The sequence below is a fragment of the Bacteroides muris (ex Fokt et al. 2023) genome, assembly GCF_024704895.1.
GTDB classification, from domain to species: Bacteria; Bacteroidota; Bacteroidia; order Bacteroidales; family Bacteroidaceae; genus Bacteroides; species Bacteroides muris.
In genome coordinates this window covers 1-101,460 of the sequence record NZ_JAMZEE010000013.1, presented here as the reverse complement: position 1 = coordinate 101,460, position 101,460 = coordinate 1, and the positions used below count along the sequence as shown (strand labels likewise).

Sequence of the window (101,460 nt, the reverse complement as noted above, 5' to 3'; positions counted from 1 at the left end):
TAAACTTATCAAAGAACTCTTTGGCATAGTGGCAGAAGCCGCTTAGCCGATATGGTGAATTTTTAACGGACTATTATTGAGAGATGAATGTTTTATATCTATTTTTGTGGAGAATTGTGATAATCATCATAATGAAGTATAGAAAGAAATACCTAATATTAGTGCCTAATTTTAATATCATTTTTAGAAATGTAAAAAATTGATTCTGGGTAAATAGGCTTGTTAATCCTATGATAATAATTTAAATTCTCGTATTGTGAGTTATAATATGAGATGAAGAATACTCAATATTTAGGATATTTCTTATATAAAATGAAGATTACAATGGTAGCTATTGAACATCCTAATAATTTAATGAGGTTATTTGTGGAAATCTCAAAGAATGGAAAATGAAAGAGAAGACAAGGGATTAATAATGAAATCAACTTTTTGTTGTTCGTTATTTTCTTTTTATATACTAAGATGAGTATAGAATCGAATGAGAAGGTAAATGTGAATCCACTGATAAAAGATGTACTATAGTAATCATTTGTGCCATATTTTAATAGATATGGTTGGATTATATTATTAGTAATAAAACAGATTGTTGCAGTAAATGCGATACTTAATATTGGTGAAAATTTCATACAACTTTTTGGTTTTAATAGGTGAATACTATCTGCATCATTTGATGCAGATAGTTTCATCATGGTTTTTATAGACTATGGTAGGTTAATAAGCACAAAGTTGCTAGTTCGAAAACAGAAAAGGCTGCTGTCCTTGCTATACCGTAGAGAAGTCCTTCTGTAAGTTCGTTTAATTCGCCACCGTTTATTTCTTGTAATTCTAGGTTGGATAATTCTGTCATCATTGTATGTTAATTTAAAGTTGATATTTATTTTATTTTGTCCAAGAATTCCAACCGGCTTTTAAAGCTTCACATGCACTATTGGGATTCATTATGATATCAGTTATAATTAAACCGAAAATTACTCCTACAAGTCCACCGTTTACATCCTTCATGTCCTGCAAACTCATTTCCTGCATCATTGCATTGTCTTTTAAATTTTTCATAACTCAAAATGTTTTAATTATTAATAAAAGGGTTAATAGAACGTTTCTATTGCGATTAATAGAACTTGAAATCTTCTTTGCTTGGTATCTTAAAATCCGGCATACCATTGTTGTCGTCTATGGGCTTAATGGGAGAATCGGTGGGGGCATATCCTCCCGATACAACTCTCTGCTCTTTTTTTGTTAAAGGCTTTACCTTGTGTTCGATGTTCTTTTCCATTGTTTTTCTTTTTTAAGTTAATGTTTAAATAGTGAATCTCTGATAGTAAGCGGTATTGTAAATGCGCTGCTGAAACCGATATCTGCATCGCAGATGCAACGTCAGTTCTACGTTAAAGTTTACGTCTTTGTTTTTTGAGGATTTGTAGTTCTCATTTGGTGGCGTAAAGCTATTCTGGTATATTCTTTACGATGAGGATGTCTTTTCCGTTGATTGAAATTATCTAATGCAAATAGTTTAATAGAAATGCTACCGAATTATGTAATGTATGAACAGACGAGATAATGAGAAAGGCTTTGAAATCGGAATAATGTTTCTTGTAAACGATATACCATAATTGATATAAACACCCTACTATGCCTGCATGAACAGCATAGTCGGGCGAATATAAATGATATAGCCCGAATATGATTCCAGAGCAGATTGATATGCCTATCACTTTACATCCGAACGTTTCTTTGAGAATATAATAAGGAAGAATTTGTCCGGTAAAAGTTTCCATCAATGGAGCTAATAGTATAGCGTAGAAACCAAAGAATAAGGTCTCATTAAGCATGTTGGGGCGTGGAGTATTGCTTATTTGTGGAATTAATATGGGAATTATATAGGATAATAATATTAATATTATGATGGATTTCCATAAAGGTAATTTGTATATAGCTATTATTATACGTCTCATGCGTGTTGAAAATAAATGGTAAATATTGCAATGGAGTTGTGTCTCTGCTGTTGAGGCAGAGACACGATGAAGTTTCACTATGCTTTTTTGACTTTATTTGAATGGCATATCTGTAGCAACAGTACCTCCTTCTGCCTTTACTTGTGCATATGCACCGGTAATCGCTTCACGATTATCAATCAAATATTCACACGTCAGTTCATAGAGTGCCCACCAAGGGCTACCACCGTTTACATCCTTCATGTCCTGCAAACTCATTTCCTGCATCATTGCATTGTCTTTTAAATTTTTCATAACTCAAAATGTTTTAATTATTAATAAAAGGGTTAATAGAACGTTTCTATTGCGATTAATAGAACTTGAAATCTTCTTTGCTTGGTATCTTAAAATCCGGCATACCATTGTTGTCGTCTATAGGCTTAATTGGAGAATCGGTGGGGGCATATCCTCCCGATGCAACTCTCTGCTCTTTTTTTGTTAAAGGCTTTACCTTGTGTTCGATGTTCTTTTCCATTGTTTTTCTTTTTAAAGTTAATGTTTGAATAATGAATCTCTGATAGTAAGCGGTGTTGTAAATGCGCTGCTGAAACCGATATCTGCATCGCAGATGCAACGTCAGTTCTACGTTAAAGTTTACGTCTTTGTTTTTTGAGGATTTGTAGTTCTCATTTGGTGGCGTAAAGCTATTCTGGTATATTCTTTACGATGAGGATGTCTTTTCCGTTGATATTTATTATTTCATATACAACTCTTCCTCCAAAAATTTGCATTTCTTCTTCCTTGGTTAATTCAATAATAAGTTCTTTCATTGTTCTAATAATTTAAAGTTATACATTATTTCTTTCTTTTAATACCGCAAAAATACAAGGGAAGATTTTTGTAATCTGTTAGAAAAATGTCAGTTTTAGGTTAAAGTTTTAATTTAATTAATATCTTTGCAACGTAAATGAAATTAATGAAGAAACAAAAATATAAATACATTCGTTTGTTTACCTTTTTAGGTTTGATTGCTGTACTGTCATTGCAGACAGTATGGATATATAATACTTATATGCTTATAAGGTATAATATTCAGAAGGATTGTTGTGAGGTTTTGGAAGAGGCTATTGAAAATGAAATGAAAATAAGAATGGCATGTACTCCAGAAGGAACACAAGTCATAGGAGGTGAAGTGAATGGTACCATAAATCCGCTGACTTATTTTTGTGAGAACTTGTCTAATATGGGATATAAAATGTCTCTGTTAAAAGTGGATTCCATAGCATCTGCTTTGCTGAAGGAATATAGTATTGAAAGTAATTTTGTTGTTTGTACCATGAATCCTCAGAATGATAGCATTTTGCAAGTTAGTAAGAAAGAAAAATTACCTCTATGGGGCATCATAAAGTCTGCCCCATTTGCTATAAAATCAGATTCCACTGAAGCTGTACAACTTGTTCTTGTCAATCCTTATAAAGTATTTTTTGAACGTATGGGCTTGTTGATGATAGCCTCCTTTATCATGCTGGTTTTGGTAATCGGTTGCATTATCTATCAGATTAAAGTAATCATCTATCAGAAGAAAGTGGCCAAGCTTCGTGAAGACTTCTCATATGCTATGATTCATGACATGAAGACACCGCTTAGCTCTATCATGATGTGCTCTGATGCGTTGAATGACGAGAAGATAGAAAGTATGCCGGAATTGAAAAAAAGCTTTCTGGGAGTGGTGAAGTCCGAAACTGTACATTTGCTGAAGTTGATAAACAGACTGTTGACTATCTCGAGGCTGGAAAGCCATAAGTTGACGATGGTCAAGGAGAAAGTGCAACTGGAACCGATGCTTGAAAGAATAATGGAAACCTTTAAGGCAAAATCTACCAAGCCGTTGCATTTCACGTTAAACCTGCAAGCCAAGGAAGTGAATGCTGACAAGGAATATCTGGAAGAGGCTGTCTATAATTTGGTGGACAATGCCGTGAAATATTCTAAAGACGAGGGGGAGGTAGAGATAGAAATAACTTCGGAGTGCAGCGGAGGTTATTCCTGCATCAAGGTGCGCGACAACGGTATCGGTTTTTCTGAAGAAGATAAACGTAAGATATTTGATAAATTTGAGCGTGGTTCTGCCATCAAAAGCTCCCGTTTGGGCAAGGTCGCAGGGTTTGGATTGGGACTGAACTATGTGTATCGGGTGATGGAGGCACATGGAGGGACAGTGACGGCAAGCAGCGTGGTTGGAAAATTCAGTGAATTTACATTGTATATGTCAGCATCGGAGGAAGAGGATACTGAAAACAAAATGATAGATGGAAAACAAAATTAAATTGCTTTTGGTGGAAGATGATTCCATGTTGACCTATGTCGTAAAGAGCAGTCTGGAAGGACTGATTGGAGGATATGAGGTTATTACGGCTGTTAATGGGCAAGAAGGCTTGAAAGCATATCAGGAGTATCATCCGGATATTATTATCTCGGATGTGGATATGCCGGTGATGAATGGTCTTCAGATGGTGGAGCGCATCCGTGAAGTGGATGGAAATATACCTATCTTACTGGCTTCGGCGTTGGGCTCGCCCAAAGATGTGACCAGTGGATATAAGTTAGGAGCCGATAATTACGTGAAGAAGCCTTTTGTGGCTGAAGAACTGGATGCACATATACATGCTTTGCTTAAATTGAGAAAAGGACAGCCTTCGCGCAATGAAACAGATTGCTACCACTTCGGGCAATACACACTGGATGCCGCACACGCAACCCTTAGGAATGACAAAAACGGTGAGAAAACAGTGTTAAGTCGGCGCGAAGCCGGAATTCTCAGACTTCTTGCACAGAACAAGAATCAAGTAGTGAAACGGGGTGCTATTGTCAGCCACAATTGGGAGACTCAGGATGAAAACGACTACTTTATCTCGCGTAGCCTTGATACCTATCTGGTGAAACTACGCAAATGCTTGGAAGACGATCCTACGGTATCCATAAAGACAGTCAGAGGGGTGGGGTTGATGTTGGTAGAGGAATAATTGAGTAGGAGTGTATCATTTTTTTATTGTTTCTTCAATGCAGTATTTTGTTTGTTCAAGCATTTTCTATATATAGATAACTGTTTTAAAACTAATACTATTTGCTTATGCTTAAAAAAACGATTACTGCCTTAAGCCTACTTTGTATCCTTGCAGCCTGCCAGAGTGACGACAACTCTTCACCACAACCCAAGCCCCGCAAAGACATTGCCTTGACCCGTGCCGAGCAGGAGATGACGGATTTAGGAACGGATTTCGCTTTCCGTTTCTTTAATCAGATTTGTAAAACTGAGGTGGAAAAGCCCAATCTGTTCATCTCTCCTTTGAGCGCTTCGCTCTGTCTGTCTATGATTGCCAATGGAGCGTCGGGAAACACACTGTCTGAGATGACAGATGTCCTGGGCTTTTCGGGCTATTCGTTAGAGGAAATGAACAACTATAATAAGAAGTTGGTGGAGGCGTTGCTCGATTTGGATAATACCACACAGTTGGGAATTGCCAATTCCATCTGGATAAAGCAAGGGTTCGGTGTTCATGACGACTTTGTAAGCGTGAACAAAAAGATATATGACGCGCAAGTGCAGGAACTGGATTTTGCCTCTCCCAAGGCTCCGGACATTATAAACAGTTGGTGTGCCGGGAAAACGAATAATTGCATAAAGGAGGTTTTGACGGAGATGCCTGCGAGTGCACGTATGTATTTGTTGAATGCTCTCTATTTCAAAGGAATCTGGAAAAATCAGTTCAAGAAATCAGATACAAAGGCAGAGCTGTTTACAAGTGTGGACGGAAGCCGGTCGACGGTACAGATGATGAATATGTCCAAAGAACGTTTCAATTATACGGAAAATGAATGCTTTTCCATAGCAGAGTTCCCTTATGGTAATGAAGCTTTCAGTATGGTAGTGCTTTTGCCGGCCGAAGGAAAGTCTTTGGAGGAATGTCTGCCGCAATTGACGGATGAGCATTGGCGGGAGTGGAGCAATACTTTGTCAGGTACAATGCTGAATGTCAAGCTGCCACGGTTCGAACTGAAATATGACAAGGGCTTGATAGAAGATATGCAAGAAATGGAGATGAAGGATGCCTTCGACAGCAGGCGCGCTGATTTCTCTAAAATGTCCAATGAGGAATTGTTTGTCGACCTGTTGCAGCAATATACTTATGTAAAGGTGGATGAAGAGGGGACGGAAGCTGTGGCTGTGACTATCGCAGGAATGGTAGATGCGACTGCTCCCGGTCCAAGTGCGGTCATTCCTTTCTATGTAGACCGTCCTTTCGTCTTCCTGATAAAGGAAAAGAGTACGGGAATCATTCTGTTTATGGGGAAAGTCACGAAACTGTAACTGCAATATATGTTGAAAGTAAAGGAAGGTGTGTCAAGAACTAAGATGTCCTTTTTACTTTGACACACCTTCCTCTTTTCTTTATAACCGGTTCTTGTATATCTGCGCCATTGCCTTCTGATACTGGTTTTCCAGTTGCAGGAGGTTTGTCTTGCTTTGATAGACCACCGATATTTCAACGAAGTACTCAATCATACTGATTTGCCCTCCCATAAGTGCTTGTTTCAGCAAGGTGAGGTCTTGCTGCTGCTGGAAGGTGCGCTCGTATTCCTCCATGGAAGCGTGCAGGTTCTTGGCCTCTTCATAGAGTTGCCACAAGGCAGAGCTGGCTTGCAGTGCGGCGTTCTCCTTTTGATAGTCTATGTTGAGCGCCTGTGTCTTGGCTATCTTGACCTTATTGCGGTTCTCGAAAAGCGGGAAAGAGAAGCCTACTACCACGCCGTTCAGCGGGTGCCCTGATTCGGTATTTCTACGGTAACCCAGTTCCAGTTTGGGCAACCAGCCTTGCTTGCTTGCCGAAATCTGTTTTCGGGCAGCAGAACTTTCACCTTGCATGGATTGCAGGGTGGGGTCTGAAGCCAGCAGTTCGTCGACCAGTGGGCGGAAGTCGGCCGGCAACGGCACTGCCGGGTACTCTGTCAATCCGAGCGTTTGGGCGTCGGGTATGGTACCGGACATGGGACGTCCCGGTGTGAGCGGCTGGTTTCCGTTGAGGACAAGCAGCTCTTTCAGTTTATTGTTAAGTGCCGTTTGGTTCATGCGGGCTTCCGTGCGTACATTCAGCAACTCCAGATTAATTTTGTTGGTTTCCAGTGCATTGGCATCTCCCGTTTCCAGACGTCGGGTATACATGGCCGACAACTCCTCTGCATTCTTCAACCGTTCGTCGAGCAGAGCTTGCTGGCGTTGCAGCATGATGATGTCCAGGCATACTTCCTTCGCTTGCAGTAATATCTGCTGGCGAAAGGCGGTGGCTTGTGCATCCAGTGCATTTGCCTTGAGTCGGTTCATCTTTCCTCGGGTGGCATAAAGCGTGGGGAAGTCGAAGCTTTGCGAGATAACCATTTCGCCAACTGTCTCGTCACTGTTCTTGGAGTCCCAAAGGTGGGCGTATGATAGTGTAGGGTCGGGGAGGTTGTTGTTGGTCTTGCTCTCCAGCTTTTGTGAGGAAATGAGGTGGAAGTTGGCCTGCAACTCCTTGTTGTTGGCCTCTATCTGCTGGAGTACGGCATCAATGCCGGACGTTTGTGCGCTCATCCCCGCAAAAGCGAGGATGGCGGCGCTGAATATGAAAAATCTTTTATTCATTGTCTGACGTTTTAGGTTGTTGGTTATGGTGCATCATCAGGTAAACAATCGGAATGATGAAACCGTTCAGGAACGTGGATGTTAAAAGGCCGCCCAAGATAACCTTTGCCATCGGGCTTTGTATTTCGTTGCCTGGCAGATCGCCACTGAGAGCCAGTGGAATAAGTGCCAATGCACTGGATAGGGCGGTCATCAGGATTGGATTCAGACGGTCGAGTGAACCGCGGATAACGCTGTCGTAGACGTCATAGCCTTCTTCCTGCTGCAGGTGGTTGTAATGGCTGATGAGCAACATTCCGTTTCGGGTGGCGATACCGAACAGTGAGATGAAACCGATGATGGCGGGGATACTCACTTCGCCTGTTGTGATGAGTAGGGCGAACACACCGCCTATCAATGCCAGCGGCAGATTGATAAGGATGATGGAGCTCTCTTTCACACTGCGGAATTCATGGTAGAGGAGCAGGAATATCACCACGATGGACATGAACGAAGTAAGTGCCAGCGTGCGGCTTGCCGCTTGCTCGCTTTCGAATTGTCCGCCATATTCGATGTGGTACCCTTCCGGCAGTTTGATTTGTGCATCCATCTCGGCTTGTATATCGTTGACTACGCTTCGCAGGTCGCGGTCGGCCACGTTGGCGGAAATGACGATTTTACGTTTTACATTTTCGCGACTGATGGTGTTCGGACCCATGGTTGAGCGGATTTCCGCTACATAGTTCAGTGGAATCTTTTGTCCGTCACTTGTATCAATCATCAAGTTACGGATTTTTTCCGTTTCGTCGCGTAGGTTGTCTTTCATGCGTACGGTCAGGTCGAAACTCTTTCCCTTTTCGTAAACTAGGGAAACAGCTTCACCGGCCAGGCAGACATTGACAAACTCCGAAAATTCGGGCAGTGAAATGCCATATTTGGCAAGTATTTCCCGTTTGGGCGAAATGACAAGCTGCGGACGTTCAATTTGCTGTTCCACGTTAAGGTCGGCAATACCGGGAATGCCCTGAATAGCGTTCTTGATTTCATTGCCCAGAGTGAACATGCGGTTCAGGTCGTCGCCGAACAGTTTGATGGCGATGTTCGCCTTTGTACCGGAAAGCATGGCATCTATACGGTGGCTGATAGGCTGGCCTATTTCCACGTTTGCCCCTACAATGGTACCCAGTTTTTCGCGGACTTCTGCCACAAGCTCGCTGCGTGAGCGGTCTTTCAACTCAAACGGTGCCTCAATCTCGGAGACATTTACTCCCAGAGCGTGTTCGTCCAGCTCCGCACGTCCCGTTTTACGGGCCACGGTTTGTATTTCGGGGATGGAGAGCAGCAGTTCCTCGGCACGATGCCCCATCTTATCGCTTTCTTCCAGAGAGATGCCCGGAAGCGAGGAGATATTGATGGTGAACGAACCTTCATTGAATGGTGGCAGGAACGAGCGGCCCAGGGTGAAGAAACAGCCGAGTGCCACTACAAACAAGCTGATAGTACCTCCCAGCACCCCTTTCTTATGTCCCAATACGAAAGTCAGCGCTGTGCCATACCATTGTTTCATTTTGCGTGCCACGACAGAGTCACCGTTGGCATTGTTCTTTTCCTTTATTTTTTCTTTCCCCAACAAGTAGGAGCAAAGTACCGGCGTTACGGTCAGCGCCACAACGGTAGAGGCAATCAATGCCACGATGAACGCAATGCCCAGCGGTACCAACATTCTACCCTCCATACCGCTCAGGAAGAATAGAGGTACGAAACTGGCAATGATTATCAACGTTGAATTGAGGATAGGCATACGTACTTCTTTCGATGCATTGAACACCACCTCCAATATGGGCATCCGCTCTTCGGCAGGCTTCAGCCTATTTTCGCGCATGCGCTTGTAGACGTTCTCCACATCCACGATGGCATCATCCACCAGCGAACCGATGGCGATAGCCATACCTCCCAGGCTCATGGTGTTTATCGTAAAGCCCATATAGTGTAGGGCAAGGATGGAGGCAATCAGTGATAACGGTAGCGTCACCAGCGAGATGACTGTGGTACGTACGTTGGCAAGGAATAGGAAAAGCACGATAACAACGAAAATACCTCCTTCCAACAATGACTTTTGAACGTTTCCGATGGAACTTTCGATGAAACGGCTTTGACGGAAGATGTCAGTAGATACTTTTATGTCGGCAGGCAGGTTCTTCTGCAAGTCTTGCAGGGAGGCTTCCAGTTTGTCTGTAAGCTCTAGTGTGCTTGTAGCGGGTTGCTTGGTGACCGTCAGTAGTACGGCATGTTTGCCACGTTCCGATGCAGTACCCAGTTTGGGAAGTTTGGCTCCGATTTGAACATCGGCAATGTCTTCCAGCAGGATGGGGGCGCCAAAGGCTCCGTTGCTCCGTACCACAGCTTTGGCTATCTGGTCTACCTTGTCGGTAGAAAGTACGCCGCGTACGATATATTCATTGCCATATTCATAGAGCACTCCGCCATTGGCATTCAGGTTCATTTCGCGAGTGGCGTTCGTTACTTCGCTCAATGTCACACCGTAGTGGCGCATCCGTTCCGGATCCAACTGTATTTGATATTCCTTGATGTCGCCACCTAATACGGCAACTTGTGCCACGCCACCCGTAGAAAGCAGACGGGGGCGTATAGTCCAGTCGGCAATGGTACGCAAATCCAGCATGGAAGTTGAATCTGCCGTCAGACCAATAATCAGCATCTCACCTAAGATGGAAGACTGTGGTCCCAGTGTTGGCTTGCCTACATTGGCGGGTAATGATTCACTGACGACTGCCAGCTTCTCGCTGACAATCTGCCGTGCCAGGTATATATCCGTATCCCAGTCGAATTCTACCCAGACAACAGAGAATCCGTTTGTTGAGGAAGAGCGTACACGGCGCACACCCGTTGCACCGTTCACAGCTGTTTCTACGGGAAAAGTGACCAGTTGCTCCACTTCCTCTGCCGCCATACCGTTTGCTTCGGTCATGATGACCACTGTCGGCGCATTGAGGTCAGGAAACACATCCACTTCCGTATGCATGGCGGTATAAGTGCCGCCAATCAGCAACAGCACCGATGCTACCAGCACCAAGATGCGGTTTTGAAGAGAAAAAGCGATTATTTTGTTTAACATCTTTCTATTTACTATTTACAATGTACGATGTACAATTTGGCTACACGATTGCAGCTCTGTTAGTAGAATTATTCTTTTTTCTCATGGCAATCTGCTTTCTACAAAGACCGTATTGCTGTTTTTCTCCTTGATACGGCATTGCAGAATGATACTTTGTAAATTGTCAAATTGTACATGAGATTAGTGTTCATGACTATGTGCCGGAATAGCGTTTGTTGCTGATGCCAGTTTCACTTGATAGGCTCCTTGGGTTACGACACGGTTGCCTGCTTTTATGCCGGAAAGGATTTGTACACTTTCGCCATTGTCAGCACCCAGGGTGACAAGCTGTTTTTTGTAACCTTCTTCATCCAGTTGTAGGTAAACAAAGAAACTGCCTTGCTCTTCGGTCAGTGCACTGTGAGGAAGAGACAATACATTTTCCATCGGTGAGGATAATAAGAATACTTCTACAAACGAGCCGGGAATAACGTCTCCCTTATTGTCGAATTCAAAAGTCACCGGTACATAATATCCGTTTTCGCCCGAAGCTTTTCCATACGAAAGCATGCGCCCGCCTAGTTCTTTCAATGTATATACCTTATTATTATAAGGAGTACAGAAGTTGGCGGAACCGATGCTGTTTAGGTAAGGATAGTACTTTTCGGATACATCCGCACGCAGGAAAAGCTTTCGGTTCTGGGTGACGCTTACCAGTGGCTGGCCAATGCTGACGTAATCCCCTTCTTTCACCAACAGGTTCTTTACATAACCGCTGATGGGAGAGACAACTGTCTGGCCGCTTGCCGAATGGTTCTTTGCGACTGCCTCGTAACTGATACGGGCATTTTCATAAATCTGTTCGGCTTGTGCGAACTCCTTTTCAGATACGATTTTGTTGCCTACAAGCGCTTTCATACGCTGATATTCTTTCTTGGAAACCTCGTAGGCTATCCGGGCTTTCTGCACCGGGTCTCCGTCGGCCATGTTTTTGGATGACAATATCACCAAAGGAGTACCTTTGCTGACACTCATTCCTTCGATAACTTTTCCCTTGAAGGAAACCACGCCTGCTACTGTGGCTACGGCTACGCTCTCGTCTCCTTGGGCTGCCATTACCTGGCCGCTGGTCTTGATGACTTGATGGAAAGTACCCGGTTCAACAGTGCTGACTACCACGCCTGCAGCTTGTGCCTTTGCCGGTGGCAGAATGATTTCATCACTTCCTCCGGCATGGTTTTCATGCTCATGGTTGTGTCCCTCATGCTCATGGTCATGCCCCTCATGCTTGTGGTCATGTCCCTCATGATTGTGCTCTTCTGTTTCGTGATTATGTCCTTCGTGACTGTCTCCGGACTTGCTGTTGCAGGAGCCTAAAAGGAATAACCCCAAGACTCCCATGAAAATAACTTTTTTCATGATGATATTTGTTCTTACTTTTTGATTTTGAATACAAAGTTAGGGCATAGGGTATGCAACCAAATTGCATTGTTCCTTATGCCGGATAGAAATCTGTCCCGGTGATGTCCCGACAACAGTTAAGCAAGAAGAGACGGAGGGGCACGAAGCCCCGTAGCACATGCGATAAATGTGCTATGAAGAGATTCCAGATAGATACATTCCTGCCTGCTTATGTCAAATTCGGGTAGGGTGAGTAACTTGGAAAAAGGCTCAATGAATAGGATTACTGCCCACAAGGCATCCGGATGTGAATATACATCATCGGAGGAGCAGGGCGTCTGTTGTACAAAATGGGTTGTCATGCATCCCGTGTTGCGACAGCAGTGTTCGTTGTCTGGGCTATGATGCTGTCCGCAGCAATCGGCGGTGATGTCATTCTTCATGCATATTATTCCGTCGGCATGATGATGGTGGGGAATGACGGGTATCATCAGCATTATCAGGCTGATGAAAAAAAGAATATAGGTTATGTACTGTTTCTTTTTCATTCCTCTATCTTTGGACGGATGCAAAGATAGAGGTTAATGGCTTAATTGCCAAATGGAAAATGCTAAAAAGGTGTGAATAACATATTCAATCCCTCATTCCTTCATCGCTTCCTCTTCCGTTTGGCCAGTTCGGAGGACAATAACTTTCCGCCCTTGCCAAATCCTATTATGGTGACATCATATTGTTTCATTTTCATATCTCTTAGTTGAGTGTTTAGTAAAATGAAAATCATATGTATCAGCCATTTGTTCGGACGCTGGATTTAGCGGATACTTATCGTTCCAGTTCGCGGAGGGAGTCCATTTTCTTCTTTTCGAGGAATTCGTAGATGCCGCTCAAGTGTTCTTTCACTTGTTTGTTGCCGAATTCATATACCTTGCTTACCAGTCCATCCAGGAAATCACGGTCGTGGCTGACGAGGATAAGGGTTCCGTCAAAATCCATAAGAGCCTGCTTCAGGATATCTTTGGTTTTCATGTCCAGATGGTTGGTCGGTTCGTCCAGTATCAGCAGATTCACCGGTTCGAGCAAGAGTTTTATCATGGCGAGGCGTGTGCGCTCTCCACCCGAAAGCACCTTGACCTTTTTCATGGACTCTTCGGGACCACCGAACATGAAGGCGCCCAGCAGGTCGCGTATTTTATTACGGATTTCCCCTTTTGCCACATCGTCGATAGTCTGGAACACGGTCAGGTTCTCATCCAACAGCGAGGCTTGATTCTGTGCGAAATATCCAATCTGCACATTGTGTCCTATGGTAAGGGTGCCTTCATGCTCTATTTCCTTCATGATACACTTTACCAACGTTGACTTTCCTTCGCCGTTTTTGCCGACGAAAGCAACCTTGTCTCCCCGTTCTATGGTGAGGTTGGCATTCTTGAAGACCACGTGGTCGCCGTAGCTTTTCCCTACCCCTTCCATGATGACGGGATAATTGCCCGAACGGGGGGAGGGAGGGAATTTGAGGCGCAACGCAGAAGTGTCTTCTTCGTCCACTTCCAGCAGTTCCAGTTTCTCCAGCATCTTTACGCGGCTCTGCACTTGCAGGGTCTTGGAGTAGGTGCCTTTGAACCGTTCGATGAATTCCTTGGTTTCGGCAATAAACTTCTGCTGGTCATCGTAGGCTTTCTGCTGCTGTTCGCGGCGTTCCTTGCGGAGTTCCAGGTATTGGGAATAGTTTACTTTATAGTCGTATATCCGCCCCATGGTCACTTCAATGGTACGGGTGGTGATGTTGTCCACGAACTTTCGGTCGTGGCTGATGACGATGACAGCCTTTCCGCTACTGATAAGAAAATCTTCCAGCCATTGTATGGATTCTATGTCCAGATGGTTGGTAGGCTCGTCCAGCAATAGTACGTCGGGTTTCTGCAGTAACAGTTTGGCAAGTTCGATGCGCATGCGCCATCCACCGCTGAAGTCACTGGTCTGGCGGTTGAAGTCTTCGCGTACAAAGCCCAATCCGAGCAGTGCTTTTTCCACATCCTCCTCGTAATTGGTGGAGTCGATGGCATAGAACTTTTCGCTTAAGGCAGAGACGTTCTCGATAAGTTCCATGTAGCTATCACTCTCGTAGTCGGTACGCGTTTCCAGTTCCTTGTTGAGGCGCTCTATTTCGGCTTCCATTTCATGCAGATGGGCAAAGGCTTGCGCCGCTTCCTGGAATACGGTACGTCCGTCTTCTGTCATAAGGTGCTGTGGAAGGTAAGCTATGGCACTGTCTTTGGGGGCTGAGATCTTTCCGCGGGTAGGTTGTCTTGCACCTGCCAGAATTTTCAACAATGTACTTTTCCCCGCTCCGTTTTTGCCCATCAGGGCGATACGGTCTTTTTCGTTGATAACGAAAGATATGTCACTGAATAAAGTAGTTCCGCCGAATTCTACGGCCAATCCGTCTATAGAAATCATTATATGTTTTTTTATGAGCTGCAAAGATAGTGTAAATTGAGTGCAGAACTTTCATGCTTGCATGAAAAACTTATGCCGAGATGCAGCTTATCTTATTTTAAAGATAGTGCGATTATCTTATTTTTATATCTTTTCCCCTATATAAACAATACGTATAGGCCATGAGAATAGAAAAAGTATCTGTATTGCAGTGATAATCAATCTATTCTAGCTTTATTCTTTTTTATCAGTAATAAAGTGTTGCTGTATTCCCGATAAAGTAGTACTTTATTGGCGATAAAGTGTTGCTGTATTATAGGTAAAGTGTTACTATAAAGTGCTTGCTGCATACCGATGAATGCTGTGAACCCTATGTCAATTTGTATTGCATACAGTAGAATAATACATTCATCACAATCGTCCTAATGGTTAAGAGACCGGTTTTTCTTCACAAATTCCATCTTCAGTTTTGCCTCTTCCATGTTTTTCTTTATTTCCGTCATGGAAGAAAGCAGTTGTGCCAACTCGTAAATACTTGCAAGCGCCTGGCGGTCGGTGGCAGTCATGGTGACGGAGTAGGGACGTTCTCCCAAATAGTTGACTTTAATGTTCTTGTCCTTGTTCAGATAGAGAAAGCCCATGACATTTCCGTCTTCTCCCAGTTTGAAATCAGCTTTTTCAATCTTTTCACCGAGATTGGTCGTTTCATAGCTGTCTTTGGCGGCGGGCGTCTCGGCAAAACTGCCGTCGGGAGCGGTAACCTTGACGGCCACATGGTGGATGTTATGGGCTCCGCAATAGATAGAGGTCATGCTCATTACACCGTTTTCGTCTACCTGGAAGCGGAGGAAAGAACGGTGCAGATTTTTTTCTATCACTTGGGACGGATACAGGTAATTGCCTATATTCTGGTATTCGGCATCTTTCTCAAAGGTATATTTCCCTTTGATTGCAGCGAATTCCTTTTGCTTGGCTTGAAGCATGCTGTCAAGATAGGCCATACTCTTTTCCTGCTCTTTCAGCTCCACTTCCTGCATCAGGCCGATACCTGCACGGCGAGTTTCAAACGCTTTGGGATAGAGTATCTTGATACTGTCAATCAGAATCTTCGCTTCATTGTAGTTGCCGAGTTCAAAAGCTGTGCGGGCAGCTTGTAGTTTTTCACCGGCCTTCTTCTCCACATCTTCGCAAGAGAAGAGTGTACAGCATAGGCATGCAAGGAGTATTACTTTTTTCATATTTGTTGTTCTTGGAGTTAGAGTCCGCAAAAATAGAAATAATATCTTTATCTTTGCAGCATTTTAATGTGCAAATGTGCTGATAGGCCATTAACACATTTGCGTATTCATTACATTAGCGCATTATTTATGATAGATTTGACGGCAGAAGAACTGAAGCAATATTTTAGTGATGATATATTCAAGCGGATATCCGAAACAGCTGATGAATTGGGATTGGAATGTTACGTAGTCGGTGGATATGTACGTGATATTTTCCTGCAACGTCCTTCCAAGGATATTGATGTGGTGGTGGTAGGCAGTGGCATTGCCATGGCCGAGGCGCTGGGTAAGCGTCTGGGGCGTGGGGCGCATGTTTCCGTCTTCAAGAATTTCGGTACGGCACAATTGAAGTACTATGGTACGGAAGTTGAGTTTGTAGGTGCAAGAAAAGAGTCGTATACGCACGATTCACGCAAACCGATTGTAGAGGACGGTACATTGGAGGATGACCAGAACCGCCGTGATTTTACCATCAATGCACTGGCTGTTTGCCTGAACCGGGTGCGTTATGGCGAGTTGGTCGACCCCTTTGGCGGTATTGGAGACTTGAAGGAAAAGACCATCCGGACTCCCCTCGACCCTGATATAACTTTCAGTGATGACCCTTTGCGCATGATGCGCTGTGTCCGTTTTGCCACCCAGCTGGGATTCTATATTGACGATGAGACATTCGATTCTCTGGAGCGTAATCGCGAACGCATCTCCATCATCTCCAAAGAACGCATTGCAGACGAACTGAACAAAATCATCTTGTCACCTATTCCGTCTAAGGGATTCATTGAGCTGGACCGGTGCGGCTTGTTGGAACTGATATTCCCGGAACTTGTTAGGCTGCAAGGCGTGGAGACGCGCAATGGACGCGCCCATAAGGACAATTTCTACCATACGCTCGAAGTACTCGACAACATCAGCAAGAAGACCGACAACCTTTGGCTACGCTGGGCAGCTCTTCTGCATGATATAGCCAAGCCTGCCACCAAGCGTTGGGAACCCCGTGCGGGCTGGACGTTCCATAACCATAATTTCATTGGCGAGAAGATGATACCTGATATTTTCCGCAAGATGAAGCTTCCTATGAACGAAAAGATGAAATATGTGCAGAAAATGGTGAGCCTGCACATGCGTCCCATTGTGATAGCGGATGATGTAGTGACCGACTCGGCAGTGCGTCGTCTCTTGTTTGAGGCAGGTGATGATATAGACGACCTGATGACACTGTGCGAAGCCGACATTACTTCCAAGAATATGGAGCGCAAGAAGCGTTTCCTGAACAACTTCCAATTGGTGCGCCAGAAGCTGAAGGACTTGGAGGAACGCGACCGCATCCGTAACTTCCAGCCGCCGGTCAGCGGGGAGGAGATCATGAGTACTTTCGGCCTCTCTCCCTGCCAGCAAGTGGGTGCCTTGAAGAGTGCCATCAAGGACGCCATCCTGGACGGGGTCATTCCTAATGAATACGAAGCCGCCCGTGCATTTATGCTGCAACGGGCGGAAAAGATGGGATTGAAAAAGATCAAGTGACATTATTCTTCGGCCTGGAACTTGCGGCTTACTTTCATCAGGTTGATGGTGTAGGTCACTATGTTCTGGGCTTCTTGTATCATTGTCAGATAGACCATGCTCACCTTGATGCTGCCATTCTGGCTCTGAATGCGTTGCAGTTCTTCGCGTTTCAAGTGCGACAGCTCGCCGTTTAGATTGTTGGCTTTGCGAATTTCGGTCTCAAGTTCGTCATAGTCGTTCGTCTCCAATTTGTGGCGGCATACTTGCAGCAGGTAGCAGATATCTTCTGCAACATCTGTAAACTCTCCCTTTTGAATAACATTCAGCGGCTTGAAGTTGTTGTCGATGTGCTCCAGACACGGCTCGCAAAGACGGCCTACGCTGTACACCAGCTCGCTGGCAAAGTCATTGCCTTGGTAGTAGTAGAGTCCTTTTTCCAGTACGGTATTATTGTCGAGGCGGCACATGGCAAGTGTTCCGGTGCGTTTCATCTGCTTGATGAGTTGTTTCTCGAACTTTACCGCTCCCATGGCACGGCGCAGTCCGCGCAAGTTCTCGTGCAGGAAGGAAGTGACGGTGCGCTCGAAATTCTCTTCTGTGAATTCCATTATCTTCACCAGTTCCTCGCGGGTATGCTTGCGGAGCAATTCAACTACTTCGTTATTGTCCGTACTCTTCATCAATTGTTTCAGAGTCTCGCTGCCTTTTTCTTTCTCTTTGCGCTTCTTGTACATCACTTGGCTGCGAATCAGCATGAAGACTGCCAGACCAATCAGTGCCAGAATGGCAATCGTACCACCGAAATGGATAACCAATGCCACGAAAAAACAGATGGTGAATGCTGCTCCGGCAGTGATGAACCAACCGCCGATGACACTGAGCACACCCGTAATGCGGAATACAGCCGAGTCACGTCCCCAGGCACGGTCGGCAAGCGAGGTACCCATTGCCACCATGAAGGTGACGTAAGTAGTGGAGAGGGGTAATTTCAAGGAAGTTCCCAAGGCGATGAGCAGACCTGCCAATACGAGATTGACGGAGGCGCGGACCAGGTCGAAGGCGGCACCGTCGGCTATGATGGCTTCATCTTTCTGGAATCGTGTGTTTATCCATTGTTTGCTGCTTTCGGGCATTGTTTTGGATATTCCGTTAGCCAGGGTCATGCTGAAGCGTACCAGTGTACGGGCTATCGGGGTACTTCCGAAGTTCTCTTCGCCGTCGTCTTGGCGGGCAAGGTCAACGGAAGTCTTGATGACGTTGTGGGCTTTCTTGGATGTGCAGAGTGCATAGACCATAATCGTGCCTGCACCGATAAGGAAATACCATGGGGTTTTGGCTGCACCGAGGAGTGAGGACATCAGGAATCCGTCGGGACCGGCGGCCGTACCATTGGCTGTATAGTCAATAAATGAGGAATATCCTGCGAGGGGGATACCGATAAAATTCACCAAGTCATTGCCGGCAAAGGCAAGGGCGAGGGCGAAAGTACCCATCAGAACCACTGCTTTGAAGACATTTACCCTGCACCAATGCAGTATCTGCATCAGTATGGTAAAGAATACAAAGAAACCGGTTATCAGCAATGCGGTATTGTCGTGTATCCATTGCTTGTTTTCAGGGGTCATGAATGAACTGTCTTTCAGCCCCTTTATCAGCATGAAGTAGATGATGCTGGTGGTAGCTATACCGCCGAACAGTGCAATGCTGTATTTCATTTTCTTCTTGTAGTTGAAGGTGAACACGATACGTGCCAGCCATTGCACCAACATACCGAAGAAGAAGGCGATAGCGACGGACAGGAAGATACCCATGATGACAGACAGTGCCTTGTCGGTATTGATGAGGTCACCCAGGCCCAGTGTATCGCTATTATAGACCTTGATGAGTGCCAGTGCGAACGTACCTCCCAGTAGCTCGAACACCATTGATACGGTAGTGGAGGTCGGCATCCCCATCGTGTTGAAAACGTCAAGCAGTACAACATCCGTCAGCATGACCGCAAGCAGGATGCACATGATTTCGGCAAAATAGAAATGCTGCGGTTGGTAGATACCATGCCGTGCAATATCCATCATGCCGTTGGACAAGGCTGCTCCGATAAATATACCTACGCCTGCAATGAAGAGTATGGTTTTGAAGGATGCTGCCTTTGCCCCGACAGCGGATTGCAGAAAGTTGACCGCATCGTTGCTTACACCTACCACGAGGTCGAAAATCGCGAGTACGAACAGAAAGATGACGATACCCAGATAAATTGTTTCCATAGACATGTATTTTATTTCCGGTTGCAAAGGAAAGAAATCGGTGTTGCAGGGAGATGTCATACATGTTACAGAAGTGTTACAAATGTTTTGAAATAGAATGGTATTGTGCTAAGAGCGATTGCTTTTATTTCCCAAAATAATCATTAATGTTAAGCATTTAAGAGTAACAATATAAGTATAATAGAAGAGTGGATGCTTTTGTATTTCGTATTTGGTTATTTCTATGTTAAGCAGCCAAATTACTAGTCAATTGTTTGCAGATGTCGAGAATTCTTGCGAATATTGCATACAAGTTGTGTGTAGAATTGATTGTAATTAGAACTTTGATATTAAAAATCAAAGATGTATGTAACTTTTTTAATTCATTTATTAAATAAATGAATTCTACCAACGAGTATAGAAATATGAAAAACCATTTTTGTTTAAACCTATTCTTCTTATTATATTTATTTTTTTGTGCTGGATGCAAGCAGCATATCTCAGATAGTGCTGCTAAGGCAAATGAGGCATTGTTTACTCAATTAGATAGTCTGATAGATAATTCTGATAAACTTATTTTGCAGAAAGAGGAGCGAATAGAGGCGTTGAAGCATTCGCTAAGACAATCTAAGGCATTTGAGAAACAGTATGAACTTAATCAGGCTATTTATCAAGAATATCGCGTGTATGATGCAGATTCGGCTATGAAGTATACTACACAAAGCCTTGATTTAGCACGACAATATCATGATAAGAATCGTGAGATTGAATCTTTATTAGGTATTGGTTTTGTTTATACGGCTAATGGCTTGCTTAGTCAAGCCTCTGAAGTAATGCATTCACTCTGTTCTTCCAGTATGCCTCGCTACTTACGTTCGCGTTATTATGGTCAGATGCGTACTCTCTGCTCGCGTTTGCAGCTCTATTCATTAGGTGATGATGCATTGCATGAATATTATGGTCAACTTTATGCGTTATATTCAGATTCAGTATTGCAGACGGCCACTCCTGACGAGCCACGCTACCTTTATAGCCGTGTGTGGAAATATCAAGATGTTCCCGGTGCACAACGTATTGCTATTAGGGATGAGTTGGAAAAAGAAAAACAACGTCTTCTACCTAATAGTCGTAATTATTCTATTTTAGCTTATAACTTGGCTCTACTTTATGAAAAAGAACACAACCATACCAAGTGGCTGGAAAATATGATTCTCTCAGGTATTGCTGATGTATATGCTGTGAATCGTGATATTGGTTCGTTATACGCATTGGCTTCCTATTTATATGAACAAGGTCAGTTGGACCGAGCCTATCGTTATAGTACTTATTGTTCTGATATCGGTATAGCTTTTAAGAGCCGTGTACGACTGCTTCATCAGCAGAAGTTGCAGAGAAGGATACATCAAAGTTACATTGAGCGTGATCATATGCAACAGGAGCAGCTAAAGCTATTCCTTTTATTTATTAGTTTTCTCACTGTTGTATTGCTGATAGCTCTTTTCTTTTTGAGAAGGCAAACAAGAAGACGTAGGAAAGCTTTGGTGGAGCTACATGTGGCCAATGGTAGGTTGAAGAGTCTTAATAGTGAATTGCAAAAGCTCAATTTGGTTCTACGTGACACAAATTATATTAAGGAGGAGTATATTGGTCAGGTATTCAAACTTTGTTCGTCCTATATTTGCCGTATGGAGGAGTATCGTAAAAAATTGAACCGTAAATTAAAGGCTGGACAACTTGAAGATTTAAAGAAAATGATTAGTTCTACCTCTACCATGAGCGATGAAATGAAGGAATTTTATGAGAAATTTGATTCTATTATTCTGCATTTATACCCTGATTTCGTAGAACATTTCAATAGTTTGCTACGTCCAGAAGAACGTATTGAAGTGAAGTCTGGGCGGCTTAATACAGAACTTCGTATTCATGCTTTGATACGAATGGGGGTAACGGATAGTGAGAAGATTGCAGAATTTTTGCACTGTTCACTGCAAACCGTATATAATAATCGTTCTATAACTTTAAATAAATCTTCGCTCAGTAAGGAGGAATTTCTTCGAGCTGTGAAAGAGGTTTGTAAAAAGTAATTTGAAGACTGAGCGTTTCTCTCATTTTTTACCCACATGTATATAGATAATTGCCATTCAATAGCTTAATACTATCGAATGGCAATTATCTATATACATGTTTTTGATTACCGATTTAATTTAAATCACTACTGAAAATCTATTGAGTCTGTCTGTAATTAAAATATAATCAGTGATATATAACTTTGTGAATTTACCAAATCCTCTACCAGTGAATATAATCGGTTGTTACATTGTCTAATTTTGCTCTCGAGATTTTTTACACACAAGTTCCTATTAACTTAAAAATGTAATTTATGAAAACCAGACAAAAATCGAGAGACGCAAGTGGTATTTTGCTTGTCTGTCTTATGTGGATGCTGTCACTTTCAAGCTCACTTCATGCACAGACATGGAATATTAACGGAAATGTGACAGATGAACAAGGAGAACCGATAATCGGTGCCAATGTAGTGATACAAGGTACGGGTACGGGCACCATTACCGATGTAGAAGGAAACTTTAAACTCGCTTCAGTGACTAAGGGGGCGGTAATGGAGATAAGTTTCATTGGGTATATATCCAAGACATTGCAGGTGAAAGACGCATCATCGTTAAAGATTGTACTGAAAGAAGATAACCAGGCACTGGATGAGGTGGTAGTAGTAGGTTATGGTGTACAGCGCAAAAGTGATCTTACAGGTTCGGTTGCTTCAGTTAACTCGGATGTACTTGAAAGTCGCCCACAAGCTAATTTGATTCAATCTTTGCAAGGAGCAGTTCCAGGATTGAATATTAGTGTGACGGGTAGTAATGCTGAAGGTTCGTCTACTACTACACGTATTCGTGGTAACAACTCCATTACGGCCGATAATAAACCTCTTGTTATTCTTGATGGAATACCTTTTGATGGTCCATGGTCGGAAATCAATCCCAATGATGTAGAGAGTATAGAAGTATTGAAGGATGCCTCTTCAGCAGCCATTTATGGTGCTCGCGGTTCTAACGGTGTAATCCTTATTACTTCTAAGCGCGGTAAGAAAGACAGATTGACGGTATCATACGATACTTATGTTACTATTGACCAGCCTATCAATTTACCTCGTATGATGAATGGCAAAGAATTCTATAAGTATAAATCTGAAGCTTTCAAGGCTACCAATACTACTCCTCCTACAGAAGAGAATCCTGAACCTTGGTTAGATAACTTTACTCCTACTGAATTAGCTATGTATGCTGCCGGTCAGAGTACTGATTGGATGAAGTTGGCAACACGGACCGGTATAAAACAACAGCATAACCTTTCTTTCCGTGGTGGAGCTAACAAAACCAGCTATTTCATTTCATTGAACTATACGGATGTGAAAGGAACTGCGGTAGGCAATGAGTTCAAGCGTTATAATGTACGTTTCAATCTTGATCAGGAGTTTAATAGTTGGTTGAAATTTTCTACTACTACACAGTTAGGTCGCTACGATCGTAGTGGTAGCAGTGCTTCTTTTTGGCGGGCTATAAAACAAGTTCCGTTGGGACGTGCTTATAACGAGGATGGTTCACTTACACTTTCTGCTACTGAGGACTCCTCTTCAGCTTTCAGCATTAATCCGTTGGGATCTCTTAATAATAAGACAAAAGATATCCGTGCAAAGGTTATCACTAATAATGTGCTTGAGGTAAAGTTTCCCTTTATTAAAGGGCTGAGCTATAAATTGAATACAGGCTTCACTTACCAAAACAGCTCCTATAAGAATTATCAAGGTTTGGATACCTACGAAGGAGCTAGTGCTAATGGCGTATTGAATACTGATGACTGGCATTCAGAAGAATGGATTTTGGAGAATATTATTTCTTATCAACGTGAATTTGGTAAACATCGTATATTTTTCACAGGATTATATTCTGCTCAAAGCAAGGAATATGAACAGAATACAATGGAAGGTAAGAATTTTCCCAATGATGTGATGTATTATTACCAGATTTCTAAAGCTGCCACAATGTCTGGTAATTCCAATTATTATAAAGAAAATCATATTTCACAAATGGGGCGTTTGAATTATACTTATGATGATCGTTACTTGTTGACTCTTACTGCTCGTCGTGATGGTTACTCCGCTTTTGGTGAAAGTTCTAAATTCGGCGTTTTTCCTTCAGCCGCTATTGGATGGAATATTTCCAATGAATCTTTTTTTAAAGACAAGCCTATAAGTGAAACCATTAGCAATCTGAAATATCGCTTGTCATGGGGTAAAAATGGCAATGAGGCTATCAGTGCTTATAGTACACTACCTAATCTTTCAACTTACAATTATCTGAATGATGATCATACTGCACAGTTTGGTTTCTATCCGTCGAAGTTAGCTTCGCCCGGTTTAGGTTGGGAAACTACTACATCTATTAATACTGGCTTTGATATTGCACTTTGGAATGGACGTATTCAGAGTTCATTTGATATTTATTGGTCTAAAACCAAAGATTTGCTGCTTTCCCGTTCTATTCCTACCATTAATGGTACTGGCTCTATTACTGAGAATCGTGGACAGACCCGTAATCGTGGTTTTGAATTCCAGATAACTTCTAATAACATTACACATAAGAGTTTTAGCTGGAGCACCTCTTTCAACCTCTCACACTATCGTTCGGAGATTGTAGATGTTGGTTTGTATGATGCTAATGGAAAGCCGGTTGATGATGTGGCTTCCAAGTGGTTTATTGGTGAACCTATCAATGTGAACTATGATTATAAAATTATCGGTGTATGGCAGATTGCTGATCCGTCTAACCCGACAGGGCAGCAAGATCCTAACTATCGTAATTCGTATCCTGGATATGTGAAATACCTTGATGTAGATGGTAACGATATTACAACGGCTGATAAGACTATTATAGGGTCGGCTATTCCTAAAGTAAATATGAGTTTGATGAACACTTTTGAGTACAAAAACTTCACTCTGAGTGTGTTCTTAACGGCTCAGTTAGGACAAACCCATCTGAATGCCTTGTATGATACAAGCCATAATTCATATCGCCAGAACCGCTTTTTGGTGGATTTTTGGACTCCAGAGAATCCTACGAATAGCTATCCGAAAAATAGTTTGAATAGTGATGTGAATCCAGAGGGAGCCAGTTTCTATGAAAAGACAGATTTCTTACGTATTTCCGACGTTACATTGGGTTATAATTTCCCACAACAATGGTTGCGTCGTACTTTCGTCAAACGGCTCAATCTTTACATGAACATTAAGAATTTGGCTACAATAACTGGCTGGACAGGTATGGATCCGGAATTTCTCAATGATCAATTGGCTGCTCCTCCAGTACGTTCGTTCACTTTTGGACTAAAGTTAGATATTTGATGAGAGTAATATATCATAAAAAGCTAAAATGAAATTGCACATATGAAAAAAATAACATATTTCAATGTCTTAGTGTTTACAGTATTATTGCTCACTATGGGCGGCTGTAATGAGGATAAGTTTCTTAAGGAAGATCCTCGTGATGCACTTTATCCTGAAAATTTACTTGTAGATTACAATGGATTTAAATCGATGATAACGCCTCTTTATGGTCTTATGCGTGCAGAGTATCGCCGTGCTGATGCAATGGGAGGAAGTATTGCGCTCTGTCTGCATTCTGCCTGGGGTGGAGGGGTAGATAATTCATGGGCCAATAATAGTCATGCGGAAATGAAGTTCCTCTACAATCCCAAAGAGATAACTTACACTGATCTTGCTATTTGGAATAATATTTTCCAGTGGGGATATCGTATCATCAACACTGCCAATATGGTTATCTCAAGAGCTGACAATGATGGCATTAACTGGGGAAGTGGTGCTGATGCTGAAAATCGTAAAAATGAGGTGTTGGCCGAAGCTCGCTTTTTCCGTGCTTGGGCTTACCGTCACCTTACCTATTCATTTGGTGCAGTGCCCCTTTCAACACAAGAAATTACAGGATTGAATTATCGTGATGATTGGGACCGTGCTTCCTTGAGTAGTATTCGCGAAGTGATGGCAGAAGATTTCCAGTTTGCAGTCGATAACCTTCCTTTGCGTACTTCTAATAATAGTAAAGTCTCTGGTGCTGTGGCACGTCACTATTTGGGTGAACTTTATTTGGCAGAAGGTAATGCTGAAAAAGCAGTTTCAGTACTGAAACCATTAGTGGAAAGTGGAGAATATTCCCTTATAAATCAACGCTTTGGTAGTAATGCTTCCAATGATGGATGTCCTTTTATTGACGTATTTTATACTCCTATGTATGCTGATGGAAATACGGAGGTGTTACTGGCTTTCATTAACACAGAAGAGGAGAATAGTGCCTATGGTACTGCAAATGTCTATATGACTACAACTTATAAGAACTATTATGCTAATGATGGCGATTGTAAAAAGACAAACCAGCATAATCCGGACTATATCAATAACGGTGGTGAAGGTTCATTTGCACAAGTCTTTTGGCAAGCTAATGGTGGTAAGGGAGCCGGACGTGTAGTTCCTTCCAGAGGAGCACTTCGTTTGTACAATTATAAAGGAATGGGAGAACAAGATGACCGTGTATCTGCTAATGCTATCGTATGGAGTATTAATGATGTAGATGCTGCCGGCAATGTAACCAAGGTATTTGATTTAGGTGGTACTGCACTTATTGATACTACGGTTAATGCAGCCATGCTAACTTCTACTTCCATTAAAAAATATGATTGGCCTACTACTCGTAAATGGGATTATACTCCACCTATTTTGGCTAATGCAGCTAATGATGGACACTATGCGGACATTGTTTATTTACGTTTGGCAGATACATATTTACTTTATGCAGAGGCTCTTTACAAGAGTAATCAAGTAGGCGAGGCCATTAAATGGATAAATAAAGTACGTAATCGTTCCAATGCTGTAAGTATTACTGAAGATGATCTTAGAATCGGTGGTATGGATTTCATTCTTGATGAACGCAGCCGTGAACTGCTTACGGAGGAAGAACGTCGTCATACATTGGTACGTGTTTGCCAAGAAAATGGTGGTGACGAACGTGATACCAATAACTATTTCAAACGTCGCATGCGTGAACTCAATGAGATAGCTGGTATTGCAGGACGTGGTATGGATGAATATGAGACTCCTGTCCTTTTCCCGCTGCCGCAATCATTCATTGATGCCAATACTGGTAATCCTTTGGAAAATAATCCGGGGTATTGATAGATAATAGTCAGATATAAATACCGCATATAAACGGCTTTGTATATATCGGTGTTTATATCTGATTTAGATTCATATATTCAAAAGAAAACAAAAACTTAATATCTTGATACATCATGTCCGAATTGGCTTTCATTTTTAGTCTTCTTATGGTAGGGATTACAGCGGTAGGTCTTTATCGTAAGCTCAATCCTCAAGGTCTTTTGATGCTTTCCGGTTTATTAATGCTTACAGCTGCTTTTTTCATGCAAGTGCATTCGGTAGTACCTAGTGAAGCTACGGGAATGGTGGTGTTTGATTTGGTAAGGATGATAGAGGAAGTTTTTCTTTCTAATTTGGCGCGTGCAGGGTTTATGATAATGACAATTGGCGGTTATGTAGCTTTCATGAATAACATAAAGGCTACTAATGCATTGGTCTATATTTCCATGAAGCCATTAGGTCTTTTTCGACGTTATCCTTATTTGGCGGCTACTATAGTTATTCCTATTGGACAATTACTTTTTATTACTACTCCTTCAGCTGCCGGATTAGGATTGTTGCTTGTGGCTTCGGTTTATCCTGTTTTAATTAGTTTGGGAGTAAGCCAACTTACAGCATTGTCAGTCATTGCCGCTGCTACTCTATTTGATCAGGGACCGGGGTCGGCAAATACTGCTATGGCTGCCGAATTGATAGGACAATCCAATGTGGAATATTTTATCACTCATCAACTTCCTTTAGTAATTCCTACTTCCTTGGTTGTAATGGTACTCTTCTATTTTAATAACCGTTATTTTGATAAAAAAGATGTAAAGAAACAGCAGGATGGCATATTGCAGGTGTCAAATGTGACTGCAACCTCATTAGTAGAAAAACCGGATGTTCCATTGGCTTTTGCGCTACTCCCGGTATTACCTTTGGCTCTTCTCATTTTCTTTTCACCTTTTGTGGGACTGTTTCAGCCTACTGTAACATTGGGTACCACTACTGCTATGCTTTTTTCTCTGTTCTTATCATTGGTATTTGTGTTGTTTCATACTCGTAGTGTGCGTACTACTTTTAACGTTTTTGCAAGTTTTTGGAAAGGCATGGGAAATGTGTTTATTTCAGTTGTAACATTGATTGTAGCTTCAGAAGTTTTCTCTAAAGGACTGATTGGTTTGGGATTTATTGATTCATTGGTGGGTTATTCCTCTCATATCGGACTTTCGGGATTAGCTATTGCCGCAATCTTTACTCTCATTATTTTTGGAGCTGCCATGCTGATGGGAAGTGGCAATGCAGCCTTTTTTTCATTTGGTCCTTTATTGCCGGGTATAGCCACTCAGCTTGGTTTGCCGGTTTTTTCATTGATACTTCCTTTGCAGTTGGCGGCAAGCATGGGACGTGCCGCATCTCCTATTGCCGGAGTCATTGTTGCCATTGCCGGGGTAGCCGGTGTGTCATCAGTGGAGTTGGCAAGGCGTAATACATTTCCTTTAATAGGAGGAATTGTTTTCTTGATACTTTATCATCTTATCACTTTCTAAAATTAATCGACAGCTATGTTTACATTGATAAAGAATGCAAATTTATATGCTCCTGCCTATCTTGGTAAAACAGACATTTTGCTATGCGGAGAAAAGATTGCGCATATTTCAAAGACAATTGAACTGAATGAATCATTTTGCCATACTATTGACGTGCAAGGTAAAATTGTTACTCCGGGATTTATAGATCAGCATGTACATATTACTGGTGGAGGAGGGCAACAAGGTTATGCCTCATTACTCCCCGAGGTGACTATGAGCGAACTGGTGGCATGTGGTACTACTACTGTATTGGGTATGCTTGGTACTGATGGATTTGCCAAAGAACTTACTACGCTTTATGCCAAGGCCAAAGCTATTGACGATGACGGATTGTCGGCTTATATGCTGACAAATTATTACGGATTGCCTACCAAAACATTGATGAATAGTGTGGCTGACGATCTTATCTTCATAGATAAAGTTATTGGCTGTAAGCTGGCGATGAGTGATGACCGTAGTCCGTTTCCGACAGAGCAAGAGATATTGCGTATTATACATCAGGTACGTTTAGGGGGATTTACATCTGGTAAAGGAGGAATTCTCCACATTCATTTGGGAGCACTTCCGGAAGGTATTGAGCCCTTACTCAATATTGCTCGTCACTATCCTACACTGATATCTTATCTGTCTCCTACTCATCTGATACGTACTGAAGCTCTTTTTATGCAGGCTGTAGAATTTGGTAAATTAGGTGGAATGATTGATTTTTCGACTGGTGGCTCAAAGTTTGATACTCCCCATCGTTGTGTGATACGTGCATTGCAAGCTGGTGTCCCCCTTGATCGCATTACTTTTTCTAGTGATGGCCATGGTGGCGTACGCAGAGTGAATCCTGAAACTGGAGAAATATCTTATCGTCCTGCTCCTTTGAATTTAAATTTCAAGGAGGTAGTTGCATTAGTCAATGAGGAGGGGGTACCATTGGAACAAGCGATTACATTGATAACATCCAATCCGGCTCGTAATCTGAAATTACGAGCTAAAGGTATTGTGGCACAAGGAGCAGATGCAGACTTGTGTTTTTTGGCGGAAGATTTGCAGCTTACAGATGTCATTGCCCGTGGTAAATTTGTAATGCAAGATGGTACAATAGTAAAGAAGGGAAGGTACGAATTATGAAGAAGCTGATTATATTTTATATTGGATTCCTCTGTATTTGTTTATCTGCAATAGCGAAACAGACTTTGGAAAGGCCAAGAGGTGAACATTTCTTCACTTATAGTCAATACCCTCCTTTTGCCGATCGCCCGGTAGATGTACATTATTATATACCTTCCCAGGGGGATATTAAACAAATGCCTATTGTATTTGTCTTTGAAGGAGGAGACCGCGGTTATCGTTATCTTTTGGACGGTTGGAAAGAAGAAGCGGAGAGAAAGGGTTTTATGCTTTTTATACCTCACTTTGATTTGAAATCTTATCCTTTGGCAGACTATCAGGAGGTGGGGGTGATGAATGCTGCCCATACAGTAGCTAATGCTCCCGAAAAAATTACACCAGTGTTGGTTGATAAACTATTTGAATATGTGCGTCAATTTACGGGAAGCATGCGCAAAGGATATATGATTTATGGTCATTCTGCTGGTGGGCAATTCGTACAGCGTTTCATGCTTTTTCACGATAGTCCTTATGTGGAAAAAGCTATTATAAGTTCTCCCGGTTGGTATACTTTTCCTGATTTGGCCCAGACATATCCTTATGGTACGGCTGGTATCCCCTATATTTCATCTGAACAGATAAAAAAATACTTGTCAAAACCTATCATACTACAGCTGGCTTTGGGAGATACGATACGTGAGTCTTTTCTACGCAAGACTCCTGAAGCTGAACGACAAGGACGAAACCGTATGGAGCGTGGGCGTAGTTTCTGGCTTTATATTCACCAGTTGGCTGCATCCCGTGGTTGGGAATGCCATTGGCGCAAGATAGAAGAGTGCGGCATCGGGCATGAGGCTGTCCCTATGGGGAAACAAGCTGTGCCATTATTGACGACAGATTCTTTACGGGTACTTTTTATAGGTAACAGCTATACTTTTTTTAATCGTTTGCCATTGCAAGTCCAATCGTTAGCATCCTCATGTGGAAAAAAAATATCAGTGCGCCAGGTTGCTAACCCTGGTTGGTACTTGAGACAGCATGCAGCCAATACGCAAACATTAGAGGCGATTCGTGAAGGAGGATGGGATTATATGGTGATGCAGGAACAGAGCAAGGCACCTACTCGTGAAAAGGAATGGGTAAAGAAGAATGTATTCCATCCTGCGGCGCAGTTAGATAGTTTACGCCGTCTTTATGCCCCAAAAGGAAAAAGTGTCTGTTATATGACATGGGGGCGTAATAATGATACTTATGAAGGAATGCAGCAGCAACTTACGGAAAACTATTTGGAAATGGCTGATGTCCTTGATGCTTATTGTGCTCCTGTGGGTGAGGCATGGAGACGTGTACGTAGAGAGTGTCCAAGTTTGCAGTTGTATAATTCTGATGGCAGCCATCCTAGTCCTGCAGGCAGTTATCTGGCGGCTTGTGTCTTTTATGCAATTTTTTTTGGTGAGCCTTTTAGCAGCGATTATTATGCAGGTCTACCGTCTGAAACGGCTCTTTATTTACAGAGGATAGCACAAGAAGTGGTATTAGCTAATCTTGTGTTATGGAATAGAAATCAGTCGAAGCAACCTGCCGGAGTAACTGCAAGTTTCTATCCTGACCCCAAATTTGACCGTGAGACACCTACTCTAAGTAAACCTTACGGTAGCGGATTGGCATCGGTTGATGAGATAAAGGACTATTTACAGCAATTGGTTGTACGTTCTCCGGGTTTGGCATATATGGAGAATATTGGTGTTACCAAACAAGGACGTACCATTCCGGTACTTTATTTGGGTACTCCCGACAAGAAGAAGGTAAGGGTATGGATTCAAGCGGCACTGCATGGTAACGAGCCGGCAGGTGCTGAGGCTGTATGCATGCTTGTCCGTTACTTACTTTGTGAAAAAGAAGGACGTGAATTGCTGAATCATATAGCTGTGGCTTTGGTTCCTATAGCCAATGTTGATGGTTATGCCATTCAGCAACGTCGTTCAGCCGATGGCTACGATTTGAATCGCGATCAGAGCAAATTAGAGGATGCTGTCACTTTGCTGTTGAAGCAGTCCTACCAGCAATGGAATCCGGACGTAGCTCTTGATATTCATGAATATACACCTTTACGTCGTGAGTTTAACTTATTACGTGGAGTGCCGACAGCAAATGCTGCTGATGTACTTTTTTTACCTACAGGACATCTTAATGCGCCTTTAGCTTTACGTACGCTGTCTGAAGAACTTTTTCGTCGTGAGGCAGAGGTCGTTTTAAATAGTGCCGGTTATGCTTCCGGTTTCTACTTTACTCCTCGTGTGGCAGATGGTTCCCTTGTTCTTGTAAAAGGTGCCAAAAGTCCGCAGTCCAGTTCTACTTTTCAAGCATTGACGGGGGCTGTATCGCTTTTTGTCGAAATAAGAGGTATTGGATTGGGACCGGAGTGTTTTGCGCGTCGTAGTGAGTGCGGTTTCTTGGTGGCACGGCAAACGTTGGTTACTGCTGCGCAACATCGTGCTTCAATTAAACGTAAGATAGAACAAGCCAGGAAGCGCACCTTGAAAGCTACTGAACCGATATATGTTACTTTCACTTCGGATACTGTACGTCATGTAGTCTCTTTTATCGATTATAAGGCCAATGAACTGTTTAAGACTGAACTGCCAACCCTTGATGCCATGCAGGCAAAACCTCAATTGATGCGTACTCGCCCTAAAGCTTATCTGCTCGATGCTCCCTGTACAGAAGCAGTATGTAAGCTTCGAGCGTTGGGTGTACACATTGAGCAAGTTACCCGTGTACAAAAAGCAAAAGTTGAGCGTTACAAAGTAACCCGTCTGTATCGTGCAGAGAAGGAATGGGAGGGGATTCATCCGGTAAATGTAGAAACGGATGTCTATGAAGATAATGTAGAACTTCCAATAGGTAGTTGGTTGGTACCTTTGGCACAACCTTTAGGAAATTTGGTTGCTACGTTGCTTGAACCGGAGTCTGTCTGTGGTTTCGTAAACTTCTGTGTTATTCCGGCTGAGGAAGGGAAGGGACTGTTTGTCAGTAGACTTATAAAATAAGAATTGGATATATAAAATTAAATTCGGTAATGACTATGAAACTAAAAAAAACGCTACAGATTATACTTGCTTTATGTTTAGGCCTATGGATGATTTCATGCCAGCAGGAACATATCAAGTTGACCTCTCCAAATGGAAAACTTTCTTTAGAGTTTACACTTGATGAAGAAGGTGCTCCTCGATATTGTTTAAGACATGCGGGGAAGAATATTTTACTTCCTTCACGTCTGGGATTGGTTTTGAAGGATGCGCCAGATCTTTTGACTGGTTTCGTTCTAAAAGAGGTTAAGCATGATTCGCATAATGATGTGTGGCAACCAGTATGGGGGGAAGAGGCTGAAATTGTAAATCATTATAATGAATTGAGGGTATGCCTCAAGGAAGAAACATCGTTGGAGCGGGAACTGAATATTATTTTTCGTCTTTTTGATGATGGGATGGGATTCCGGTATGAGTTCCCTCGCCAGCAACAGCTACAAGAGTTTCTTATTGATGACGAAGTGACTGAATTCGTTTTTCCTGCAGATTATGATGCTTGGAGTATTCCAGTGAAAGGAGTTCGTTTTTACGAAGCCTTATTTGAGAAAAAAACTCTTAGTAAGATGGGATGGGTAAGCACTCCGGTGACGATTGAGACAACAGATAGCCTTTATTTGGCTATTCATGAAGCAAATCTTACAGATTATGCTGCCATGAACTTGAAGCCGGTTGAGCAACCTGAAGATAATAAAACGGTCACATTACGTGCGGCTCTTACACCTTGGAGTACAGGTGAGAAAGTACGTGTTACCGATACTCGTGTATCTCCTTGGCGTACAATGATAGTGGCTGAATCTGCCGGTGATTTGCTTCTTTCCCGTCTCATGTTAAATCTTAATGAACCTTGTCGTATAACCGATACTTCCTGGATACAACCTATGCGCTATATTGGAATTTGGTGGACTTATCACATGAAGCATAACACCTGGCATGCCGGTCTCCATCATGGGGCCACAACAGAGAATACAATGCGTCACATCGATTTTGCTGCTGCCAATAACCTGGGAGGTGTACTGGTGGAAGGGTGGAATGAAGACTGGGCTACTTGGAAGTTTAGTTTCACAAAACCTTATACCGATTTTGATATACAACGTATTACTGATTATGGGCGTAGCAAAGGAGTAGCTTTGATAGGACATCATGAAACTGGCGGTAATGTTTCCAATTATGAAAATCAGATGGAAGATGGTTTCAAGTTCTATGAGAAATATGGTGTGCATCAAGTAAAAACGGGTTATGTGGGCGATTTGCTTGATGGGAAAGAATATCATAGCAGTCAGTTTGGTGTACTTCATTATCGCAAGGTAATAGAGGCTGCTGCCCGTCACCGTATCTGTATTGATAATCATGAACCGGTGATTCCTACAGGTTTGCAGCGTACTTTTCCTAATCTGATGACACAAGAGGGAGTACGTGGACAAGAATGGGACGCTTGGGATGTAGATGGTGGAAATCCTCCCTCTCATACCGTAATATTGCCTTTCACTCGTGGGTTGGCAGGCCCGATGGACTTTACACCGGTGACGTTTCGGTTTGTTAACGATGTAATGCCACAGACACGTGTACATACCACACTGGCCAAACAATTGGCGCTGTTTGTGGTGCTCTATTCACCGTTACAAATGGCTTCGGATGAAATAGAGAATTACGAGGCTAATCCGGAACCTTTTAATTTTATAGTATCTTGTCCTACAGATTGGAGCAGAACAGTGGTGCCGGAAGCATGCATTGGCAGTTATGTTACTATTGCCCGTTGCGATAAAGGAGAGGGATGCTGGTATATAGGCAGCATCACGGGAGATGAGGAACGAACGGCTAATATCAGTCTGTCTTTTCTCGATACAGATAAAAGATATCTGGCTACTATTTATCGTGATGCTCCTGAGGCCGATTATGAGACATGTCCTGCTGCTATACTTATAGAAGAGCGCGAAGTGACTTATAGTGATACCCTCACCATTCGGCAAGCACGTAGTGGAGGAACTGCCGTACGTCTGTGTCCTATAAAAGACAGTTGAGCCGGAGGTGTATTGGGGCAGAGTTGTTTATATTTTCTCTCTCAAGTATTCATAAAAGCTATATTGCGACCGTACCTTCTCCTTTTGCGGTCGCGACGACTTCCAGCGGTTTCGCAACCGGTCGTCCACAAAGCAGGCTTTCCGTTTGTCCGACAGTTGTATGGATAGCATATCGATGAGCTCTTGCTTCAAGTCCGGGTCCAGAATGGGGGTGACGGCTTCGATACGGCGGTACAAGTTACGCCGCATCCAGTCCGGCGAGCCGAGGAAGAGCTTGGGTGCGCCGCCGTTGCCGAAGTACCACACACGGGCATGTTCCAGAAAGGTATCCACAATGCGTGTCACGCGGATGTTGCGGCTGTACTCCTTTCCGGGGATGAGGCAGCAGATGCCGCGGACAATGAGGTCTATCTCTACACCGGCTTGCGAGGCTTCGTAGAGGCGGTTTATCATGGCGGGGTCTTGCAGGGCATTCATCTTTAGGATAATCCGTCCCCGTTTGCCTTGTTGGGCGAGTTGCATCTCGTGGCTGATGAGACGGTTCAGTTCCGGTATCAAGTTGAAACGGGCCACAAGCAGGCGGTGGAACACCGGATTTTCCTTTCCCTGCAGAGTACGGAACAAGTTGTGCAGGTCGTTTACAATCACCGGGTTGCAGGTGAATAGTCCGCTGTCGGCATAGAGGGTGGCGGTCTTTTCGTTGAAGTTGCCGGTGCTGATGTAGGCGTAGCTTGTCATTTTGTGCCCTTCCTTGTCGCGGCGGAGCACGAGGGCTACTTTGGCATGTACCTTCAGTCCCGGTATGCTGTAGATGATATTGATGCCTGCGGCCTTCATCATTTCGGCGGTGGCGAGGTTGTTCTCCTCATCGAAGCGTGCTTTCAGTTCTACAAAGACGGTGACTTTCTTTCCGTTCTGTGCGGCGGCTATCAGGGTGTTGATGACGGTGGAGTTCTCTGCCACACGATACTGGGTCACCATGATTTCACGTACGGTGGGTTCGTGGACGGCTTCATATAGGAAATGGATGAAGTGGTCGAAGGAGTGGTAGGGATAATGCAGCAGCAAGTCTTTTTTCTCCACGTAGCGGAAGATGGATTCGCGTTCGTCCAGGCAGGTCAGCTTCATGGGCTGGGGTTTCTTGATGGGACGCACGCTCTGGTTGGGATTGGGCAGATGCCGCAAATCTTCCATGTTGAGGTGCTTGTCGCCCGGAACCATCTCCCGGCGGTCTATGCGGTAGGCATCTACCAGAAAATCGAGGAAGTCCTGAGGCATGGCGCGGTCGTATACAAAACGGCACACGGCGCCTATCTTGCGTTTCTTTACCTTCTTCTTCACCTGTTCGATGATTTCGGAGGTATTGGCGGCATCGTCTATCAGAATATCCGCATCGCGTGAAATCTTGATGCAATAACTGCTGTCCACTTCGTAACCGGGGAAGATGGTATCCAGATTGGCCTTGATGATGTCTTCAATGAACATCAGATAATAGTCTTTTCCCACCTTGGGCAACTGGATGAAGCGCGGCACTTTGCTGTACGGCAGTTTCATCACGAAATACTGGATGCGGTTTGGAGAACCGACGGGAGCTCCTTTCAGATGAAGCCGCACGGCCAGATAGAGACGGTTGTCGCGCAGGAATGAAATCACCTTGTCCTTGCTTACGGGCACCGGAGCCAGATAGGGGAATATCTCTTCACGGAAGAAGCTGCGCACAAAGTCGCGGTGAAACGGTTCTACGTTGCGGCTTTGATAGAATATGATGTGATGTTTCCGCAGGGCGGGCAGTATCTTCTGTTCGTAAATGCGGATACGCTCCTCCAGTTGGCGGTTGACTTCCCAGTTGATTTCATCTACCAGCTCGGTAGCGGATTGCACACTCTCTTCGTCGCTTTGCGAGGCTCCGGTGGCTATGGCCTTATGGTCGGCCACACGTATCTTGTAGAATTCTTCCAGATTGGAGGAGTATATGGAAATAAAGTTGATGCGTTCGTATAATGGCAGTGTATCGTCTTCGGCTTCCAGCAGCACGCGGTAGTTGAAAGACAGCCAGCTGATGTCACGTTTGAAATATCTGTTCTCCATGGTGTTGATGTGTTAATCACATTGTATTCTCCCCAAATATAATTACCTTTGTCTTAATAAACAAAGGAAAAATGACAAAAGTTGGTTTGTTATCAGATACGCATGGTTACTGGGATGAAAAGTACCTGCAATATTTCGAGTCTTGTGACGAAATCTGGCACGTCGGTGACATCGGTTCGCTGGAAGTGGCACAGAAGCTGGCGGCTTTCCGTCCCTTCCGTGCCGTGTATGGCAATATTGACGGGCAGGAGATACGGCAGCTCTATCCGCAGATTCTCCGTTTCACGGTAGATGGGGCAGAAGTGCTGATGAAACATATCGGCGGTTATCCCGGCAACTACGACCCTTCCATCAAAGGCAGCATTCTGGTGCGTCCACCCAAGTTGTTCATCAGCGGGCACTCACATATACTGAAGGTGAAGTATGACAAGACGTTGGACGTGCTGCACATCAATCCGGGTGCTGCGGGCATTCAAGGTTTCCATAAGGTACGTACGATGGTACGCTTTGCGGTTGATGGGGGAACGTTCAAGGATTTGGAGGTGATAGAACTTGCTGACCGATGACGTAGCTTGTTTATTATCAGCAGACTGTATTTACGGATTGTTTACTCTACAGTGTAAAAGCCGTTACATTCTAATGTAAGTCTCGTTACACTGTAGGGTAAATCTCGTTACACTATTGGGAAAATGCCGTTACGTGCTAAGGTAAAGACCGTTTCATCAAGGGGTGATGGCTGTTGCGCACTGAGGTAATGTCCGTTGTCTGCTGGGGTGAATGGCGTATCTTTTTGAAATAAGCAAAACAATGTACCGGAGTAAGCAAAGCAAAGAAGCAAAAAGATGAAACCAAGCCTTCACTTAATCGAATTTTTCCATTATCTTTGTGCCCGAATAGCAAGTAGAGCCGTGGGGCATCGTCCTCCTTCTTATTTTATTCTCCATTTTGAAGTATCACCGAAAAAGAACTGAAATATGAAAGGAATTATTCTTGCAGGTGGCAGTGCCACTCGTCTCTATCCGTTGTCCAAGGCTATCTCCAAGCAGATAATGCCTGTCTATGACAAACCGATGATATACTATCCGCTCTCTACATTGATGTTGGCGGGAATTCGCGAAGTGCTTATCATCTCTACTCCACGTGACTTGTCCATGTTCCGCGAGCTGCTGGGAACCGGCGAAGAACTCGGCATGTCCTTTTCCTATAAGATACAAGAGAATCCCAATGGACTGGCACAAGCCTTTGTGCTGGGTGCAGAGTTCTTGGACGGCGGACCGGGATGCCTCATCTTGGGCGACAATATGTTCTACGGTCAAGGCTTCTCGGCCATGCTGAAGCGTGCCGCTTCCATCGACAAAGGGGCCTGCATCTTCGGTTATTACGTCAAGGACCCCCGTGCCTACGGCGTTGTGGAGTTTGATGCCAACGGCAAAGCCGTTTCGCTGGAAGAGAAACCCGCAGAACCTAAAAGTAACTACGCCGTCCCCGGTCTTTACTTCTACGATTCCACCGTGACAGAGAAAGCCGCTTCCTTGAAGCCCTCCGCCCGCGGTGAATACGAAATTACCGACCTCAACCGTCTCTATCTGAATGAAGGTACGCTGAAAGTGGAACTCTTCGGCCGTGGTTTTGCCTGGCTTGATACAGGCAACTGCGACAGCTTGCTGGAAGCCAGCAATTTTGTGGCTACCATCCAGAACCGCCAAGGTTTCCGTGTCAGCTGTATCGAAGAGATTGCTTGGCGCAAGGGCTGGATAGATGTAGACCAGTTGTATCGTCTGGGCGAACAGCTTGGCAAGACCGAGTATGGCAAATATCTGATGGAGTTGGCCGAGTCGAAACGCTGACGGAATAAGGATGTGCCTATATGTTTCTGTCGCCCCTTATTCTGGTACTATTATTTACTTTAGTTATTTCATTAATCATTAATCGCTAATCATTTTCATGAAAACCTATCTCGTAACTGGTGCTGCCGGATTTATCGGTGCCAATTATATTAAATACATCCTGGCAAAACATAATGATATTGAAGTGGTGATACTGGATGCCCTGACATACGCAGGCAATCTGGGTACCATTGCCAACGACATTGACGACGAACGTTGCTTCTTTGTAAAAGGCGACATTTGCGACCGTGTGCTTGCCGATGAACTGTTTGCTAAATATAAATTCGATTACGTGGTGAACTTTGCTGCCGAAAGCCACGTAGACCGTAGCATAGAGAATCCCCAACTTTTCCTGATGACCAACATTCTGGGTACACAGAACCTGCTTGACGCCGCCCGCCGTGCCTGGGTCACGGGTAAGGACGATTCCGGTTATCCTACTTGGCGCAAAGGCGTCCGTTACCATCAGGTATCTACCGACGAAGTTTACGGTTCGCTTGGTGCCGAAGGTTACTTCACGGAGCAAACTCCGCTTTGTCCGCACAGCCCCTACAGCGCCAGCAAGACGAGTGCCGATATGGTAGTGATGGCCTATCACGACACCTATAAGATGCCCGTTACCATTACCCGTTGCTCTAATAACTATGGTCCTTACCACTTCCCGGAAAAATTGATTCCGCTCATCATCAAGAATATCCTCGAAGGCAAGAACCTCCCTGTTTATGGCGACGGCAGTAACGTGCGTGACTGGCTCTACGTAGAAGACCACTGTAAAGCCATCGACCTCGTTGTCCGCGAGGGTGTGGAAGGCGAGGTGTACAACGTAGGCGGTCACAACGAAAAGACTAATCTTGAAATTGTAAAGCTCACCATTGCCACTGTCCGCCGCTTGATGGAAGAGACTCCCCGTTACCGCGAAGTATTGAAGAAGCAAGTAAAAGCAGCCGACGGTACGATTGATACCAGCTGGATAAACGAAGGCCTTATCACCTTCGTCAAAGACCGTTTGGGCCACGACCAACGTTATGCCATAGACCCCACAAAGATTACCAATGCCCTGGGCTGGTATCCGGAGACGAAGTTCGAGGTCGGTATCGTGAAAACTATCGAATGGTATCTGAACAACCAGCCGTGGGTGGAAGAAGTGACCAGCGGTGATTATCAGAAATATTACGAACAGATGTACAGCGGAAGGGGTAGAGATTAAGGATTAGGGAAAAATGATGCGTTGCTAATCTTTAATTCAGCGCCACCGCTAACAGTAATCCTAAGAACAGCATATTGCGCGACGTCTCGCCCAGTATGCTGTTCAGCTTTTTACCGCTACCTATCTGTATCATTTTGCGCCACGTCAGTGCGTGCATATAGAGATAGACGCAGGGAGCCCAGATAAATTCCAGTGGAGTCAGCTTGCCCGTGTAGACAAACCAGAAGCAGAGCAGCACGGCGGCGATGCCCAGTGCCAGATACATATTCTCACCGAACTTCTTGCCGTAGCGTACCACCAGCGTACACTTGCCGCTCACGGCATCCTGCTCGCGGTCGCGATAGTTGTTTACCATCAGCAAGGTGTCTATGGCGAGGCCACTGACGAGCGACAGCACCAGCACATCCATGTTCAGCGTATAGGCCTGCACGTAGTAGGTGCCGCATACGGGCACGAAGCCGAAGAACACCAGTACCAGCACGTCGCCCCATCCCCGATAGGAGAGCAGCGTGGTATAGAGGAAAGCAAACAGTATGCACACCACGCCCAGCACCACCAGTTCCCAGCCTCCGTGGGGCAGCTGCCCCCAGACGGTGGACAGCACTGCCAGCCCTGCCAGACAAGACAGTGTCAGTGCGATGACGATACCGATTTTCATGGTCGCCGGTGTAATCCAACCTTCGGCGCAGGCGCGCTGCGGCCCCAGCCGGTCTTCCCGACGGTCAGTCCCTTTCTGGAAGTCGAAGAGGTCGTTGATAAAGTTGGCGGCAATCTGCATGCCGCAGGCAAAGAGGGCGCACAGCAGGGCGGGTGCGGTCTTAAACTGTCCGTCGCTGAAGGCAAGGGCGCTGCCCAGCAATACCGGGATGATGGCTCCCGTCAGCGTTTTGGGGCGGGCGGCGAGAAACCATGCGTAGGGTGAATTCTGTTTAATCTCGTTCATAGTAGTTCCAATTTAGTTCGGCATCTGCCAGCAAAAATACTGAAAATCCCTATATTTGCATCCACTTATGATGAAGAAGTTAGTCTACATATCCATTCTTTCTCTGCTGCTCTTGTCTTCCTGCCGTTCCAAGCGGATGATTACCGTATCGTTGCCACGGCCAGCCGTGTATGCAGACAGCACACTGCTTGGCGATACTATCGGGTTGCCTGCCCGCCTTTCGCCGATGTTCACCTTTGACCAGTCTGATTTGCGTAATGTCTGCCGCCAGCCGACGAAGGGCAAGGCAAAGAAACAGCAGATAAAGAAAACGTCACCAGCACAAAAGGCAATTGTGCAGCGAGGCACAAGAATCACATCGACAACTATCCACGTAGGTTCGGCCTATAAGGGCGTCAGCCGCATTAAGACGTACGACTTCACGCATCGGGACGTGCCTGCCGCCTTCGAGGGCTTCCGCATCGCTTTTGTCTCCGACCTGCACTACAAAAGCCTGCTGAAGGAGGAGGGATTGAAGGACCTGGTCCGCCTGCTCATAGACCAGAAGGCCGACGTGCTGCTGATTGGCGGCGACTTTCACGAAGGCTGCCGGTACGTGCCACCCGTCATGGCTGCCCTGGCGCAAGTAAAGACGCCGTTGGGAACCTATGCCGTGCTTGGCAACAATGACTACGAGGCTTGCTATGACGACATCGTGCGCGAGATGAGGCATTATGGCATGCATTTGCTGGAACACAAGGTGGACACCCTGCGGCGTGGCGGTGAGCGGATTCTTGTGGCGGGCGTGCGCAATCCTTTCGACTTGGGCAAGAACGGCACATCGCCCACACTCGGCCTGGCGCCCGACGATTTCGTAATCCTGCTGACGCATACACCGGACTATGCCGAGGACGTTCCGGTGACAAACTCAGACCTCATCCTGGCCGGACATACACATGGAGGACAAGTGACATTGTTCGGACTCTACGCGCCGATAGTTCCCTCGCACTACGGGCAGCGGTTCCTCTCCGGGTTGAAGTACAACTCAAAGCACATCCCGATGATTATCACCAACGGTATCGGCACTTCGCAGAAGGCCATCCGCATGTTTGCTCCTGCAGAGGTGGTGATGATTGTATTGCACCGACTGACGGATTGATTTATTTATTCTTCAGGCATCAGCACCACTCCCAGTTTCTTCTTGCCATCCATCTTTACTACCATCGGCTGGCAGAAATGTACATGCCGCAGGTATTTCGTCTCGTGTACGGCAGGCTGTGCATTCAGGAATTCCTGATTGTATATGCCGTCGTTCATAAAGGCGTTGATGGTAAAGTATCCCACTCCGAAGGAGGTCAGGTTCTGGAAGAAGTGGGTTCCCTGGCTGGGGTCTACCCGGTAGTTGGTCAGTCCGGCTTCCACTATCACGCGGGCAGCGCTGATATGTGGCCACTTCACGGGAATACCGAGCCACGTGTCACTGCTGCCCCAACGTCCGGGACCTACGAGGACATAATTGCGGCTTTCGTCCAGGAACTGCTGGTTCAGTTTCTCTATTTCCCAGGCAATCTCCTGGTTGTGGGAGGCGCTATAGTCGTCTGTCTTCACGTAGATGATGTCATGTATCTCGTTCATGATGCCATGTCCCAATGAGTTGTTGGAACGGAGCAGCACCCGGTTGTCGGGAATGGCGGTAAGATCTTCATCCAGCATCTCCTTGGTGTCGACTATCGGGCGAATCTGCAGCAGGTAGAAGGTACCGGTCTTGTCCTTCTCGCGGCTCATGGTGGCGGCAAACTCTATCTCTACTGGACGGCGCATCTCCTGCTCTCCGTGTTTCAAAGCCAGTTGCAGGATGCGTGGCAGGGGGAATACGTCGTGTTGCAGGATATTGGCAAAAGTGATGACCTTGCGGCCGCCGGGATAAAGGCCATCGCGGATAATCTGGTCGTAGGGGTCGTAGGTGGAGGCAATGTAGTTCAGCGCTCCATCTTTTTCCGCTTCCTTGACGTGCAGTTTCAGCAGGTTGAAGCCGTCGTCGATGGAGAAGTTGTGACCGGCATTGCGCAGGTCGAGGGCGTAGAAGCGGGTTTGGGTCTCTTTGAGGGCAATTTCCATTTCGCTGGTTTGCAGCACCTTGCTGGGGTGATAGGGCGAGAAGCGAAGCGTCATGCCGCCATCCACAATATATTTGCCTAAGCCGAGTGCCAAATTGACGATACCTTCTTCTGCCTTCTCGTCACCGATGGGGTAGTAGTTGAGCGAACGTGCCACGCCGGACATGCTGGGGTAGTAGCGGTCGCCATACTGGTTGCCTACCACCTCTTGCAGGATAACAGCCATCTTTTCCTGGTCGATGACATTGCTTGTTGCCTGCATGTATGCCTTCGAGTCGCGGAAGTAGACCGAAGCATATACTCCTTTGATGGCATCGCTCAGCATGCGCAGCATCTCGTACTTGTCGTCCAGATAGGGAATCATATAGGTATTGTAGATACCGGCGAAGGGTTGGTAGTGCGAGTCTTCCAGCAGCGAAGACGAACGGACGGCGATGGGAGATTTCACTACATCGAAGAAGGTGAAGAAATCTTCCACCAGGCGGTCGGGTAGCTTGGCTTTGAGGAAGTAACGCAGGATGACGTCGTCATTGACATCTGACAAGGCTATCTGATACAGGTTGTTGGTATCCATAAACTCGTCGAACACATCAGTACAGAGCACAATGGTCTTGGGGATGGCGACACGGGCATTCTCAAACTCTTCGAACTCGGGGTGGTGTTTCACCAGATTGTCGATAAAAGCAAGTCCGCGTCCCTTGCCGCCCAGCGAACCGTCACCGATGCGGGCAAAGTTGGAATAGCGGTCGAAGCGGTCGCGTTTGAAGACTGCCACCACTCCCTGGTTTTTCATCTTGCGGTATTTTACGATAGCCTCGAAGATGATTCTGCGGTGGGCGTCCACGTCTTGCAGGCTATTCCAGGTGATGGGCCGCAGGAACTCTGCCACGGGGAACATGGCACGCGAGTAGAGCCAGCGGCTAATGTGGTTGCGGCTGATGTGGTAAAGGAACGATTCTGCCGGAACGGCAAAAAGAATGTTTTGAAGCTCTTTGAGATTTTTTACGCGGGCAATCTCTTCCAACGTGTCCGGGTTGCGGAAAATAAAGTCCCCGAAACCGAAATTGTCCGATACGATACGACGCAGGTCGACGTCCATCTTTTTGGAATTCTTGTCGATGAAGGCTGCATCGTATTTGGCTGCATATGCCACGTTGTCCGATTCACTGGACTGTATGATAAGGGGTACAAATGGGTCTTCCTTGCGGATGGCGGCGCAGAGCTTGATACCGGCCAGTCCGTCCTTTTCGCCCCGTTCCATGCGGGGGAAGCGTACGTCAGTGATGACACCTAATATATTGTTCTTGTATTTCTCGTAAATGCCGAAGGCTTCTTCATACGTACGTGCCAGGACTATCTTTGGGCGTCCCCTCATGCGCAGCGTGCGCTGGTGAGCATTCAGTGCTTCGGTAGAGAATTCCTGGCTCTGCTTCAATACGAATTTATACAGATTGGGCAGGATGGAGGAGTAGAAGCGGATACCGTCTTCCACCAATAGGATGAGCTGCACGCCCACTTCGTTGACGTCGTGCTCCAGGTTCATCTTGTCCTCTATCAACTTGATGATGGAAACCAGCAAGTCAGTGTTTCCCAGCCAGCAGAATACATACTCAAAAGGGCTGAGGTCTTCATTGGCAATGCGCTTGGTGATGCCGTGGCTGAAAGGGGTAAGTATCACCATCGGAATTTGCTCATAAAGGCTTTTGATGTATCGCGCCACATCGAAGCTGTCATTGTCTCCCGTACCCGGCATGCAGATGATGAGGTCGAAAGAGATGGAGGCCAGTTGTGTCAGTGCTTCTTCGCAAGTGGAAACCTGTGTGAAACGGGGAGGGTAGCGCAAGGAGAGCGAAGTGTATTCATTGAATATCTTTTCGTCGATGCGGCCATCGTCTTCCAGCATGAAGGCGTCATAAGGATTGGCTATCAGAAGGACGTTGAAAATGCGCCGTGTCATGAGGTTGGCAAACTGTGTGTCCTTGAAATAGAGCTGGTTTAATTTGAACTTACTGAGCATGGCTTCTCATGATTTATTGGTTTCGGAAGGCAAAAGTAATAGAAATCGAACCTATTCGGATAGTTTTTCGACCGTTTTTTTTATGTTTATGCGTAATATTGCATCCGAAAAACAATATATAATCTATGTTTGCTCCATATCCGTTTCTATATAAATTCGCCACATGCATATTTCTGCTGTTATGGATGTCCGTTTTTTGGTCTGTCAATTTGTTTGCCGGTTCATTTCGCACTTTGGGTATCAAGGAGGGATTGAGCAGCCGGCAAGTATTCCAGATAGACAAGGATTCATCCGGATTTGTCTGGGTGTATACTCATGTCGGGATAGACCGTTATGACGGGAATGAAATCAAGCATTACAAGCTGGACGGAATGGTTGATTCAAGGGACAATATCCAGTCTTCCACTACCATGATTTGTGATAAGGAAGGTGTTGTCTGGGTTGCATTAAAGAATGGACGAATTTATGCATACAACAAACTGACGGACTCTTTTCAATTGCGCGTGGACTTGGCCGATTACCTGCCTTCTCCGGTGTTGTATGATATTCTGTTTGATGACGAAAAACGTTTGTGGTTGTGTATGTCGAAGGGGCTTTATTCTTGGGAAGAAAGTGCAGGGCTGTCTTTTGCCGGATTGAAAGGGCAATCTGTCCGTTGCATGGCTCAAATGAAAGATGGATTGTTCTTTGCAGGCACAGACAAGGGGGTCTTCCGGCTGACGAAGGTAGGAACGGCAGGTTCTTCGTCTTTTGAGACGAGGCCGGTTGACCTGTATACAGAGATACATGTGGAATCGCTCTACGTCTTTGGAGCAAAGCTGTTCATCGGTACCTTTTCAAACGGTGTATTTGTACTTGACGGTCCCGACGGGAGGATACACTCGTTGAATGACCGGATTCCTCATGTACCTATCCGTTCGTTTGCAAAGACAAAGGATAATTTGCTGTTGGTGGGAGCCGACGGTGCGGGCGTTTTCTGCATGGATGTTGCGACGGGAGAACTTTTGAACCATTACATGAATAATGGGGATGATGACAAAAGTTTGAGTGGTAATACTGTATCCGATATTTGCGTGGATGAATCCGGAGTTGTGTGGATTGGCACTTCTACGAATGGTATCAGCTATCTGGATTCGGAGATGCCGGATGTCTGTAGAATCAGGCATGAACGCAATAATGGTAATTCCTTGAAGTCAGACCACGTAAATGTGATATTTCAGGACTCGGAGGGGGATTATTGGTATGGTACAAACAACGGCGTCAGCCTCTATCAATCCCGGTCACGTAAATGGACCCACTATCTGGACGATATGGAACATAGTGGCAAAGTGGTATTGGCACTTGCCGAAGACTCCGAAGGAAATATCTGGGTAGGAGGCTATGGTATCGGTGTCTATTGTATTCATAAACAGACTGGACGGGTACGGAAGAAAGAGAAAAGAGATGTACATCCGGAGAAGGGGATAGCCACCGACTATGTTTATGCCATTTATGCGGAAGGGGATTATGTTTGGTTCGGGGGTATTGAAGGAGAGTTTACCCGTTACGATATACGGACGGATACTTATACATATTACCCGATTGATTGCATAGGTGACGTAAAGCCGGGTAGGGGGGGCTCATTACTGATTGCTGGTTGCAGTGGGTTGGCCGTCTTTGATAAGATGTCGGGAGACACGCAGTGGCATCAGACGTTTGGAGACATCTCTCTGCATTATCCTGTCCGTTGCCTGATGCAGTCCTCATCCGGCGATATCTGGCTGGCTACAGACGGGGAAGGTCTTATACGTGTTAGACCGGATGGGAAGGAGGCGCATGCATATACCGTAGATGACAATCTGGTTTCCAATTCCATCAATAGTCTGCTGGAGGATAACGAAGGGCGTATCTGGTTCAGTACGGAGAAGGAATTGTATTGCTTGGATTGTTCCCGGGATATTATCATCAGTGCCAATGATTTTTTGGATGTCAGCTGGGGATATTACAACCCGAATGCTGCCCTTAAGTTGAAGAATGGATGTCTTGCTTTCGGTACTGCAGAAGGGGTTCTTTCCTTTCTCCCGTCTTTGGACTTAGGGCCCCATGTGTCTGTTGAGCTGATTCTGACAGACTTTAAACTGCTTTACGAATCGGTCAAAGCGGGAATGAAAGGCTCTCTTTTGCAAACGAATATCAATGATACCCGGAAAATAGATTTGAAGTATAATCAAAACTCCTTCTCAATTTCCTTCTCTGCCATCAACTTTGCAGTCCCGCATCGTATCAGATATGAGTATAGGCTCGAAAATCACAATGAAGAGTGGGAACACTCCAATTCAGTGCGGAACGTGAGCTATATGAATCTCTCGTCCGGTAAGTATGTATTCCGCTTGCGGGCATTTGATAAGTACACCGGGCAGCAGGTGGGAGAAAGAAGTCTGGACATTGTCATTCATAACCCTTACTGGGTTTCGTGGTGGGCGCTGCTCATCTATTTCATCTTGTTGTCTGTCTTTGTCTACATGTTTGTGCAGTATAGAAGGCATAAGGTGAACGAGGGGCGTATAAGGGACAAGATACGTTCCTTTATCAGTATAGCCCATGATATCCGTACACCGGTTACTTTAATAAAGGCTCCGCTGAGCGAGCTCGAAGCGCAGGAGGGACTTCCGGAGCAGGGTAAGAAAACCGTTGCGGTGGCAATGAAGAATGCGGAAAAACTGATGGGAATGATTACTCAACTGCTTGAGTTGCAGAAAACGGAACTGCATGCCGAGGAGTGTCTGAAGGTTTCTCCATACGACATTAAGGCTTATCTGGAGGAAAAAATGGCGGAGTTTCACTTAGCCGCCATGCAGAAGAGCGTCGGGATAGAGTTGGAGGTGGAGCCGGATATGCCCAAGGTTTGGATTGACCGGGAGAAGATGGATCATATCATAGACAATCTGCTCTCCAATGCCTTGAAGTATACAGAGAAGGGAGTCATTCACATACTGGTGAAGACTGCAAGAAAGAAGTGGACTATTGAAGTGAAGGATACGGGTATCGGCATTCCAAAAGAGGAGCAGGGCAATATTTTCCACGAATATTATAGAGCCCAGAATGCCATGAACTTTGAGGAAACCGGTTCGGGTATTGGTCTGATGATTACGCGCCGCATTGTGAAACAGCATCACGGCACCATCTCTTTCAGTAGCGTGGAGGGACAGGGAACTACGTTTACGGTAACTTTCCCGCAGAGGATAAAGGCGAGCGTGGCGGTGGAAGCGAAGGCAGACGGCCAGGAAGAACCTCAGGCCGCTACCGGGGCTGTGCATGAAGAAACGGAACGTGCCGGGAAGAATGTCCTTCTTCTGGCAGAGGACGATGCGGATATGAGGGAGTATCTGGTGGACAGCTTGTCTTCCGAATATAAGGTAGTTGCCGTGCCCGACGGCGGAAAGGCATTGGAGACGGCAAGGGAAATCAATCCTGATATCATTATCTCGGACATTGTGATGCCGGTACTGGAAGGTGATGAATTGTGCCGGATTCTGAAATCATCGGTAGATACAAGCCATATACCTATTATATTACTGACCGCACTGAGTGAGAGGGAAAATATCATCTTCGGACTGGAGGCCGGTGCCAATGACTACATCATCAAGCCTTTCGACTTGTCTGTGCTGAAAGTGCGTATCAGGAATATTCTTCAGAATAGGCAGCATTTGCGCGAAACCGTGTTGGCGATGGATGCGCAGCCCGAAGAGACAGACTATACCAGCCAGTTGGACAAGGAGTTTCTGGACAAGGTTATGAAAGTGATTGAGGAGGAGTTGTCCGATTCGGAGTTCTCCATCAATGACTTCTGCCGGATGCTGGGCATGAGCCGCACTTCTGTCTATAATAAGATAAAGACGCTGACTGGGCAGGGACCGAATGACTTCATCCGCATTGTCCGTTTGAACAAGGCAAAAGAGCTGCTGGTTTCCCGGAAATATTCGATAGGGGAAGTGGCGAATATGGTCGGATTTTCTGACCCGAAATATTTCAGTACATGCTTCAAAAAGCAGTTTGGTACCAGTCCCAGCAAAATTTAGAGCCATGAAGACTGCTTTTGAACCACTGCTGACAAGTATTAAACCTTTTTTGTCAGAGAATAAACCCTTGTCTCCCTGATAGTGCGTAATATTGTGGACAGTAAACAATATTAAAAAACGCATATAAAAAATGGAAACGTATTTAGGTCTTGATTTAGGAGGCACGAAGTTGCTGATTGGCGAAATGGATAGCCGTGGTAACATTTTGAGGTATAAGAAATATGACTCCGGTTACTTTAATCAGCAGGCTGCGCTGGAAATCATCAAGTCGTCGCTCGATGATTATATCCGTACCGTGGGCTGGTATGACCAGAAGCCTGTAGCGATGGGGGTTGGTCTGATAGGGCGTGTAGATTCCAACGAAGGTGTCTGGCTGCAGATTGACCCGAGCAGGACACAGCGGATTGAGTTGGCAAAGGAACTGTCGGATATATATGGCATGCCTTGCCATATAGACAATGATGTGAAGAGCGCTACAAGAGCCGAACGTGTCTGGGGATTCGGACAAATTTCCAAAAACTTTATATACGTAAATGTAGGTACAGGCATTGCTGTGGGTACGGTGATAAATGGGAGGCAAATCCGTGGTAGCCATTTCAATGCCGGCGAAGTGGGACACGTGCGTGTAGGTGTGAACATAGGCATCAAATGCGGGTGTGGGCGGATGGACTGTGTGGAGGCGATTGCTGCCGGCATAGGTTTTGACAATTGTGCCCGTCTGCTCCGCAACCAGTATGAGACCGGCCTGCATATTCCGGCAGAAAAAGGGGAACGGGTGATTGTGAGTGAGGTGTTTGCACTCTGTCAGAAAGGTGACCCTCTCTGTACGGTGCTGGTGGAGAATGCAGCTGAGGCGCTTGCCAATCTTATCATGAATCTGGTACGTGTGATTGACCCGGACACGGTGGTGTTAGGTGGAGGCATTGTGGCCGACGGATATATGCACGAGAAGATTCTGGAAAAACTTCATCCTACGACCATGCGTTTTGTCAGCAACGGGGTTGTCATTACGAAACTGAATCCCGGATTTATCGGGCTTCTGGGAGCCGGAGCGGTGGCGATGAATATGTGATTAAGAATTAACGATTAAGAATATGAAAATAACAATAACAAAGAATGAAAAGGAGTTTGACTGCACGGCTGCATGGCGCATCATCGGCCAGATATTGAATAAACCGGAGAGCGTGATAGGACTTTCTACGGGACGTACTACCGGCAATCTTCATCGGTTGGTGGGAGGAATCTATACTAAATATCCGTTTAAGGTGGATACCGTTACTTTCTTCGGATTGGATGAGGTAACGAATGTGCCGCGCGAGTATGCCGGAGCATGCTACACGATGCTGAAAACGGAACTGATGGATACATTGGGCATCAAGGAAGAGAATTTCTTGATGCTGCCTACCATTTCCGATGATTTTGGACAGTCATGCAGGGATTTCCAGCAAGAAATTGCGAACCGTGGCGGTATTGATTTGCTGATTTTGGGGTTGGGTGAGAACGGACATTTGGGGTTCAACCAGCCGGAATCTCCCTTTGGCGGTGAAGCATGGGTGACCCGGATGAATGTGGAACTGGAAGAACGTATTCGTAGAGAAACGGGCACTCCTCCCGATAAAGAGTTGGGAGGGGCTACTTTGGGAATAAAGAACATTATGCAGGCACGCCGGATTGTACTGGTTGCCAAAGGGACTAATAAAGCGGATATTGTCAAGCGGATGCTTGAAGGGCCTGTGACAACAGATGTTCCTGCTTCCATCCTTCAGCTTCATCCCGACTGTGAGTTTTTGCTCGATGAAGCGGCGGCAAGTATGCTCGGCTGCTAAGCCGCCTTGCAAGGTGGTTGATAACTAATTGTTTGAATGAATAATTAAAATACTATGACACAACAAGAAAAACAGATAAGCTATATGGGGCCATTCATCACGATGGTATTCCTGTTCTTTATTGTAGGTTTCCTTACGACTGCCAATACTCAGTTTCAGGGTCCTTTGAAAGAAACTTTTCTTTCGGAAGTGGGCGGGTTGAAAAATACTTTTGCCACTTTGATTACTTTCTCCTGGTTCCTTGCTTATCCGGTTTGTGGAGGGGTAGGCTCGTCGTGGATTAGCAAATATGGGTATAAAGGGACATTGATGCGTGGATTGCTGGTGATGATTGTGGGGCTTGGTTTGTTCTTTGTCTCTTCCTGTTTCACAGCACACTTTCCGGAAGCGAATTGGCATGCAGTAAATAATGTTATCCCCGGAGGGTTCTTGATTTTCTTACTGGGTTCTTTTATCGTAGGTGCGTCGGCAACTATTTTGCAAGTCGTCATCAATCCTTATCTCACGGCATGCCATGTCAAAGGTACCCAGTCCATTCAGCGTTTGGCAATCGGTGGTTCCGCCAATTCTGTGGGAACTACGCTCGCTCCTTATTTCGTGACAGGTGTCGTGTTCGGCGGTCTGTCTATGGAGGATATTCAGATTGACCAACTGATGGTTCCGTTTCTGGCATTGATGGCGGTTATTTCTCTAATTGTGCTGCTGTTGATGAAATTGTCTTTGCCCGATATCCAGGGAACCAGGGCAGAGAAAGGAGAGAAGCTGGAAAAGAGTGTATGGTCCTTTCGTCATCTGACATTGGGCGTGGTGGCTATCTTCTTTTATGTGGGAGTGGAAGTCTGCATCGGAGCCAACATCAATCTGTATGCCATTGAGATGGATTATGCTTCTCCGGCGTTGATGGCTACGCTCTATTGGGGTGGCATGCTTGTGGGCCGCCTGGTGGGGAGCAGCTTGAGCAGGATTTCTCCCCGCGTGCAGTTGACGGTTACTACGGTATCGGCAGGAGTACTCGCCTTATTGGCCATTTTGCTGAATAATCCGTGGATGCTCACGGCAGTAGGTCTGTTCCATTCCATCATGTGGGGGGCTATCTTTACCTTGTCTGTTGCCCATTTGGGAAAATACACTTCGGTGGCTTCGGGTGTGTTCATGATTGGAGTGGTAGGCGGTGCCATATTGCCCTTGTTGCAGGGAGTGCTTGCCGATGTTCTTGGAGGCTGGAGATGGTCATGGTTCATCGTTCTTTTTGGAGAAGCGTTTATGTTGTATTATGCATTGATAGGTTCACGAGTCCGTCAGATAGCTGATTGATTTTTGTTTGCCAGTAATTACCATAGAAAACCTGTTGGTGGAATTAATCACTGCTCAGACTTCGTTTGAGGGGAGTCTGGAATAGGGGCCGCTCTGTATCTGCTCCGTACTTTTCTGTATAAGGGCACCTTTATATGGAGTAGACACAGTTCTGGTACGGTTCAGTTCCTTTCCGGTACAAGAGAAAAAGAGATTGATTCCGTCAACGGATATAGAAAGTATATTGATAAATAGTAGTATGAAAAATTTAGGATTGATTGTTTGGTCCGTATTGGCAGTTTTAGTGTCGTGCGGCAATCTGAGGGCTGCAGATGAATTGAAAATTGCGCTTGACAGTAAAGTGGTCGTGGCTTATGTTACTTCCTGGAGTCACATTATTCCTGACCCTAAGTACATGACTCACATTAATTATGCCTTTGGGCATGTCGATGAGACCTTTGATGGTGTAGGTATTGCCAATGAAGGGCGCTTGAGACAGATGGTGGAATTGAAAAAGCAGAAGCCGGATTTGAATGTATTGTTATCCATCGGTGGATGGGGCAGCGGACGTTTCAGTGAGATGGCTGCGAATGAGAAACACCGAAAGGCATTTGCTAAAGATTGCCGACGGGTGGTGAAAGAGTATGGGCTGGATGGTATCGACATCGATTGGGAGTATCCTACGAGTAATGCCGCCGGCATTTCTTCTTCTCCTGACGACACGAAGAACTTTACATTACTGATGCGGGATATCCGTAAGGCCATCGGCCCGAAGAAGTTGTTAACTCTTGCTACGGTGGCTTCTGGAGAATATATTGATTTCCAGGCTATTCTTCCTTATATTGACTTCGTGAATATCATGTCATACGATATGGGAAATGCCCCTAAGCACCATTCTGCTCTCTACTCTTCGGACAATAGTGGCCGGATGACGGGTGACAAGGCTGTGAAGGCGCATTTGGCTGCCGGTGTGCCTGCCGACAAGCTGGTGATGGGGATGCCATTCTATGGCCGCGGTGGAAAGGAATATCCCAATTTTCAAGACTTCAATAAGGTGGGATATGCCAAAGGATTCCGTGAATGTTGGGATGAGACGGCCCGGGTACCTTACCTGGTGAATAAGAACGATACACTCGTTTTCGGTTATGAGAATCCGCGTTCGTTGGCCATCAAGTGCCAATATATTCTGAAGCAAAACCTGCTGGGAGGTATGTATTGGGATTATGACGGAGACAACGAGCAGGGTGACTTGCGTCGTACGGTCTATGAAAATCTGATAGAACGCAAACCTTTCCATGACAGGACATATCGGGTATTGGTGCTTACAGAGAGCGCAGGGCAACACAAGCCTTTCTCGGATGCAGCCTTGAAATGGCTGGTAGATGAAAGCAAGGTTCAGAACCTGCAGATTCAAGTGCTGAACACTGCCGACCTTTTGGCACAAAAAAGTGTGTTGGACGGTACGGATCTTGTCATCCAGCTGGACTTCCCGCCTTATACATGGCCCAAGGAGGCAGAGCTGAATTTTGTGGATTACATCAACGAAGGTCGTGGCGGCTGGATAGGCTTCCATCATGCCACGTTGCTTGGAGAGTTTGACGGGTATCCTTTGTGGCAGTGGTTCAGCGATTTTATGGGGGGCATCCGTTTCCGTAACTACATTGCTCCGCTTGCCGACGGCACGGTAGTGGTGGAAGACAAGGAGCACCCCGTGATGAAGAATGTGGATGCCTTGTTCGTCCTCCCTGATGACGAGTGGTACACATACGACAAGAGCCCGCGCCCCAATGTACGTGTATTGGCGAATGTGGACGAATCCACCTATATCCCTGCTACGGATGTGAAGATGGGCGACCATCCGGTGGTATGGGTCAATGAAAAAGTGAAGGCTCGCAATGTCTATTTCCAGATGGGGCACAGCCCGAAGCTGTTCAAGTCGGATGATTTCACCGCAATGTTGCACAATGCCATTTCGTGGACATTGGGTAAATGACGTGTGCCCGAGCTTTCAAATGACAGAGGCTTGCAAAGTATGAACAGGTTGTTTTTTATAAATAGTTTTTCAGGTAACGGATTATCGTTAAGGTAATTGTTTGTAATAGGTATTTGGTATCTCCCGTATCGTGCTTGTTGTTAGGTCACGATGCGGGAGTTTTGTTTTATTTCTTCATCTTCGATTTACGTTTCAAATGCCATCTGCAGTCATTGTACAGTATCTTTGATTCCTTGTTAGAGAGATACTCCATGCCGCTCCTCGGTGCCAAAGGGGGGGGGCCGGTGCTGAGCCCCTTGCTCCTCGGTGTCGAAGAAATGCCCTGTTCAAAAGGCATTTGGAATAGGGAATGGCTATTTATTAGTATGATGATGCTGGTAAGAGACTTTTTTGATAAATAATATACCTTATATGACTAATTGTCAACCTCGCTCCACATGTTGCACTTTACTTTTATAGCGCAAAAAAAACTTTAATATAAAAGCTATGCAAGTGAGAAATTTAATTGTGGGTGCGCTATTATTTTCCTGCACCGGGCATGTAAATGCCCAATCATTGACTTTGCGAGTCGATAATATTGATCAGATTGTAGATTCCATGACTTTGGAAGAAAAAGTAAATCTTCTGGTGGGGCGTAACGATTATCTTTTTGGAGGATATGAGAAGCTGGATAAGGCTCCTCGTGTGATGGATTCCAGTATTTCCGGATTTACTCAGGTAATTCCCCGGTTGGGTATTCCTGCCACCGGACTTGCCGATGGTCCTGCCGGTGCTGTTGTTGTGACGCGTCCAGATAGCAAGAAGAATTATTATGCCACAGGATTTCCCATAGGTTCTCTGCTCGCCTGCTCGTGGAACACAGGGCTGGTAGAAACCATCGGTCAGGCAATAGGTAATGAGATTTTGGAATATGGCGTAGATGTTGTGTTGGCACCGGGGATGAACATACACCGTTCACCGCTTTGTGGTCGTAACTATGAATATTTCTCTGAAGATCCTGTATTGACTGGCAAAATTGCTGCTGCCTATATTCGCGGTGTCCAAAGTAATAGTGTAGGAGCTTGTCCGAAGCATTTTGCCGTCAACAGCCAGGAAACGAATCGTACGGAAGTAAACGAGATTGTTTCCCAACGTGCGCTGCGCGAGATTTACCTGAAAGGTTTTGAAATAGCTGTGAAAGAAAGCCACCCATGGACCATCATGTCCTCCTACAATCGTCTGAACGGTCCTTATACCCAGGAAAATTACGAACTGCTGACCACTGTTTTACGTGACGAATGGGGGTTCGACGGTATCGTAATGAGCGACTGGATTCGGCTTCGCAACACTGCTGCCCAGATACATGCCGGCAATGACCACCTGCAGCCGGGCGAGCAAAAGCAAGTGGATGACCTTCTCGACAAAGTGAAGACCAACCAACTTTCTGTGGCAGACATTGATATTTGTGTAAAACGAATGCTGAACTATATTGTTAAAACCCCTCATTTCAGAGGATATAAATATAGCGATAACCCAAATCTGAAAGCTCACGCTCTCCTTGCTCGCCAATCGGCCGCCGAAGGTATGGTGTTGCTCAAAAACGATAATGGCGCATTGCCATTGAGAAACGTGAAAAAAGTCGCACTCTTCGGTTGTACCTCTTACAACTTCTGGGCAGGTGGCACTGGTTCGGGTAATGTCGTTAAGCCTTATGTCGTGAATATGCAACAAGGCCTTAATAATGCCGAATTTGAAACCACAGGAAATCTGGAAGAGCTATATAATAAATACCTCGACTACCAACGTGCCAAGAACCGTTGCGACCATGGCAAATCTCAAGGTTATTATGGTGAAGAAAAGGATATACTGGAAATGCCTATCAGCAAAGATTGTATCGTTTATCAAGCCAAGGAAGCTGATGTGGCTATCTTTACCATCGGTCGTCAAGCTGGAGAAGGTAATGACCGCACGATTGAAAACGATTTTAATCTGAGTGAAGTTGAACAGAATCTGCTAAGTGATTTCTGCAACGCTTTTCATGCCCTTGACAAGAAGGTGATTGTAGTGCTCAATGTAGGTGGGGTTGTTGAAACTGCTTCATGGAAAAGTCTTCCCGATGCTATTCTGTTGGCATGGCAGCCTGGTCAGGAAGGAGGAAACTCTGTAGTAGATGTATTGCTGGGTAAAGAAAATCCATCAGGAAAGCTGACCATGACTTTTCCTATCACTGTCATGGATCATCCTTCTTCACGTAGCTTTCCACTCAATGGATATAAAGGACAAAGAGGTAGTGCCGGACGTGAAAATATAGACTATACTCTGCACAAAGAAGGTATCAATATCGGTTACCGTTATTTTAATACTGTAAACAGACCAGTTTCTTATCCTTTTGGTTACGGATTGAGCTACACGGAATTTTCTTATGACAATTCTGTTGTAAAAGCTACTGGTGAAGGCTTCAAAGCTAGTATCCGCGTAAAGAATAGTGGTAAAATGGCAGGGCGTGAAAGCGTTCAACTCTATGTCTCCGCTCCTGCCGGTGGACTGGAAAAACCAGCTTGTGAATTGAAAGCTTTTGCTAAAACTAAACTATTGCAACCTGGTGAGAGTGAAATGCTGATATTCAATGTATCCGACTACGATTTGGCTTCTTTTGACGAAAGTATACAAAGTTGGGTAAGTGCCAAAGGAAAATATATTGTAAAATTTGGTGCTTCCATTGAAGATATTCGTGGTATAGGAACTTATTGGTTGTCTAAAGAATTTACTAAAAAAGCTAATAATGTATTGAAACCAACAATGTCTCTTAATGAACCGGAGTAATTGAATAACTCTTTTATATATAGACTAATACTATTTTATTATGAAAAACTTTTCAATGATACTGCTCATGATTGTTTCGATGATATCATGCTCTTCAAAGGGAGATAATCTGAAAGAACTTCCATCTCTTCCGGACGAGCCAGTGATAGAGGAGCCGAATCCCATTCCTGGTTCTACCGACAAAATAGTTGTCGGTTATGTTACATTATGGTCAAACCACAAGGTGAAGCCGGAATATGTTACCCATATCAATTATGCCTTCGGGTATGTGCAGGGAACATTCCGTGGTATCGGAATCTCCAATGAGGAACGTCTGAGGTCGGTTGTTGCCTTGAAGAAGCAAGCCTCCCACTTGAAGGTGCTCTTGTCGATAGGAGGTTGGGGCAGTGGCAACTTCAGTGAGATGGCAGCAGATGCCGACAATCGCCTCGCTTTTGCCGCCGACTGTAAGCGCGTGATTGATGAGTTTAGTCTCGACGGCATTGATATAGACTGGGAATTTCCTACGAGTAACATGGCGGGTATCTTTTCGTCACCTGACGACACTCGCAACTACAACCTGATGATGCGCGACATTCGTCAGGCTATAGGAAGCAACAAGCTTCTGACGCTCGCAACAGTATGCTCTGCCGATTACATCGATTTTGAAGGCGTTATACCCTATATTGACTTTGTCAACATCATGGCGTACGACATGGAGAATCCTCCTAAGCACAATGCACCCCTATATCAGTCTTCAAAATTCCCCGGATGGTTTAACTGCGACATGGCGGTCAAGGCGCACTGTGCCAAGGGAGTGCCCGCATCGATGCTTGTGCTCGGTATGCCTTTTTATGGTCATGGAACCGATATTTACGACCACTCCACAGATTTTAAGAATGTAAAGGTGCCCTCGGGGTACACCAACTGTTGGGACGACGAGGCAAAAGTCCCTTATGTGACCGACAAGAATGGACGTTTTGTCCTCAGCTACGACAACGCTCGCTCAATAGGTTTGAAATGTGATTATATTCTCGAAAACGAACTGCTTGGAGCCATGTTCTGGGACGATGCCTGTGATGACAGTAACCACACGCTTCATAAGCCTATAGCTAATAAACTTTTTGTTAAATCTAACTGACGACTATATAAGCTATATATACCAGTAGATTGCTTTAATATAGGAATGGTGCTTTTTGGTAGAAAAACGGGACTGTCTAACTACTAAGAAGTTAGATGGACTCTCTTTTTTTAGGCAGTATGCTTTCTGGGGGTATGATGTATTTTAAACCTTCTTGATAGTTTTTAAACTTATGCGATGTTATGTCGTATTTTAAACCTCAAATGTTATTTTTTACCCACTATTAGAAAGATTCATTAATACATTTGCGAAAATTCTAACACTATTGATTTTATTTAATTTTAATGCTAATGCTAATGGGAAAGTTATGCAGATTACATCTCCTTTGGTTGGCCTTGTTGCTACCAGGAGTGTCCTTCGCACAAAATCTTTTTAAAGTGCAAGGTTGTGTCACTGACGAGCAGAACGAGCCACTTATCGGGGCTACCGTGCAGACTAAAGACAAGTCGAAAGGCACGATAACGGATAGTGGTGGCAACTATGTTTTGTCGGGAGTTTCCAAGGGTTCAATCTTGGTGTTTTCGTATGTCGGCTACAAGTCGAAAGAAGTAAAGATGACATCGGCTTCTCTTAATGTTGTTCTGGAGTCGGATGATGAGATGCTTGATGAAGTGGTTGTCATCGGCTATGGGCAGCAGCGCAAGGTGACGCTGACGGGTTCTGTCTCCAACGTGGGTGGTAAGGAACTTCTCAAATCACCGGCCGCGTCGCTCGGCAATACTCTTTCGGGCAAGCTTCCGGGCCTTCAGTCGGTTCAGTACACTGGTGTTCCCGGTGCCGACGCCCCTGTCATCCGCATCCGTGGTGTCGGTTCGTTCAACAGTGCTGAGCCTCTTGTGCTTGTCGATGGTGTCGAGCGTGAGTTCAGCCAAATAGACCCGAACGAGGTGCAGGACATTTCTATTCTTAAGGATGCTTCCGCTACGGCGGTCTTCGGTGTGCGTGGTGCCAACGGCGTTATTCTCGTTACGACCCGTCGCGGTGAGATAGGCAAGCCTGCCATTACACTGACAGCTTCAGCAGGTCTTCAGCAGATTTCCAAATTCCTTGAGCCGGCAAACTCCTACGAGTATGCAACGGCCTACAACCATGCTCAGGAGGTGGAAGGAGTAGCCGAGGACGGATGGAAGTTCTCGAAGGAAGCCATACAACACTGGAAGGACATGGATATGCCCACCGTTTATCCAAGTACCAACTGGTTCAAGTACCTGATGAACGACCACGCATGGCAGGAACAATATAATATCAATGTGTCGGGTGGTACTGAACGTGCCCGCTATTTCGTTTCTGTCGGCATGCTCAATCAGGACGGCCTTTTCAAAACCTTCGACCAGGGCGATGATGCAAACTTCAAATATCGCCGTTACAACTTCCGCGCCAACCTCGATGTGGATTTCTCTAAGCTGAGCACGCTTTCCATCGGTATCGGCGGTCGCATTGGCAGACGCAATTCTATCGGTAATGGTGAGTACAACGGTCAGTCAGGGGTCTTTGGCGTGGAAGGTCTTCTCAACAATGGTACGCCAATGTCAGGCTACGGTCTTGACAGTGAGGGACGTCGCATTGTTTCCGACCCTGACCTTGTTGGCGCGGTTGGCTCCGATGGTCTCGGTCTTATCTATCAGCACGGTTATACCGTTCAGCGTCAGAATGTGGTAAACCTCGACCTTCAGTACAAGCTCAAGCTCGATTTTATCACCAAAGGGCTTGATTTTCGTATCAAGGGTTCCTACAACTCAGACTATACGCAGCAGAAAGCACGTACTACTTCCGGTGGTATCAGCTACAAGGCCACCATCGCCAAGGGTGAATACGGGGAAGACGGTTCTCCAAAGGTGGTTTATGTCCGTCAGGGCGACTCGTGGCCTCTTGGCTATGAGGAAAAAAAATGGGGAGGGAGATACTGGTATGCAGAGGCTAGCCTCAACTATGCCCGCAAGTTCGGCGACCACAATTTCGGTGCACTTGTCCTTTACAATGAATCTAAGAACTACTATCCCGGCGGTGTCTACAATTCTATCCCCCGTGGTTATGTAGGTATGGTAGGCCGTATTACTTACGACTACCAGACTAAGTATATGATAGACCTCAACATGGGCTATAACGGATCAGAGAACTTCGCCAAAGGCAAGCGTTTTGGCTTTTTCCCTTCTGCTTCTCTCGGCTGGATAGTTTCTTCTGAAAAATTCTGGGAGCCTATCCGTAACGTTGTTTCCTATTTCAAGCTTCGCGGTTCTATCGGTAAGGTAGGTAATGACCAGGGGGTTGGCCGTTTCCTCTATCTGCCTGGCACATGGCAGTTCTACACCAACAACGGTGGGGCATGGTGGACTAACGACCGTACTGGTAACTTCGGTACCAACAACGGTGTGTTCATGCCCGGTGCACGCGAATCCAGCAACGGTAACCCCGATGTTACTTGGGAGACAGCCACCAAGCAGAACTATGGTATCGATGTACGCTTCTTTGGAGATCGCTTGAGTCTCGGTGTCGACCTCTTCTGGGAAGACCGCAAGAACATCCTCATTTCCAACGAAACAACCATCGCGGGTATTTCCGCTCTCAAGCCCAATTCCATCAACTTCGGCCGTGTCAAGAACCATGGCTATGAAATGACCCTGCGCTGGGCCGACAAGATAGGTAAAGTGGACTACTCGATAGCTCCTACGTTCGCTTTCGCACGCAACAAGGTGGTAGAAATGGCAGAAGTGAAGAAGGAATTCCCACACATGTACCATACCGGTCACCCTGTAGGTCAGCCTTTCGGCTACGACTTCTTTGAGTTCTATGTTCCCGGTGAAACCGAACAGCGCTACAAGGAAGCTTACGGTGTGGACATGCCGGACCAGCAGATTACATTGCGTCCTGGTGACAGTGTATTCGTTGACCTCACAGGTGATGGTAAGGTGGATGCCAACGATGTACATGCTATCGGCTACAGCGATATTCCTGAGTATACTGGTAGCATAAACGCAACGCTCAACTGGAAAGGTCTCGACTTCTCTATGACTTGGGTAGGTGCCACCCACGTCAACCGTCAGCTTAGTTCTTTCTATACTCCGGCCTTCGGTACGGGTAACCAATCAATGCTCAATAAATGGGTCTATGACAATTCCTGGACTGAGGATAACCCCGGTGCCAGCCTGCCACGTATCTCTCTTGAGAAATCGGCACGCGAGCATAACGGTTCACTTTCAGACCCATGGATGGTCGATGCATCGTATATCCGTCTAAAGAACCTTGAGATTGGTTATTCATTCCGCATACCCGGTGTGCCCATCAACAACATCCGTGTTTATGCCAATGGTTATAACCTCCTTACTTTCACAAGCTTCAAGGCCAATGACCCGGAGGCACAAGCCGGCTATGGTAGCACACGTTATCCTATGACCCGTGTTTATAACTTCGGTATCAACTTAAACTTCTAACATTCAAGACAATGAATCTTATAGAGAAACTCAAAATAAGAACTGCTACTAATATTATATATGTAGCAAGTATCATGATGGGGATGGGGTCGCTGGGCTCCTGTGTCGATGATATCAACATCGGAAATGGCTTCCTCGACAAGCAGCCGGGTGTCGACGTGACCGTAGACTCCATCTTTGTCAAGGGAGAGAATGCAAAGCGTTTCCTCTGGCACATGTACGGTGCCATGCACAATCCTTTCACCTATACAGGTGCAGTATGGTATTCTCACCCCGATGCTTTGACCGATATTTGCCAGTCGTACTGCGGATGGCACAATCTCGGAAAGTACTACGGTGGTGACCTCACCGAGACCGATCAGGATAACGGTGGTTTCGCCAAGTTCCCCTTCATCGCCAACGGCGACGGCAATAACCGTGCAGGTATCTGGCGTACCATCCGTGAGGGTTGGATTTTTATCGAGAACATCAATCGTGTTCCTGACCTGAGCGAATCTGAGAAGAGCCAGCTCCGTGGCGAGGTGTATGTCATCATGGCATCGCGCTATCTCGATGCTTTCCGCAACTTCGGAGGCCTTCCGAAAGTTGACCGCTCATACTTGGCTGCTGATGTTGTAGACGGTAAGCGCATGAGCGTAATCCAGACAGCAGAGTTCATTGATGAGCTTATCCAGGCCGCCATCGACGAGCCGGGTCTTCCTTTCTTTGTGCAGGATCAGGCCACCAATTCCGGACGTCTGACCAAAGGCTCGGCCTATGGTCTGCGTGTAAGACTGTGGAACTTCGTGGCTTCGCCTCTGTTTAACAGTGACAAACCTTATCTGGAATTCACCCGCAACGAGGAGAATCAGGACCTCAATCAGGTATGGACTGGCGGTTACAAGTCCGAACTTTGGCAGAAAGCACTGAAGGCTTGTGAGGATTTCTTCCAGGCCAATAGTACCAACGGCAACTATTTCGCCCTTGTACAGCCCACTGGTGACAGTGAACAAGACTATTGCAACGCTTTCCGTGCTGCCTATTGGTTTCGTGGTAACAGCGAGAAGGTGATTGAAGTGCATGCCGGTTTGGGCACAAACGCTTGGAATGGTGACTGGAATGCAGAAGGTATGGATGAGTTTGGTATGGCTCTCTTCACCCTCGAATATATGGAAATGTTTGGTATGGCAGACGGTCGTAACTTCCCTTACGACGACGTGTTCAATACTGATAACCCCAATAACGTGGATATCTTTGTCAACCGCGACCCGCGTCTCTACGAGACAATGGTAGTGAATCGCAACAATCTTGTCGAGCAATATCAGGGGCTTTCGAGCACCGAGATGTGGCAAGGCGGTAATGTCGACCAGACCTTCAATCCTGCTGTTACCGACAATCCATGGTCTACCCGCATGAAACTGTTCAAGTATCTCCGCGACAACGGCTATGCAGCATACTATCCGACCAATTTTGCTTATCTGCGTATGGCTGACATTCACCTTTGCTACGCTGAAGCACTCGCACAGACAGGCAATCTGCAGAAAGCCTGCGACGAAATGAATAAGGTGCGCGCACGCGTAGGTCTTGGCAAGGTAGAGGCCATGAATCCGGAGCTCAACCTAACTGCCAATAAGGACAACTTCATCGAGCAGCTCCTTAAGGAACGTGCCTGTGAGTTCGGTTTTGAAGACTCCCGCTGGTATGACCTCGTCCGCTATAAGAGGTCTGACATATTCAAGAAACAGGTGCACCAGTTGCGTGTATGGCGCAAGGATGCCAACGGCAAGAAGATGGACCCTGCCGACCACGATGGCAACACGAGCCTTGAACCCGGTGAACCCTGGCCGAACTGTATCTATGAGAAGATACCTTGTACCAACAATATTCGCGTATGGTGGGATACTGACGACCAGACGAGCAAGTGGACCGATAAATGGTATCTCACGCCTATTTCACGTGATGAAATCAACAAGGGCTATGGCCTGAACCAGAACCCGGGTTGGTAATCCAGATTTTAAACATCAATAAGACTTATAGAATATGAATATAAATAGAATGTTGATGCTTGCGACTGCTGTTGCCTCTCTCACGGCAAATGCGCAGGTAAAACTCAACGACAAGAATGCAAATGCCTATGATTTGGGTTACGGTGTGGAAATAAGCAATTTTCTCAGCACCGCTTCCGCAACCACGATCACCGGCGAAGAATTGCAGCAGACTTCGGCAACTAACCTTGCCCAGGCCCTCTATGGACGTCTGCCTGGCCTCACGGCTCTATCGAAAGGCGGTTTCTCGGGCGACGAAAATAAGGGTGCCTCGTTTAATATTCGTGGCTATCACACGCTTAACGATAAAAGTATTCTCATCCTCGTCGATGGCTACGAGCGTCCCATCGACCGCCTCAGTGTGGAGGAAGTGGAGAGTGTTACCGTCCTCAAGGATGCTGCCGCTACGGCACTTCTTGGCCATGAGGGCATCAATGGGGCTATACTTGTGAAGACAAAGCGTGGCGTTGAAGGCAAGACACGCGTCAAGGTGGACTACAGCCATAAGTTCCAGTTCAATCCTGAATTCGCAGACATGGTAGACGGTTACGGATATGCCAATGCCTTCAATCATGCCCGTCGTAACGACGGACTCTCTGCCGCATACACCGAGCAGGAGCTTAACCTCTTCAAGGACGGTTCCGATCCGTACTTCTATCCTAACGTAAATTGGCGCGACCTTACTTTCAAGAACAGTGCCGAGGAAGACCATGCATACGTTTCGGTATATGGAGGTACGAACAAGGTGAAATACTACACCCATATCGATTATACAGATGCGCGCGGTGCTTTCAAGAACACCAGGCAGGCTGACTACAATGCGCAGCTACGTCAGTCGAAGGCCAATATCCGTACCAACCTCGACTTCAACATCACCAACACGACTCTCATGTCGGTGAACCTCTTCGGTATGTTCCAGGAGACCAAGCGGCCCTCCGACCTCGGTGCTGACGATGCTACGGCTGCTATCTACAACCTGCCGGCAAGTGCTTTCCCCTACAAGACTTTAACTGGTATCTGGGGTGGTAACGAGGCATACGGTGATGCTAACCCTGTTGCCAAGATTCAGGAGTCCGGTTTTTACAAGACCCATCAGCGCCAGTTGTGGGTAGATGCCAGGCTGTCTCAAAAACTCGACTTCCTGCTCAATGGCCTGAGCGTATTTGTCAGTGCAGGCTATGCCAATTCGTCGATTTACGCGGAAAATTCGCACAAGGCGCACCAGTATGGTTACGAGCGTTACACCGGTACCATTGGCGACAAGAACAACGTAGCCCTGAACACATTCGGTAACAAGGAGACCAACCTCACCTTCAGTAACTGGAATGCCGGTCAGTGGTGGAAAGCAAAAGCTACCCTGGGTTTCAACTACAAACGTTCGTTCTTTGACAACGACCACTTCAATGCTGCCGTTCTTTATGATAACAGTGGTTCGAGCACTGACGGACGTGGAAACACCTACTATCGTCAGAACATCATGGGAGTCTTCCACTACGATTTTCAGCACCGCTACGTTGCCGACCTTGTGCTTGCGGGTAACGGCTCCAGCCGTACCTATCCCTCCAAGTGGGCATTCTCACCCACATTGTCGCTCGGCTGGATTTACGCTGACAACAACGAGGGTCTGCTCAACTACGGTAAGTTGCGCGCATCGGCCGGCATCCAGCATACCGACTATATGCCTACCTATGGCATGTGGCTTCCTACATGGGATGTGTCGCACGGTTATGTGGTTATCGGTAACAACTACGGTGCTACATGGGGCGCATCGCTTGGCTCGTTCCCGACTACCGATTTCTCGCAGGAGACATCTACGAGCTTCAACCTGGGTACCAATCTTCGTCTGGCAAATGCTCTTGACATCTCGGTTGATGCTTTCTACCAGCTTCGCAGCCACATCATGCTCTCTGCAAGCTATGAGAATTCATCGGTGGTTGGTATACAGTCGTCATACAACGATGTTGGCGAAGTCAAGAGTTACGGTTTTGAGTTAAGCGCCAAGTATGCGAAGAAGATCACTTCCGACCTCAATCTCAACTTGGGCGCCAACTTGTCGTGGGCACGCAATGAGGTGAGCAAGTATATCGGCACACCTACTTATCCGCTGAGCAACCCTGTAGGCCACCGTGTAAACGAGGCATGGGGACTCAAGTCGGCAGGCTTTTTCAAGAATCAGGCCGACATCGATGCCAGCTATCGTCAGGAATACTCTACCGTAAGCCCTGGTGACATCAAATACCAAGACCTCAACGGTGACCAGGTAATCAACGAGTTCGATGTGACCAGTCTCGATGGTGCTACTGGCATCCCTGAACTCAACTATGCCTTCAATGTCGGTGTTGAGTATAAAGATTTCGGTCTGAACGCATGGTTCCAGGGCACTGGCAACTACATGAAGTATCTGCCGTCAGCCATATGGGGTGGTATGGCCGACAACGGCAACCTTTCAGTGGACTACTACAACAACTGCTGGGATGTGGCTGGCGACAACGCTCTCTACCCACGTCTGACAACTCAGAACAACAGCAATAACAGCCAGGCAAGCAACGTATGGTACAAACCTGTCCACTTCCTGAAGATGCGTAACATCGAGGTTTACTATAAAGTTCCTGCAACGGTGCTCTCGAAGCTCTCTCTTAGCGCGGCCAAGGTGTTTGTTCAGGGCGAGAACCTTCTTTCCTTCGACAACGTCGACGCTATGGATGCCGAGGTACTTTCGACGGCATATCCCATGTTCAAGGGTGTCAACATCGGTGTCACATTAACTTTCTAATTAAAAATACATTTATGAACAAGATAAAATATGCTTTTTTAGGTATAGTTGCAGTAGCCTTTGCAGGCTGCGCCGATCTGGATTACAACGAAGCTTCGAATCGTGACGAGGACTGGACCTACAACAGTCCCCTCAATGGTGTCAAGGCTCTTGTCTACGATGTCTACGCACAAATGCCGAGCGAATTCAAGGATAATTCCTACGGTAATGGCGCCATGATAGCCAGTGCCACAGACGAGTCTGAGTTTGCACTTTCCTTCTCGCCCATTCACAAGTATTTCAACGGTGGTTGGACTCCTTCGAACCCTTTTTCAATTACATGGGATAGGTCATACCGTGCCATCACTCAGGTACACATGTACCTTGAGCGCATCCACAAGATAGACCTGTCGGATTATGAATATGATCCCGACTATCAGACCATGGTACAACAGTTTGAGATATTCCCTTACGAGTTGCGTTTCCTTCGTGCCTATTTCTACTTCGAGTTGGTACGTGCCTACGGTGATGTGCCTTTGGTGACCACAACCCTCACCAATGAGCAGGCCAACAGCGTGGAACGCACTCCGGCCAAGGATGTGTTCAGGTTCATCATCAATGAATTGGATGCCGTGGCTGAATACCTGCCCGTGTCGTATAATGACATTCCCGGTCAGGAAATCGGTCGTGCCACCCGTGGTGCTGCCCTTGCGCTGAAGGCACGCGTGCTACTTTATCAGGCTTCACCTTTGTTCAATACAGACAATAGCAAGGAGCTTTGGAAAGAGGCCGCTGCTGCCAGCAAGGTAATCATCGATAATGTACAGCGCTGGGGCTACAAGCTCAGCGAGTATGCCAACCTGTGGGGGCACGATACATTCACCAATCCTGAATTTATCTTTGTTCTTGGCACTCAGGCAAGCAACACCTTCGAACAGTACAATTATCCTGTGGGTGTGGAGAACGGTAACTCCGGTAACTGCCCTACACAAGCACTGGTGGACGCATACGAATATCAGGCCGATGGCAAGACATTCAAGGAGAAACATCCTGGAGATGTTGATGTGACTGCTGAGAATCCATATGATGGCCTCGACCCGCGTTTCGAACTCACTGTAGTGAAGAACGGCGACCTCTGGCCATCTAACACAACTCAGCAGATTGCCATCGAGACGTATCAGAACGGCTTCAACGGTGCTCCCAAGTACGGCGCAACTCCCACGGGCTACTATTTGAAGAAGTTTGTGGACGGCAATTGTATCACCACAGCCAACAACCAGACTACCACACGCCACAACTGGATTGTGATGCGTCTGGCCGAGGTTTACCTCAACTATGCGGAGGCCATGTACAACTACTACGGCAATGCTGACGAACCGGGCGATTTTGGCATGTCAGCCAACGAGGCTGTCAATGTGCTTCGTAACCGTCCGGACATCATGATGCCTGAATTCCAAGGAAACAATGGCTTTGAAGAGCGCTACATGCGTGAGCGTATGGTAGAGCTTGCTTTCGAAGGGCAGCGCTTCTGGGATGTACGTCGCTGGAAGAAGGGTGCCGAGTTCTTCAAGAATGTTGATGTGGCAGACTTCAAACTGGATGGAAACGGCAACTTGATTCTCAATCGGGTGACTAAGACTCGCCAGTGGGACGAGAAGTACAACCTCTATCCGATTCCGCAGTCTGAAATTCAGAAGAATGGCAATCTGAAGCAGAACCCCAATTGGTAAAACAGATTCAACGAAATTTCAAACGAATAAGATTTATGAAAAAACATATTATATATCTTCTGGTCTCAGGATTCGCATTGCTGTCGAACATGGCACTGACCTCGTGCAGTGATGATGATGTGGAGGATGCCAACGATGTGCTTGTGGTGAAGTCCGTCCTGCCTACAAAAGTTATGGAAGGACAGGTTGTCACCATCACTGGTACGGGTCTTGAGAAGGCCACTTCCGTTGTGTTCCCTGGCAATGTCTCTGTGAACAACATTACCAAAGTAGGCAACGGCTATATCTCTGTAATAACTCCTGCCGGCGTTTCTGCAGAGGGGGGAACAGTAACAATAGAAGCCTACGGTGAATCGGCAGAGTCGGTCATGACGCTGACTATTGGCAAGCCCGAGCCTTTGCGTGTGGCTCCTCTTGACAAGGAAATAAAAATCAACGAATGTGTGGAGGTGTACGGCAACGACCTCGAATTTATCACCAAGGCTTACTTCCCCGGTGAAGAAGGCAAGGACATTGTTGTAGATGCAAGCGACTTCAAGCGCAAAGCTACCGGGACTCTCTATATTTATTCGCCAATGGGCATAAAAGCCGGGCCGGCCGAAGTTGTCCTCGAAGACTGCAGCGGCAAGAAGTATACTTTGCCGGAGGTAACGTTGTCTGACGAGGTTGTAGGTGGCAGTGAAGAAACCGGAGGTGAAGGATATGCTCCAATCTGGAAAGGCGATGTCTATATCAAAGATTGGGATAGCTGGCAGTATCTGACATCAGAGCAGCTGAATCTTGAAGGTATTCTGATTCATGAAGGTCTTATGATTCGTCTTACTTTCGATAATCCCGATGGTGCTAGTGTATGCGTATGTGATGCTAACTGGGGGGCGCCCGATGTTGACGGCGAAGGCAATAACACCGTGTCGGTTGCTGCCGGTACTACCGAACTTGAATTCCCCATATCGCAGGGTATGGCAGAAACTCTGGAAGCTGGTGGTGGCATCATTGTCGGTGGTGTTAACTACACACTAAGGAAGATTGAGTTGTTCCGCGAGTATCCTACGCTTTGGGCGGGCGAATGCACTACTGGCTGGTGGTGGTATCTCCCGGCATCTGAACTTGACCTCTCGGTAATAACGCCGGAAGCCGGCCAGACTATTAAGTTCACGTTCACTCACCATGATGCTCCTCAGACTTTCTGTCTGTGCGACGGTTGGTGGGGGGCTCCTTTCATCCGCGATGGTGGTGAAAGCGATAATAACATCGTTCTTGCCGCTGGTGAGGACTTCTTGGAATTCAAAATCTCGGAAGGTATGGCGGCAACAATGAATGGCGGATCAGAAACCGCTCTCATCATTGGCGGTGATATAACAATCACCAAGATTCAGATTAAGACAGAGTAAACTCTAAACAAAGAAATCATAGCCTGATACACCAAGTCCGCTGGAGAGCTAAAGTTCTTCAGCGGACTTTTCAGTAACTAAATGCTTGTCGCATTTTCTGTATAAAACAACCGAAACAAGTGCTTTTCGGAGAAAAAGAACTTGTTTCGGCATAAAAGTGTTATTTGAGGAACGGGTCACCGTTTTTATCTTTGCTTACTACCCAGCGGAAAGCATTAACCAATAGCAGGTTCTGTGTACCGTCGATAAACTCTTCGTCACCATGCCCCATATTTAGGTAAATCATTCTGTAATTCTTGTTAGACCATACGATGGGGAAGTCGCCAAAATTTACTACATCCTTGATACCCAGTGGATAGTTCTTGGGAGATAGGGACAAGAGTACCTCTACGTCCTTGTTCTGGCGGGGGCTGGGAGTCCATTGGTACCATTCGCTGGCGGGAGCCACGAATGATGCAGGCAGATTCTTGGTAACGGGATGTTCTTCGTTGTCGATTTCGACCAATACCGGCTGGGGAGGCCAGTTGTTGCAATAGAACACCCCACCACCAAGAAACTTAACGAACCAGGGCCAATGCGTGTTTTTGTCGTTGTAGGCAGCTGCGTGGAAACCTACCCAACCGCCTCCGTTTTCCATGTATTGCTCAAAAGCATCGCGTTCGGCCCTGGTGTTGGGGGATGTGTTAAGCATGATAATAACATTGTATTCTTTCAGTTTCTCGTATGGGTATTTTGAGAAATCGGTAGTAATATCCAGAACAAAGCCGTCACCGTAATTGAGCTTCTTAAAGAAAGTAGTTGCTTGTTCTGCAAATTGTACGTGTGCTTCTTCCACATGTTGTGTGTAATAAATCAATGCTTTGAAGCGGGGAGCTTTGGCATAGTTTGCCGGATAACCTTCGGATGCTTGTGCATGTGCCAACAAAGTGAAGGCCGTAAAGAATAAAAATAGCAAATGTCTCATAATTTAGTAGATTGTTAATTGTTATTTATTGATTTTCAATTCTTAATAGTCTAATATTCCGCAGTCAGAGACAGCCATTTGCCTGCCGAGGTAACCCATACCTCTTTATAACAGGCATTGTTGGTTTGCGGCCAATAGGGGACATCGTCGTTACCCAGGGTACGGATACCAACGGGCATCTCTCCTGTCATTTCTCCTGAAGAGAAGGTATTCAGTTGCGGATAGTTGTGTCCTTCTCCGTAAATCAAGGATTGTCCGAAAGGATTCTTGCCTACGGTCCAGTACAATTGTTCCAGACCGATGTTGAGCAGTTCCTTGTCCTTCAGGAAGTTTCCGCAGATGGCGGCAGACTTTCCGTTGGAAAGGTGGATAGCTGTATTGCCGTTGAAAATGTTGAACCACACTGGGAAGCGTTTCATGTAGTGCTCTTTGTCCAGTTGTACTCCTTGTTTAATTTGTTCCGTGTACAGTTCCTTGGCATTGGCAGGTGGAAACAGATGGAGAGCATAGAAGTTGGTGGTATCTTTATATTCCTCCGCATGGTAAACACCGCTTGGAATCATGCCGTAGGGATGGGTATACTTCATTATTCCTTTCAGATAGTCTCCATATAGTTGTATGGAATTCACCCATTTGGGGTAATCGGGGTGTTCCTTCTGGGTTTCGCAAAGCATCACCATGGCCTGCATATAGACCTGCTCGCGCGACTGGTGTATGTAATGTACGATGGATTTGCTGGATTTGTCCCGGTAGAAGAATCCGCGTGTCTTGTCTTTGTCTTTCAGCGGTTCCGTACGCTGGCAGTCGAGGGTGTAGCGGATGTATTCGGTGGCGATGTCCGCATAAGAAGGATTTCCGGTCAGCTTGTATAATTGGCTTGCCGACCAGGAGATGGTAGCCATGTACTGGCTTTTCGAAGTATTGTAGCTGTGTTCGTAAGGCTGGATGAACTTGTCGAAGCCGTCTTTTTTGAACTTCTCCATGGCAAAAGCGAAATCTTCTTCGGCCACGCGCAGCAGGTATTCCTGTAGCATTGGGTCGTTGTCCAGCGTCATGGAGGCGTAAGCTTCGTATCCGGCATAGAGGAAGTTGTCGAATGCCATGTTCTGTACACGTACGGAAGAGATGTCATCCAGTGTGTTGAACACACCGTCTTGCCAGATTAGCAATCCCATGCTGCTGGCACGATAGCCATCACCGTAGCGGTTCTTCAGGATAAACTCTATTCCCCATTCCGCTTCTTCACGCAGGCGGGCGGCGAGGGCGGGATTGATGTTTCTTTGTTTATTATAGGCTTCGAGCAGGGCAAAAGCCACATCTCCCGTCTGCAGGGTTTGCTGGGACAAGTCTCCTGCATCGTGCCATCCGCCGGAGTAGGAGATGCTGCGTCCGTCATGTCGGGACATGAGGTCTACGTGGCAGGTGGAATGCTTGCCGGGAACCGGATGTCCACAGCGCTGGCAGAAGATGAAGTTCAGCACTTTCCATTGTGAATCTTCCCAAAGCCGTTCTCCAATCCGAAAGGCAGGGGTCAATGAATTGCCGGCTTTCAGCCGATACTCTCCGGGAAGGTCGAAGGAGGTGAAGTCGATGAGACCGAATCGTCCGAGGGTGGTTGTCTCTTCCCGGATGTCTCCTTCGTAAGCCACTTTTCCGTCCGTGGTAAGCAGTTGGAAGCGTTTACCGGCATCTATGGTGACGTTTGTGTTGATAAGGGCGGTTTTAGGGTGATTGATGGCATAGCCGGTTGTCGAATAGGAGATTTTTCCATCGGCGGGTATCCACCCGCTGACTTTCTCGGGGGCTTTCACTGTTTGCAACTGGAGGTTGTCTAAGTAGTAGGTTGCTGAATCTCCCGTTGTCCGGTCCTTGCCTTTGAGGGCTGTGCTGAAGCTTATGGACATTACTTTATCGCGTTGATACTCGTCTATTTCGAGGAAACATTGGTTCCACTCCTTGTTGACAAGGTTGATAAGATGTGAACCCGAAGGTGGATTGTACCCTTTTTTGGCTGCAGTATCTGCATTATGGAATGTGAGGTTCATGTTGACGATACGTGCCCCGTCGCAGTCGGGGTAGATGGAGAATACAATGCGGTTGTACTTCTCCAGATTGGCACCATCCAGATGATAAGTGACACTGCTGTTTCCATAGGTGGCATAGTCGGGGTCGGAAGGAGAGCCGGTCGCTCTTTTTCCGGTAGAGGTAGGGAATTGCAGCTTGATGCTGCCTTTTCCGGAAATGCTCTTTTCCGTACTGAAGGACATGCTTCCTGCACCGGAATGGCTCCATCCCTCTGTACCTGCCGAGCAAGTGAGGGGAGCGCTTTGCAGGACCTCCTTTTTCCAGCCGTTGGCTTCGAAAGAGTTTTCAATATCCAAGGGTAGGGGTTGATGTATCAGTCCGCTTTCGTGGAGTTGCCGTTCCAGTTTGGGGTCTTGGGTCAGGCGGGTTTGTCCGTATGCGGCAATACTGCCGAGAGATAAAAGGTATAAAAATAATAATGTCTTTCTCATGTTGATGTCAACCTTTGGTTTCGGTTGCAATGTTAGCCATTATTAGGCAAAACAAGGTTTGAAAACTGTCATAAAAGCTTTAAAAGCTATCTGAAGTAGAGGAAATATGAATTCCGTTAGATGTATAATCCCTATGATGTAGGACTTATAATGCTAAAGAAAATACTAAAATCGTATTTTCATAACAGAAGAAAATTGTAACTTTGCGACATTATGTCACAATGTTAACCTATGATGCGTATCTTGATTTTAATAATAATGCTGTTGCCATGTTCGCTTGGTGTGTATGCATCTGCAACCGATAGCCTTTTGTCTGTTCTGGATAAAACTATCGTGATGCGTAGACAATACGAGGAAGAAAAAGAACGGTATATCTCTTTGATAAAGGATGAGTTGAATCAAGGGAAGCTTACTGACATGGAGCGTTATCTGATACAAAATCGTCTTTTTGCCGAATATAATTCTTATATCAGTGATTCTGCATTACATTATATAAATGAAAATATTCTTATTGCCACACGACTAAATAATAGGCAATGGATAAATAGTTCTATATTAAATAAAGTACATATTCTAAATACTTCGGGCCTTTTTGTTGAAGCAATGGAATTACTGAAATCGCTTCCTCGTAACACGTTGGAGGGTGAAAATATAGTGGACTATTATGTCTGTTTTGAAAACCTATATCTCTATCAGGCAGAGTACGCCACTGATCGGAACTACGTGAACAATTGTCTTCGGATAGCAAATTTGTATAGGGATTCTATAATCAGCCTAGTACCGGAAGATACTTATAGATATGTAGTCGTGCATGCACCCCAGCTCATTGACCAGGGAAAAAGTCAGGAGGCTATATGTTTATTGAAGAATTTTTTACCCCGGTTGAAATCCAATACGCGTGAGTATGCAGTAGCTACTTCAATTCTGGCTTTTGCTTATCATGTCGTGGGGAACAAGCAAAAAGAAATGGAAGCACGTATTAGCAGTGCCATTGCTGACATTAGGGCAGTGGTGAAAGAAAATTATTCTTTGTGCGCATTGGCGGAATTACTTTATGGAATGGGCGATTTGGAACGTGCTAATCACTATATCAAGATTAGTATGGAAGATGCTAATTATTATACCACTCGGTTGCGTAGCTCGCAGACTTCCAAGATGCTTCCGCTTATAGATCGTGCTTATCAGCAAGAAAAGGAAATGCAGCAACAGCGGCAGAGAATATTTATTACAGGCATATGTCTCCTTTCTGTTTTCCTTCTATTGACAGTATTGTGTGTGCTATGGCAAATGAAAAAATTGTCTTATGCCCGTAAAAAGGTTGTTGCTGCCAATTCCCAATTGAATATATTGAATAGTGAATTGAAGAAACTTAACAAGTCTCAACACGAGGCTAATGAACGATTATTACAAGCTAATCAGACTCTTACGGAAGCCAACCACATTAAGGAAGAGTATTTGGGACGTTTCCTTAGTTTAAGTTCCTCTTATATAAGTAAGATGGAAGAATATCGCCGCATGTTGAACAAGCAGGCTGCTGCCGGTAAACTTGAGGAGTTATATCGTACATTGAAGTCCGACCGTTTCATAAATCAAGAGTTGAAAGAGTTCTATCACAATTTCGATGTGTCTTTTCTTAAGATATTCCCTAACTTTGTAGAAGAATTTAATCGTTTGTTGCCAGTTGAAGAACAATTGCATCCTAAAAATGAAGAATTGCTTGTTACCGAACTGCGCATATTTGCATTGATTCGTTTAGGTATTACAGACAGTGCGCGTATTGCAGAATTTTTGCGTTACTCCATAACTACCATTTATACTTATCGTTCCAAGCTAAAAAACAAGTCTCTTTGTAAAGAGGACTTTGAAGAACGAGTGATGAAAATAACTTCTTTTTGATTTTATCCTCCTCTTGAGGCTTTTTTCTGCCTTAAAAAGTTTAGAAATAATTTAGAAATTAGTAGCAATAGTATTTTGTAATGCGTTGTTTTATAGTTGATTGACTATTGCAGGTCTTTAGATTTTTATCTCAGCCCAAATCGTGTGTTTGTTTTGATAATACATTTGCGTCAATCTATTTATTGTTTAACTAATTTCTAATTAAGATGAAAGAAAAAAGTCTAAAGAGATGCCTTAAAAAGCGCATAATCCTTTTACTAGGTTTTCTTATGATGACTGGTGTTGCTGTTGCACAACAATACCAGGTACAAGGAAAGGTGACCGATGCTACGGGTGAAGGTCTTATCGGTGCAAGTGTATTGGTAAAGGGGACAACTTCGGGAGTGATAACTGACATTGACGGTAACTATGTGTTATCGAATGTCAATCCTGATGCAATACTTATTTTTTCTTATGTAGGTTACCAAACGCAGGAACTGAACGTATCCGGTAGAAACAAGATTGATGTTGTCTTGCATGATGACCAGCAGGTGTTGGAAGAAGTTGTAGTAGTGGGTTACGGCTCATTGAGTAAAAAAGAAGTTTCCAGTTCCATTGTACAAGTGGATAAGAAAAATTTTAATTTGGGGGCTATGAATAATCCGATGGAAATGGTATCGGGAAAAGTCGCGGGCTTGAATGTCAATACGCAGGCAGCTGCCAATCCTAACTCCAGTTCTTCATTACAAGTGCGTGGTGCAACATCTGTTTCTGCAAGTAATAGTCCTTTGGTTGTCATAGATGGTGTGGCAGGTGGCGATATCCGTAACATCGCTGCACAGGATATTGAATCTATTACGGTATTGAAAGATGCGGGTTCAGCTGCTATTTACGGAACGCGAGGTGCCAATGGTGTGATTTTGGTTACAACAAAACGTGGCTCGGGCGAAGCAGGAAAAACGGTAGTCACATATGACAGTTACATCGCTTTTAATGTAGCCAAGCCCTCTCCGGATATTCTGTCGGCTGATGAATTCCGACGTTCGAGACGAGGTACAGACTATGGAGCCGATACTGACTGGTATGGATTGATTACTCGTGATGTAGCATACGACACAAACCAATATATATCTATTGATGGTAGCACAAAGAATGGTTTCTATGGTGCTTCCTTCAATTACAAAAGTGCCAATGGACTTGACATCGTGAGTGGTCGTGAAGAATTTGGAGGTCGTTTTTCTATGGAACAGCGTGTACTGGAGAATCGTTTACAATTCAACGGTTCGTTGAGTGCACGTCGTGTAAATGAGACTTGGGGAAATGATGGTTTCTTCGATAGGGCACTCACAATGAATCCTACAATGCCGGTATATAATGCAGACGGTTCGTATTATCAGCCTACTTCTCCTACGGGTGCAACCAATCCGGTTGCGGAGCTTGCTTTGAGAGATAACAACGGTCAGCGTATGTATTTGTTGGGCACGGCTGAGGCAAAACTGAATATTTTGCAGACAGAAAAGCATTTGTTGAATACAACATTAAGTTACTCATTGCATTACAATGACATGAAGCAACAATATTATGCTTCGTCTGCTGGTTCGGAGTCCTATTGGAATGGTTATAAAGGACGTGCGGAAATGAAGTATCAGAAATGGTATACCAATCGATTGGAGTGGTTGGGCAATTATGCACTGAACTTGGGCGACCACAATATTAAGGCTGTAGTGGGCTATACTTATGAGAATTCTATCTGGGAACAGATTGGTGGTAGTAACAACGACTTCTCTTTTGATAATACGAAATATTGGGATTTGGGCAGTGGCTCTTATCTGAAGGATGGTTTGGCAAGTTTATATAGTGGTCGCTCTGAATCGACACTTATTGGTTTCTTTGGTCGGTTGAACTATAATTGGAAGGATATGCTTTTTGCATCGGCTTCGTTGCGCTATGAAGGCTCTTCCAAATTTGGTACTAACCAAAAGTGGGGGTACTTCCCAGCAGCCTCTTTGGCTTGGGAAATGATGGAGATGGGCTTTATGAAGAATACCCGGAAAGTATTGACTAGTTTGAAACCACGTGTTTCTTTCGGTATTACCGGTCGTTCGGATTTTGATGCTTATAAATCACTTTCTACTTACAATACCAATGGCAGTTATCTTTTTGACGGGCATTGGGTAACGGGCTATGCTCCCTCCAGTAATGCTAATCCGGATTTGGCTTGGGAAAAGAGCGTTGCGATTAATTTGGGTGTTGACTTTGTTCTATGGAATCGTTTACGTGGTTCAGTGGAGTATTTTGACCGTAGTTCTAAAGACTTGCTTTATACGTACACGGCACCTCAACCGCCTTTTGTCTATTCCACTATTTTGGTTAACGTTGGAACAACGAAAAATACCGGTATAGAAGTATCTTTGGATGGTGATATCCTTACTAAGACAGCAGTGAAGTGGACGAGCGGAATCAATTATTCTTATGGAAAGACTAAGTTGACCAAACTTTCTAACGATATTTACAAGGCATCTTATCTTGACCTTTATTTAAAACCGGGTACTGGTTCCAGCGAATATTTCTTCCGTGTGCAGGAAGGGGGAGAGATAGGGCAGTTCTACGGTTATGAATATGCAGGTGTTGACGAAAATGGCAATATGCTTATTTTGAATGACAAAGATGAGCAAATACCGATTTCTCAGGCTGATGCCAAGTATAAACGTTATATTGGCAATGGTGCTCCCAAGCACTTCTTGTCTTGGAGTAACAACCTGACTTGGAAAAACTTTGATTTGAGTGTATTCTTCCGCGGTACATTCGGCTTTGATGTATTCAACATGCGTAAATATGGTATGGGGCTTCAGGGATGTGGTACAGATAATGTTCTTCGCTCTGCGTATCTGGAAGATAAGAATATTCGTACCGGTGGTGGAGTAATATCTTCCTATTTCCTGGAGGATGGCAGCTTCATAAAACTGGAAAATGTAACCTTGGGATATAATTTTACTCCTAAGAACCGTAAGTTACTGGATAATATGCGCATATATCTGTCTGCCAAGAATCTGTTTACCTTGACTGGATACTCTGGCAATGACCCTTCAATTATAGATGTGAATGGTATCCAGCCGGGAGTAGATAGTAATAGTGCTTATCCTACAGCAACTCAATTGAGTTTAGGTGTGACTCTTCGCTTTAAATAAATGAGAAACAAATTATTAAAAATATGAAAGATATGAAATATATAAAATGTCGTTGGTTATTGGCGATGATTATGTCATGTTCACTTTTCTCTTGTACTAATTTGGACGAGAAAGTGTTCGACCGTGTGGATGCCGGAATTTATTATCAAGATGAGACGAGTGTTCAGGGGGCAGTGGCAGCCATCTATTCGAAAGCTGCATATAGTTATTTGGAATACTTCTGGTATTTGCAGGAGTTTTCTGCCGACCAGGTGGCATGGCGCAGTTGGAACGGCGGACTTTGGGGATGGGATGAGGCATTGAAGTTTGCTTTGTCTTCACATACCTGGACGTCAGAATCAACCATTATTCGCCAGACTTGGGAGAATGCGTGGACCACTATCGGGCTTTGCAATACGCTTATTACAGATTTGCAGGCAATCAGCCCCGTATCTATACGCATGACCGAGAATGCTTTGAATAGTTATATTGCCGAAGTACGTACCCTGCGTGCTTGGGCATACTACAATATCTTTGAGATTTGGGGTGGAGCACTTCCCTTGAACATTTCTTCGGGTGCGGAAATCCCAGGTTCAGCAGATACTGATTTTGATAAGGGGTGCAAGATTATCTACGATTTTATCGGTCGGGAATTGGATGAGTCAGTCACAGACCTTATGAAAGAAGATGGTTCTGGAAAGACCCGCAATCGCATGAACCAAGCTGCCAATCGTATGATTAAGATGCGCTTGTTGCTGAATTCCGAGGTATTTATCAAACAAAATAGTTATAGTGAGTGTGCCACTCTTTGCCAAAATATTCTGAATGGCGATTATGGTACTTACGGCATTGCCGATGACTATCGTGATATTTATTCGATAGACAATGTAGAATGTCCGGAAGTTGTAATGGCATTGGCGATGGAAGTAGGTCAGGTCAATACCGGTTGGATGCGTAACATGCCTTTCATGCCTTACAATTGTTGGGATTACTTTGGAGGTACATACAGCCAGAGCGGATGGAATTGTGTATGCTTGGCACCTTCATGGGATAATTCTGGAAATGTACAGCCGTATGGTGGTACTGACAATCCTAAGAGCTTTCTTACCGACTACGGTGATAAGTTAGGTGCAGTTTATGAACGTTTCCACGATAAAGATATCCGTAAGCAGAACTATGTGTATAATGAAACAACAGGAAATTATCAAGGCATTTTCTTGAAAGGGGCTATTAAAGCCAACTATGGTAAAGGTGCGGCTTTGAAAGCAGATGCCGATCGTGACGGTCAGGATTTGGTTTATGTGGACCAGGTGGGTACGTTCCTTAATTTAGGACGTAATCTGGAGACTGTCATGTCACCTCGCTGGGGTGAAACGAATTCAGGTGTCCGTTTGGTAAGATATCCGGTTTATCCGGAGAGTGCAGGCATTGATTTCCAAAACATCGATGAGGTGGAATTCCGTTTGAGTGAAGTGGTCTATACTCTTGCTGAATGTAAAATGCGTGCAGGTGATGCGGAAGGCGCTAAAGAACTGGTATATAAAGTAAAAACACGCTATTTTACAGATAAGTCGGCTCTCGAACAGCCCGGTCCCGGTTTTGCATCCTTTGATATGGATTGGATGTTGAGTGAATGGGGACTTGAATTCTTGGGAGAGGGGCGCCGTCGTCGTACAGACTTGCGTCGTTTCGATAAGTTTACGCAAGGACAATGGTGGTTCTTTGGCCGTGCCACGGACGACGGTTTAAGCTATCCGGCTAAACGTGACCGCAAATACGAGTGGTATCCCTTGCCCCAGTCTGCCCTTATGGTAAATCCGGGACTGGTACAGAATCCTAATTATTAATCATCCTATAATAATAGTAACAATGAAAAAATATATATGTAATCCGCTATGGCTTTTGTTGCTTTTTGTAGCTTTCATCAGTAGTTGTGACAAGGAGGAAATTGTGTTTGACCATGAGTTGCCGCAATTTGAACTTCGTAGCGATGCCATCTTGCTGGAGGTGATTATGCCCCAAGGAACTGGTGCCGATGAAATAATTTATATTGCAGGCGATTTCAATGGAGGTCAGGATGCTGCTTCCGGAGACCTTAAGTGGCAGATGGAGAAAGCTGCAAACAATGATGTTAAATGGGGCATATACCTCTATCCGGAAGATTTTGTTAATGGAAAGACACTTGCCGATGGCTTTTATTTCGTTTCTAAGACACAAGGCATAGAGCGTACTTTGCAGAATGGGGATGCTTTACATCAAATTTCGGCTAAGGTAGGTACTCGCACTGATATAACGGTAACCCGCTGGAATGCTTATTTTGAGGAGCCGGAAGACCCAAGTGAAGTGACCCACGACGGTTATGCTGTGTTCGTGATGGACAATACAGGTTGGGATGCACTGACACTCTATGCGTGGGGAAATGATTTGCCGGAACTTTTTGGAGGTTGGCCCGGCATTTCACCTACTGGTAGCGTTGAGATAAAAGGAATTACCTATAAATACTTCGATACTGGTGAAGCAAATAAGGGGTTGGTTTACAATTTGATATTTAACGATAATGGAGTAGGTTCACAATTTGATGGACCACAGAACTTTACTCTTGACCGTGACATATATTTGGAAATCACAGAAAGCGGTTGGACGGAAATAGATCCGGATGCAGTGGTCATCCATGATGGTTATGCCATATTTATTGAAGACCAGTCCGGATGGGCAGAAACAACTATATATGCGTGGGGAAATGATATACCGGAACTCTTTGGCAATTGGCCAGGAATATTACCAACCGGTAGTGTTGAGATAAAAGGTGTCACGTATAATTATTACGATACAGGTGAAGCAAATAAGGGGTTGACTTACAATCTGATAATGAATAATAACAATGGAGGCTCACAATTTGACCTCGCAGCAGTGACGCTTGATCGAGATTATTATTTCCGTATTACGGACATAGCTGGTGAGGAGATTGACCCTGACAATCCGGACGGAGATTCTGAACCGGAATCTGAAGTGGCTTTTGTTTCTAATCAGAATAATTACTTGAAATGAGTTTTGTATAGTAATAAAGATGTTAAATGACCTATTGGCGGAATGAGATTGGGGATAGGATATCTCTTTTCAATCTTGCGGATATATGTCCCAAGGCTTGGTTTTTCTATCCCAAGGCTTGGGATAGAAAAACCAAGCCTTGGGAAGGAGTTGTCTCTTAGCTCTTCTGTTTTTTAGTATTGGCTTCCGGGATTTTTAGTACTAAGTCTTAGTATCTTTTTTGCCAATGTCCATCACTGGAGAGTTTGGTTTCTCCTTTTGCAGATATCAGTTCCGCCAATGAGTATAGGTATAGATAAAAAGTAGAAATATGAAAAAAGTAATAATTGCGACACTGCTCTTTACGATGCTACATTCTTGTATGGGGTGTAGTGATAGTCAGAATGACATGGAGTCGGTTTCCGTTCCGCAGGAAGAATACATGGCTTCGGATATGGTGATTTATGAGGCAAATCCCCGCATCTTTGCCGAAGAAAATGCGTTCTCTGCCATCAAAGCAGATCTTGGTCGTATTCAGAGTTTGGGAACTACCATTCTTTGGCTGATGCCTGTAAATGAGCCGGGAGTACTGAAAAGTGTGAATTCACCTTATTGTATAAAGGATTATAAAAAGCTGAATACACGTTACGGAACAAAAAAAGACTTGAAAGAGCTGGTAGATGCTGCCCATGCCAAAGGAATGAAAGTGATTCTCGACTGGGTTGCCAACCATACTTCGTGGGACAATGCTTGGGTTACTGAGCATCCGGATTGGTATACGCAGGATGCAAATGGCAATGTGGTACAACCTCAAGAACAGCCCTGGGCGGATGTTGCCGACTTGAACTTCGACAACGAAACCATGCAGCAAGCCATGATTGATGCCATGAAGTATTGGGTAACAGAAATTGGTATTGACGGATACCGTTGTGATTATGCCGAGGGGGTACCAGATACTTTCTGGAAGAAAGCAATCGCCGAGCTTCGTACACTTGATAATAATCTGCTGATGCTTGCCGAAGGCGGAAAAACGTCTTTAATGAACAATGGTTTCAACCTGCTCTACGGCTGGAACTTCCATAGTAGACTGAAAGACTATTATGCCGGTAAATGCTCACTTGCTGACCTTTATGCTATGAATATTTCCGAATTGGAGGGAATGCCGGAGGGTACGTTACGGTTACGCTATTCTACTAATCATGACCAGGCAAGTGAGGCTTCACCGATAGAATGTTATGGCGGTGAGCGTGGTGCCATGTCTGCTTTTGTATTGGCGACCATGCTCGAGGGGATACCTCTTATTTATAGTTCGCAGGAAGCAGCCTATCCGCGGTCACTTAACTTTTTCAATTACGGAGTTATAGACTTGAAGTCCAATGAAGCCTTTGCGCAAGAGATGGCAGAAATCATCAGAGCCTATAAAGCTACGAGCAGCGTACGTGGTGGTGAACTGGAAGTTTATACTACCGGAGATGTCGCTTCATTTTATCGGGCAGCAGGCAGTCATGGCATGCTAGTCATGGTGAATACCGCCAATGAGTCTGTACAAGTGAAAGTACCTATGGAGCATGCTGGCAAGACCATGACCGATATGATTGCCGGTGTGGATGTGAAGTTGCCTACGGTAATGACGATGGAACCTTATCAATATTTTATATATCAACAATAACGGATGTATATGAAACATGTATTATTAACAGTTGTATTTCTGGGAATTGCTTGTGTGGCTATGGCACACGAATTGTTATCTCCCAATGGGAATCTGAAACTCAATGTGGTGCTTGATTCCGAGGGGGTGCCGGTCTATAGCTTATATTACAAAGGAGAGACGGTTGTAGAACCTTCTGCCTTGGGAATACTTATGGAAGAAGCGGATTTGTCAAATGGTTTCCGGATTCTTGATGCAACAAATTCTACTTTTGATGAAACCTGGATGCCTGTATGGGGAGAGTATGAAAAAGTCCGTAACCATTACAATGAACTTACTGTCACTCTCTCACAACCGGCAAAGCACGACCGTACGATGATTGTACGTTTTCGATTGTTTGACGATGGACTCGGATTCCGTTATGAGTTGCCGGAGCAGAAAACCATGAATTATCTGACGGTAAAAGACGAACTGACGGAATTCAATCTGACCGGTAATCATACACTCTATTGCATTCCCGGTGATTATGATACGAATGAGTTTGCCTATACTACTGCGGCCGTTTCCGAAGTGCGCGAAGCTATGGAACGTAATCTACGTAAAAAAGGATATGAAGCTAAAGCGACTTCATTCACAGTACAAACACCTCTTATGATAAAGACTACCGAAGGACTTTATATCAATATTCATGAAGCTGCCTTGGTCGATTATTCTGCCATGTTGCTGAATGTGGATGATAAAGAGTTTAACTTCTCTGCTCATCTTACCCCCGATAAATTAGGAAAGAAAGGATATCTGCAATTACCGTTGCATACCCCGTGGCGTACAATTATGGTTAGTGACGATGCACGTAACATCCTTGTTTCCCAGTTGATTCTTAATCTGAATGAACCTTGTAAGCTGGAAGATACTTCTTGGATTAAGCCACAGAAATTTATCGGTGTCTGGTGGGAGATGTTTACTGGTGGAGGAGGTACATGGGCGTATAGCGACTATTATAAGGCTAAACCTGGCATAACCGACTATTCAAAGTTAACTCCTAATGGACATCATCCGGCCAATACTGAACATGTAAGAGAGTACATAGACTTTGCGGCGGAGAATGGTATTGATGCGGTATTGGTTGAGGGCTGGAATGAAGGTTGGGAAGATTGGGCATCCTATCGTAAGGACCGTCAGTTCCTTTTTGACAAACCTTATCCGGACTTTGATGTTGCGGCACTGCATGCCTATGCCAAATCAAAGGGGGTAAAGATTATCATGCATCATGAGACGGCTGCTAATGCTGCCGATTATGAGCGGCAGCTGGATGTAGCCTTTCAATTTATGGTAGATAATGGCTATAATTCTGTAAAGACCGGATATGTGGGCTCAATTATTCCCCGTAGTGAATATCATTCCTCACAATGGATGAACAATCATTATATACATGTGGTGAAGCGTGCTGCTGATTATAAGATTATGGTAGATAGTCACGAGGCTGTTCGTCCCACCGGCTTGTGCCGGACCTGGCCCAACTGGGTAGCGCAAGAATCTGCCCGTGGTGGTGAGTTTGAATCTATGGGGGGCAATGATCCGGATCATACTTGTATTTTGCCGTTTACTCGGTTGAAGGGTGGTCCGATGGATTACACTCCTGGTATTTTCCAGACAAAACTTTCGTATTATAATGGTTCGAAACCTAAAGGTCAGGCGGGTACTACATTGGTAAAACAATTAGCTCTATATGTAACGATGCCCTCTCCGTTACAGATGGCAGCAGACCTTCCGGACAATTATCGCCGTTTTCCCGATGCGTTTCAATTTATTAAGGATGTAGCGGTGGATTGGAGCAATTCTTGGTATCTGGAAGCCGAACCGGGTGATTATATCACGGTGGCTCGTCAAGCCAAAGGAAAACAAGAGTGGTATATAGGTGCTATTACCGACGAACATCCCCGTACGGCAACTATTCCTTTCTCTTTCTTACCCGAAGGAAGGAAATATGTTGTTACCGTTTATGCAGATGGTCGGGATGCAGACTGGAAAGATAATCCGCAGAGCTATGACATCCGTCGTGGCATAGTAACGTCAAAGAGTGTGCTGCGTCAACCCTTGGCAAGTAGTGGAGGGGTGGCTATCAGTGTTCGAGAAGCAACAAAAGAAGAGGTAAAAGGATTGAAGAAATTATGAAGATTGTCCGTGCAAAGTAATTGTTATGTTGCAGATTTAATACAAGTATTTAAGAATTAAAGTTAACAATTGGAAAGGCATAGTCCGTGAGGATTGTGTCTTTTTTCGTAAATTATTCGTCATTTCTTATTTTTTTATTATAATTTTCTATATTTATACTGTTATAGCGAACTGTAGGCAGAATACGAGAAGAATAGACCGCTTAGGTATGAATAGAGGATGCCGGAGTGACATTTTATCATTCTTTAATCAAAATCTAACCGTAAAGTTTAGCTATTCTGAAAAGTTTTCCTATATTTGCGGTGTTATTCGTTGACACTTTGCTTGAATAACGTTTAGTTAACAAGGTAATAACCTTTAAAACGTAATATTATGAATATCGAACGTATCATGGCCTCTTTAGAGGCAAAGCACCCCGGCGAGTCTGAATATCTTCAAGCCGTAAAGGAAGTTCTTCTTTCCATCGAAGATATCTATAACCAACATCCTGAGTTCGAGAAAGCAAAAATTATAGAACGTCTGGTCGAACCTGACCGTATATTTACTTTCCGCGTTACGTGGGTGGATGATAAGGGTGAAGTTCAGACGAACCTTGGCTATCGTGTACAGTTCAACAATGCCATTGGCCCGTACAAAGGTGGCATTCGTTTCCATGCTTCCGTAAATCTCTCCATCCTCAAGTTCTTGGGCTTTGAGCAGACTTTCAAGAATGCTTTGACTACATTGCCTATGGGTGGCGGTAAGGGTGGTTCCGACTTCTCTCCGCGCGGAAAGAGCGATGCTGAAATCATGCGCTTCTGTCAGGCTTTCATGCTGGAATTATGGCGTCACCTTGGCCCGGATATGGATGTGCCTGCCGGTGATATTGGCGTAGGTGGTCGTGAAGTGGGATATATGTTCGGTATGTATAAGAAGCTGACTCGCGAATTTACGGGCACATTTACCGGTAAAGGACTGGAATTTGGCGGTTCGTTGATTCGTCCTGAAGCAACAGGATTCGGCGGCTTGTACTTCGTGAACCAGATGTTAGAAACTAAAGGTATTGATATCAAGGGCAAGACCGTTGCCATCTCCGGTTTCGGAAACGTGGCTTGGGGCGCTGCTACCAAGGCTACCGAACTGGGTGCCAAGGTGGTTACCATCTCCGGTCCCGACGGTTACATATACGACCCGAATGGCATCAGTGGCGAAAAGATAGATTATATGCTGGAACTTCGGTCATCGGGCAATGATATCGTGGCACCGTATGCCGACGAATTCCCCGGCTCTACTTTCGTGGCAGGCAAACGCCCGTGGGAAGTGAAAGCGGACATCGCTCTGCCTTGCGCTACCCAGAACGAGCTGAACGGCGAAGATGCACAACGCCTCATTGACAACAAGGTGACATGTGTAGGCGAAATATCCAATATGGGATGTACGCCCGAAGCTATCGACCTTTTCATCGAAAACAAGATTATGTATGCACCGGGCAAGGCTGTCAATGCAGGTGGTGTGGCTACCAGCGGACTGGAAATGTCACAGAATGCCATGCACCTCAGCTGGAGTGCAGCCGAAGTGGACGAAAAACTCCACGCCATCATGCACGGAATTCATACTCAATGCGTAAAATATGGGACAGAACCTGACGGCTACATCAACTACGTGAAAGGAGCGAATATCGCCGGCTTCATGAAGGTGGCTCATGCCATGATGGGTCAGGGAATTATCTAAGAGAAAAACTTTGTTTAGTTGTATTTGTATTTGTGGTTTGTGCTGCCCTACGCCTGTGAAGGTATGGGGCAGTACTTTTTTTGAGAATGGAAAATTGGCCTTATGGCATGTTTATATAATGCAGTGCTATTCTTAACTTTCCATTCTCAATGAAAAAATTGTATCTTTGTCGCACGAAATCATAAATGACAAAGAGATGTTACTACCTGAATTGAAACTGAGACGTGATAAAATACGCTCTCTCATGGCTCAACAAGAGATTGATGCCGCTCTTATCGCTTGTAATGTAAATTTAATCTATACGTACGGACGTGTTGTCAGTGGTTATCTGTATTTGCCGTTGAATGCTCCTGCCCGTTTATTTATCAAACGTCCCAACAATATCAAAGGGGAACATATACATCTTATCCGTAAACCAGAACAACTCCCTGATTTGTTGAAGGAATGCGGCTTGTCCATACCTGCTAGATTGATGCTGGAGGGGGACGAGTTGTCTTTTACGGAATATAACCGTTTGGCTACTTGTTTCCCTGAGACGGAGGTGCTTCCTTGTGGTACGGCCCTTATCCGGAAAGCCCGAAGTGTCAAGACTGGAATGGAGATTGAGATGTTCCGTCGTTCCGGCATTGCACATGCCAAGGCTTATGAACAAATACCTTCGGTTTACAGACCGGGAATGACAGATTGCCGGTTATCCATAGAAATAGAGCGCTTGATGCGTTTGGAAGGTTGTCTGGGCATTTTTCGCACCTTCGGGCAAAGCATGGAAATTTTTATGGGAAGTCTGTTGGCAGGAGACAATGCCACTGTGCCTGCCCCCTATGACTTTGCTTTGGGAGGCGAGGGACTTGACCCGTCACTGCCTATTAGCGTAAACGGTGCACTGTTGAAGCCCGGTCATAGCTTTATGGTCGATATGGGAGGAAACTTTTATGGTTATATGGGCGACATGAGCCGCGTATTTTCCATCGGAAAGTTGCCGGAAAAGGCATACGTTGCCCATCAGGTTTGTCTGGACATACAAGAGGCTGTTGTAGCAAAGGTGAAACCGGGGGCCGTTTGTGAGGACCTTTACAATCTCGCTATCAATATTGTCACCAAAGCGGGCTTTGCCGATAACTTTATGGGAGCCACTCAAAAGGCTAAGTTCATCGGACATGGCGTCGGTCTGGAAATAAATGAAATGCCGGTATTGGCTCCGCGCGTGAAACAGGAACTGGAACCGGGCATGGTCTTTGCATTGGAGCCAAAGATTGTTTTGCCGGGCATCGGTCCCGTCGGTATCGAAAACTCTTGGGTCGTAACGGCAGATGGAGTAGAGAAACTGACGTTGTGCAAGGAAGAGATTGTGGAACTTTGATAATGGGAAAATGGATTATTGATAATTGAACTGTGCAGTGTGTTTCGTGAAACCGCATGGCAATTATCAATAATCCATTTTTTATTATTTGACCCTTCTGTTAAGCTGATTGTTCGCTTTCGAAGGTTTTGATTTACCAATTCGTTTACCGGTTGGCTTGGTTTTGTTGTTTCGTTTTGGTTTTATTCCAGAATGATTATTCGCCTTCATAATATTGACGTAGATAATAGCGGGCTATGAAGTCCCAGTTTTGTTGCAGTATTTCTTTTCCTTTCGGGAAGGGGAGTTCCACGTCGGGTAGAATTCCTTTTGCCATTCCGTATTTCAGCAGGTCGAAGGGGCAATAGCCGGGTTGGCAGAACATATCATATCCTTCCGCTGCCGCACGCTTGGCATCATACATCGGGTTATGCGCTTCACGGAAGCAGGCAGCTACGTTGTGGGCTATGAGCATACCTTTGGTGTTGGCATAGATTACGAATTCCTTTTTATGCTCCAAGTCGGGTAGCAGTGCCGATGGTTTGTTTTCCCATCCCAGTATATCGACGAAGAAAGTACATAGCTCTTTATAGTTGGTGAAATATAGCAACGGTTTCCCTTTGCTGTATTTCAGGCAGCGGGAGGTCAGGTTGCCCAACTTGGTTTCCGGAGTGACTTCCGGAAGCGGAGTAATGGGCATGTCCGGCAAGTCGGTTCCCGTCACCCAAAGACAGGAGGATGCTTCTTCTCGGATGGGAGCTTCTTCAAAACGTGCGTCCATCAGTTTGTACACAGTTTGGCTCAGCGCAAGTAGCTCTTTGTCATAAGGGCTGAACAGGGTGTAGTTCTGGTTGGGAGAGCCAGGCTGTGATTTCAAGGTCCATAGTACGAACGCTATGTCCTCCGGATTTATTTCATCGGGCACATAATTATCAGCTGGCAGATAAAACGGCAGATGGTTTCCGTATACTTTCCGATGTACTTCGGTGAAAAGTTTCCATCCTCCGTTTTGGGCAATAGCATCTTGAAAGTACATGCTGAGAGCAATGGCCGTATTTGCTTGCGTGCGGCAGTCTTCCTTGCAGAATAGGGGAGAGGCTTTGACGGAGGGTAGGATACTTGTGGCAAAGTTCAGATACCATTTATCCGTTGGCAATACACGAGTACGTTGATTGGCCTTTAACCAATGTTGTATGTGGATTGTTGTCATAATCTCTTTAATGCCAGTTTGATGACTTGTTCTACCGGTGCGCTTGGCTCTTCCTTCAAAATGGCAAGTACCACTTTTTGTGAGGAGGCTTGTGCAAATCCCAGCATGGTAAGGGCTGCTACGGCTTCTTCCTGCACTTGCGTATTGGCGGCCGATATGAGAGTACCCATGGTTCCGGTATTGTCGGCTGCCACACTGCCGGTCTTGATTTTGTCTTTCAAGTCCACAATCACCCGTTGGGCAGTTTTCAGTCCGATGCCCTTGACTGTTTTCAGCAGATTGGCGTTTTCCGTGCTGATGACATTTATCAGTTCGGATGGCGAGAGTGCCGAGAGAATCATGCGGGCTGTGTTTCCGCCGATTCCTGACACGGAGATGAGCAGCAGGAATAGTTCGCGTTCCTGCTTGTCGGCGAAGCCGTAGAGGACATAGGCGTCTTCACGGATAGCTTCGTATATATATAGCTTGCATTCTTTTTTGCCTTGGATGGCGGCATACGTGTTCAATGAAATATTGACACCGTATCCCAGTCCGTTGCAATCTATTACTGCGGTTGCCGGACTTAGTTCGGCAATCCCGCCTTTGATGTATTCTATCATAATTTTTTTGCTTGTTGGCCTAAAATGCGCCTTGTGCACATATCATCTGCGAATGTATGAATTATTATTGGACTTTCACACACTAAAAAAAGAAAAACTGTGTGAAACAGCAGAGACTTTTGCCGATATAATAAATTAAAATGATTACTTTTGCGCCGATAAAGTAGAAAACTGATAAATAAATTCATAAAAAAGAATGAAAAAAGTAAGAGCAGCCATTGTTGGCTATGGTAATATCGGGCACTATGTGTTCGAAGCCTTGCAAGCAGCTCCCGATTTTGAAATTGCCGGTGTAGTGCGCCGTGCCGGAGCTGAAAACTGTCCTGCGGAGCTGGGCGGATATCCCGTTGTGAAGAATATCAAGGAGTTGAAAGATGTGGATGTGGCTATCCTTTGTACGCCTACCCGCAAGGTGGAAGAGTATGCAAAGGAGATTCTTGCTTTAGGCATTCATACTGTGGACAGTTTCGATATCCATACGGGTATCACTGCCTTGCGCCGCACACTGGATGCAGAGGCTAAAAAGCATAATACGGTATCCATCATTTCTGCCGGCTGGGACCCGGGTAGTGACTCCATTGTCCGCACCATGCTGGAAGCCATTGCTCCGAAAGGCATTACCTATACTAATTTTGGTCCGGGCATGAGCATGGGACATACCGTGGCTGTAAAGGCCATCGAAGGTGTGAAAGCCGCCCTTTCCATGACTATTCCTACAGGAACCGGCATTCACCGTCGTATGGTGTACATCGAGTTGAAGGATGGCTACGAATTTGACAAGGTGACTGCAGCCATCAAAGCCGACCCGTACTTTGTGAATGACGAAACACATGTAAAATTGGTTCCGAGTGTGGATGCACTGCTCGATATGGGTCATGGGGTAAACCTGACCCGTAAAGGTGTGTCTGGCAAGACGCAGAACCAGCTATTTGAGTTCAACATGCGTATCAACAATCCTGCCCTCACGGCACAAGTGCTGGTATGTGTGGCGCGTGCCGCTATGCGTCAGCAGCCTGGTTGCTATACAATGGTTGAAGTTCCGGTAATAGACCTGCTTCCGGGCGACCGCGAAGAGTGGATCGGCCATTTGGTATAAGACACAAAAAAAACAGATGATGTGTTTGGTTCAAACGCATCGTCTGCTTGCCCCGAATACATCATCTGTTTGATGCAAACGCATCATCCGTTCTACCGCGAATGGATGATGCGTTTTTTTATGTCTTGTTCTTTAAAAGAAATACCTCAGTATATCATTGAAGTTTGCCCAAATCAGCAAACCGAACAAGAGGAACATGCCCACCATCTGCGCACGTTCCATAAACTTGTCGCTGGGCTTGCGGCGTGCAATGATTTCGTAAATGAGGAATAACACGTGTCCACCGTCCAGTGCAGGGATGGGCAGAATATTCATAAAGGCAAGGATGATGGAGAGGAATGCCGTCATGTACCAGAACTGGTGCCAGTCCCACGTGGCGGGGAAAATACTGCCGATGGTTCCGAAACCTCCGAGTTGCTTGGCTCCTTCCTTGGAGAAAAGATATTTCATCTGGCCTACGTAGCCTTTCAGAGTCTTTACCCCCAAAGATACGCCGGCAGGGAAAGAGGAAAGGAAACTGTATTCCTTGCGGACAACGGGCAGCAGTTTGTCGGTTGCCGTACGTGCTGCTACGCCTATTTCATAGTCGGCATTGGTTATCATGCTCAAAGTATCTGTTACACCGTTACGGACGTATGTTAAGGTTACCTCATGGGATGCGTTGGCTTTCTTGCGCTTCAGCATCTCTTCTTTGAAGTCGTAGTAGCTTATTGACTTTCCATCCAAGTGGGTGATGCTGTCGCCCACTTGCAGACCGGCGGAAGCGGCAGGGTATCCTACAATCAGGCTGTCGACTACATAAGGGAAACGGAAACTGGCGAAACGCACACTGTCTGCCAGCAAGCGGTTCATCATGTCTTCGGGGATGTAGACTGAAGCAGCTTCCCCGTCACGCAATACGCTTACCTGACGGGCATCGACAATACTGGTCAGCAGGTCGCCGTCATAGCGTTCGAATGGTACCCCGTCGGCAGATATTAGGATATCGCCGTCGCGGAAGCCTATGGCTTTGGCTGTTTCGTTAAAATCCATACCCAATGGGGCTTTTTGTACTGGTATATATTCGTCGCCCCAAGTAAAGAGTATCATGGAATAGATGAACAATGCGAGCAGGAAGTTGAACAATACACCGCCTACCATAATTAGCAGGCGCTGCCATGCTGGCTTGGCACGGAACTCCCATGGCTGCATGGGTTGCTTCATCTGTTCGGTATCCATAGATTCGTCTATCATACCTGCTATTTTTACATAACCACCTAAGGGTAGCCACCCGATACCATATTCCGTGTCACTGTGTTTGGGCTTGAACTTGAATAATGTGAACCAAGGGTCAAAGAATAAGCAGAACTTTTCTACCCGCGTCTTGAACAGACGCGCAAAAAGGAAGTGCCCCCCCTCATGAACAATAACGAGCAACGAGAGGCTCATAATGAGTTGCAGGGCACGAATCAAGAATGTTTCCATCTAATTATTTGCTGTTTTACGATTTTTATAATTTTCGCAAAGGTACGTTTTCTTATTTAACGTATCAAATGAGTAGATGTTTTTTATAATTCTTTTCATTCCGGTGTATCTATCAAATCAGCTCTTCTGCTATCCGTCGGGCTTCGGCATCCGTAGCCACATAGTCTTCATAGGTGGGCTTCTGTAAGTAGGATACGCGCGACATGGTCTTTTCTATTACTTCACTCATGCCAAGGAACGAAATTTTGTCCTGCAGGAAGGCAGCTACCACCACTTCATTGGCGGCATTGACAATGCAAGGCATATTGCCTGCACGATGTAGCGCTTCGTAGGCCAGGGCGAGGTTACGGAAACGGGTGGTGTCCGGTTGCTCGAACGTCAGTTCCGTGCACAGCTTGAAGTCCAGGCGCGGGAAAGAGGCTTTCAACCGGTCGGGATAGGAGAAGGCATATTGGATGGGCAGGCGCATGTCCGGCATTCCCAGTTGTGCTTTCACGGCACCGTCCTCAAACTGTACCATGGAGTGGATGACGGATTGCGGGTGTACCACGACTTCTATCTGGTCGGGACGTACACCGAACAGCCATTTGGCTTCGATTACCTCGAACCCTTTGTTCATCATGGAAGCAGAGTCTATCGTGATTTTGGCGCCCATGTCCCAGTTGGGGTGTTTCAGTGCTTGCGCTTTGGTGACGGTTGTTAGTTGCTCCATAGTGCAGGTGCGGAACGGACCTCCGGAGGCAGTCAGTATCACTTTTTCTATTTGGTTGCCTATCTCACCGGCCAGGCACTGGAAAACGGCGGAGTGCTCGGAGTCGACGGGTAGGATGGGGACACCGCTGAAGCGTGCCAGGTCATTGATGAGCTCTCCCGCCACCACCAGCGTCTCTTTGTTGGCAAGGGCTATCGGCTTACGGGCTCGGATGGCATTCATGGTGGGCTTCAGCCCTGCATATCCCACCATGGCGGTCAATACCATATCAATGGGATTTTCGGTCACAATCTGGCAAAGGGCATCTGCGCCGGCATATACCTTGATAGGTAGGTCGGCAAGCGCTTCTTTCAGTTGCGTGTATTTCGATTCGTTGGCTATTACCACTGCCTCAGGCTTGAATCTGCGTGCCTGGGCTATGAGTTCCTCTACGCGGTTATTGGCGGTCAATACGTATGCTTCGTACTGGTCGGGATGTTCTTCGATGACCTGCAACGCTTGTGTACCGATGGAACCGGTAGAACCGAGTATGGCAATCTGTTTCATTTACTATTATGCTATTTACAATTTACTATTTGGAGACTAAAATACGATGTAAAGCTCGGGATTTACGGCCCTGCCCTTATGCCACAGCTCGAAGTGAAGGTGGGGACCGGTGGACAGCTCGCCGGTGTTTCCTACCAGTGCGATGGCTTCACCCCCTTTCACCGCATCTCCTTCCCGTTTCAGCAGAGAGCCGCAATGCTTGTAGACTGACACGAAGTCCTGGTTGTGCTGTATTTCTATCAGATAACCCGTCTCGGCAGTGTAGGTACTCAGTATGACGGTACCGTCTAAGGTGGCCAATACGCTTTCGCCCGGATTGGCGGCAATGTCCGTGCCGAAGTGTTTTGTTTCGGCATTGAAGGGAGATGAAATCATGCCGCGTGTGGGGCAGTAGAAAATCAGTCCGTCTATTTCGGGGCGAGCGGTGATGCTCGTCAGGTTGTACTTTTCTGTCTCCTCGTACTGTTTGCGGAATTCGGCTTCCCGTTGTGTACGTTCCATGAGCGAATCTTCGCGCAGGTGGGTCAACGAGTCGATGGAATGTATGGTATCTGCCTTTATCTTGCCCTGGAAGATGTCCTGGATATTCATGATATAGAGGTTCTGTCTGTTCACCAGTTGCTGGAGGGAATCTACGCGCAAGGCATTCTCCACTACCTGGGCACGGATTTCACTGTTCATATATCCCGGCAGGTAGTTGCGCAGTGGGGTAAAGGCTACGATCAGGGAGGCGATGAGAAACAATACGAACAGCACGGAGAGCAATACGGACAGCCCGTTCAGCTTGGATACGCGCAACGTGATGATATCCTCAAGGGTATTCTCGTTCGTAATCGTCAGTCTGTACTTGAACTTGATGTTACTCCAAAATGCTTTTCTTCGTTTCTTTTTCATACCTCTTCTGTTTCGTCCAAAGCTATCAAACCTTCCGGCAGGTCTACGGTGATGACCTTGTGCTTCTGGTCAATGTCTATGATAAACTCTTCTTGTGCCGGCACCAGCAGTTCTTCTCCCTGATAATCTACCACAAACAGTGTGTTGATGGTCGATGTGTCCACGTCCGTCACTTCTCCCAGCGTGCCGTGATGTACTTCCTCCATACGAAAACCGACGAAGAAGTCCCAACTCAGTTCACCTGGTCCTGCCTCTTCTGCATGCTTTACGGGGAAGTAGACCTCAATATTAGTGAACATGCGGGCGCGTTCTGCCGTGTCCACGCCTTCCAGTTTGACAAGGGCGGTGGTGTCGGAGCGGAAACGGTATTCTTCCAAGAAGAAAGGCACCAGTATACCATCCAGCAGGCAGATTAGGTATTCGGCTTCCACCCGGTCGAAGATGTCATCCGTAAAAGTGAACGATAGTTCTCCGTGAATGCCGTGGGGCTTGTTGAATATACCTATCTTATATACTTCTTCTCTCTTTATCATCTTATTCTATTCTTGTTATTCTTGCTCCGAGCGCATTCAGTCGCCCTTCGATGTTCTGATACCCACGGTCTATCTGCTCTATGTTGTGGATGCGGCTGATGCCGTCCGCACTCATGGCAGCTATCAGCAGGGCGATGCCCGCACGGATATCGGGCGAGGTCATGTTGCCGCCACGTAGTTTAAAGCCGTGGTCGTGACCGATGACAACGGCGCGGTGCGGGTCGCAGAGGATAATTTGCGCTCCCATATCTATCAGCTTGTCCACAAAGAACAAACGGCTTTCGAACATTTTCTGATGAATGAGTACACTGCCTTTTGCCTGGGTGGCAACCACCAGCAGCACACTGAGCAAGTCTGGTGTCAGTCCGGGCCAGGGTGCGTCGGCAATGGTCATGATGGAGCCGTCGATAAAGGACTCTATCTGGTACGTCTCTTGTGCGGGCACGTAAATGTCGTCTTCCCACTGCTCCATCTTGATGCCGAGTCGACGGAAACTGTCGGGGATAATTCCCAAGTTCTCGTAGGAGACATTCTTGATGGTCAGTTCGCTACGGGTCATGGCTGCCATGCCAATGAAACTGCCCACTTCAATCATGTCGGGGAGGATGGTATGCTCGGTTCCGTGCAGCTCGTCTACTCCTTCGATAGTCAGGAGGTTGGAGGCGATGCCTTCTATCTTAGCTCCCATCCGGTTCAGCATTCTGCAAAGTTGCTGCACGTAGGGTTCGCAGGCGGCGTTGTAGATGGTGGTCTTGCCTTTGGCAAGGACGGCTGCCATTACGATATTGGCAGTTCCCGTAACAGATGCCTCGTCGAGTAGCATATAACTGCCATGCAGTTGTTTGGCTGAGATTTCGTAGATGCCACGCTCCTCATTATAGACAAAGTCGGCTCCTAAATTCCGGATACCGATAAAGTGTGTATCCAGACGGCGGCGTCCTATCTTGTCTCCGCCCGGCTTGGAAATCATGGCCTTGCCGAAACGTGCCACCATCGGCCCCACCAGCATGACGGAACCGCGCAGGCTGGAACATTTTTTCAGGAACGCGTCACTTTCCAGATAGGCGAAATCAATGTTGGCAGCTTGAAAGCTGTAAGTGTCAATGCCTTTTTTAGATACGCTGACTCCCATATCCCGCATCAATTGGATAAGATTGTTGACGTCCAGTATGTCCGGGATATTGTGCACAGTCACCTCTTCGGCAGTGAGCAATGTGGCACAGATAATTTGCAACACCTCGTTTTTTGCTCCTTGGGGGTAAATGTCACCGGAAAGTCTGTGTCCTCCTTCGATTACAAATGATGCCATATTGAATTATAACTCCAATTTAGTATTTCCGTTTATTGTTCCGATTGTTATTCCGGTTATTTTGGTTGTTCACCTTCGGACGGTAGTTCAGGTCGATACGTTCGGCCATGAGTCGGACGATGCTGTCTGTCATTTGCAGTTTTCCGTCAGAGAGTTCGGTAAGGTCGTCTGAAATCTTACGGTCGTCGACGGTATCTTTGTTCCATGCCATGTAGTCTTTCTTCATGTGGTTGCAGATGAGGGCTATCAGGTTTTGTTTCTCGTCTCCTTCCGGGAATTCGATGGCTTTCTTTATCAGTACTTCCAATGTACGGCCGTAGTGGCGGTAGCGGATTTTGGTACTGGGGTAGGGGATGCTCTCTGGCTTGGTATTCAGATTGTCCTTGCGGATAATTTCATACGGATAATCTATATCCAATTGAAAGTTGGCCATGATGGCAAGGTGGTCCCACAATTTATGTTTGAAGTCGGGCACATCGCGCAGATGGGGAAACATGTTTCCCATGATGTTGATGATTGTGTTTGCGCAACGCTGGCGTTCTGCACGGTCTTCGATTGTCAGCGCGTGGTTTACCATATTCTGGATGCTGCGACCGTATTCGGGCAGAGGCATCCGCTTTTGTTGAGTGTTATATTGCATTTCTTTAAAGGATAATTGACAATGGATGATTATTTAAATAAGTTTCTTTGGCGTGCCGGCTACGAATTCCTTCAAATAGAAGGGCTCGAAATAGGCTACATCCTTGAAGTCTTGTTCGGCTATTGCCTTCTCTGCCAACGGGAACATCATGCCGGCAAGCGGACGAATGCCGTCGATAAAGTGTGCATTGGGATGCGTGATTTTCTCTTTGCATTTGGCTGCGCCATCTCCGAAGAAGTAGACCGGATGTTGCTCTAAGAATTCCAGGTAGGAACTTTCGTTCACAATATCGGCTGCAATGTTGCGCACCGGTTTCAAGGCACGGTCGTAGATGGCAGCATAGACTTCCATGCGGCGGGCGTCAATCATGGGGCAGAGCAGTGCGTCGTCGGGTAACTCATCGTGGTAGAGCAATACAGGTACACACTGGACTTTCAGGGTTTCCAGTCCGATAAGCGGTAGGTTACGTCCATAGCAGATACCTTTTGCCATCGACACACCGATACGCAACCCGGTATACGAACCAGGACCGCAGCTCACGGCGACTGCATCCAACAGCATGGCATGGCTATCGGCAAAGGATAGCGCCTCGTCCACAAAGACTCCCAATGAAACGGCGTGTGAAGGGCCATTCAGGTCCTCTTTCTTGAAAACGTTCTGTCCGTCTTCGCTCAAGGCTACGGAGCAGGCTGAAGTGGACGTTTCAATATGCAAGATACATGACATAACTTTTATTCTTGATTTTAGTAGTGCAAATTTACGTGATTATTTTCACTAATTAAAATAATCGTGTAATTTTGCGCAAAACTATAACATTATGATACAATCTATGACAGGCTACGGCAAAGCAACCGTCGAACTGCCTGATAAGAAAATCAACGTTGAAATAAAGTCGCTCAATAGTAAGGCTATGGATTTGTCTGCCCGTATCGCTCCGCTTTATCGCGAGAAAGAGATGGAAATTCGTAATGAAGTATCCCGGAAACTGGAACGGGGAAAAGTGGACTTCAGCCTTTGGATAGAGAAGAAAGAAAGTGCGGAAAGTGGCACTCCCATCAACCAGACGTTGGTGGAGGGATATTACAAGCAGATTTGTGCTATATCAGAAAATCTAGGAATACCTGTACCGGATGCGACGGACTGGTTTGCCACGTTGCTCCGTATGCCGGATGTGATGACTAAGAATGATGTGCAGGAACTGAGTGAGGAGGAATGGACTGTGGTTTATTCGGCTGTGGAACAAGCTGTCAATGCGCTGGTTGATTTCCGCAGGCAGGAAGGCGCTGCCCTCGAAAAGAAGTTTCGCGAAAAGATTGCCAACATCTCCCGTCTGCTGGAGGCCATCGCTCCCTACGAGAAAGAGCGCGTGGCCAGAGTGAAGGAACGCATTACCGATGCGCTGGAAAAGACCTTGAGCGTGGATTATGACAAGAACCGTCTGGAGCAGGAGCTCATCTACTATATCGAAAAGCTGGATGTGAACGAAGAGAAGCAGCGTCTCGGCAATCACCTGAAATACTTCATCAGCACACTGGAGACCGGAAGCGGACAAGGCAAGAAGCTGGGCTTCATTGCTCAGGAGATGGGACGCGAAATCAATACGCTGGGCAGCAAGTCCAATCATGCGGAGATGCAGAAGATTGTCGTTCAGATGAAGGATGAACTGGAGCAAATCAAGGAACAGGTGCTGAACGTCATGTAGTATCGGATAGCAATTTGTAAATGGTTAAATCATAACTAAGCAGGATGGCAAAACTTATCATATTTTCAGCCCCTTCGGGCTCCGGCAAGTCAACGATTATCAACTATCTGCTGACACAGAATTTGAATCTTGCTTTCTCCATCTCGGCTACCAGCCGCCTCCCCCGGGGAACGGAGAAAGACGGAGTGGAGTATTTCTTTCTGACTCCCGACGAGTTCCGTCACCGTATAGCCAATGATGAATTCCTGGAGTATGAAGAGGTATATCAGGACCGTTTTTACGGGACACTGAAGGAGCAGGTGGAAAAGCAGTTGGCCGCCGGGCAGAATGTAGTGTTCGATGTAGATGTAGTGGGTGGATGCAACATCAAGAAATTCTATGGTGAGCGTGCTTTGTCTGTTTTCATTCAGCCGCCTTCGGTGGAGGAATTGCGCAAACGCTTGGTGGGGCGCGGAACAGATGCTCCCGAAGTGATAGAGAGCCGCGTGGCGAAAGCCGAATACGAACTGGGCTTTGCACCGAAGTTCGATACCGTGATTGTGAACGATGACCTGGAGACAGCCAAAGCGGAAGCATTGAAAGTAATCTCTCAATTCTTGAACGAATGAAACAACGTGGAGGAGTGCACAACCAGTTGGCACCGAGGAGGAAGAACAGCCCGAAGCTGAACAAGGCATTGCTGATTATTAATAGCATTCTGTTCGTCTGCTCCCTTGTTGTGGGTGTATTGTATATACAGCATGGCGAGCCTCGTTCCAGTATTTCAATGTTTCTTATCTCTGTAGTGACGATTTTCAATGCTTGGGCTGCCTGGCGTGCGTTGCAAAGACGTCCTTTGTAAGGTTGTATATGAATAAGAATAAATGAATATAGGAATCTTTAGCGGCTCATTCAACCCGATACACATCGGACATTTGGCCCTCGCCAACTATCTTTGCGAATACGGGGACTTGGACGAAGTGTGGTTTATGGTCACCCCCCACAATCCGCTGAAGGAAGAAAACGAACTGATGGATGACAAGTTACGTTTGAAGCTGGTGCAGCTAGCCACTGAGGGTTATCCCAAGTTTCGGGCTTCCGATTTTGAATTCCATCTGCCTCGGCCTTCTTATACTGTTCATACGCTGGATGCACTAAAACAAACTTATCCACAACATGTTTTCCATCTTATCATCGGTTCTGACAATTGGAGAATTTTCTCCCGTTGGTATGAGTCGGAGCGTATTCTTGCCGAAAACCGTATTCTTGTTTATCCTCGTCCCGGTTATCCGGTGGAAACCGCATCTTTGTCGCAAAATGTGCGGACAGTTTCTTCTCCGGTGTTCGAAATCAGCTCTACTTTTATTCGTCAGGCAATGGAAGAAGGGAAAGATGTACGCTATTTCCTGCATCCGGCGGTTTATGAGGAGCTGAGCAGGTAGCCTTACGATGAGCCGGAGACCGAATGCCTTTCAGTCTCCGGCTGAATTATGTTCATTTATTGTATGCCAATAGGCTTTGGTGTTTGGGTTTACTCCAGACACTCGTCCAAGTCGTGTATCAGTTGTTCCTTGTCTATATGTTGACCGATGAATACAATCTTCTGCATGCGGTCACCGTACTTTTCATCCCAATCTCTCAGCAGTCCCGGTTCTTGTCGCATCAGTTCTATCAGGTCTTCTTCGGGGGCGGTAGCATACCATTGTCCGGCTTCGGTTATTTTCTTCTGTACCCCTGCCTGCTCAAAGAGGAATGACATGTCACGGTTATGGCTGAAGTAACAGACACCTTTGGCACGGATAATGCTGCGAGGCCATTTGGTGGCGACGAAATGGTCGAACTTGTGGATGTCGAATGCCGGACGGCGGTAATAGACAAAAGTGCCGATGCCATATTCTTCCACTTCACCGCTTTCGGTATGGTGGTGATGATGGTGGGCATGGCACTCTTCGTGCTGATGTTTCTCTTCATCATGGTGATGATGGTGGTGTGCTTCCCTCTCTTCTTCCTCGGTGACTTGCCGCTCTATTCCCCGAATCCATCCGGCGGAGGTGGCAGCACGTTCAAAGTTGAAAAGGCCGGTGCGGATAATCTTGTCCAGATTCACGTCGGCGTAATTGCATTCTATGATTTCGGCACCGGGTTGCAGGGTGCGGATAATCTGTTTGATGCGTTTCAGCTCTTCCGGTTGCACTTCTGCGACTTTGTTCAGCAGGATGATGTTGCAGAACTCAATCTGCTGGACAATGAGGTTTTCGATATCTTCGTCGTCAATGTCTTTGCGGGTCAGGTCGCCTCCGCAAGAAAATTCACTTTGCAGACGTAAGGCATCCACCACGGTGGTAATACAGTCTAAGCGGCAAATGCCGTATTTGGTATACGCTCCTCCCATATGAGGAATGGAGCAGAGTGTTTGGGCAATAGGTTCCGGTTCGCAAATGCCACTCGCCTCAATCACGATGTAGTCGAAGCGTTGCATCTTCATGATTTCGAACATCTGCTCTATCAAGTCTGTCTTCAGCGTACAGCAGATACAGCCATTCTGCAGAGCTACCAGACTTTCCTCTTTCTTTCCCACTACGCCACCTTTCTGTATAAGGTCTGCATCAATGTTCACTTCACCTAGATCATTGACGATAACAGCAAACTTGATGCCGCGTTCATTGGAAAGGATGTGGTTTACCAAAGTTGTTTTGCCACTGCCCAGATAACCGGTCAGCAGTAATACGGGGATTTCTATTGTATTCATAATCATTTCAGTTATAGATTAAGAAGCTGTTTAAAATTTATTGAAGATAAACGTTATTGCAATGAATAATATATTGTAAATCAGCAGGTTAATTGGAGATTTGTTTGTAACTCTATGAGTGTCAATTAATTAGAGTTATGGAACAATACTCAACTAACCTTACTGATAAACAGTGGCAAGTTATAGAAAAAATTATAAATCCGCAAGAAAGGAAGCGAAAACATTCTCTCAGAAACATCATGAATGCGATTCTATATCTTCTCAAAACAGGCTGTCAGTGGCGCATGATTCCCGGGGATTTTGCTCCGTGGGAGAGCGTATACTACTATTTCAACAAGTGGAAAAACGAGGGCATCATTGAGGAGCTCCTTGAT

At 45.7% G+C, this 101,460-nt stretch carries 69 protein-coding genes; 41 read left to right on the top strand and 28 right to left on the bottom strand.

Annotation, left to right across the window (positions count from 1 at the left end; translation table 11 throughout):
- Window positions 1-879: 879 nt before the first annotated feature.
- From M1B78_RS07485 to M1B78_RS07465, 6 genes are all read right to left on the bottom strand, one after another.
- Window positions 880-1,053 carry a hypothetical protein gene (locus tag M1B78_RS07485; protein ID WP_176469037.1) on the bottom strand — a complete coding sequence of 58 codons (174 nt, stop codon included), beginning with the start codon at window positions 1,051-1,053 and terminating at the stop codon, window positions 880-882.
- A 55-nt stretch (window positions 1,054-1,108) separates the two neighbouring features.
- Window positions 1,109-1,273, bottom strand: a complete 165-nt coding sequence (locus M1B78_RS07480) for a hypothetical protein (RefSeq protein WP_168354357.1) — start codon at window positions 1,271-1,273, stop codon at window positions 1,109-1,111.
- Between the two features lie 223 nt (window positions 1,274-1,496).
- Window positions 1,497-1,829, bottom strand: coding sequence for a CPBP family glutamic-type intramembrane protease (locus tag M1B78_RS18860; RefSeq protein ID WP_430732564.1), 333 nt, complete (start codon window positions 1,827-1,829; stop codon window positions 1,497-1,499).
- 216 nt (window positions 1,830-2,045) lie between these two features.
- Window positions 2,046-2,246, bottom strand: a complete 201-nt coding sequence (locus M1B78_RS07475) for a hypothetical protein (protein ID WP_257940315.1) — start codon at window positions 2,244-2,246, stop codon at window positions 2,046-2,048.
- A gap of 55 nt (window positions 2,247-2,301) precedes the next feature.
- Window positions 2,302-2,466 carry a hypothetical protein gene (locus M1B78_RS07470; RefSeq protein WP_176469456.1) on the bottom strand — a complete coding sequence of 55 codons (165 nt, stop codon included), beginning with the start codon at window positions 2,464-2,466 and terminating at the stop codon, window positions 2,302-2,304.
- A 169-nt stretch (window positions 2,467-2,635) separates the two neighbouring features.
- Window positions 2,636-2,761 carry a hypothetical protein gene (locus tag M1B78_RS07465; protein ID WP_255260550.1) on the bottom strand — a complete coding sequence of 42 codons (126 nt, stop codon included), beginning with the start codon at window positions 2,759-2,761 and terminating at the stop codon, window positions 2,636-2,638.
- A gap of 308 nt (window positions 2,762-3,069) precedes the next feature.
- On the opposite strand from M1B78_RS07465, the gene M1B78_RS07460 reads away from it, so the two are divergent.
- The 3 genes from M1B78_RS07460 to M1B78_RS07450 all read left to right on the top strand — a co-directional run bounded on the left by M1B78_RS07460 (window position 3,070) and on the right by M1B78_RS07450 (window position 6,300).
- The gene (locus tag M1B78_RS07460; RefSeq protein ID WP_176469455.1) at window positions 3,070-4,257 is read left to right on the top strand and encodes a sensor histidine kinase; all 1,188 of its coding nucleotides are present in this window, start codon (window positions 3,070-3,072) and stop codon (window positions 4,255-4,257) included.
- Entirely contained in the window at window positions 4,241-4,954 is a 714-nt protein-coding gene (locus M1B78_RS07455; RefSeq protein WP_057281630.1) for a response regulator transcription factor, read from the top strand. Before M1B78_RS07460 ends, M1B78_RS07455 begins: the two co-directional genes overlap by 17 nt.
- Before the next feature lie 107 nt (window positions 4,955-5,061).
- A complete protein-coding gene (locus M1B78_RS07450; RefSeq protein ID WP_257940314.1) occupies window positions 5,062-6,300 on the top strand; it encodes a serpin family protein in 1,239 nt (412 codons plus the stop codon).
- 81 nt (window positions 6,301-6,381) lie between these two features.
- Here M1B78_RS07450 and M1B78_RS07445 read toward each other — a convergent pair whose 3' ends face one another.
- The 6 genes from M1B78_RS07445 to M1B78_RS07420 form a co-directional block, all read right to left on the bottom strand.
- A complete protein-coding gene (locus M1B78_RS07445) occupies window positions 6,382-7,608 on the bottom strand; it encodes a TolC family protein (protein WP_257940313.1) in 1,227 nt (408 codons plus the stop codon).
- Window positions 7,601-10,723 carry an efflux RND transporter permease subunit gene (locus M1B78_RS07440; protein ID WP_257940312.1) on the bottom strand — a complete coding sequence of 1,041 codons (3,123 nt, stop codon included), beginning with the start codon at window positions 10,721-10,723 and terminating at the stop codon, window positions 7,601-7,603. Before M1B78_RS07440 ends, M1B78_RS07445 begins: the two co-directional genes overlap by 8 nt.
- A gap of 180 nt (window positions 10,724-10,903) precedes the next feature.
- Entirely contained in the window at window positions 10,904-12,121 is a 1,218-nt protein-coding gene (locus M1B78_RS07435) for an efflux RND transporter periplasmic adaptor subunit (RefSeq protein WP_257940311.1), read from the bottom strand.
- 119 nt (window positions 12,122-12,240) lie between these two features.
- Window positions 12,241-12,651: a DUF6769 family protein gene (locus M1B78_RS07430; protein ID WP_136011120.1), complete on the bottom strand. Its 411-nt coding sequence runs from the start codon at window positions 12,649-12,651 to the stop codon at window positions 12,241-12,243.
- A gap of 274 nt (window positions 12,652-12,925) precedes the next feature.
- A complete protein-coding gene (locus M1B78_RS07425; protein WP_257940310.1) occupies window positions 12,926-14,560 on the bottom strand; it encodes an ABC-F family ATP-binding cassette domain-containing protein in 1,635 nt (544 codons plus the stop codon).
- A gap of 401 nt (window positions 14,561-14,961) precedes the next feature.
- Window positions 14,962-15,777, bottom strand: coding sequence for a hypothetical protein (locus M1B78_RS07420; RefSeq protein WP_257940309.1), 816 nt, complete (start codon window positions 15,775-15,777; stop codon window positions 14,962-14,964).
- A gap of 129 nt (window positions 15,778-15,906) precedes the next feature.
- Here M1B78_RS07420 and M1B78_RS07415 point away from each other — a divergent pair, with 129 nt between their 5' ends.
- Window positions 15,907-17,340 carry a CCA tRNA nucleotidyltransferase gene (locus tag M1B78_RS07415; RefSeq protein WP_257940308.1) on the top strand — a complete coding sequence of 478 codons (1,434 nt, stop codon included), beginning with the start codon at window positions 15,907-15,909 and terminating at the stop codon, window positions 17,338-17,340.
- 2 nt (window positions 17,341-17,342) lie between these two features.
- Here M1B78_RS07415 and M1B78_RS07410 read toward each other — a convergent pair whose 3' ends face one another.
- Window positions 17,343-19,586 carry an inorganic phosphate transporter gene (locus tag M1B78_RS07410; RefSeq protein ID WP_257940307.1) on the bottom strand — a complete coding sequence of 748 codons (2,244 nt, stop codon included), beginning with the start codon at window positions 19,584-19,586 and terminating at the stop codon, window positions 17,343-17,345.
- Window positions 19,587-19,990: 404 nt separating this feature from the next.
- Here M1B78_RS07410 and M1B78_RS07400 point away from each other — a divergent pair, with 404 nt between their 5' ends.
- From M1B78_RS07400 to M1B78_RS07370, 7 genes are all read left to right on the top strand, one after another.
- A complete protein-coding gene (locus M1B78_RS07400) occupies window positions 19,991-21,649 on the top strand; it encodes a DUF6377 domain-containing protein (RefSeq protein WP_257940306.1) in 1,659 nt (552 codons plus the stop codon).
- A 296-nt stretch (window positions 21,650-21,945) separates the two neighbouring features.
- The gene (locus M1B78_RS07395) at window positions 21,946-24,981 is read left to right on the top strand and encodes a SusC/RagA family TonB-linked outer membrane protein (RefSeq protein ID WP_257940305.1); all 3,036 of its coding nucleotides are present in this window, start codon (window positions 21,946-21,948) and stop codon (window positions 24,979-24,981) included.
- A gap of 42 nt (window positions 24,982-25,023) precedes the next feature.
- The gene (locus tag M1B78_RS07390; RefSeq protein ID WP_022401142.1) at window positions 25,024-26,823 is read left to right on the top strand and encodes a RagB/SusD family nutrient uptake outer membrane protein; all 1,800 of its coding nucleotides are present in this window, start codon (window positions 25,024-25,026) and stop codon (window positions 26,821-26,823) included.
- A gap of 116 nt (window positions 26,824-26,939) precedes the next feature.
- Window positions 26,940-28,334, top strand: a complete 1,395-nt coding sequence (gene dcuC / locus M1B78_RS07385) for a C4-dicarboxylate transporter DcuC (protein ID WP_257940304.1) — start codon at window positions 26,940-26,942, stop codon at window positions 28,332-28,334.
- 15 nt (window positions 28,335-28,349) lie between these two features.
- Complete coding sequence (gene iadA, locus M1B78_RS07380; protein WP_257940303.1) at window positions 28,350-29,495, top strand: beta-aspartyl-peptidase; 1,146 nt, start codon at window positions 28,350-28,352, stop codon at window positions 29,493-29,495.
- Window positions 29,492-32,524: a M14 family zinc carboxypeptidase gene (locus M1B78_RS07375; RefSeq protein ID WP_257940302.1), complete on the top strand. Its 3,033-nt coding sequence runs from the start codon at window positions 29,492-29,494 to the stop codon at window positions 32,522-32,524. The genes iadA and M1B78_RS07375 overlap by 4 nt, the downstream gene beginning before the upstream one ends.
- A 29-nt stretch (window positions 32,525-32,553) precedes the next feature.
- The gene (locus M1B78_RS07370) at window positions 32,554-34,581 is read left to right on the top strand and encodes a glycoside hydrolase family 97 protein (protein ID WP_257940301.1); all 2,028 of its coding nucleotides are present in this window, start codon (window positions 32,554-32,556) and stop codon (window positions 34,579-34,581) included.
- Between the two features lie 27 nt (window positions 34,582-34,608).
- Here M1B78_RS07370 and M1B78_RS07365 read toward each other — a convergent pair whose 3' ends face one another.
- On the bottom strand, window positions 34,609-36,669 hold the full coding sequence (locus M1B78_RS07365; RefSeq protein ID WP_257940300.1) for an RNA degradosome polyphosphate kinase: 2,061 nt from the start codon (window positions 36,667-36,669) through the stop codon (window positions 34,609-34,611).
- A gap of 71 nt (window positions 36,670-36,740) precedes the next feature.
- Here M1B78_RS07365 and M1B78_RS07360 point away from each other — a divergent pair, with 71 nt between their 5' ends.
- The 3 genes from M1B78_RS07360 (at window position 36,741) to rfbB (ending at window position 39,762) form a co-directional block, all read left to right on the top strand.
- Window positions 36,741-37,235 carry a metallophosphoesterase family protein gene (locus M1B78_RS07360; RefSeq protein ID WP_136010280.1) on the top strand — a complete coding sequence of 165 codons (495 nt, stop codon included), beginning with the start codon at window positions 36,741-36,743 and terminating at the stop codon, window positions 37,233-37,235.
- A 408-nt stretch (window positions 37,236-37,643) separates the two neighbouring features.
- Window positions 37,644-38,516, top strand: a complete 873-nt coding sequence (gene rfbA / locus M1B78_RS07355; protein WP_257931062.1) for a glucose-1-phosphate thymidylyltransferase RfbA — start codon at window positions 37,644-37,646, stop codon at window positions 38,514-38,516.
- Window positions 38,517-38,613: 97 nt separating this feature from the next.
- Window positions 38,614-39,762, top strand: coding sequence for a dTDP-glucose 4,6-dehydratase (gene rfbB / locus M1B78_RS07350; RefSeq protein ID WP_257940299.1), 1,149 nt, complete (start codon window positions 38,614-38,616; stop codon window positions 39,760-39,762).
- A gap of 31 nt (window positions 39,763-39,793) precedes the next feature.
- On the opposite strand, the gene menA is transcribed toward rfbB, so the two are convergent.
- Entirely contained in the window at window positions 39,794-40,705 is a 912-nt protein-coding gene (menA, locus tag M1B78_RS07345) for a 1,4-dihydroxy-2-naphthoate octaprenyltransferase (RefSeq protein ID WP_257940298.1), read from the bottom strand.
- A 70-nt stretch (window positions 40,706-40,775) separates the two neighbouring features.
- Here menA and M1B78_RS07340 point away from each other — a divergent pair, with 70 nt between their 5' ends.
- Window positions 40,776-41,843 (top strand): metallophosphoesterase, encoded by a 1,068-nt coding sequence (locus M1B78_RS07340; protein ID WP_257940316.1) that lies wholly within the window; start codon window positions 40,776-40,778, stop codon window positions 41,841-41,843.
- Window positions 41,844-41,848: 5 nt separating this feature from the next.
- On the opposite strand, the gene M1B78_RS07335 is transcribed toward M1B78_RS07340, so the two are convergent.
- On the bottom strand, window positions 41,849-44,818 hold the full coding sequence (locus M1B78_RS07335; protein WP_257940297.1) for a PEP/pyruvate-binding domain-containing protein: 2,970 nt from the start codon (window positions 44,816-44,818) through the stop codon (window positions 41,849-41,851).
- Window positions 44,819-44,943: 125 nt separating this feature from the next.
- On the opposite strand from M1B78_RS07335, the gene M1B78_RS07330 reads away from it, so the two are divergent.
- The 12 genes from M1B78_RS07330 to M1B78_RS07275 all read left to right on the top strand — a co-directional run bounded on the left by M1B78_RS07330 (window position 44,944) and on the right by M1B78_RS07275 (window position 69,235).
- The gene (locus M1B78_RS07330) at window positions 44,944-48,876 is read left to right on the top strand and encodes a hybrid sensor histidine kinase/response regulator transcription factor (RefSeq protein WP_257940296.1); all 3,933 of its coding nucleotides are present in this window, start codon (window positions 44,944-44,946) and stop codon (window positions 48,874-48,876) included.
- Window positions 48,877-49,006: 130 nt separating this feature from the next.
- Complete coding sequence (locus M1B78_RS07325) at window positions 49,007-49,948, top strand: ROK family protein (RefSeq protein WP_136010287.1); 942 nt, start codon at window positions 49,007-49,009, stop codon at window positions 49,946-49,948.
- Between the two features lie 22 nt (window positions 49,949-49,970).
- Window positions 49,971-50,702, top strand: coding sequence for a 6-phosphogluconolactonase (locus M1B78_RS07320; protein WP_257940295.1), 732 nt, complete (start codon window positions 49,971-49,973; stop codon window positions 50,700-50,702).
- Window positions 50,703-50,756: 54 nt separating this feature from the next.
- Window positions 50,757-52,016, top strand: a complete 1,260-nt coding sequence (locus M1B78_RS07315; protein ID WP_257940294.1) for an MFS transporter — start codon at window positions 50,757-50,759, stop codon at window positions 52,014-52,016.
- 238 nt (window positions 52,017-52,254) lie between these two features.
- Window positions 52,255-53,988, top strand: coding sequence for a glycosyl hydrolase family 18 protein (locus M1B78_RS07310; RefSeq protein ID WP_257940293.1), 1,734 nt, complete (start codon window positions 52,255-52,257; stop codon window positions 53,986-53,988).
- Window positions 53,989-54,474: 486 nt separating this feature from the next.
- Complete coding sequence (locus M1B78_RS07305) at window positions 54,475-56,790, top strand: glycoside hydrolase family 3 C-terminal domain-containing protein (protein ID WP_257940292.1); 2,316 nt, start codon at window positions 54,475-54,477, stop codon at window positions 56,788-56,790.
- A gap of 40 nt (window positions 56,791-56,830) precedes the next feature.
- Window positions 56,831-57,910: a glycoside hydrolase family 18 protein gene (locus tag M1B78_RS07300; protein ID WP_257940291.1), complete on the top strand. Its 1,080-nt coding sequence runs from the start codon at window positions 56,831-56,833 to the stop codon at window positions 57,908-57,910.
- 296 nt (window positions 57,911-58,206) lie between these two features.
- Complete coding sequence (locus tag M1B78_RS07295) at window positions 58,207-61,338, top strand: SusC/RagA family TonB-linked outer membrane protein (protein ID WP_257940290.1); 3,132 nt, start codon at window positions 58,207-58,209, stop codon at window positions 61,336-61,338.
- A gap of 11 nt (window positions 61,339-61,349) precedes the next feature.
- A complete protein-coding gene (locus tag M1B78_RS07290; RefSeq protein ID WP_257940289.1) occupies window positions 61,350-63,323 on the top strand; it encodes a RagB/SusD family nutrient uptake outer membrane protein in 1,974 nt (657 codons plus the stop codon).
- A gap of 34 nt (window positions 63,324-63,357) precedes the next feature.
- Window positions 63,358-66,135: a SusC/RagA family TonB-linked outer membrane protein gene (locus M1B78_RS07285; protein WP_257940288.1), complete on the top strand. Its 2,778-nt coding sequence runs from the start codon at window positions 63,358-63,360 to the stop codon at window positions 66,133-66,135.
- 14 nt (window positions 66,136-66,149) lie between these two features.
- A complete protein-coding gene (locus tag M1B78_RS07280; protein ID WP_257940287.1) occupies window positions 66,150-67,844 on the top strand; it encodes a RagB/SusD family nutrient uptake outer membrane protein in 1,695 nt (564 codons plus the stop codon).
- Between the two features lie 35 nt (window positions 67,845-67,879).
- Window positions 67,880-69,235: an IPT/TIG domain-containing protein gene (locus M1B78_RS07275; protein WP_257940286.1), complete on the top strand. Its 1,356-nt coding sequence runs from the start codon at window positions 67,880-67,882 to the stop codon at window positions 69,233-69,235.
- A 160-nt stretch (window positions 69,236-69,395) separates the two neighbouring features.
- Here the strand turns inward: M1B78_RS07275 and M1B78_RS07270 are convergent, their stop codons facing one another.
- Both M1B78_RS07270 and M1B78_RS07265 read right to left on the bottom strand, forming a co-directional pair.
- Window positions 69,396-70,199: a ThuA domain-containing protein gene (locus tag M1B78_RS07270; RefSeq protein WP_257940285.1), complete on the bottom strand. Its 804-nt coding sequence runs from the start codon at window positions 70,197-70,199 to the stop codon at window positions 69,396-69,398.
- A gap of 50 nt (window positions 70,200-70,249) precedes the next feature.
- Window positions 70,250-72,715: a glycoside hydrolase family 9 protein gene (locus M1B78_RS07265; protein ID WP_257940284.1), complete on the bottom strand. Its 2,466-nt coding sequence runs from the start codon at window positions 72,713-72,715 to the stop codon at window positions 70,250-70,252.
- Window positions 72,716-72,946: 231 nt separating this feature from the next.
- Between M1B78_RS07265 and M1B78_RS07260 the strand changes: the two genes are divergently transcribed.
- The 8 genes from M1B78_RS07260 (at window position 72,947) to M1B78_RS07225 (ending at window position 87,674) form a co-directional block, all read left to right on the top strand.
- Window positions 72,947-74,611: a DUF6377 domain-containing protein gene (locus M1B78_RS07260; RefSeq protein ID WP_257940283.1), complete on the top strand. Its 1,665-nt coding sequence runs from the start codon at window positions 72,947-72,949 to the stop codon at window positions 74,609-74,611.
- A 206-nt stretch (window positions 74,612-74,817) separates the two neighbouring features.
- Complete coding sequence (locus M1B78_RS07255) at window positions 74,818-77,778, top strand: SusC/RagA family TonB-linked outer membrane protein (RefSeq protein WP_257940282.1); 2,961 nt, start codon at window positions 74,818-74,820, stop codon at window positions 77,776-77,778.
- Between the two features lie 32 nt (window positions 77,779-77,810).
- Complete coding sequence (locus M1B78_RS07250; RefSeq protein ID WP_257940281.1) at window positions 77,811-79,604, top strand: RagB/SusD family nutrient uptake outer membrane protein; 1,794 nt, start codon at window positions 77,811-77,813, stop codon at window positions 79,602-79,604.
- Window positions 79,605-79,626: 22 nt separating this feature from the next.
- On the top strand, window positions 79,627-80,805 hold the full coding sequence (locus tag M1B78_RS07245; RefSeq protein ID WP_257940280.1) for a hypothetical protein: 1,179 nt from the start codon (window positions 79,627-79,629) through the stop codon (window positions 80,803-80,805).
- A gap of 310 nt (window positions 80,806-81,115) precedes the next feature.
- Entirely contained in the window at window positions 81,116-82,453 is a 1,338-nt protein-coding gene (locus tag M1B78_RS07240) for an alpha-amylase family glycosyl hydrolase (RefSeq protein ID WP_257940279.1), read from the top strand.
- Window positions 82,454-82,456: 3 nt separating this feature from the next.
- Window positions 82,457-84,604 carry a glycoside hydrolase family 97 protein gene (locus M1B78_RS07235; protein ID WP_257940278.1) on the top strand — a complete coding sequence of 716 codons (2,148 nt, stop codon included), beginning with the start codon at window positions 82,457-82,459 and terminating at the stop codon, window positions 84,602-84,604.
- A 372-nt stretch (window positions 84,605-84,976) separates the two neighbouring features.
- Window positions 84,977-86,314, top strand: a complete 1,338-nt coding sequence (gdhA, locus tag M1B78_RS07230) for an NADP-specific glutamate dehydrogenase (protein ID WP_136010301.1) — start codon at window positions 84,977-84,979, stop codon at window positions 86,312-86,314.
- Window positions 86,315-86,510: 196 nt separating this feature from the next.
- Window positions 86,511-87,674, top strand: coding sequence for a M24 family metallopeptidase (locus M1B78_RS07225; protein WP_257940277.1), 1,164 nt, complete (start codon window positions 86,511-86,513; stop codon window positions 87,672-87,674).
- Between the two features lie 196 nt (window positions 87,675-87,870).
- Here the strand turns inward: M1B78_RS07225 and M1B78_RS07220 are convergent, their stop codons facing one another.
- The gene (locus tag M1B78_RS07220) at window positions 87,871-88,863 is read right to left on the bottom strand and encodes a DUF3843 family protein (RefSeq protein WP_257940276.1); all 993 of its coding nucleotides are present in this window, start codon (window positions 88,861-88,863) and stop codon (window positions 87,871-87,873) included.
- The gene (ruvA, locus tag M1B78_RS07215; protein ID WP_257940275.1) at window positions 88,860-89,462 is read right to left on the bottom strand and encodes a Holliday junction branch migration protein RuvA; all 603 of its coding nucleotides are present in this window, start codon (window positions 89,460-89,462) and stop codon (window positions 88,860-88,862) included. The genes M1B78_RS07220 and ruvA overlap by 4 nt, the downstream gene beginning before the upstream one ends.
- A gap of 196 nt (window positions 89,463-89,658) precedes the next feature.
- On the opposite strand from ruvA, the gene M1B78_RS07210 reads away from it, so the two are divergent.
- Window positions 89,659-90,558, top strand: coding sequence for a diaminopimelate dehydrogenase (locus tag M1B78_RS07210; protein WP_257940274.1), 900 nt, complete (start codon window positions 89,659-89,661; stop codon window positions 90,556-90,558).
- 132 nt (window positions 90,559-90,690) lie between these two features.
- On the opposite strand, the gene rseP is transcribed toward M1B78_RS07210, so the two are convergent.
- The 7 genes from rseP to tsaB all read right to left on the bottom strand — a co-directional run bounded on the left by rseP (window position 90,691) and on the right by tsaB (window position 97,382).
- Window positions 90,691-92,022, bottom strand: coding sequence for an RIP metalloprotease RseP (gene rseP, locus M1B78_RS07205; RefSeq protein WP_009038004.1), 1,332 nt, complete (start codon window positions 92,020-92,022; stop codon window positions 90,691-90,693).
- Window positions 92,023-92,134: 112 nt separating this feature from the next.
- Window positions 92,135-93,280: a 1-deoxy-D-xylulose-5-phosphate reductoisomerase gene (locus tag M1B78_RS07200; protein WP_005826984.1), complete on the bottom strand. Its 1,146-nt coding sequence runs from the start codon at window positions 93,278-93,280 to the stop codon at window positions 92,135-92,137.
- Between the two features lie 36 nt (window positions 93,281-93,316).
- Window positions 93,317-94,174 carry a M23 family metallopeptidase gene (locus M1B78_RS07195; RefSeq protein ID WP_257940273.1) on the bottom strand — a complete coding sequence of 286 codons (858 nt, stop codon included), beginning with the start codon at window positions 94,172-94,174 and terminating at the stop codon, window positions 93,317-93,319.
- Window positions 94,171-94,707 (bottom strand): ribosome maturation factor RimM, encoded by a 537-nt coding sequence (gene rimM / locus M1B78_RS07190; protein WP_005826980.1) that lies wholly within the window; start codon window positions 94,705-94,707, stop codon window positions 94,171-94,173. The genes M1B78_RS07195 and rimM overlap by 4 nt, the downstream gene beginning before the upstream one ends.
- Before the next feature lies 1 nt (window position 94,708).
- On the bottom strand, window positions 94,709-96,016 hold the full coding sequence (gene murA / locus M1B78_RS07185) for a UDP-N-acetylglucosamine 1-carboxyvinyltransferase (protein ID WP_257940272.1): 1,308 nt from the start codon (window positions 96,014-96,016) through the stop codon (window positions 94,709-94,711).
- 19 nt (window positions 96,017-96,035) lie between these two features.
- Window positions 96,036-96,656, bottom strand: coding sequence for a DUF4290 domain-containing protein (locus M1B78_RS07180; RefSeq protein WP_136010312.1), 621 nt, complete (start codon window positions 96,654-96,656; stop codon window positions 96,036-96,038).
- A gap of 33 nt (window positions 96,657-96,689) precedes the next feature.
- The gene (gene tsaB, locus M1B78_RS07175) at window positions 96,690-97,382 is read right to left on the bottom strand and encodes a tRNA (adenosine(37)-N6)-threonylcarbamoyltransferase complex dimerization subunit type 1 TsaB (protein ID WP_257940271.1); all 693 of its coding nucleotides are present in this window, start codon (window positions 97,380-97,382) and stop codon (window positions 96,690-96,692) included.
- A gap of 91 nt (window positions 97,383-97,473) precedes the next feature.
- Here tsaB and M1B78_RS07170 point away from each other — a divergent pair, with 91 nt between their 5' ends.
- Genes M1B78_RS07170 through nadD form a run of 4 tightly spaced genes read left to right on the top strand, consistent with a single transcriptional unit; the run spans window position 97,474 to window position 99,779 of the window.
- On the top strand, window positions 97,474-98,358 hold the full coding sequence (locus M1B78_RS07170; protein WP_257940270.1) for a YicC/YloC family endoribonuclease: 885 nt from the start codon (window positions 97,474-97,476) through the stop codon (window positions 98,356-98,358).
- Window positions 98,359-98,402: 44 nt separating this feature from the next.
- Window positions 98,403-98,966, top strand: a complete 564-nt coding sequence (gene gmk, locus M1B78_RS07165) for a guanylate kinase (protein ID WP_257940269.1) — start codon at window positions 98,403-98,405, stop codon at window positions 98,964-98,966.
- A complete protein-coding gene (locus tag M1B78_RS07160) occupies window positions 98,963-99,199 on the top strand; it encodes a hypothetical protein (RefSeq protein ID WP_136010316.1) in 237 nt (78 codons plus the stop codon). The genes gmk and M1B78_RS07160 overlap by 4 nt, the downstream gene beginning before the upstream one ends.
- Window positions 99,200-99,221: 22 nt before the next feature.
- Window positions 99,222-99,779 carry a nicotinate (nicotinamide) nucleotide adenylyltransferase gene (gene nadD, locus M1B78_RS07155; protein ID WP_257940268.1) on the top strand — a complete coding sequence of 186 codons (558 nt, stop codon included), beginning with the start codon at window positions 99,222-99,224 and terminating at the stop codon, window positions 99,777-99,779.
- A gap of 89 nt (window positions 99,780-99,868) precedes the next feature.
- Here nadD and M1B78_RS07150 read toward each other — a convergent pair whose 3' ends face one another.
- The gene (locus tag M1B78_RS07150) at window positions 99,869-101,086 is read right to left on the bottom strand and encodes a GTP-binding protein (RefSeq protein WP_257940267.1); all 1,218 of its coding nucleotides are present in this window, start codon (window positions 101,084-101,086) and stop codon (window positions 99,869-99,871) included.
- 137 nt (window positions 101,087-101,223) lie between these two features.
- Between M1B78_RS07150 and M1B78_RS07145 the strand changes: the two genes are divergently transcribed.
- Window positions 101,224-101,460, top strand: a 237-nt coding sequence (locus M1B78_RS07145; RefSeq protein ID WP_257940266.1) for a transposase, incomplete at its 3' end; no start/stop codon positions are given.

Coding starts and splice junctions, on each gene's coding strand:
- M1B78_RS07485 (WP_176469037.1), bottom strand. CDS start 1,053: ATGAAAAATTTAAAAGACAATGCAATGATGCAGGAAATGAGTTTGCAG.
- M1B78_RS07480 (WP_168354357.1), bottom strand. CDS start 1,273: ATGGAAAAGAACATCGAACACAAGGTAAAGCCTTTAACAAAAAAAGAG.
- M1B78_RS18860 (WP_430732564.1), bottom strand. CDS start 1,829: ATGCTTAATGAGACCTTATTCTTTGGTTTCTACGCTATACTATTAGCT.
- M1B78_RS07475 (WP_257940315.1), bottom strand. CDS start 2,246: ATGAAAAATTTAAAAGACAATGCAATGATGCAGGAAATGAGTTTGCAG.
- M1B78_RS07470 (WP_176469456.1), bottom strand. CDS start 2,466: ATGGAAAAGAACATCGAACACAAGGTAAAGCCTTTAACAAAAAAAGAG.
- M1B78_RS07465 (WP_255260550.1), bottom strand. CDS start 2,761: ATGAAAGAACTTATTATTGAATTAACCAAGGAAGAAGAAATGCAAATT.
- M1B78_RS07460 (WP_176469455.1), top strand. CDS start 3,070: ATGAAAATAAGAATGGCATGTACTCCAGAAGGAACACAAGTCATAGGA.
- M1B78_RS07455 (WP_057281630.1), top strand. CDS start 4,241: ATGGAAAACAAAATTAAATTGCTTTTGGTGGAAGATGATTCCATGTTG.
- M1B78_RS07450 (WP_257940314.1), top strand. CDS start 5,062: ATGCTTAAAAAAACGATTACTGCCTTAAGCCTACTTTGTATCCTTGCA.
- M1B78_RS07445 (WP_257940313.1), bottom strand. CDS start 7,608: ATGAATAAAAGATTTTTCATATTCAGCGCCGCCATCCTCGCTTTTGCG.
- M1B78_RS07440 (WP_257940312.1), bottom strand. CDS start 10,723: ATGTTAAACAAAATAATCGCTTTTTCTCTTCAAAACCGCATCTTGGTG.
- M1B78_RS07435 (WP_257940311.1), bottom strand. CDS start 12,121: ATGAAAAAAGTTATTTTCATGGGAGTCTTGGGGTTATTCCTTTTAGGC.
- M1B78_RS07430 (WP_136011120.1), bottom strand. CDS start 12,651: ATGAAAAAGAAACAGTACATAACCTATATTCTTTTTTTCATCAGCCTG.
- M1B78_RS07425 (WP_257940310.1), bottom strand. CDS start 14,560: ATGATTTCTATAGACGGATTGGCCGTAGAATTCGGCGGAACTACTTTA.
- M1B78_RS07420 (WP_257940309.1), bottom strand. CDS start 15,777: ATGAAAAAAGTAATACTCCTTGCATGCCTATGCTGTACACTCTTCTCT.
- M1B78_RS07415 (WP_257940308.1), top strand. CDS start 15,907: ATGATAGATTTGACGGCAGAAGAACTGAAGCAATATTTTAGTGATGAT.
- M1B78_RS07410 (WP_257940307.1), bottom strand. CDS start 19,586: ATGGAAACAATTTATCTGGGTATCGTCATCTTTCTGTTCGTACTCGCG.
- M1B78_RS07400 (WP_257940306.1), top strand. CDS start 19,991: ATGAAAAACCATTTTTGTTTAAACCTATTCTTCTTATTATATTTATTT.
- M1B78_RS07395 (WP_257940305.1), top strand. CDS start 21,946: ATGAAAACCAGACAAAAATCGAGAGACGCAAGTGGTATTTTGCTTGTC.
- M1B78_RS07390 (WP_022401142.1), top strand. CDS start 25,024: ATGAAAAAAATAACATATTTCAATGTCTTAGTGTTTACAGTATTATTG.
- dcuC (WP_257940304.1), top strand. CDS start 26,940: ATGTCCGAATTGGCTTTCATTTTTAGTCTTCTTATGGTAGGGATTACA.
- iadA (WP_257940303.1), top strand. CDS start 28,350: ATGTTTACATTGATAAAGAATGCAAATTTATATGCTCCTGCCTATCTT.
- M1B78_RS07375 (WP_257940302.1), top strand. CDS start 29,492: ATGAAGAAGCTGATTATATTTTATATTGGATTCCTCTGTATTTGTTTA.
- M1B78_RS07370 (WP_257940301.1), top strand. CDS start 32,554: ATGACTATGAAACTAAAAAAAACGCTACAGATTATACTTGCTTTATGT.
- M1B78_RS07365 (WP_257940300.1), bottom strand. CDS start 36,669: ATGGAGAACAGATATTTCAAACGTGACATCAGCTGGCTGTCTTTCAAC.
- M1B78_RS07360 (WP_136010280.1), top strand. CDS start 36,741: ATGACAAAAGTTGGTTTGTTATCAGATACGCATGGTTACTGGGATGAA.
- rfbA (WP_257931062.1), top strand. CDS start 37,644: ATGAAAGGAATTATTCTTGCAGGTGGCAGTGCCACTCGTCTCTATCCG.
- rfbB (WP_257940299.1), top strand. CDS start 38,614: ATGAAAACCTATCTCGTAACTGGTGCTGCCGGATTTATCGGTGCCAAT.
- menA (WP_257940298.1), bottom strand. CDS start 40,705: ATGAACGAGATTAAACAGAATTCACCCTACGCATGGTTTCTCGCCGCC.
- M1B78_RS07340 (WP_257940316.1), top strand. CDS start 40,776: ATGAAGAAGTTAGTCTACATATCCATTCTTTCTCTGCTGCTCTTGTCT.
- M1B78_RS07335 (WP_257940297.1), bottom strand. CDS start 44,818: ATGCTCAGTAAGTTCAAATTAAACCAGCTCTATTTCAAGGACACACAG.
- M1B78_RS07330 (WP_257940296.1), top strand. CDS start 44,944: ATGTTTGCTCCATATCCGTTTCTATATAAATTCGCCACATGCATATTT.
- M1B78_RS07325 (WP_136010287.1), top strand. CDS start 49,007: ATGGAAACGTATTTAGGTCTTGATTTAGGAGGCACGAAGTTGCTGATT.
- M1B78_RS07320 (WP_257940295.1), top strand. CDS start 49,971: ATGAAAATAACAATAACAAAGAATGAAAAGGAGTTTGACTGCACGGCT.
- M1B78_RS07315 (WP_257940294.1), top strand. CDS start 50,757: ATGACACAACAAGAAAAACAGATAAGCTATATGGGGCCATTCATCACG.
- M1B78_RS07310 (WP_257940293.1), top strand. CDS start 52,255: ATGAAAAATTTAGGATTGATTGTTTGGTCCGTATTGGCAGTTTTAGTG.
- M1B78_RS07305 (WP_257940292.1), top strand. CDS start 54,475: ATGCAAGTGAGAAATTTAATTGTGGGTGCGCTATTATTTTCCTGCACC.
- M1B78_RS07300 (WP_257940291.1), top strand. CDS start 56,831: ATGAAAAACTTTTCAATGATACTGCTCATGATTGTTTCGATGATATCA.
- M1B78_RS07295 (WP_257940290.1), top strand. CDS start 58,207: ATGGGAAAGTTATGCAGATTACATCTCCTTTGGTTGGCCTTGTTGCTA.
- M1B78_RS07290 (WP_257940289.1), top strand. CDS start 61,350: ATGAATCTTATAGAGAAACTCAAAATAAGAACTGCTACTAATATTATA.
- M1B78_RS07285 (WP_257940288.1), top strand. CDS start 63,358: ATGAATATAAATAGAATGTTGATGCTTGCGACTGCTGTTGCCTCTCTC.
- M1B78_RS07280 (WP_257940287.1), top strand. CDS start 66,150: ATGAACAAGATAAAATATGCTTTTTTAGGTATAGTTGCAGTAGCCTTT.
- M1B78_RS07275 (WP_257940286.1), top strand. CDS start 67,880: ATGAAAAAACATATTATATATCTTCTGGTCTCAGGATTCGCATTGCTG.
- M1B78_RS07270 (WP_257940285.1), bottom strand. CDS start 70,199: ATGAGACATTTGCTATTTTTATTCTTTACGGCCTTCACTTTGTTGGCA.
- M1B78_RS07265 (WP_257940284.1), bottom strand. CDS start 72,715: ATGAGAAAGACATTATTATTTTTATACCTTTTATCTCTCGGCAGTATT.
- M1B78_RS07260 (WP_257940283.1), top strand. CDS start 72,947: ATGATGCGTATCTTGATTTTAATAATAATGCTGTTGCCATGTTCGCTT.
- M1B78_RS07255 (WP_257940282.1), top strand. CDS start 74,818: ATGAAAGAAAAAAGTCTAAAGAGATGCCTTAAAAAGCGCATAATCCTT.
- M1B78_RS07250 (WP_257940281.1), top strand. CDS start 77,811: ATGAAATATATAAAATGTCGTTGGTTATTGGCGATGATTATGTCATGT.
- M1B78_RS07245 (WP_257940280.1), top strand. CDS start 79,627: ATGAAAAAATATATATGTAATCCGCTATGGCTTTTGTTGCTTTTTGTA.
- M1B78_RS07240 (WP_257940279.1), top strand. CDS start 81,116: ATGAAAAAAGTAATAATTGCGACACTGCTCTTTACGATGCTACATTCT.
- M1B78_RS07235 (WP_257940278.1), top strand. CDS start 82,457: ATGTATATGAAACATGTATTATTAACAGTTGTATTTCTGGGAATTGCT.
- gdhA (WP_136010301.1), top strand. CDS start 84,977: ATGAATATCGAACGTATCATGGCCTCTTTAGAGGCAAAGCACCCCGGC.
- M1B78_RS07225 (WP_257940277.1), top strand. CDS start 86,511: ATGTTACTACCTGAATTGAAACTGAGACGTGATAAAATACGCTCTCTC.
- M1B78_RS07220 (WP_257940276.1), bottom strand. CDS start 88,863: ATGACAACAATCCACATACAACATTGGTTAAAGGCCAATCAACGTACT.
- ruvA (WP_257940275.1), bottom strand. CDS start 89,462: ATGATAGAATACATCAAAGGCGGGATTGCCGAACTAAGTCCGGCAACC.
- M1B78_RS07210 (WP_257940274.1), top strand. CDS start 89,659: ATGAAAAAAGTAAGAGCAGCCATTGTTGGCTATGGTAATATCGGGCAC.
- rseP (WP_009038004.1), bottom strand. CDS start 92,022: ATGGAAACATTCTTGATTCGTGCCCTGCAACTCATTATGAGCCTCTCG.
- M1B78_RS07200 (WP_005826984.1), bottom strand. CDS start 93,280: ATGAAACAGATTGCCATACTCGGTTCTACCGGTTCCATCGGTACACAA.
- M1B78_RS07195 (WP_257940273.1), bottom strand. CDS start 94,174: ATGAAAAAGAAACGAAGAAAAGCATTTTGGAGTAACATCAAGTTCAAG.
- rimM (WP_005826980.1), bottom strand. CDS start 94,707: ATGATAAAGAGAGAAGAAGTATATAAGATAGGTATATTCAACAAGCCC.
- murA (WP_257940272.1), bottom strand. CDS start 96,016: ATGGCATCATTTGTAATCGAAGGAGGACACAGACTTTCCGGTGACATT.
- M1B78_RS07180 (WP_136010312.1), bottom strand. CDS start 96,656: ATGCAATATAACACTCAACAAAAGCGGATGCCTCTGCCCGAATACGGT.
- tsaB (WP_257940271.1), bottom strand. CDS start 97,382: ATGTCATGTATCTTGCATATTGAAACGTCCACTTCAGCCTGCTCCGTA.
- M1B78_RS07170 (WP_257940270.1), top strand. CDS start 97,474: ATGATACAATCTATGACAGGCTACGGCAAAGCAACCGTCGAACTGCCT.
- gmk (WP_257940269.1), top strand. CDS start 98,403: ATGGCAAAACTTATCATATTTTCAGCCCCTTCGGGCTCCGGCAAGTCA.
- M1B78_RS07160 (WP_136010316.1), top strand. CDS start 98,963: ATGAAACAACGTGGAGGAGTGCACAACCAGTTGGCACCGAGGAGGAAG.
- nadD (WP_257940268.1), top strand. CDS start 99,222: ATGAATATAGGAATCTTTAGCGGCTCATTCAACCCGATACACATCGGA.
- M1B78_RS07150 (WP_257940267.1), bottom strand. CDS start 101,086: ATGAATACAATAGAAATCCCCGTATTACTGCTGACCGGTTATCTGGGC.